Origin of the sequence: Streptomyces sp. NPDC018019 (genome assembly GCF_044327805.1) — a bacterium.
In the GTDB taxonomy this organism is placed as follows: domain Bacteria; phylum Actinomycetota; class Actinomycetes; order Streptomycetales; family Streptomycetaceae; genus Streptomyces.
In genome coordinates, this window is sequence record NZ_JBIRGD010000001.1 from 452209 (window position 1) to 565870 (window position 113662).

At 73.2% G+C, this 113662-nt stretch carries 97 protein-coding genes, 1 tRNA gene, 1 pseudogene and 1 riboswitch (2 of these 100 running past the window's edge); of the genes and pseudogenes, 60 read left to right on the forward strand and 39 right to left on the reverse strand.

Translation table 11 applies throughout. The annotated features are described in order from the left end of the window. Together ACH4FX_RS02130 and ACH4FX_RS02135 are read left to right on the forward strand one after the other, a co-directional pair. Positions 1–1592 carry the 3' portion of an endo-beta-N-acetylglucosaminidase gene (locus tag ACH4FX_RS02130; protein WP_398474261.1) on the forward strand. The gene continues 565 nt to the left of window position 1, outside the view, so only the last 1592 of its 2157 coding nucleotides appear in the window; the start codon falls outside the window, past its left edge; the stop codon is at positions 1590–1592. A gap of 78 nt (positions 1593–1670) precedes the next feature. Beyond that, on the forward strand, positions 1671–4736 hold the full coding sequence (locus ACH4FX_RS02135) for an alpha-mannosidase (protein ID WP_398474262.1): 3066 nt from the start codon (positions 1671–1673) through the stop codon (positions 4734–4736). Positions 4737–4786: 50 nt separating this feature from the next. Here ACH4FX_RS02135 and ACH4FX_RS02140 read toward each other — a convergent pair whose 3' ends face one another. Both ACH4FX_RS02140 and ACH4FX_RS02145 read right to left on the reverse strand, forming a co-directional pair. Further along, entirely contained in the window at positions 4787–6043 is a 1257-nt protein-coding gene (locus ACH4FX_RS02140) for a glycosyltransferase (RefSeq protein WP_398474263.1), read from the reverse strand. Continuing rightward, positions 6040–6855, reverse strand: coding sequence for a MerR family transcriptional regulator (locus ACH4FX_RS02145; RefSeq protein WP_398474264.1), 816 nt, complete (start codon positions 6853–6855; stop codon positions 6040–6042). The genes ACH4FX_RS02140 and ACH4FX_RS02145 overlap by 4 nt, the downstream gene beginning before the upstream one ends. Before the next feature lie 362 nt (positions 6856–7217). On the opposite strand from ACH4FX_RS02145, the gene ACH4FX_RS02150 reads away from it, so the two are divergent. The 3 genes from ACH4FX_RS02150 (at position 7218) to ACH4FX_RS02160 (ending at position 9585) form a co-directional block, all read left to right on the forward strand. Then, complete coding sequence (locus ACH4FX_RS02150; protein WP_398474265.1) at positions 7218–7691, forward strand: hypothetical protein; 474 nt, start codon at positions 7218–7220, stop codon at positions 7689–7691. A gap of 6 nt (positions 7692–7697) precedes the next feature. Further along, on the forward strand, positions 7698–8975 hold the full coding sequence (locus ACH4FX_RS02155; RefSeq protein ID WP_398474266.1) for an ATP-binding protein: 1278 nt from the start codon (positions 7698–7700) through the stop codon (positions 8973–8975). 106 nt (positions 8976–9081) lie between these two features. Next, positions 9082–9585 carry a DUF1269 domain-containing protein gene (locus tag ACH4FX_RS02160; RefSeq protein WP_398474267.1) on the forward strand — a complete coding sequence of 168 codons (504 nt, stop codon included), beginning with the start codon at positions 9082–9084 and terminating at the stop codon, positions 9583–9585. A gap of 164 nt (positions 9586–9749) precedes the next feature. Here ACH4FX_RS02160 and ACH4FX_RS02165 read toward each other — a convergent pair whose 3' ends face one another. The 4 genes from ACH4FX_RS02165 to ACH4FX_RS02180 form a co-directional block, all read right to left on the reverse strand. Continuing rightward, positions 9750–10151, reverse strand: coding sequence for a GntR family transcriptional regulator (locus ACH4FX_RS02165; RefSeq protein ID WP_398474617.1), 402 nt, complete (start codon positions 10149–10151; stop codon positions 9750–9752). A gap of 124 nt (positions 10152–10275) precedes the next feature. Further along, positions 10276–11283 (reverse strand): ABC transporter permease subunit, encoded by a 1008-nt coding sequence (locus ACH4FX_RS02170; protein ID WP_398474268.1) that lies wholly within the window; start codon positions 11281–11283, stop codon positions 10276–10278. Continuing rightward, complete coding sequence (locus ACH4FX_RS02175; RefSeq protein ID WP_398474269.1) at positions 11280–12269, reverse strand: ABC transporter ATP-binding protein; 990 nt, start codon at positions 12267–12269, stop codon at positions 11280–11282. Before ACH4FX_RS02175 ends, ACH4FX_RS02170 begins: the two co-directional genes overlap by 4 nt. Positions 12270–12422: 153 nt before the next feature. Further along, positions 12423–12944 carry a GNAT family N-acetyltransferase gene (locus ACH4FX_RS02180; protein ID WP_398474270.1) on the reverse strand — a complete coding sequence of 174 codons (522 nt, stop codon included), beginning with the start codon at positions 12942–12944 and terminating at the stop codon, positions 12423–12425. A gap of 229 nt (positions 12945–13173) precedes the next feature. On the opposite strand from ACH4FX_RS02180, the gene ACH4FX_RS02185 reads away from it, so the two are divergent. Next, complete coding sequence (locus ACH4FX_RS02185; protein WP_398474271.1) at positions 13174–13494, forward strand: hypothetical protein; 321 nt, start codon at positions 13174–13176, stop codon at positions 13492–13494. Between the two features lie 150 nt (positions 13495–13644). After that, positions 13645–14451: an exodeoxyribonuclease III gene (locus ACH4FX_RS02190; RefSeq protein WP_398474272.1), complete on the forward strand. Its 807-nt coding sequence runs from the start codon at positions 13645–13647 to the stop codon at positions 14449–14451. On the opposite strand, the gene ACH4FX_RS02195 is transcribed toward ACH4FX_RS02190, so the two are convergent. Continuing rightward, positions 14452–15639, reverse strand: coding sequence for a helix-turn-helix domain-containing protein (locus ACH4FX_RS02195; protein WP_398474273.1), 1188 nt, complete (start codon positions 15637–15639; stop codon positions 14452–14454). A 123-nt stretch (positions 15640–15762) separates the two neighbouring features. On the opposite strand from ACH4FX_RS02195, the gene ACH4FX_RS02200 reads away from it, so the two are divergent. From ACH4FX_RS02200 to ACH4FX_RS02210, 3 genes are read left to right on the forward strand one after another with little or no spacing between them, the layout of a single operon-like run. Further along, positions 15763–15966: a hypothetical protein gene (locus ACH4FX_RS02200; RefSeq protein ID WP_398474274.1), complete on the forward strand. Its 204-nt coding sequence runs from the start codon at positions 15763–15765 to the stop codon at positions 15964–15966. Further along, positions 15963–16247: a hypothetical protein gene (locus tag ACH4FX_RS02205; RefSeq protein ID WP_398474275.1), complete on the forward strand. Its 285-nt coding sequence runs from the start codon at positions 15963–15965 to the stop codon at positions 16245–16247. Before ACH4FX_RS02200 ends, ACH4FX_RS02205 begins: the two co-directional genes overlap by 4 nt. A gap of 2 nt (positions 16248–16249) precedes the next feature. Then, positions 16250–17422, forward strand: coding sequence for a protein-L-isoaspartate(D-aspartate) O-methyltransferase (locus ACH4FX_RS02210; RefSeq protein WP_398474276.1), 1173 nt, complete (start codon positions 16250–16252; stop codon positions 17420–17422). A 50-nt stretch (positions 17423–17472) separates the two neighbouring features. Here ACH4FX_RS02210 and ACH4FX_RS02215 read toward each other — a convergent pair whose 3' ends face one another. Further along, positions 17473–18210: a MerR family transcriptional regulator gene (locus ACH4FX_RS02215; RefSeq protein ID WP_398474619.1), complete on the reverse strand. Its 738-nt coding sequence runs from the start codon at positions 18208–18210 to the stop codon at positions 17473–17475. Between the two features lie 320 nt (positions 18211–18530). Here ACH4FX_RS02215 and ACH4FX_RS02220 point away from each other — a divergent pair, with 320 nt between their 5' ends. The 4 genes from ACH4FX_RS02220 to ACH4FX_RS02235 all read left to right on the forward strand — a co-directional run bounded on the left by ACH4FX_RS02220 (position 18531) and on the right by ACH4FX_RS02235 (position 22196). Next, positions 18531–20057, forward strand: a complete 1527-nt coding sequence (locus tag ACH4FX_RS02220) for a flavin-containing monooxygenase (protein ID WP_398474277.1) — start codon at positions 18531–18533, stop codon at positions 20055–20057. Then, positions 20057–21010, forward strand: coding sequence for an alpha/beta fold hydrolase (locus ACH4FX_RS02225; RefSeq protein WP_398474278.1), 954 nt, complete (start codon positions 20057–20059; stop codon positions 21008–21010). The genes ACH4FX_RS02220 and ACH4FX_RS02225 overlap by 1 nt, the downstream gene beginning before the upstream one ends. After that, the gene (locus tag ACH4FX_RS02230; protein ID WP_398474279.1) at positions 21007–21888 is read left to right on the forward strand and encodes an SDR family oxidoreductase; all 882 of its coding nucleotides are present in this window, start codon (positions 21007–21009) and stop codon (positions 21886–21888) included. Before ACH4FX_RS02225 ends, ACH4FX_RS02230 begins: the two co-directional genes overlap by 4 nt. Before the next feature lie 113 nt (positions 21889–22001). Then, positions 22002–22196: a hypothetical protein gene (locus ACH4FX_RS02235; RefSeq protein WP_398474280.1), complete on the forward strand. Its 195-nt coding sequence runs from the start codon at positions 22002–22004 to the stop codon at positions 22194–22196. Between the two features lie 102 nt (positions 22197–22298). On the opposite strand, the gene ACH4FX_RS02240 is transcribed toward ACH4FX_RS02235, so the two are convergent. Together ACH4FX_RS02240 and ACH4FX_RS02245 are read right to left on the reverse strand one after the other, a co-directional pair. Then, positions 22299–22916, reverse strand: coding sequence for a L,D-transpeptidase family protein (locus ACH4FX_RS02240; RefSeq protein WP_398474281.1), 618 nt, complete (start codon positions 22914–22916; stop codon positions 22299–22301). Positions 22917–22990: 74 nt separating this feature from the next. Then, on the reverse strand, positions 22991–26389 hold the full coding sequence (locus ACH4FX_RS02245; protein ID WP_398474282.1) for a S41 family peptidase: 3399 nt from the start codon (positions 26387–26389) through the stop codon (positions 22991–22993). A 178-nt stretch (positions 26390–26567) separates the two neighbouring features. Between ACH4FX_RS02245 and ACH4FX_RS02250 the strand changes: the two genes are divergently transcribed. Continuing rightward, a complete protein-coding gene (locus tag ACH4FX_RS02250; protein ID WP_398474283.1) occupies positions 26568–27140 on the forward strand; it encodes a TetR/AcrR family transcriptional regulator in 573 nt (190 codons plus the stop codon). Positions 27141–27287: 147 nt separating this feature from the next. After that, on the forward strand, positions 27288–29498 hold the full coding sequence (locus ACH4FX_RS02255) for an MMPL family transporter (protein WP_398474284.1): 2211 nt from the start codon (positions 27288–27290) through the stop codon (positions 29496–29498). Between the two features lie 73 nt (positions 29499–29571). Here the strand turns inward: ACH4FX_RS02255 and ACH4FX_RS02260 are convergent, their stop codons facing one another. Beyond that, complete coding sequence (locus ACH4FX_RS02260) at positions 29572–31614, reverse strand: DHA2 family efflux MFS transporter permease subunit (RefSeq protein WP_398474285.1); 2043 nt, start codon at positions 31612–31614, stop codon at positions 29572–29574. A 150-nt stretch (positions 31615–31764) separates the two neighbouring features. Here ACH4FX_RS02260 and ACH4FX_RS02265 point away from each other — a divergent pair, with 150 nt between their 5' ends. The 6 genes from ACH4FX_RS02265 (at position 31765) to ACH4FX_RS02290 (ending at position 36986) form a co-directional block, all read left to right on the forward strand. Continuing rightward, positions 31765–32967, forward strand: a complete 1203-nt coding sequence (locus ACH4FX_RS02265; RefSeq protein ID WP_398474286.1) for an energy-coupling factor ABC transporter permease — start codon at positions 31765–31767, stop codon at positions 32965–32967. Position 32968: 1 nt separating this feature from the next. Then, positions 32969–33730 (forward strand): cobalt ECF transporter T component CbiQ, encoded by a 762-nt coding sequence (cbiQ, locus tag ACH4FX_RS02270; RefSeq protein ID WP_398474287.1) that lies wholly within the window; start codon positions 32969–32971, stop codon positions 33728–33730. Further along, positions 33718–34524 (forward strand): energy-coupling factor ABC transporter ATP-binding protein, encoded by an 807-nt coding sequence (locus tag ACH4FX_RS02275; RefSeq protein ID WP_398474288.1) that lies wholly within the window; start codon positions 33718–33720, stop codon positions 34522–34524. Before cbiQ ends, ACH4FX_RS02275 begins: the two co-directional genes overlap by 13 nt. An 89-nt stretch (positions 34525–34613) precedes the next feature. Then, a complete protein-coding gene (locus ACH4FX_RS02280) occupies positions 34614–35855 on the forward strand; it encodes a serine hydrolase domain-containing protein (protein WP_398474289.1) in 1242 nt (413 codons plus the stop codon). Between the two features lie 78 nt (positions 35856–35933). Then, on the forward strand, positions 35934–36095 hold the full coding sequence (locus ACH4FX_RS02285) for a hypothetical protein (RefSeq protein WP_398474290.1): 162 nt from the start codon (positions 35934–35936) through the stop codon (positions 36093–36095). A 78-nt stretch (positions 36096–36173) separates the two neighbouring features. After that, positions 36174–36986 (forward strand): SDR family NAD(P)-dependent oxidoreductase, encoded by an 813-nt coding sequence (locus ACH4FX_RS02290; RefSeq protein ID WP_398474291.1) that lies wholly within the window; start codon positions 36174–36176, stop codon positions 36984–36986. A 15-nt stretch (positions 36987–37001) separates the two neighbouring features. Here the strand turns inward: ACH4FX_RS02290 and ACH4FX_RS02295 are convergent, their stop codons facing one another. The 3 genes from ACH4FX_RS02295 to ACH4FX_RS02305 form a co-directional block, all read right to left on the reverse strand. Then, positions 37002–37847: an EamA family transporter gene (locus ACH4FX_RS02295; RefSeq protein ID WP_398474292.1), complete on the reverse strand. Its 846-nt coding sequence runs from the start codon at positions 37845–37847 to the stop codon at positions 37002–37004. A 231-nt stretch (positions 37848–38078) separates the two neighbouring features. Next, positions 38079–39731, reverse strand: coding sequence for a penicillin-binding transpeptidase domain-containing protein (locus ACH4FX_RS02300; protein ID WP_398474293.1), 1653 nt, complete (start codon positions 39729–39731; stop codon positions 38079–38081). Positions 39732–39886: 155 nt separating this feature from the next. Continuing rightward, positions 39887–41608, reverse strand: a complete 1722-nt coding sequence (locus tag ACH4FX_RS02305; protein ID WP_398474294.1) for a dolichyl-phosphate-mannose--protein mannosyltransferase — start codon at positions 41606–41608, stop codon at positions 39887–39889. Positions 41609–41717: 109 nt separating this feature from the next. On the opposite strand from ACH4FX_RS02305, the gene rsmI reads away from it, so the two are divergent. The 6 genes from rsmI to ACH4FX_RS02335 all read left to right on the forward strand — a co-directional run bounded on the left by rsmI (position 41718) and on the right by ACH4FX_RS02335 (position 47899). Next, positions 41718–42587 carry a 16S rRNA (cytidine(1402)-2'-O)-methyltransferase gene (gene rsmI, locus ACH4FX_RS02310; RefSeq protein ID WP_398474295.1) on the forward strand — a complete coding sequence of 290 codons (870 nt, stop codon included), beginning with the start codon at positions 41718–41720 and terminating at the stop codon, positions 42585–42587. 170 nt (positions 42588–42757) lie between these two features. Beyond that, on the forward strand, positions 42758–43231 hold the full coding sequence (locus ACH4FX_RS02315; RefSeq protein WP_398474296.1) for a hypothetical protein: 474 nt from the start codon (positions 42758–42760) through the stop codon (positions 43229–43231). Positions 43232–43288: 57 nt separating this feature from the next. Then, a complete protein-coding gene (locus tag ACH4FX_RS02320; RefSeq protein ID WP_398474297.1) occupies positions 43289–44164 on the forward strand; it encodes a TatD family hydrolase in 876 nt (291 codons plus the stop codon). A 126-nt stretch (positions 44165–44290) separates the two neighbouring features. Further along, positions 44291–45979 carry a ubiquitin-like domain-containing protein gene (locus tag ACH4FX_RS02325; protein ID WP_398474298.1) on the forward strand — a complete coding sequence of 563 codons (1689 nt, stop codon included), beginning with the start codon at positions 44291–44293 and terminating at the stop codon, positions 45977–45979. A 109-nt stretch (positions 45980–46088) separates the two neighbouring features. Further along, positions 46089–46997: a 16S rRNA (adenine(1518)-N(6)/adenine(1519)-N(6))-dimethyltransferase RsmA gene (gene rsmA / locus ACH4FX_RS02330; protein WP_398474299.1), complete on the forward strand. Its 909-nt coding sequence runs from the start codon at positions 46089–46091 to the stop codon at positions 46995–46997. Beyond that, positions 46994–47899, forward strand: coding sequence for a 4-(cytidine 5'-diphospho)-2-C-methyl-D-erythritol kinase (locus ACH4FX_RS02335; protein ID WP_398474300.1), 906 nt, complete (start codon positions 46994–46996; stop codon positions 47897–47899). Before rsmA ends, ACH4FX_RS02335 begins: the two co-directional genes overlap by 4 nt. An 87-nt stretch (positions 47900–47986) precedes the next feature. Here the strand turns inward: ACH4FX_RS02335 and ACH4FX_RS02340 are convergent, their stop codons facing one another. Next, positions 47987–48718, reverse strand: coding sequence for an alpha/beta hydrolase (locus ACH4FX_RS02340; protein ID WP_398474301.1), 732 nt, complete (start codon positions 48716–48718; stop codon positions 47987–47989). A 74-nt stretch (positions 48719–48792) separates the two neighbouring features. On the opposite strand from ACH4FX_RS02340, the gene ACH4FX_RS02345 reads away from it, so the two are divergent. Continuing rightward, positions 48793–50595 carry an ABC-F family ATP-binding cassette domain-containing protein gene (locus tag ACH4FX_RS02345; protein ID WP_398474302.1) on the forward strand — a complete coding sequence of 601 codons (1803 nt, stop codon included), beginning with the start codon at positions 48793–48795 and terminating at the stop codon, positions 50593–50595. Between the two features lie 230 nt (positions 50596–50825). Further along, positions 50826–51542, forward strand: a complete 717-nt coding sequence (locus tag ACH4FX_RS02350) for a LuxR C-terminal-related transcriptional regulator (RefSeq protein WP_398474303.1) — start codon at positions 50826–50828, stop codon at positions 51540–51542. Positions 51543–51555: 13 nt separating this feature from the next. Here the strand turns inward: ACH4FX_RS02350 and ACH4FX_RS02355 are convergent, their stop codons facing one another. Together ACH4FX_RS02355 and ACH4FX_RS02360 are read right to left on the reverse strand one after the other, a co-directional pair. Beyond that, complete coding sequence (locus ACH4FX_RS02355) at positions 51556–51852, reverse strand: hypothetical protein (RefSeq protein ID WP_398474304.1); 297 nt, start codon at positions 51850–51852, stop codon at positions 51556–51558. A 29-nt stretch (positions 51853–51881) separates the two neighbouring features. Further along, positions 51882–53552 carry a sodium:solute symporter family protein gene (locus ACH4FX_RS02360; protein ID WP_398474305.1) on the reverse strand — a complete coding sequence of 557 codons (1671 nt, stop codon included), beginning with the start codon at positions 53550–53552 and terminating at the stop codon, positions 51882–51884. A gap of 244 nt (positions 53553–53796) precedes the next feature. Between ACH4FX_RS02360 and galT the strand changes: the two genes are divergently transcribed. The 4 genes from galT to ACH4FX_RS02380 all read left to right on the forward strand — a co-directional run bounded on the left by galT (position 53797) and on the right by ACH4FX_RS02380 (position 58188). Beyond that, positions 53797–54843: a galactose-1-phosphate uridylyltransferase gene (gene galT / locus ACH4FX_RS02365; protein ID WP_398474306.1), complete on the forward strand. Its 1047-nt coding sequence runs from the start codon at positions 53797–53799 to the stop codon at positions 54841–54843. Beyond that, complete coding sequence (galE, locus tag ACH4FX_RS02370; protein ID WP_398474307.1) at positions 54840–55811, forward strand: UDP-glucose 4-epimerase GalE; 972 nt, start codon at positions 54840–54842, stop codon at positions 55809–55811. The genes galT and galE overlap by 4 nt, the downstream gene beginning before the upstream one ends. After that, positions 55808–57079, forward strand: a complete 1272-nt coding sequence (gene galK / locus ACH4FX_RS02375; protein WP_398474308.1) for a galactokinase — start codon at positions 55808–55810, stop codon at positions 57077–57079. The genes galE and galK overlap by 4 nt, the downstream gene beginning before the upstream one ends. 329 nt (positions 57080–57408) lie before the next feature. Then, complete coding sequence (locus tag ACH4FX_RS02380; protein WP_398474309.1) at positions 57409–58188, forward strand: LuxR C-terminal-related transcriptional regulator; 780 nt, start codon at positions 57409–57411, stop codon at positions 58186–58188. 51 nt (positions 58189–58239) lie between these two features. Here the strand turns inward: ACH4FX_RS02380 and ACH4FX_RS02385 are convergent, their stop codons facing one another. From ACH4FX_RS02385 to ACH4FX_RS02395, 3 genes are all read right to left on the reverse strand, one after another. Beyond that, a complete protein-coding gene (locus tag ACH4FX_RS02385) occupies positions 58240–60327 on the reverse strand; it encodes a beta-galactosidase (protein WP_398474310.1) in 2088 nt (695 codons plus the stop codon). A gap of 202 nt (positions 60328–60529) precedes the next feature. Continuing rightward, complete coding sequence (locus tag ACH4FX_RS02390) at positions 60530–61363, reverse strand: SDR family NAD(P)-dependent oxidoreductase (RefSeq protein WP_398474311.1); 834 nt, start codon at positions 61361–61363, stop codon at positions 60530–60532. A gap of 68 nt (positions 61364–61431) precedes the next feature. Then, positions 61432–61929: a MarR family winged helix-turn-helix transcriptional regulator gene (locus ACH4FX_RS02395; protein WP_398474312.1), complete on the reverse strand. Its 498-nt coding sequence runs from the start codon at positions 61927–61929 to the stop codon at positions 61432–61434. A gap of 144 nt (positions 61930–62073) precedes the next feature. Here ACH4FX_RS02395 and ACH4FX_RS02400 point away from each other — a divergent pair, with 144 nt between their 5' ends. After that, positions 62074–62892 carry a trans-aconitate 2-methyltransferase gene (locus ACH4FX_RS02400; RefSeq protein ID WP_398474313.1) on the forward strand — a complete coding sequence of 273 codons (819 nt, stop codon included), beginning with the start codon at positions 62074–62076 and terminating at the stop codon, positions 62890–62892. Between the two features lie 17 nt (positions 62893–62909). Then, entirely contained in the window at positions 62910–63281 is a 372-nt protein-coding gene (locus tag ACH4FX_RS02405) for a glyoxalase (RefSeq protein ID WP_398474314.1), read from the forward strand. A 16-nt stretch (positions 63282–63297) separates the two neighbouring features. On the opposite strand, the gene ACH4FX_RS02410 is transcribed toward ACH4FX_RS02405, so the two are convergent. Beyond that, positions 63298–63504: a hypothetical protein gene (locus ACH4FX_RS02410; RefSeq protein ID WP_398474315.1), complete on the reverse strand. Its 207-nt coding sequence runs from the start codon at positions 63502–63504 to the stop codon at positions 63298–63300. 222 nt (positions 63505–63726) lie between these two features. Between ACH4FX_RS02410 and ACH4FX_RS02415 the strand changes: the two genes are divergently transcribed. Continuing rightward, positions 63727–64218 (forward strand): hypothetical protein, encoded by a 492-nt coding sequence (locus ACH4FX_RS02415; RefSeq protein ID WP_398474316.1) that lies wholly within the window; start codon positions 63727–63729, stop codon positions 64216–64218. A gap of 205 nt (positions 64219–64423) precedes the next feature. On the opposite strand, the gene ACH4FX_RS02420 is transcribed toward ACH4FX_RS02415, so the two are convergent. Further along, complete coding sequence (locus tag ACH4FX_RS02420; RefSeq protein WP_398474317.1) at positions 64424–65110, reverse strand: TetR family transcriptional regulator; 687 nt, start codon at positions 65108–65110, stop codon at positions 64424–64426. Between the two features lie 22 nt (positions 65111–65132). Then, entirely contained in the window at positions 65133–66131 is a 999-nt protein-coding gene (locus ACH4FX_RS02425) for an acyl-CoA desaturase (RefSeq protein ID WP_398474318.1), read from the reverse strand. A gap of 373 nt (positions 66132–66504) precedes the next feature. Here ACH4FX_RS02425 and ppc point away from each other — a divergent pair, with 373 nt between their 5' ends. After that, positions 66505–69276 (forward strand): phosphoenolpyruvate carboxylase, encoded by a 2772-nt coding sequence (gene ppc, locus ACH4FX_RS02430; protein WP_398474319.1) that lies wholly within the window; start codon positions 66505–66507, stop codon positions 69274–69276. Positions 69277–69365: 89 nt separating this feature from the next. Here the strand turns inward: ppc and ACH4FX_RS02435 are convergent, their stop codons facing one another. The 7 genes and pseudogenes from ACH4FX_RS02435 to ACH4FX_RS02465 form a co-directional block, all read right to left on the reverse strand. Continuing rightward, positions 69366–69533 carry a hypothetical protein gene (locus ACH4FX_RS02435; protein ID WP_398474320.1) on the reverse strand — a complete coding sequence of 56 codons (168 nt, stop codon included), beginning with the start codon at positions 69531–69533 and terminating at the stop codon, positions 69366–69368. A gap of 74 nt (positions 69534–69607) precedes the next feature. Then, positions 69608–70201 (reverse strand): aminoacyl-tRNA hydrolase, encoded by a 594-nt coding sequence (gene pth / locus ACH4FX_RS02440; protein ID WP_398474321.1) that lies wholly within the window; start codon positions 70199–70201, stop codon positions 69608–69610. Positions 70202–70315: 114 nt separating this feature from the next. Beyond that, on the reverse strand, positions 70316–70900 hold the full coding sequence (locus ACH4FX_RS02445) for a 50S ribosomal protein L25/general stress protein Ctc (protein ID WP_398474621.1): 585 nt from the start codon (positions 70898–70900) through the stop codon (positions 70316–70318). A gap of 220 nt (positions 70901–71120) precedes the next feature. Continuing rightward, positions 71121–72095 (reverse strand): ribose-phosphate diphosphokinase, encoded by a 975-nt coding sequence (locus ACH4FX_RS02450; RefSeq protein WP_030374403.1) that lies wholly within the window; start codon positions 72093–72095, stop codon positions 71121–71123. A gap of 70 nt (positions 72096–72165) precedes the next feature. After that, positions 72166–73623 carry a bifunctional UDP-N-acetylglucosamine diphosphorylase/glucosamine-1-phosphate N-acetyltransferase GlmU gene (gene glmU / locus ACH4FX_RS02455; RefSeq protein WP_398474322.1) on the reverse strand — a complete coding sequence of 486 codons (1458 nt, stop codon included), beginning with the start codon at positions 73621–73623 and terminating at the stop codon, positions 72166–72168. A gap of 111 nt (positions 73624–73734) precedes the next feature. Continuing rightward, positions 73735–73806 (reverse strand) — tRNA-Gln (locus tag ACH4FX_RS02460). 29 nt (positions 73807–73835) lie between these two features. Further along, positions 73836–74685: pseudogene (locus ACH4FX_RS02465) on the reverse strand (hypothetical protein). A gap of 156 nt (positions 74686–74841) precedes the next feature. Here ACH4FX_RS02465 and ACH4FX_RS02470 point away from each other — a divergent pair. Continuing rightward, complete coding sequence (locus ACH4FX_RS02470; protein ID WP_398474323.1) at positions 74842–76341, forward strand: sensor histidine kinase; 1500 nt, start codon at positions 74842–74844, stop codon at positions 76339–76341. 431 nt (positions 76342–76772) lie between these two features. On the opposite strand, the gene ACH4FX_RS02475 is transcribed toward ACH4FX_RS02470, so the two are convergent. Then, positions 76773–77336, reverse strand: coding sequence for an SUKH-3 domain-containing protein (locus ACH4FX_RS02475; RefSeq protein WP_398474324.1), 564 nt, complete (start codon positions 77334–77336; stop codon positions 76773–76775). An 8-nt stretch (positions 77337–77344) separates the two neighbouring features. Next, positions 77345–77857, reverse strand: a complete 513-nt coding sequence (locus tag ACH4FX_RS02480; RefSeq protein ID WP_398474325.1) for a YwqJ-related putative deaminase — start codon at positions 77855–77857, stop codon at positions 77345–77347. 319 nt (positions 77858–78176) lie between these two features. Between ACH4FX_RS02480 and ACH4FX_RS02485 the strand changes: the two genes are divergently transcribed. The 4 genes from ACH4FX_RS02485 to ACH4FX_RS02500 all read left to right on the forward strand — a co-directional run bounded on the left by ACH4FX_RS02485 (position 78177) and on the right by ACH4FX_RS02500 (position 84584). Beyond that, positions 78177–79184: an SMI1/KNR4 family protein gene (locus ACH4FX_RS02485; RefSeq protein ID WP_398474326.1), complete on the forward strand. Its 1008-nt coding sequence runs from the start codon at positions 78177–78179 to the stop codon at positions 79182–79184. Between the two features lie 6 nt (positions 79185–79190). After that, positions 79191–82151 (forward strand): SUKH-4 family immunity protein, encoded by a 2961-nt coding sequence (locus ACH4FX_RS02490; RefSeq protein WP_398474327.1) that lies wholly within the window; start codon positions 79191–79193, stop codon positions 82149–82151. A 147-nt stretch (positions 82152–82298) separates the two neighbouring features. Beyond that, on the forward strand, positions 82299–83348 hold the full coding sequence (locus ACH4FX_RS02495; RefSeq protein ID WP_398474328.1) for an LCP family protein: 1050 nt from the start codon (positions 82299–82301) through the stop codon (positions 83346–83348). Positions 83349–83456: 108 nt separating this feature from the next. After that, entirely contained in the window at positions 83457–84584 is a 1128-nt protein-coding gene (locus tag ACH4FX_RS02500) for a cellulose-binding protein (protein WP_398474329.1), read from the forward strand. 86 nt (positions 84585–84670) lie between these two features. On the opposite strand, the gene ACH4FX_RS02505 is transcribed toward ACH4FX_RS02500, so the two are convergent. Next, positions 84671–86275, reverse strand: coding sequence for an MFS transporter (locus ACH4FX_RS02505; RefSeq protein ID WP_398474623.1), 1605 nt, complete (start codon positions 86273–86275; stop codon positions 84671–84673). Between the two features lie 539 nt (positions 86276–86814). Here ACH4FX_RS02505 and mfd point away from each other — a divergent pair. Next, entirely contained in the window at positions 86815–90354 is a 3540-nt protein-coding gene (gene mfd, locus ACH4FX_RS02510; protein WP_398474330.1) for a transcription-repair coupling factor, read from the forward strand. 161 nt (positions 90355–90515) lie between these two features. Continuing rightward, positions 90516–91019: a hypothetical protein gene (locus tag ACH4FX_RS02515; RefSeq protein WP_398474331.1), complete on the forward strand. Its 504-nt coding sequence runs from the start codon at positions 90516–90518 to the stop codon at positions 91017–91019. Between the two features lie 24 nt (positions 91020–91043). On the opposite strand, the gene ACH4FX_RS02520 is transcribed toward ACH4FX_RS02515, so the two are convergent. Both ACH4FX_RS02520 and ACH4FX_RS02525 read right to left on the reverse strand, forming a co-directional pair. Continuing rightward, on the reverse strand, positions 91044–91625 hold the full coding sequence (locus ACH4FX_RS02520) for a chloramphenicol phosphotransferase CPT family protein (RefSeq protein ID WP_398474332.1): 582 nt from the start codon (positions 91623–91625) through the stop codon (positions 91044–91046). Between the two features lie 108 nt (positions 91626–91733). After that, the gene (locus ACH4FX_RS02525; RefSeq protein WP_398474333.1) at positions 91734–93197 is read right to left on the reverse strand and encodes a DUF2079 domain-containing protein; all 1464 of its coding nucleotides are present in this window, start codon (positions 93195–93197) and stop codon (positions 91734–91736) included. Between the two features lie 79 nt (positions 93198–93276). On the opposite strand from ACH4FX_RS02525, the gene ACH4FX_RS02530 reads away from it, so the two are divergent. Continuing rightward, positions 93277–94116 carry an HNH endonuclease family protein gene (locus tag ACH4FX_RS02530; protein ID WP_398474334.1) on the forward strand — a complete coding sequence of 280 codons (840 nt, stop codon included), beginning with the start codon at positions 93277–93279 and terminating at the stop codon, positions 94114–94116. 148 nt (positions 94117–94264) lie between these two features. Here the strand turns inward: ACH4FX_RS02530 and ACH4FX_RS02535 are convergent, their stop codons facing one another. Continuing rightward, positions 94265–95050, reverse strand: coding sequence for a DUF4190 domain-containing protein (locus ACH4FX_RS02535; RefSeq protein ID WP_398474335.1), 786 nt, complete (start codon positions 95048–95050; stop codon positions 94265–94267). Between the two features lie 247 nt (positions 95051–95297). Between ACH4FX_RS02535 and ACH4FX_RS02540 the strand changes: the two genes are divergently transcribed. The 5 genes from ACH4FX_RS02540 (at position 95298) to ACH4FX_RS02560 (ending at position 102031) form a co-directional block, all read left to right on the forward strand. Then, positions 95298–97433 carry an N-6 DNA methylase gene (locus ACH4FX_RS02540; protein WP_398474336.1) on the forward strand — a complete coding sequence of 712 codons (2136 nt, stop codon included), beginning with the start codon at positions 95298–95300 and terminating at the stop codon, positions 97431–97433. Between the two features lie 120 nt (positions 97434–97553). Continuing rightward, positions 97554–98279: a hypothetical protein gene (locus tag ACH4FX_RS02545; RefSeq protein ID WP_398474337.1), complete on the forward strand. Its 726-nt coding sequence runs from the start codon at positions 97554–97556 to the stop codon at positions 98277–98279. Beyond that, positions 98276–100045, forward strand: a complete 1770-nt coding sequence (locus ACH4FX_RS02550; protein WP_398474338.1) for a protein kinase — start codon at positions 98276–98278, stop codon at positions 100043–100045. The genes ACH4FX_RS02545 and ACH4FX_RS02550 overlap by 4 nt, the downstream gene beginning before the upstream one ends. Before the next feature lie 195 nt (positions 100046–100240). Further along, a complete protein-coding gene (locus tag ACH4FX_RS02555) occupies positions 100241–100885 on the forward strand; it encodes a SurA N-terminal domain-containing protein (RefSeq protein ID WP_398474339.1) in 645 nt (214 codons plus the stop codon). 135 nt (positions 100886–101020) lie between these two features. Further along, positions 101021–102031 carry a nucleoside triphosphate pyrophosphohydrolase gene (locus ACH4FX_RS02560; protein ID WP_398474340.1) on the forward strand — a complete coding sequence of 337 codons (1011 nt, stop codon included), beginning with the start codon at positions 101021–101023 and terminating at the stop codon, positions 102029–102031. On the opposite strand, the gene ACH4FX_RS02565 is transcribed toward ACH4FX_RS02560, so the two are convergent. Further along, positions 101977–103263, reverse strand: a complete 1287-nt coding sequence (locus tag ACH4FX_RS02565) for an MFS transporter (RefSeq protein WP_398474341.1) — start codon at positions 103261–103263, stop codon at positions 101977–101979. The genes ACH4FX_RS02560 and ACH4FX_RS02565 overlap by 55 nt on opposite strands. A gap of 307 nt (positions 103264–103570) precedes the next feature. Here ACH4FX_RS02565 and ACH4FX_RS02570 point away from each other — a divergent pair, with 307 nt between their 5' ends. The 8 genes from ACH4FX_RS02570 to ACH4FX_RS02605 all read left to right on the forward strand — a co-directional run bounded on the left by ACH4FX_RS02570 (position 103571) and on the right by ACH4FX_RS02605 (position 111521). Then, positions 103571–103969, forward strand: coding sequence for a DUF6479 family protein (locus tag ACH4FX_RS02570; RefSeq protein ID WP_398474342.1), 399 nt, complete (start codon positions 103571–103573; stop codon positions 103967–103969). A 99-nt stretch (positions 103970–104068) separates the two neighbouring features. Beyond that, complete coding sequence (locus ACH4FX_RS02575; protein ID WP_398474625.1) at positions 104069–105340, forward strand: cytochrome P450; 1272 nt, start codon at positions 104069–104071, stop codon at positions 105338–105340. Between the two features lie 182 nt (positions 105341–105522). Continuing rightward, a complete protein-coding gene (locus tag ACH4FX_RS02580) occupies positions 105523–106548 on the forward strand; it encodes a transglycosylase family protein (RefSeq protein ID WP_398474343.1) in 1026 nt (341 codons plus the stop codon). Between the two features lie 203 nt (positions 106549–106751). Next, a riboswitch (cyclic di-AMP (ydaO/yuaA leader) is annotated at positions 106752–106960 on the forward strand. Positions 106961–106963: 3 nt separating this feature from the next. After that, positions 106964–107662 carry a transglycosylase family protein gene (locus ACH4FX_RS02585; RefSeq protein ID WP_398474344.1) on the forward strand — a complete coding sequence of 233 codons (699 nt, stop codon included), beginning with the start codon at positions 106964–106966 and terminating at the stop codon, positions 107660–107662. A gap of 405 nt (positions 107663–108067) precedes the next feature. Beyond that, positions 108068–109348, forward strand: coding sequence for a phosphopyruvate hydratase (gene eno, locus ACH4FX_RS02590; RefSeq protein ID WP_398474345.1), 1281 nt, complete (start codon positions 108068–108070; stop codon positions 109346–109348). Between the two features lie 138 nt (positions 109349–109486). Then, positions 109487–109936, forward strand: a complete 450-nt coding sequence (locus tag ACH4FX_RS02595) for a septum formation initiator family protein (protein ID WP_398474346.1) — start codon at positions 109487–109489, stop codon at positions 109934–109936. A 107-nt stretch (positions 109937–110043) separates the two neighbouring features. After that, entirely contained in the window at positions 110044–110580 is a 537-nt protein-coding gene (locus ACH4FX_RS02600) for a DUF501 domain-containing protein (protein WP_398474627.1), read from the forward strand. Continuing rightward, positions 110577–111521, forward strand: coding sequence for an exopolyphosphatase (locus ACH4FX_RS02605; RefSeq protein ID WP_398474347.1), 945 nt, complete (start codon positions 110577–110579; stop codon positions 111519–111521). The genes ACH4FX_RS02600 and ACH4FX_RS02605 overlap by 4 nt, the downstream gene beginning before the upstream one ends. 46 nt (positions 111522–111567) lie before the next feature. Here the strand turns inward: ACH4FX_RS02605 and ACH4FX_RS02610 are convergent, their stop codons facing one another. After that, entirely contained in the window at positions 111568–111837 is a 270-nt protein-coding gene (locus tag ACH4FX_RS02610) for a type II toxin-antitoxin system RelE/ParE family toxin (RefSeq protein ID WP_398474348.1), read from the reverse strand. Next, positions 111834–112106: a type II toxin-antitoxin system Phd/YefM family antitoxin gene (locus ACH4FX_RS02615; protein ID WP_398474349.1), complete on the reverse strand. Its 273-nt coding sequence runs from the start codon at positions 112104–112106 to the stop codon at positions 111834–111836. Before ACH4FX_RS02615 ends, ACH4FX_RS02610 begins: the two co-directional genes overlap by 4 nt. Before the next feature lie 494 nt (positions 112107–112600). On the opposite strand from ACH4FX_RS02615, the gene ACH4FX_RS02620 reads away from it, so the two are divergent. Beyond that, positions 112601–113662 carry the 5' portion of an NAD(P)/FAD-dependent oxidoreductase gene (locus ACH4FX_RS02620; protein ID WP_398474350.1) on the forward strand. 342 nt of this gene lie beyond the right edge of the window, so 1062 of the gene's 1404 nt are visible here — the first part of the coding sequence; the start codon lies at positions 112601–112603; its stop codon lies beyond the right edge, outside the window.

The following is a 113662-nucleotide window of genomic DNA, read 5'->3' on the forward strand; positions in this document are numbered from 1 at the left end:
ACCGCAACGGCGTGCCCGCCCTGGGCAACGTCTTCCTCCCGCCGACGGCCTACGGCGGCGACCTGACGTGGACGCGCGAGCTGGTCCAGAAGGACTCCCTGGGCCGCTTCCCGCTCGCGGACAAGCTGATCCAGGTGGCCCGCACGTACGGCTTCGACGGCTGGTTCCTCAACGGCGAGACCGACGGCGGCGACCCCGCGCTGGCCCGGCAGATGGCCGATTTCGTGCAGGCCCTGCGCAAGGGCGCGCCCGAACTGCGCATCACCTGGTACGACGCGTTCAACGCGGACGGCCGGGTCGGCTGGCAGGGCGCGCTCAACGACAAGAACGCGATGTTCTTCCAGCGCGGCGCCGAGAAGCTGTCCGACACGATGTTCGTGGACTTCCGGTGGAGCGCCGCCCGGCTGGCGTCGTCGGCCGCGTACGCCCGGCGGCTGGGGCGTTCGCCGTACGAGCTGTGGGCCGGCGTCGATGTCGAGGCCAACGGTTGGGACACGTACGTGAACTGGGACGCCTTCGTGCCGGAGGGCCGCGACCACGTGGTGTCGTACGGGCTCTACCGGCCGGAGTGGACGCGGCGGTCCGGCGAGGCGCCCGGCCTGTTCCACGCCCGCGACGACCAGTTCTGGGGCGGGCGGAACACCGATCCGTCGGCGCCCGCCGGGCCGGGCTCCTGGCGCCCCGCGGCCCGTACGGTGGCCGACCGCGCCACCGTCGCCTCCGTACCGTTCGCCTCCGCCTTCAACACCGGGCACGGCACGGCCTGGTACGAGGGCGGGGTGCGGACCGGCGACACCGAGTGGAACCACCTGGGGCTCCAGGACCGGCTGCCGGGGCGGCGGTGGGCGCTGTGGGCGGACGGCGGCGGAACCCCGCGGCGGCCCGGCATCGGGTTCGACTTCGGTGCGGCATGGCGGGGCGGCAGCAGCCTGCTCGTCGAGGGTCCGCTCGACCGCCCCGTGACGCTGGAGCTGTTCCGGACGCGGCTGCCCCTGCGTACCGGCACCGTCCTGGAGATCACGCACCGCGTGGACGAGGGGTCGGCGGCGGTCGCCGTGGAGGCGGCCGTGGCGTACGCGGAGCCCGCGAAACCGGGCGGGCAGCCCACGTTCCGCCGGTTCCCCGCGCGGACCGTACGGGCCGCGGACGGCTGGGTCACCACGACCGTACGCATCGGGGACGGGCCCGGACGTACCGCGCGCGTGCTCGGCATCCGGCTGGGCGCGCCCGGCGGGGAGCCCGTGCGCTGGCGGCTGGGTGCCCTCGCCGTCCACGACGGCGACCCCGACGCGCAGACGCCCGCCCCGCCGAGCGCCCTGAAGGTCGCCGCATCGCGCGTCACGGGCGACGGCGCGGCCGAACTCCGGCTCACCTGGAAGCCGTCGGCCAAGGGCGTGCCCGTACGGCACTACGAGGTGCACCAGGTCCTCCCGGACGGGAAGCGGCGCTTCCTCGGCGGGACCTGCGGAGCCGCCTGCTACCTGCCCGCCTTGCGCCGGTCGTCCGCAGAGCCCGGCACCCGGCTGGAAGTACGGGCGGTCGGCGAGCTGTACACCTCGTCGGTTGCCGCCGCGGCCGTATTCACCTGGTAGGCCGCGCGCCCAAAGGGCAAGAGACCCGCAGGACCCGCACTCACCCCGTACCCGCATCGCACCCATCGGAGCTCCCTCATGCACGACGACCGCAGCATCGTCGAACACCGTCTACGCCGTGTCCTGACCGACCGCATCGTGCCCGCCGTCCGCAGCCGGTCCGTGCCGCTGACGATCGCGCGCTGGGAGGCGCCGGGGGAGCCGGTGCCGCCCGCCGAGGGCCTGGCCGCCGACTACGAGCCGACGAAGGCCGGCGAGGCGTGGGGGCCCGCCTGGGGGACCACCTGGTTCCGGGTGACCGGGCAGGTCCCGGCGGAGTGGGCCGGGCGCACCGTCGAAGCCGTGCTGGATCTCGGTTTCGAGGCGAACATGCCCGGCTTCCAGTGCGAGGGCCTGGTCTACCGGCCGGACGGCGAGGCCGTGAAGGGCCTGAACCCGCGCAACGACTGGGTGCGCGTCGCCGATCCGGCGGCCGGCGGGGAGGAGGTCGAGCTGTACGTGGAGGCGGCCTCCAACCCCGTACTGACCGACCACCGGCCCACCTACGAGGGCGACCGGCTCACCGCGGGCCACGCGCCGCTGTACCGGGTGCGGCGGATGGACCTCGTGGTCTTCGAGACCGAGGTCTGGGAGCTGGTCCAGGACCTGGAGGTGCTGCGCGGCCTGATGCTGGAGCTGGACGCGGCCGACGCGCGCAGGCACGGCATCCTGCGCGCCGTCGAGCGGGCCCTGGACGCGGTGGACCTGAAGGACGTCCCCGGCACGGCCGCACGGGCCCGTGCCCGGCTCGCGGACGTGCTGGCGGCCCCGGCCCACGCCTCGGCCCACCGCATCAGCGCGGTCGGCCACGCGCACATCGACTCCGCCTGGCTGTGGCCGCTGCGCGAGACGGTCCGCAAGGTGGCCCGTACGTCGTCGAACATGGTCAACCTGATGGACGGGCACCCCGAGTTCGTCTTCGCCATGTCGCAGGCGCAGCAGCTGGCCTGGATCAAGGAGCACCGGCCCGAGGTGTTCGCCAAGGTCAAGGCGAAGATCGAGGCGGGGCAGTTCGTCCCCGTCGGCGGCATGTGGGTGGAGTCGGACACCAACATGGTCGGCGGCGAGGCGATGGCCCGGCAGTTCCTGTTCGGGAAGAAGTTCTTCCTGGACGAGTTCGGGATCGAGACGAAGGAGGTCTGGCTGCCGGACTCCTTCGGCTACACCGCGGCCATGCCGCAGCTGGTCAAGCTGTCGGGCGCGGACTGGTTCCTGACGCAGAAGATCTCCTGGAGCCAGGTCAACCGGTTCCCGCACCACACGTTCTGGTGGGAGGGCATCGACGGCACCCGGGTCTTCACCCACTTCCCGCCGGTCGACACCTACAACTCCGACCTCGGCGGCAAGGAGATGGCGCACGCGGCCCGCAACTACCGTGAGAAGGGCCGCGGTTCGCGTTCCCTGGTGCCCTTCGGGTGGGGGGACGGGGGCGGCGGCGCCACCCGCGAGATGCTGGCCCGCGCCGCCCGGCTGCGGGACCTGGAGGGCTCGCCGCGGGTCGAGATCGAGAAGCCCGAGGCGTTCTTCGAGAAGGCACACGCGGAGTACCCGGACGCGCCGGTGTGGGCGGGCGAGCTGTACCTGGAGCTGCACCGCGGCACCTACACCTCGCAGGCCAAGACCAAGCAGGGCAACCGGCACAGCGAATCGCTGCTGCGCGAGGCGGAACTGTGGGCCGCCACCGCCGCCGTACGGGTCCCGGGCTACGCGTACCCGTACGAGGACCTGGAGCGCATCTGGAAGACGGTGCTGCTGCACCAGTTCCACGACATCCTGCCCGGCTCGTCGATCGCCTGGGTGCACCGGGAGGCCCGCGAGACCTACGCGCGGGTCCGCGAGGAGCTGACCGCGATCGTGCTCGCCGCGCAGACCGCGCTGGCGGGCCCGGGCACCCGCGAGATCGTCTTCAACGCGGCGCCGCACGCGCGCGACGGCGTCCCGGCGGGCGGCGCGGAGCCGGCGCCCGGCCGGGGCGGCACGCCCGCCGCGGTGCGCCCGGTGACCGTCGAGCCGCTGACCGTGGACGGCCGGGCCACCGGCGGCCACCGGCTCGCCAACGGCCGGCTGCGCATCGAGATCGACGCCCGCGGGCTGGTCGTGTCCGCGTACGACATCGAGGCCGGCCGCGAGGCCGTCGCGCCGGGCGCGGCGGCCAACCTCCTCCAGATCCACCCGGACTTTCCCAACATGTGGGACGCCTGGGACGTGGACGAGTTCTACCGCCACAACGTCACCGACCTGGTGGGCGTGGACGAGCTGACGGTCGTCGAGTCCGGCCCGGAACGGGTGGGTGTCAAGGTCGCCCGGTCCTTCGGGCACGGCTCCACCGTCGTACAGACCCTGACGCTGCGGGCCGGGGCCAAGGTGCTGGACATCGACACCGAGGTGGACTGGCGGGAGACCGAGACGTTCCTCAAGGCGGCCTTCCCGCTCGACGTGAAGGCCGACCGCTCCGCGTCGGAGACCCAGTTCGGGCACGTCTTCCGCGCCACCCACACCAACACGTCCTGGGAGGCGGCCAAGTTCGAGATCTGCGCCCACCGCTGGATCCAGGTCGAGGAGCCGGGCTGGGGCGCGGCCCTGGTCAACGACTCCACGTACGGGCACGACGTCACCCGCGACGTCCGCCCGGACGGCGGCCAGACCACGACCGTACGGCTGTCCCTGCTCCGGGCGCCCCGCTACCCGGACCCGGAGACCGACCAGGGCCACCACCGGCTGCGGTACGCGCTCGCACCCGGCGCGGGCATCGCGGACGCGGTGCGCGAGGGCCACTGGATCAACCTGCCGGAGCGCACGGTGCGCGGGGGCGGGCCGGTCGCGCCGCTGGTCGGGGTGGACGACGACGCGGTGGTGGTCGAGGCCGTGAAGCTGGCCGAGGACCGCAGCGGTGACGTCGTGGTCCGGCTGTACGAGTCGCACGGCGGGCGGGCGTCGGCCGTCCTCACCGCCGGGTTCCCGCTGGCGGGAGCGGTCGAGACGGACCTGCTGGAGCGGGACCTGGCAGGGACGGCCCTCGGTGAGGTGCGGGACGGACAGGTGGCGCTGACGCTGCGGCCCTTCCAGATCGTGACCGTACGGCTGTCGCGGGGAGCGGAGGGCTGAGGACGCGGGCGGACCGCCGGCTCGTTCCGGGCCGGGCGGCCCGCCCCCGCTCACCCCGCGTCCTCCACCGCCTGGAGCACTTCGCCCGCGCCGTCCTCCGCGTCCATGCGCCGCGCGATGGCGCGGGCGGCAGCGCGGCAGGAGGGCTCCCGTACGGCACGTCCGATGGCCTCGGCCAGGCGGTCCGCGGCGCCCTCCGCCATCAGCGCGCGGAACGGCACCGCGTCGGTCCCGGCTCCCACCGCGGCCAGCCGGGCGGCCCAGAAGGGCTGGTCGGCGGTGACCGGGACCGGCACCGCCGGGACACCGGCCCGCAGCGCGGCGGCCGTCGTGCCCGCGCCCGCGTGGTGCACGACAGCGGCCGTACGCGGGAAGAGCAGGGCGTGCGGGACCTCGCCGACGGTGAGGATGTCGTCGCCGGTCGCGGGGCCGTCCAGGCCCGCCCAGCCGGACTGGACCACGCCCCGGACCCCGGCGCGGCGCAGGGCGCCGACGACGCTCGCCGTCAGCCGCCCGGCCGTGCCGTCGCCCCGCGCGCCCGCCGCCATGCTGCCGAAGCCGACGAAGACGGGCGGCGGGCCCGCCGTGAGGAAGTCCTCCAGCGCGGGCGGGAGAGCGGCGTCCGGCGCGGTGTACGGCCACCAGTTGCCGACGACCTCCAGGCCGGGGCGCCAGTCCGCGGGGCGGGGGACGAGCGCCGGGCTGAAGCCGTGCAGCACCGGCCGGCCGTCCGCGGCGCGGCGTCGGCGCACCGCACGCGCCGACGCGGGCGGCAGGCCGAGCCGGGCCCGCAGGTCCCGTACCCCGTCCGCGTACAGCCGGTCCACGACCCGCAGGGACAGGCGGCCCGCGGCGCGGTTGCCCCGGCGCCCGAGCGAGCGGGTCCCCGCGACCACCGGAGGGAAGTCGCCGGTGGGGGCGTTCGGCTGGAGGGGCAGGTCCAGCGAGGGGATGCCGTGCGCTTCGGCGACGTGCCGGCCGAGCGGGGCCGTGGTCGCGGACAGCAGCATCAGACCGGTGCCGGGGGCCGTGGCGTCCGCGACGCCCGGCCCGAGGTCCCGGATGAAGGCGGCGGCCCGGCGCATCAGCTCCCGCTTCCCGCCGGGCGCTCCGCCGCCCTCCCCGGCTCGCTTCCGGGGGTCGGCGGGCAGCGCGCGGAACTCCAGCCCGGCGTCCCGTACGAGCTGCGCGTACGAGGCGTCGGCCGCCAGCGCGACGGTGTGACCGGCGGCCTTGAGGCGGGCGCCGAGGCCGGTGTACGGGGCGACGTCACCGTACGAACCGGCCGCCGCGATGAGGATCTTCATGACTGCTCCGGGAGGGCGGGCGGCGCGGTGTCGGCGAGCTGCGGGGCCTGGCGTACCGCGTTGGCGAACACCGCCGTCCGCAGGTACGCGGCGAGGCCGGGGCGCTGCCGGGAGGGCGGGACGACGAGGGCGAAGGCCCGCGGGTCGGTGGCGAAGTCCTCGGCGATCCGGCAGTGCATGTCGGTGGGGCACGGCGTGAACCAGCGGGAGACGTGCGCCCGGTGCTCCTCGGCCAGGTCCATGGCCGGGCCGCCGTCGGCGGGCTCCCCGGCGTCGAAGGCGGCGAGCAGCCGGTGCCGCCACGCACCGGCCTCGGCCATGATCCGCGCCCAGTCCTCCTTGGTGTGCGCGGCGGCCCGGTCCATGGAGCGCCGGTGGCCTTCGCTGTGCTGCCACTTCAGGTGCGCTTCGGTGGCGTACGTGAGGTCGAAGGAGACCTCGCCGAAGACCTCGAAGCGCTCCTCGGGCGTCAGTTCCACCCCCGTCCGCTGCACCTCCATGGCCCGCTCGGCGACCTCGACCAGCCGTTGCAGCTCGGCGATCTGCTCGGTGAGCAGGCGGTGCCGGGCACGCAGCCGGTCCAGCGCGTTGGCCTGCGGGTCTTGGAGGACGGCGGCGATCTCGTCGAGGCCGAATCCGAGCTGCCGGTAGAAGAGGATCTGCTGGAGGCGGGCCAGGTCGGCGTCGCTGTAGAGGCGGTAGCCGGCGGGACTGCGGGCGCTGGGGGAGAGCAGACCGGTCCGGTCGTAGTGGTGCAGAGTGCGGACCGTGATGCCCGCGAATCCCGAGACCTGCCCGACCGAGTACGCCATGGAACCGCCTTCTTCCGCGCCACGGCCCGCGGGCCGCCGTACGGCCCGTGCCGTACGGGGCAAGACTGCGGCCTGACGTGAGGGGAGGGTCAAGCGGGGCGGCGGGGCAGGCGGGGCGCCGGGGACGGAAGTGGCCCGGCGGGCCCGGCGGGCGGTTGGCCGATGCCGGACCCGGCACCGTGGACAGGGCCCGGCGTGCGGCCAACGATGGGTCGCTCAGGGACGGTGTCCGGGCGGCCACCGATGGGCCGCTGTTACACGGCCGTGGGGACGCCGTGAAATGGGCTGCTTAGCGTGGGGGCAATCTGGGCGGACACGGATACCTTTGTCGTAAAAGCCCATTCCCGTACACCGAGGAACCCGTGCGCTCACTCACCGCGACCGCCTGCGCCGCCGCGCTCACCGCGGCCACGCTGCTGCTGTCCGGCTGCGCCGACCCGCGGGGCCTGCGGGTGGCGGGACCCGCCGTGTCCCCCTCGCCGCCCGCCGGACCGGCGAAGGTCACCGACCCGGTGTACGTCGCCGACGCGGCCCGCCGGCCGTTGCAGCGCCCGGCGTCCTTCGTGCTCAACGCGTCGGTCAGCCTGACCGGTCTGCGCTGGCTGTCCTGGGGCGAGGCGACCGCCGAGGCCACCGGCGGGCTGACCGGCAGCTGGTGCCGGCCGGAGTGCGCGCGGCAGCCGTACGCGGTCAAGGTCACGCTCAGCGGGCTGTTCAGACAGGAGCGGCGGGACCGGGCGGCGTTCTACTCCCGCGCCACCCTCGTCTCCGACCGGCTGCCGCCGGAGAAGGCCGCCGAACTGGGCAGGATCAGCCTGCACACCCCGGAGTTCTAGGCCGTCATGGGGTTGCGCGCGAAGATCGGCATAGCGATCGCCGCCACGGCTGCCGTGGTCGCGGTCCTCATCGGGGTGCTGGTGCACAACCGGACCGTGGACGCGCAGTTCGACCTGGCGGCCGAGTCGATCGACGGCCGGCTGCAGAGCATGGTGCAGGACCGGGCGGCCGGCGTGGACACCGGCCGGGCCATCGTCAACCCGCCGGACCTCCCCCGACCGCTGGAGGACGCCGCCCGGCACGGCAAGCGCGGCGTCTACCTCGAACCCGACGGCCCCCGGCCGCACCTGTGGGCCGCGACCGAGCTGGACGGCGACATCATCGCGCTCAAGCGCCCGTACGTACGCGAGCAGGAAGTCCTGCGCAGTCTGGACCGCGTCCTGTGGATGGCGGGCATCGCGGGCACCGCGCTGGGCTGCGTCGTCGGCCTGCTGGTCGCCCACCGGCTGGGGCGGCGGCTGACCGCCTCGGCCGGCACCGCCCAGCGGATCGCCGAGGGCGACCTGACCGCGCGGCTGCCGCTGACCGGCAAGGACGAGATAGCCCAGCTCACCTCCGCGGTGAACACCATGGCCGACGCGCTGGCCGCCCGCCTCCAGGCCGAGCGCGACGTGACCGCGAACATCGCCCACGAACTGCGCACCCCCGTCGCCGGACTGGTCGCGGCGGCCGGCCTGCTGCCGCCCTCGCGGCCCACCGAGCTGGTCCAGGACCGGGCGCAGCATGTACGGGGGCTGATGGAGGACGTGCTGGAGGTGGCCCGGCTGGACGCGCGCACCGAGCAGGCCGACACCGAACTGCGGGCGCTGGGCGGGCTGGCCCGGCGGACGGTGGCGGCGCTGGGCGAGGAGGCCGGGGCGGCCGTCGCCGTACGGGTGCTGTCGGACGGACTGGTGGAGACCGACCCCCGGCGGGTCGAGCGCATCCTCGTCAACCTGATCAGCAACGCGCTGCGGCACGGCGCCGCGCCGGTGGTCGTCGAGATCGAGCGCGGTGTCCTGCGCGTCCACGACAGCGGCCCCGGCTTCCCGGAGGCGCTGCTGGCCCACGGCCCGCAGCGGTTCCGTACGGGCGGCGGTTCGGACGGCCACGGCCTCGGCCTCGGCCTGACCATCGCCTGCGGGCAGGCGCGGGTGCTCGGCGCGCGGCTGACGTTCGCCAACCCGGAGGGCGGCGGCGCCGAGGCCACGCTGGACCTCAGTGACGCGCTGCGTCCGCAGGAGGGGGCGGACGGCCACAGCGGGGACCGGGGCTTCGGGCGCCCCGCTTCCGACGGCGCCTGAGGTGCGTTCCGGCGCGGTCGCGCCAAGAGTGGTGTCAGACGCTCGCACCGGGAGAGGCGTGCTGATAATGCGTCCCTTTCCCCAGCAGACCTCTGGAGCCGCAGCGATGGAAGACAACGTGCTGTTCATGGACCTCACCAGCGCCGGTGAGAACGCCGGGCGGCGGGCGCTGGACGCGCTGCGCCACGAGGACGCCGAGCACCGGATCGTGCTGCGCGAGGCCACGGTGATCGCCCGCGGCGCGGACGGCGGTGTCAGCTTCCCCGACAGCGAGGACCGCACGGGAACCGCGCGGGGGTTCGCCGTCGGCGGCCTGGTCGGCGGACTCGTCGGACTGCTCGGCGGGCCCCTGGGCGCGCTGGCCGGCTTCGGCGCGGGCGGGCTGATCGGCGGCGCGCACGACGCGCGCCGGGCCAGCGCGGACAACGCGGCCGTGGACCTGCTCGCCGCGGAGGTGCCGCCGGGCAGCACCGTCCTGGTCGCGGAGGTCGCGGAACCGGCCAGGGGCCCGGTCGACGCGGCACTGGCGGACTTCGGCGAGCGGGTCGTCCGCTATCCGGCCGCCGAGGTCCGCAAGCAGGTGGAGGAACTGATCGCGGAGGAGGGCTGAGCGGAAGCACGCCCTCCGGAGCGCCGTCCCCCGGGCGCGCCGTCCCCCGGGCGCGCCGTCCCCCGGACGCACCGCCCCCGGGCGCCCCGCGCATATCGCCGCTCCGCCTCACCCCGCCGGATACCGCTCCTTCAGCTCACTCCGCCGGGTACGGCCCCCAACGCCTACCCCGCCGGATACCGCTCCTCCAGCACCGCGTTCAGCAGCGCCTGCACGTCTTCCCTGGCCAGTCCCTGCACCTGGGCCTTGGCCATCCAGGACCGCAGCTCCTCGCGGAGCAGCGCGTCGGAGTCGGCGGCGGACTCCGGCCGGGCCAGCGACCGGCTCACGAACGTGCCCAGGCCCGGCCGCGGCTCCACCAGCCCCTCGCGCTCCAGCTCCCGGTACGCCTTCAGGGTCGTGTTCGGGTTGACCTTCGTCGTGGCCGCGACCTGCGCGGCCGTGGGCAGCCGGTCGCCCTCGACGAGGATGCCCAGCCGCAGGGCCTGCCGGACCTGCTGGACGATCTGGAGGTAGGTGGCGACACCGCTGCGCCGGTCGATGCGGAACTCGACCACGCTCACCACCTCCCCGTTCCGCACGCGGGCGACTGCCCCCGCGCCCTCTCCGGTGCCCGTCCCGGCCGGTGCCGCGGCGCCCGTTTCGGCTTGATGATCGGCCCACTCGTACGGGGTGTCAAAGCGGTGCCGTTCAGAGGGGCCGCCGCCGCGCCCACCCGACGATGAACACGGTCACCGCCACGGTCAGCGCCACCAGGATGCCCGTGGCCGCCCACTGCATCCCGGCCATCTGGTCGTAGCCGTAGTAGTCGACGGCGCGGTTGACGATGCCGTACTTCGCACGGCACGCCTCGCCGGGGTCGTTGTTGCAGGTGCCGTAGCCGAAGAGCTTGCCGTCCGCGGTGGCCAGCCAGTCGTCGATCCGTACGGCGCCGCCGGGCAGCCGCGGGTCGTCCTGCCCGGACGGGTACAGCTTGCGGCGCAGCGGGGCCAGCAGCGGCCGGACCCGCTCCGACCAGATGATGCTGAACCCGAAGCCGAGGACGAGGAGCAGCGCCATCGAGGCGACGACGCGGCGCAGGAGCATGCCGACGGCGATGCCGACGACCGTCAGGAACAGCGCCTGGGCGACCGGGACCGGGCCGGTGACCTCCAGCGGGCCGCCGTTGTACCAGTCGCCGAACGCGGCCAGCTCGTGGGCCGGCTCCCACAGCCAGGTGAACGCGGCCGACATCAGCGACGTGCAGACGAACACCAGGGTCAGCGGCACGCCCAGCTTCGCCGCGATCCACCGGCCGCGGGAGACGGACTGGGTGGTGGCCAGCCGGATGGTGCCCTGTTCCTGCTCGGCGGCGATCAGCGGGACGCCGACGAACACGCCGAGGAGGAGCGGGACCCACTTCAGCCAGGTGATGTCGCGGTTGAACGGCGAGCTGAAGGTGTCCTGGAACTTCATCAGCAGCTCGCCGTCCTCGCGCGGCGACACGCCCATGGTGTGCGGGTGCGCCTCCAGGAAGTCCATCAGGCCGATGCGCTGGTAGATGAAGACCGCGCAGGTCAGGGCGGTGATGGCGAGGCCGGTGAGGAAGGTGCCGCGGTGGCGGCGCCAGACGAGCCAGGTCGTGCCGTGCAGGAGGCCGCGGGGGACGGCGGCTTCCTTGCCGGCCCGGCCGCCGGCGGTACGGGCGAGCATGCTCATGCGACGGCCCCCCGGTCGCCGCCGGTGCCCGCGCCCGTGTCCGGGCCCGTACTCGTCCCCGTGCCCGGGCCGGGCGCCACCCGCGCCTCCTCGGTGATCAGCGGCGGCGCCCCCGGGGAACGCAGGTAGGCCAGCAAGACTTCCTCCAAGCTCGGTTCGTTCGTCTCCCAGGTGCCGGGGAGCGGGCCGCCGGGGCGGATCAGGGCGGTGAACTGCCGTCCGGTGACCCGCGACTCCACGACGGTGTGCTGCTCGGCCAGTCCGGCGGGCACGCCGTCGCCGCCGGACGGCTCGGCCAGCCCCGACACCAGCAGGTGCCCGGGCACCAGCTCCTCGGTCTGCCCGGCCAGCCGCAGCCGCCCCTCCGCGAGGACCAGCAGGTAGTCGCACATGTCCGCCATCTCGGAGAGCAGGTGCGAGGACATCACCACGGTCGTGCCGTGCTCGGCGGCCTCCGCCAGCAGCAGCCCCGACAGCTCGTGCCGGGCGAGCGGGTCCAGGTCCGACATCGGCTCGTCCAGCAGGAGCAGCTTCGGCCGCTTGCCGAAGGCGAGGGCGAGCGCGACCCGGGTGCGCTGGCCGCCGGAGAGCGTGGCGACCCGCGCGTCGAGGGGGATCTGCCCGGCGCGGACGATCCGCTCGGCGATCCCGGCGTCCCAGCGCGGGTTCAGCTCCCGCCCCAGCCGCAGGGTCTCGGCGACCGTGAAGCGCCCGTACAGCGGCTTGTCCTGGGCGAGGAAGGCGACGTGCTCCAGTACGGCCGGGTCGCTCACCGGCACGCCGAACAGCCGCAGCGTGCCGGTGGTGGGCCGCACCAGCCGGGTGGCGGTCCCCAGGAACGTGCTCTTGCCGGCGCCGTTGGGGCCGACCAGCGCACAGACATGGCCCGCCGGGAGCCGGAAGGAACAGTCCCGCAGGGCCCAGCCGCGCCGGTACCTCTTCCCGAGGCCGTACGCCTCGACCGCCCATGGGCTCGGGTCACTCACCCGGATCCCCCCTTCCACTAGTTCATTAGTGGAATGAGTATGGGGAGCGGTCATGATCGCTGTCAACGCGGTGGTGTGCGGGACCGCCCCAGGGGCGGCGCGGCTCCCGTGCGGCAGCGCGGCCGTCGTACGGGAGCCGGAAAGGCGACCGGCCTACGAACTGTGCGCCCGGACGTGCGTGCCGGCCGGCGCCCCGGCGTCCCCCGCCAGCGGCTTCCCCATGCACCGGCTGTCCTCGTACGTCCGGTACAGCCCGAACTTCGGCACCGGCCGGTAACCGCACGACGCGTACAGCGCCAGCGCCTCCGGCTGCTTGATGCCGGTCTCCAGCACCATCCGGGTCCGGCCCGCCGCGCGCGCGTCCGCTTCCAGCGCGGCCAGGATGCGCCGGGCCAGCCCGCGCCCGCGGGCCTCCGCCACCACGAACATCCGCTTGATCTCGGCGTCCCCGTCCGCGTAGCCCTCGGGGCCGGCGTCCTGGGACCGCCAGCCGCCGGTGGCCAGCGGGCGCCCGTTCTCGTACGCGAGCAGGTACGTGCCGTGCGGCGGCCGGAACATCGCCGGGTCGAGCGGGGTCATGTCCCCCTCGCCGTATCGCTGCTCGTACTCGCGCTGCACCAGCCGGTCGAGGGCGACGGCGTCGGCGTGATCGTAGGGGACGGGGCGGATCTCCATCCGCCGAATCGTACGGATGTCCGGGCTCCGGGGCGAGAGTGCCAGATGAGAACGGGGTCCCGGACCGCCGCCGGCCCTCTACCGGATCCCGCCCCGGCCCTCCTGTCCATACGGCGGTCTGGCGGAGCCGATCCACCCGATGGGGGTGTGTCGGTACGGGATCGGACAGACCGGGCCGGCAGCGGGGAACGGCTGCTGCGCCACTGACGCTGAACCGAAGGAGAAAGCCATGCGTCTGCGTCCTGTGCTGGCCACCGCCGCCGCCGTAGTCTCCCTGTCCGCCACCGGCCTGACCGGAGCCGCCGTCGCGGCCGACCCCGCGCCGCCGGTCACCTTCGGCAACACCACGGGCAACGACGGGAGCTACAACGACGCCCGCGGCAGCGGGGACCACCCGGGCACCATCGGGTGGGGCCACAAGCCGTACCAGTTGCTCGGCGACCGGGACGGCAGGTATGTCATCACGGCCGTCAACAAGATTGACAGCGACCGGCTGCCGACCTGCTACCGCGACCTGTACGCGACCCCGTCCTCCTCGATCTGCCACTGACCGGGGACGGCTCACCGGGTGCCCGGCGCTCGCCGCGCCGGGCACCCGGGCATATCCGCCGGCCGCCCGTACCGCCCGTGAGGCCGAATCGTCCGGGCCCCCTGCCATCGCGTAGGCTGCGCTGCCGCCAGCGCGATGAGGGAGCAAGTAGTGCTAACTGTGACAACCGTGAACGTGAACGGCCTGCGCGCCGCGGCCAAGAAGGGCTTCCTGCCGTGGCTGGCGGAGACGGACGCCGACGTGATCTGCCTCCAAGAAGTACGCGCCGAGCCGGACCAGCTCCCCGCCGGGGCCCGCGAGCCCGACGGCTGGCACACGGTGCACGCGCCCGCGGCGGCCAAGGGCCGGGCCGGTGTCTCCCTCTTCACGCGCCGCGAGCCCGAGCGCGTCCAGGTCGGCTTCGGGTCCGCCGAATTCGACACCAGCGGCCGGTACGCCGAGATCGATCTGCCCGGCGTGACGGTGGCCAGCCTCTACCTCCCCTCCGGCGACGTGGGCACCGAGCGGCAGGACGAGAAGGAACGGTTCATGGCCGAGTTCCTGCCGTACCTCGCCGGACTGCGCGAGCGGGCCGCCGCGTCCGGCCGCGAGGTCCTGGTGTGCGGCGACTGGAACATCGCCCACCGGGAGGCCGACCTGAAGAACTGGAAGGCCAACCAGAAGAAGGCCGGCTTCCTCCCCGAGGAGCGCGCCTGGCTGTCCCGCGTCCTCGACGCGCACGACGGCGGCTACGTGGACGTCGTCCGCGCCCTGCACCCGGAGACCGAGGGCCCGTACTCGTGGTGGTCCTACCGGGGCCGCGCATTCGACAACGACGCAGGCTGGCGCATCGACTACCACATGTCCACCCCCGGCCTCGCCACCCGCGCCGTCAAGGCCCTCGTCGAACGCGCCGCGTCCTACGACACCCGCTGGTCGGACCACGCACCGGTGACGGTGGTCTACGACCACGGCTGACTAGAGGCCGATCCCCGAGAGCTTGGACAGCCGCAGCAGCTCCGGCTTGCTGCGCCGGTGCAGGGACGACAGCACGCGGAACACCTCCCGCGCGGTGGGGTGGATGCGTGCCATCTGCGGGGCCGCGTCCCATGCGGCGCTCAGGCTCTCCAGGGCGCCGTCCCGGTCGCCGACGTCGAGCTGCGCACGGGCGAGGTTCATCCTGGACGGGGCGACCCGGGTGGCGGGCAGACCCGCCAGGGCAGCGTCAAGGCTCTCCGCCACCTCCAGAGCCTCACGCGGACGGCCCAGGTCGAGGCGGGTGGCCAGGACGTGGGTCGTGGTGTTCCGCGGGCCGAAGATCATGTTGTGCCGGTGCCAGTCCCCGCCGTCGAACCACTCGGCGGACTCCCACGCGGACGCGATGTGCCGCTCCGCTTCCCGCTTGCCCTCCTGCTTGTCGGTCAGACGGCCGGCGAGGGTCATGCCCCGGAGGTTCAGCACCCCCACGGCGAAGGCCCGCTCCTGACCCGACAGGCCGGACTGGGCCTGGGCGATGGCACGGTCGACGATCGTCAGGCCGCCTTCGAAGTCACCGCCGTTGAGGTACGCGCCCGCCCGGTCGCGGGCGGCGATGGCCACTCCCAGCGGGTCGGGCTTCTGTTCGACGGCCCAACGCTGGCGGGTCACGGCCAGCTCCGCCAGGTCCATCCACCGGTGCCGGGCGGCCAGCCAGTACACGCTGCTGTAGACCTCGGACAGCGCCATCCACGCGTCCACGGTGTTCGCGGTGTGCGCGTGCGTGGTGGCGCTCCTGAGCAGGGCGGGGAGCAGCGCCAGCAGCCGGTCCACCGCTGCCGCGTCGCGGTACTGCCGGGCGGTTTCCAGCGCCGCCGCCACGCCGTCCTCGTGGATTTCGTGCCGTCCCGGCAGGTCGTAGTCCCGGATCGCCGAACGCAGCTCCGCCAGCTGCTGCTCGTCGGCCTGGGACACCGAGGCCCGGCCCAGTACTTCGGCCATGCTGAGCCCCATCGGCTTGCCCAGGGCTGCCGCGACGGCCGGTGTCAGGGCCCGGTCCCCCACTTCGATCTTGGACAGGAGGGAGACGGAGATGTTCGCCCGGCCGGCCAGCTGCGTCTGAGACATACCGCGTGCCTTGCGGAGCGCCGCGAGGTTCGCGCCCGGTGCCAGTTCCGTGGTCGTACCCATGTGATCAGCCCTACCCGAAGAGGTGCTTGCTGCTGCCATGGTCGCAATCCCCACGGGTACCCGCATGCCGTTTGTGCAAGCCCTGTGCAAGTTCACCGGGTACGGGACGAGTTGACTGGTTGCATGACGATCTCCAGGACCTCGCAGGAGCAGCCGGTGGAACTGCCGCTGCGGCAGGTATCCGAACCCCGCCCCCGGCCAGGCTGCAAGACCTGCCTCGGGGCGTCCACACGCAGGGAGAACCGCCGCTCGGTCGGCGACTACAGCGGCGTATCCGATGCCAATGTGCTGATGCGCAAGCACCAGGCGGGGGAGTGTGAGCAGTGATCCGCCGCGTCTTCCGGTTCGTGCCCTTCACGATCACACAGGACGCGTCGGCGGAACCCACCTACGAGGCGGTGTGTGTTTCGGGTGAGGAAAAGGAATGTGGCGCGGCATCCGACGAGTGGCTGACACCGCATCCGGTGGAAGTGTGGATGCGCGAGCACACCAAGGACACGGGCCACAGGCGCTACCGCCGGAACTTTCAGGACTACGCAGAGGTGGAAGCGCAGCCGCCCACCCCCGACGGCGGCCCCGGTGTCCCCAACCCGCCCAAGGGCGGGTGAGCGTGGTGCGGGCGCGGAACGGCCGTCTCCGCCATGCCGAGCTGGGGCTGGCCCTCGTGGCAGGTGGGGCGCTGTCCGCCGACTGGGCTCCTACGTTCGCGGCCGTGCCCCGGGCGGCCTTCCTGCCGGCTGTCATGTGGCCGTGGGACATGGCGGCGGGGCGCAGCGTGTGTGTCTCCCGTGCGGACGATCCGGAGCGGTGGCGGGCGTACGCCGATGCCGATTGCCCGGTCGTCACCCAGTGGGACGACGGTGACCACAGCGGCACGGAACCCGGTGAGGCGCCCACCAGTTCCGCGTCCATGCCGTCCGTGGTGTTCCGGATGCTCCGGGACCTGGACGTACGTTCCGGCGACCGGGTGCTGGAGATCGGCACGGCCACCGGATGGAACGCCGCCCTGCTGGCCCACCGGGCCGGGGCGGGCCGGGTGATCAGCATGGAGGTGGACGGGGCGCTGGCGGAGCGGGCCCGTACGGCGCTGGAGAGGTTCGGCAGCTCCGCCCGCGTCATCCACGGGGACGGTTTCCAGGGATATCCGGAAGGGGCCCCGTACGACCGGATCATGGGGACCTGCGGAATCCGGCGCTTTCCCTGGGCCTGGGTGGAACAGTGCCGCCCTGGTGGAATTCTCGTCGCGCCGTGGGGGACGCATTACAGCAACGCCGATGGCGTGGCCCGTTTGGTGGTGGCGGGGGACGGGAGCAGCGCCTCCGGAAGATTTACCGGGCCGGTGGAATTCATGAAGCTGCGGGCGCAGCGTCTGCCGCGGGTGGTGCACAAGGAGTACGTCCGGGGGAGTGTGACGGACGGGGATGAGACGTCAACGGCCCTTACGGAGGAGGAATTCACCGGAGGCAGGTTCGGGCCACAGCGATTCGCCGTGGGGCTGCGCGTACCCGGCTGTGTGCAGGTCGAGGCGGAGAAACGCGACGGTGCGCGGCCGGTGTGGCTCTACAGCCTGCGTGACCTGTCCTGGGCGTGTGCGTACTTCCGTGACGGCGGGAAAACCCGCATCTGGCAAAGCGGCCCCCGTCGCCTCTGGGAGGAGGCGGAGGCCGCGTACCGGTGGTGGGTGGCGCATGACCGGCCCGGTTACGAGCGTTTCGGGCTCACCATCACGGAGGAGGGCGGACGGGCGTGGCTGGATGAGCCGGACGAATCCTGGGCGCTGTGAGGTGGTGCCGGCCGGTGTTTCTCCGGGCGAGCACCCGGTCACACCGCACGCTACGGCGTGTCCGCCTCGTTTCTCTCCCGGTGCCAGGATTCGAGTTCCGCTCGCACCCTGCGGTCCATCGCCATGGAGAGTTCCGCGTCGACGATGCCCTTGGAGATGGGGCGGAGTTTCTCGATGGTCTGGGTGATGCGGGCCGCTTCGGTGGGGTCCAGGGGGGCGCCGGCCGCGGCGCGGGTGAGGACGTCGGACAGGACGTGGGTGCGGATGACCGAGATGAAGAGGTCGGCGAGGGCGTCGGCGTGGGTGCGGACCTGGCGGCCCGCCGCGAGGACGGCGGCCAGCGGGACGCCGTTGGCGACGAGTTCGGTGGAGGCGTCGAGGAGGCGGCGGCTGATGTGGACGAACTCGTCGCCGTCCACGGCCAGGTAGCCGATGTCGAGGGAGGTGGCGAGGTTCTCGGGGGTGACGTCGTCCTTGAAGTGGTCGGCGAGTTCCTCGGGGGTGAGGCGTACGGGGGTCTCCTCGGACCAGGGGGCGACGAGAGTGTTCTCCAGGCCGAGCAGTTCGCCGACGTCGCGGCCGTTGTCGAAGGCGGAGAGGAGTTCGGCGATGCCGCCGAGGGTGTGGCCGCGGTCCAGCAGGCCGGCGATGGTGCGCAGCCGGGCGAGGTGGTGTTCGTTGTACCAGGCGATCCGGCCTTCGCGGCGCGGCGGCGGGATGAGCTTGCGCTCGCGGTAGAAGCGCAGGGTGCGGACGGTGATGCCGGCTTCCCTGGCCAGGTCGGCCATGCGGAACTCGCGGGGGCGGGCGGGCGCGGACGAGCCGGTGTCCGGCTCCGCCGTACCCGGGCCGCGCCGGCCGGCGGTGTCCGGAGCCGTGCCGCCCTGGTCCGCGCCGTCCGGGACGGGCGCGCCGTTGCTGTTCTCTGCCACGGGCTCAGCCTATGCGGCCCACCCGGGCCCCGGCCGAGGGGCAACCAGCGGTAACTTCCCGGCCCGCGCCCCCTACCGCTCGGTACGCCGGTGTCCTACCCTCCAATCGTGCCAGTGATTGCTGGCGCGATTGACCAGAGGTTTGGTTTCGACGGTCGAACTCGGGAGGCGGCGGCATGGCCCAGCGCGAACACGAGCACGTACGGGTGGCGGTGATCGGATCGGGCTTCGGTGGTCTGGGGGCGGCCGTACGGCTGCGGCGCCAGGGGATCACCGACTTCGTGGTCCTGGAGCGGGCCGGCTCCGTGGGCGGTACGTGGCGTGACAACAGCTATCCGGGGTGTGCGTGCGACGTGCCCTCGCACCTGTACTCGTTCTCCTTCGCGCCCAACCCCGAGTGGCCGCGCAACTTCTCCGGGCAGCCGCACATCCGCGCGTACCTGGAGCGGGTCACCGACACCTTCGGACTGCGGCCGCACATCCGGTTCGACTCGGAGGTGCAGAGCCTCCGGTGGAACGGGGAGGAGCTGCACTGGGAGGTGGAGACGGCGAGCGGGGCGCTGACCGCGGACGTGGTGGTCTCCGCCACCGGTCCGCTGTCCGACCCCAAGGTGCCGGACGTTCCGGGGCTGGACGGTTTTCCGGGGAAGGTCTTCCACAGCGCGCGGTGGGACCACGACTACGACCTGCGCGGCAAGCGGGTCGCGATGATCGGTACGGGCGCCTCGGCGATCCAGATCGTGCCGTCCATCCAGCCGACGGTCGACCGGCTCACACTGTTCCAGCGCACCCCGGCCTGGGTGCTGCCGCGCGCCGACCGGAAGATCAGCGGGCTGGAGCGCTGGCTGCACACGAAGGTCCCGGCGACCCGGGCCGCGCGCCGCGGACTGCTGTGGGGCATCCGGGAATTGCAGGTCAGCGCCTTCACGAAGCGGCCGAACGAACTGGGCCTGGTCGAGCAGCTGGCCAAGGGACACATGAAGCGGGCCGTGAAGGACCCGGCGCTGCGGGCGAAACTGACGCCGGACTACCGGATCGGGTGCAAACGGATCCTGCTGTCGAACTCGTACTACCCGGCGCTCACCCGGCCGAATGTGGACGTGGTGGCGAGCGGGCTGAAAGAGGTCCGGGGGAATGTGCTGGTCGCCTCGGACGGTACGGAGACGGAGGCCGACGCGATCGTCTTCGGTACGGGCTTCCACGTCACCGACATGCCGATCGCCCACCGGGTCACCGGCGCCGACGGCACGACGCTGGCCGAGGAGTGGAAGGACGGGATGGAGGCGCTGCGCGGCACGACCGCGGCCGGCTTCCCCAACTTCCTCACCATCATCGGGCCCAACACGGGGCTCGGGAACAGCTCGATGATCCTGATGATCGAGTCGCAGCTGAACTACCTGGTGGACTTCATGCGGCAGCTGGACGTGCTGGGCGGGAAGATCGCTCTGAACGCCCGGCCCTCCGCGGTGCACGCCTGGACGCGCGGCGTCCAGAAGCGCATGGAGCGCACGGTGTGGAACACCGGCGGCTGCGACAGCTGGTACCTGGACGCCAACGGCCGCAACACGACCGTCTGGCCCGGTACGACGGCCGAGTTCCGGAAGGTGACACGGCAGGTGGACCTCGCCGAGTACGAGGTGCTGCGGATTCCGGCGCGGCGTGCGGGCGCGCGGGCGGCCGGCGCCGTGAAGGCGGTGGCGTGATGGCGCTGAAGTCCATGCCCCACGGGCGGTACGCGCCGCCCGCCCCGCGCCGCGAGCTGACCGCGACCTCGGCCGACGGCTCCCGGCTGCACGTGGAGATCCACGGGCCGGACCGGCCGGACCTGCCCACCGTGGTGCTCTCGCACGGCTGGACCTGTTCGACCGCCTTCTGGGCCCCGGTCGTACGGGACCTGGCCGACGACCACAAGGTGGTGCTGTACGACCAGCGGGGGCACGGCCGTACCCCCGCGGTGGGCCCGCGCGGCTACACCACCACCGCGCTCGCCGACGACCTGGTGGCCGTGCTCGGCGCCGCGCTGGAGCAGGGGGAGCGGGCCGTGCTGGCCGGGCACTCCATGGGCGGCATGACGATCATGGCGTCCGCCGAGCGCCCGGAGTTCCGGGAGCGGGCCGCCGCCGTCCTGCTGTGCAGCACCGGCAGCGCGAACCTGACGGCGGAGTCCATGGTGATACCGATGCGCTCGCCGGGCGGACGGCGCATCGCCCATCAGGTCGTGCTCGGGTCGCGGGCGCCGCTCGGGCCGGTGACCGCGCTCGCCAAGCGGATTCTGAAGTACGCCACGATGGGCCCGACCGCCACGCCCGAGCAGGTGGAGGCGTGTGCGCGGATCGTGCACGCCTGCCCGGCGGGGGTGCGGTCCCGGTGGGGCAAGGTGCTGGCCGGGCTCGATCTGACCGGCGGCGCGGCGCGGTTGCCCGTACCGGCCGCCGTCCTCGCGGGCACCGCCGACCGGCTCACCCCGATCGTGCAGTCCCGCCGGCTGGCCTCCGTACTGCCGGACTTCCTGGGGCTGACCGAACTGCCGGGTGCCGGGCACATGACACCGATCGAGGAGCCGGACGCGGTCATCGGCCGCATCCGGGAGCTGGTCCGCGACCACCTCCGGAACAGCGGGACGACGACCACCGAGGCGAAGGAGACGGCCCGATGAGCGCACGCAGGAGCCTGGCGGGGCAGGTCGCCGTCGTCACCGGCGCGGCACGCGGGGTCGGCGAACTCCTCGCCCGCAAGCTGTCCGCGCGCGGTGCCACGCTCGCGCTGGTCGGCCTGGAACCGGAGGAACTCGCCCGGGTGGCCGCCTCGTTGCACGGCGAGGCGGCGCACTGGCACGCGGATGTGACCGACCACGAGGCGATGGCCGACGTGGCGCGAGAGGTCAAGGCGCGCTTCGGCAAGGTGGACATCGTGGTCGCCAACGCCGGGGTGGCCAGCGGCGGCCCGTTCGCCGACTCCGACCCGGTGTCCTGGCGGCGGGTCATCGAGGTCAACCTGATCGGCGGCGCCGTCACGGGACGGGCCTTCCTGCCGGTCCTGATGGAATCGCGCGGCTACTTCCTCCAGATCGCCTCGTTCGCCGCCATCTCCCCGGCGCCCATGATGACCGCGTACTGCGCCTCCAAGTCCGGCGTCGAGGCGTTCGCGCACAGCCTGCGGGCCGAGGTCGGCCACAAGGGCGTACGGGTCGGTGTCGGCTATCTGAGCTGGACCGATACGGACATGGTGCGCGGCGCCGACCGGGACGACGTGATGCGGGAGCTGCGGCAGCGGCTGCCCTGGCCGTCGAACAAGACGTACCCGCTGGGCCCGGCCGTGGACCGGCTCGTGGCGGGTGTCGAGCGCCGCTCCGCGCATGTCTACGGGCAGTGGTGGCTGCGCGGGATGCAGTCGGTCCGCGGCTACCTGCCGTCCGTCATCGGCACCATGGGACAGCGCGAGATGCGCCGCTTCGGGGACCGGCTCGACGGGCTGCGGGTGGGGCTGGTCGGTGCGGGCGGGGAGGCGGACGAGAAGGTCAGGGCGAACCGCTGAGGCCGCTCCCGGGCGACTCCGTTACGTCGTGAAATGATCGAAATGCGAGCTGTGTCGGTGCGTGCGAGGCTGGTCGGGGCCCACCCCCGACCACCCCTTCAGGAGTGAACAGCATGGGCATCAAGGATCAGTTCGAGGACAAGAAGCGGCAGCTCCAGGACAAGGCGCAGCAGCGCGGCCAGCAGGGCCGGGACGAGGCGAGCGGGCGCGCGCAGCAGGCCCGAGAGCAGGCGCGCGACCGCGAGGAGCAGGCCCGCCAGCAGGTCGCGGACGCCGAGCAGGACGCCCGGGACAGGTTCAAGGGCTGACGCGCGTACCGCACACTGCGCGCGTGACGAGGGGTGCACCCGTACCGTCGGGTGCACCCCTCACCCTGTGCCGCCGGGCGGACAACGCGTGGTGGCAGGAGGCTACTTGACGACCTTGAGCATCGTCGGCCACCCGTACCGCTGCGCCGCCGCGAACAGATGCTTGAGGTCCGCCGGCGCCAGCTTGACGCAGCCCCGCGAGCGGTAATCGCCGTCGCCGTCCCAGCGGTACGGGCTGTCGCGGCCCGGCACCGCGACGCCCTGGGTGCCGTCCGAGCGCATCTCGCTGTGCAGGAACAGCTCGGTGCGCCGGGTCCGGCCGTCCCGGCAGACCTTGTCCGCGACGTGGACCGCGTACCCGTTGATGCCGTCGCGCCCGCCCTTCTTGCGCGTGGTGTGCGACAGCACCCGGTACGTGCCGTCCGGCAGCCAGCCCTTGTTCTTCGCGCACTCGTCGCGGCCCGCCGTGCCGCCCTGGCCGGACCCGGCGCGGTAGTCGGCCAGCACCCTGCCCGTACCGGACTCCACCAGGCGCACCCGGGAGTCGGCCGGGTCGCGCTGATTCTTGTCGAAGACGAGGTGGGTCGCGCCTGCCCGGTCGGGCGGGCCGGGGCTGCCGGAGGGTATGGGACGGGCGGCGGCGGGCGCCGCGGCGGCGGTGAGGGCGGCCGTCAACAGAGCGGTGGCGGCCGGTGACGCTGTGCGCAGGCGGATTGCCATGCGGGGCTCCTGTCGTGTGCGGTCTCTTTCCTGCCCTCGGTCCGGTCCCCGCGCCGGTCCGTGCGGCCGGTGGCTCAGCCGCTGCGGGGCGGCAGTTCGGGCCGCCGCCGGTCCGGTACGTCGGACAGGTCCGGCGGTGTCGCGGCGGGATGGCGTTCCAGCAGGTCCAGCGCGGTCCGCACGGCGACGCCGAGCTGGGGGTGGCGGCCCTCGGCCCAGTCCAGCGGCGAGCGCGGCGCCTCGATGTCCGGCTCCACACCGTGGTTCTCCACGCCCCAGCCGTACGCCTCGAACCACGCGGCGTTCATCGGCACCGTGATGTACGTACCGTCGGCGAGCCGGTGCCGCCCGGTCATCCCGACCACCCCGCCCCAGGTGCGCAGGCCCACGACCGGGCCGATGCCCTGGAGTTTGAACGCCGCGGTGATCATGTCGCCGTCCGAGGAGGTCATCTCGTCGGCGACGGCGACGACCGGGCCGCGCGGCGCGGTGCCGGCGTAACTGACCGGCTGGGCGTCGCGGGTGAGGTCCCAGCCGACGATGGTGCGGGTCAGTTTCTCCACGACCAGCTCGGAGATGTTGCCCCCGGCGTTGCCCCGGACGTCCACGATCAGCGCGGGCCGGGAGACCTCCATGCGCAGATCGCGGTTGAACTGCGCCCAGCCGGAGCCGCCCATGTCGGGGATGTGCAGGTAGCCGCACCTGCCGTCGCTCAGCTCGCGCACCACCTCGCGGCGCTTGGCCACCCAGTCCTGGTAGCGCAGCGGCCGCTCGTCGATCAGCGGGACCACCGCCACCCGGCGCGACGGGCCGCCGCCCTCCGGCGCGAAGGTCAGCTCGACGGTGGTGCCGCCGGCCGCGGCCAGCAGCGGGTACGGGCCGGCCACCGGATCGACCCGGCGGCCGTCCACGTGCGTCAGCGCCGCGCCCTCGCGGATGCCCGTACCGGCCAGCGGCGAGCGGGCCCGGGAGTCGGAGGAGTCGCCGGGCAGGATGCGCCGCACCACCCAGTAGCCGTCCTTGAAGACGAAGTTGGCGCCGAGCAGGCCGATCGCGCGCTGGTAGTGCGGCGGCCCCTCGTTGCGCTTGCCGGGCGTGACGTACGCGTGCGAGGTGCCCAGCTCGCCCAGCACCTCGCGCAGCAGGTCGGCGAACTCGTCGGGGGAGGCGACCCGTTCGACCAGCGGCCGGTACTGGTCCAGCACCCCGTCCCAGTCCACGCCGCTCAGCCCCGGGTCCCAGAAGTACGCGCGGATGATCCGGCCCGCCTCGCCGTACGCCTGGCGCCACTCGGCGGGCGGGTCCACGTCGTGCAGGATGCGCCGCGGGTCCAGGTGGACCGTCGAGTCGGCGTCCGGCGGCTCGGTCGCGGGCACCGCCCGCAGGTCGCCCTCGTCGTTGACGACCAGCCGGGTGCCGTCGCCGCTGAGCGCGTAGGAGTCGATGGCGCCGGTCAGTTCGGTGCGCTTGGCCTTGACCAGGTCGAAGTGCTCCAGCGTCGGCTGGCCCGAGGTGTTGTCCGGGTTGGCGAAGGTCTCGCCGAGCGCGCCGGAGATCGGCCAGCGCAGCCAGACCAGCCCGCCGCCGGCGACCGGGCGCAGCGCCGAGTACTTGGACGCCGAGACGGGGAACGGTGTCACCCGGCTCGCCAGGCCCTCCACCTCCACCAGCGCGGTGCCCTCGGCCGTCACCGGGGCCTCCGCCGGGTCCAGGCCGCCCGCCGCGGGCCGTCCGTCGGCGGACAGCTGGAAGGGGGAGGGCGTCGCGGAGGACAGCGGTACGAGGTACGGGCGGCAGCCGAGCGGGAAGGACAGGTCGCCGGTGTGCACGTCGTAGACCGGGTCGAAGCCGCGCCAGGACAGGAACGCCAGGTAGCGGCCGTCGCGGGTGAAAACGGGCTGCTCGTCCTCGAAGCGGCCGTTGGTGACGTCCACGACGGTACGGGCGGCGCCTTCGCCGTGTCCTTCGCCGTTCCCCTCGCCCTCGCCGGAGCCGGAGCCGATGCCGGGGAGCCGGGCGATCTTGATCTGCCGCAGCGTCCGGCCGATGCCGGGGTGGGACCAGGTCAGCCAGCCCGAGTCGGGGGAGAATGCCAGGTCGCGCACCGGGCCGTTGTCCGACCTGATCAGCTCGGTGACCCGGCCCGCGCCGTCGCCGTCCGCCGCGACATCGACGAGCAGCAGCCGCCCGTCGTGCGCGGCCACCGCCAGCCGCTCGCCGTCCGGCGCGGAGACCAGCTCGTGCACCCGGCCCAGCCGGCCGGCCGCGAGGCGCCGCGGCTCGCGCGGGATGCCGGCCTTCGGCAGGTCGGCGATCTCGATCGCGTCGTCGCCCTCGGCGTCGGTGATGTAGGCGATCCGGCCGGTGGAGCCGAGCATCTCGGGCAGCCGGACCCGTACCCCCGGCTCGTCGTGGATGGTGCGCGCCGGGCCGTCGCGGTGGGTGAGCCAGTACAGGCTGCCGCGGACGCCGACGGCGCTGGCCCGGCCGGTGGTGTCCACCGCGAGGGAGGTGATGTGGGAACCGGCCGGGATCTGGTACGTCCGGCGTCCGGCGCGCGGCCCGCCGAGCCGCACCTGGAGGCGGCGCGGCGTGCCGCCCGGGCTCAGGTCGTCCACCAGCCACAGGTCGCCGCCGCACTGGTAGACGATGCGCTGCCCGTCGGTGGCCGCGTGCCGGGCGTAGAAGTCGGCGTGGTCGGTGTGCCGGCGCAGATCCGTGCTGTCCGGCTTGCAGGAGTAGACGTTGGCGATGCCCTCGTGGTCGGAGAGGAACGCGATCCGGTCGCCGACGAACATCACCGCGTCCAGGTGCCCGTGCAGATCCGGCAGCAGCCGGGTGCCGTGCAGCCACATCCGGCCCATCGCGCCGCCGCGGTAGCGCTTCCAGGACGCGGGCTCGTGCGGCGGTTTGCCGGTCAGCAGCAGCGTCCGGCGCTCCACCGTGTCGTCGTGGTTGCCGTCCGGGCCGCCGTCGGCGACGTTCCCGTACGGATGGCCGTCGCCCTCCAGCCGGTGCCCGTCCGCGGCGAAGTCGGCGACCGCGATGTCCGAGACCGGCCCCCAGGGCAGCCGGCCGCCGGGGCTGCCGTCCGTCGGGACGCTGTAGGCCCACGAGTAGTACGAGAAGGGCTGGCCGTGCGAGGAGACGGCCAGGATCTGGCCGTCCGGGGACCAGCCGCAGACCCGGGTGTCGGTGCTCCCCCAATAGGTGAGGCGGCGGGCCGGACCGCCCTCCACCGGAGCGAGGTGGATCTCGGGGTCGAGGCTGCGCCAGGTGGTGAAGGCGATGTGTCTGCCGTCCGGGGAGAATCGCGGGTGGCCGATCCGGGTGCGGTCGACCGTCAGCCGCCAGGCCCGGGGAGCGCTGCCGCTGTCGGTGGTCAGCGGTGCCACCCAGAGGTCGTCCTCGGCGGCGAAACACAGCATCTCGCCGTGGAGATGCGGGAACCGGAGATACGCGCCGTCACTCACGCCCCCATGGTTTCGGCGCCGGTGGACGGTGGCAACTCGGCCGCGCCCGGTGATCCCGTGACGCATACCACCATCGAAACGTTTCCGTTTCGATGGGACCGGGGGTACGGTCGGGCCGTACCCAAGCTGTACGAAACCGTTTCGTTTTCCTGAGTCGTTCCGTGAGAAGGTGGCCGCGATGGGCCGCAGCCGGCTGACCCCCGAGCGCGAGGCCGAGCTGTACGCGGCCGTGCTCGACCTGCTCCGCGAGGTCGGCTACGACGCCCTGACCATGGACGCCGTCGCCGCCCGCACCCGCGCCAGCAAGGCCACCCTCTACCGCCAGTGGCAGGGCAAGCCGGAGCTGGTCGCCAGGGCGCTGGACCACCACAAGCCCGTCCGGGTCGCGGACATCGACACCGGCAGCCTGCGCGGCGACCTGCACGCCATGGTCGCCCAGGACGACGACTGCCGGATGGAACGGGACTCCGCGCTGATCCGGGGCCTGGCGCGGGCCGCGCACGACAACCCGGACCTGCACCGGGCGCTGCGCGACCTGCTCATCGGGCCCGAGATCAACGGGCTGGACGCGATGCTCGCGCGCGCCGTGGCCCGTGGCGAGCTGCCCGCCGACCGTCCCGCGCTCCGTTACGTGGCGCACATGCTGATCGGCGCCTTCGTCGCCCGGCAGCTCATCGAGGACCGGCCCGCCGACCGGGCGTTTCTCGCCGATTACGTGGACGCCGTGGTCCTCCCCGCCCTCGGCGTCTGAACGACGGCAGCCCGCCCGGGCCGCCGCCCCGTCCCCGACTCCCCACCCCCCACACACACAGGCAGCACCCGACGCGCCGCTCTCGTCGTCGGGCCGGCTCCGCATGCCCTTGTACGTCCACCACCTCGAACGGGAGCGCCCCTTCTCGTGGCTACATTCCTCTACAAACTCGGCCGGCTCGCCTTCCGGCGCCGCCGCTTCGTCGCCCTGATATGGGTGGCGTTGCTGGCCGTCGCCGGTGTCGGCGCCGCCACCGCCTCCTCGCCCGCCGCAGACTCCTTCTCCGTACCGGGCACGGAGTCCCAGAAGACCTTCGACCTGCTGGGCGAGCGCTTCCCCGGCACCAAGGCGGACGGCGCGACCGCGCGTGTGGTCTTCAAGGCGCCCGACGGGCAGAAGGTGACCGCGCCGGCGCAGCAGCAGGCCGTCGAGAAGGTCGTCGGCGAGCTGAAGTCGACCTCGCCGCAGGTCGCCTCGGTCTCCGACCCGTACCTGGCCAAGGGCGTGGCCAAGGACGGCAGCACCGCCTACGCGCAGGTCACCTACAAGGTGTCCGGCTTCGAGCTGACGGACGACGCGCGCGACGCGCTCAAGGACGCGGCCCAGCACGGCCGGGACGCCGGGCTGACCGTCGAGATCGGCGGCAACGCGCTCCAGGCGATGCCGGAGACCGGCGCCACCGAGGTCATCGGCATCGTCATCTCCGCCGTCGTCCTCGTCATCACCTTCGGCGCGCTGATAGCCGCCGGACTGCCGCTGCTGACGGCGCTGATCGGGGTGGGCATCGGCGTCTCGTCGATCACCGCGCTGGGCAGCGTGCTGGACCTGTCCAGTACGACGTCCACCCTCGCCATGATGATCGGCCTCGCCGTCGGCATCGACTACGCGCTGTTCATCGTCTCCCGCTACCGCTCCGAACTGGCCGAGGGCCGCGAGCGCGAGGAGGCCGCCGGGCGCGCGGTGGGCACCGCCGGGTCCGCGGTGGTCTTCGCCGGACTGACCGTCGTCATCGCCCTGGTGGGCCTGTCGGTGGTCAACATCCCGATGCTCACGAAGATGGGCATCGCCGCGGCCGGCACGGTCGTCATCGCCGTCCTGGTCGCGCTGACCCTCATCCCCGCGCTGCTGGGCTTCGCGGGCAAGCGGGTGCTGAGCCGCAAGGCCCGCAAGGGCGCCGCCGCTGCCGGGGAGGCCGACGGCGGAAGGCCGAACACGGGCACCCGCTGGGCGCGTTTCGTGCTGCGGCGGCCGGTCGCCGTGCTGCTGGCCGGAGTTGTCGGCCTGGGCGTCATCGCCGTACCCGCGAGCTCGCTGGAGATGGGCCTGCCGGACGACGGCGCGCAGCCCGCCGGCACCACCCAGCGCAAGGCGTACGACCTGCTGTCCGACGGGTTCGGGCCGGGCTTCAACGGGCCGCTGATGCTGGTCGTGGACGGCCAGGGCAGCAAGGACCCCAAGGCCGCGGCAGCGCGGGTCGCCGGTACGGTCGCCAAGCTCGACGGCGTCGCGGCCGTCACCCCGCCCACCTTCAACCAGGCCGGGGACACCGCGATGCTCAGCGTCGTACCGGCATCCAAGCCGAGCAGCACCGCGACGGAGGACCTGGTCCACGAGATCCGCGGCAAGGCGGGCGACGCGGCGCGGGACGCCGACGCGCGGGCGCTGGTCACCGGCACCACCGCGATGAACATCGACGTGTCCGAGAAGCTCGACGACGCGCTGCTGCCCTACCTGGCGCTGGTGGTCGGCCTGGCCTTCCTGCTCCTGATGGTGGTCTTCCGCTCGGTCCTGGTGCCCCTGAAGGCGGCGCTCGGCTTCCTGCTCTCGGTCGTCGCGGCGCTCGGCGCGGTGGTCGCGGTCTTCCAGTGGGGCTGGCTGTCCGGCCTGTTCGGCGTCGAGCAGACCGGGCCGGTCATGAGCATGATGCCGATCTTCCTGGTGGGCGTGGTCTTCGGACTCGCCATGGACTACGAGGTCTTCCTCGTCACGCGGATGCGCGAGGCGTACGTCCACGGGGAGCGGCCCGGCCAGGCGGTGGTCACCGGCTTCCGGCACGGCGCGCGGGTGGTCACGGCCGCGGCGGTCATCATGATCTCGGTCTTCGCGGGCTTCATCGGCTCCTCCGAATCGATGATCAAGATGATCGGGTTCGGGCTCGCCGTCGCCGTCTTCTTCGACGCGTTCGTGGTCCGCATGGCCATCGTCCCCGCCGTCCTCGCGCTCCTCGGCCGCGCCGCCTGGTGGCTGCCCGCCTGGCTCCGGCGCGCGCTGCCCAACGTGGATGTGGAGGGTGAACGGCTCCAGCAGCACCTGACACCGCAGCAGCCGGCCGCGCAGCCGGAACCGACCAAGGTGTGAGCCGCTCCGGGGCGGCCGTGTCAGCGACGCGTCCGCCCCGGCCCGTGGGGACGGAGAGCGGCCCGTACGGCCCTCAGACCGCGGTCCGTTCCCGGTGCGAGGAGTCCTCGTCCAGCAGCCGCGCCGCCATGCTGTCCAGCGCACGCGCCAGGCGGGCCCGGTCCTCGGGGTCGTCCGCGGTCCAGCCCTCCAGGCGGTCGTCCAGCCACTCGCGCCAGGCGACGATCAGCCGCTCGATCTCGGCACGGCCCGCCGCGGACAGCACCAGCGAGCCGTCTTCCCGGCGCGCGTACCCGGCCGACATGACCCGTGTGAAGACCGGCTCCAGCACCTCCTCCGGCATCCGGTGGGCCTGTGCCACGGCGGCGAGCGACGTCTCGCCGTGGATGCGCGTACGCCAGTGGATCTGGCCCAGCGCCCACGCCTGGCCGGGCGTGAGCGCACTGCCGGACGCGGCCAGCACCTCCAGGCTCACCGGCCCCTCCGCCTTGCGCATCACCCGCGCCACCGCCCGCTCCAACTGCTGGTCGGAATCGGTGGAGTCGGGCGCCGCGAAGCCCTCGCCCAGGTCCCCGGCGGCGGCCCGCGCGCTGTCCCGCAGCGGCACCTCCTTGAGGAACCACGCCACCAGGAACCCGGCCAGCGCGACCGGCACCACCCACTGGAAGACATGGTTGACGGTGTCCGCGTAGGCGTCGATCACCGGCCTGGCCTGCGCTTCGGGCAGCCGGTGCAGCGCCTGCGGGCTCGCCGCGGCCTCCGGCGGCACGCCCGGCACCTCGGCCAGCGCCGCCTTCAGGTTCGGCTCCAGCCGGTTGCTGTAGAGCGTGCCGAACACGGCGGTGCCGAACGACGACCCGAGCGTGCGGAAGAAGGTCACGCCGGAGGTCGCCGAGCCCAGCTCGTGGTAGTTGACCGTGTTCTGCACGGCGATGGTCAGCACCTGCATGGCCAGCCCGATGCCGAGGCCGAGGACGAACATGTACAGCGATTCGAGCCAGACGCCGGTGTCCGCGCCCATGGTGGACATCAGGTACAGGCCGAGGGCCATCACGCCCGTACCGACGATGGGGAAGACGCGGTAGCGGCCGGTGCGGCTGACGACGACGCCGGAGAGCATCGAGGTGCCCAGCAGCCCGGCCACCATCGGCAGCGTGCGCACCCCCGACATGGTCGCCGAGACCCCGTCGACGAACTGGAGGTACGTCGGCAGGTACGTCATCGCGCCGAGCATCGCGAAGCCGACGATGAAGCTGAGCACCGAGCAGACGGTGAAGACCGGATTGCGGAACAGGTGCATGGGGAGCATCGGCTCCTTGGCCCGCAGCTCCACGAACACGAACGCCGCCAGCAGCGCCACCGAGCCCGCGAACAAGCCGATGATGACGGCCGAGCCCCACGCGTACTCGTTGCCGCCCCACTCCAGGCCGAGCACCAGACCCGAGGCGCCCAGCGCCACCAGCACGATGCCGAGGTAGTCGATCAGCGGGCGCACCGCGGCCCGCACCACCGGGACCGTCCGGGCCGCCATGACGACCATGACGACGGCGACGGGGATATTGACGTAGAAGCACCAGCGCCAGGACGCGTGGTCGGTGAACAGGCCGCCCAGCGTGGGCCCGACGACCGTGGTCACGCCGAACACGGCGCCCAGCGCGCCCTGGTACTTGCCGCGTTCGCGCAGCGGGATGACGTCCGCGATCAGCGCCATCGCGGTCACCATCAGGCCACCGCCGCCGACGCCCTGCACGGCGCGGGCGACGACCAGCATCAGCATCGAGGTGGAGGCACCGGCCAGGACCGACCCGCCGACGAAGACCACCGCGCTCACCTGGAAGATGATCTTCCGGCCGAAGAGGTCGCCGAACTTGCCCACCAGGACCGTGGAGACGGTCTCCGCCAGAAGGTACGCCGTCACCACCCACGCCATGTGCCCGCCGCCGCCCAGATCGGCCACGATCGTGGGCAGCGCGGTGGACACGATCGTCTGGTCGAGGGCGGCCAGCAGCATGCCGAGCACGATCGTGGTGAAGACGAGATTGGTACGGCGGCGGCTGAGCGCGGGCGGAGCGCTGCGCGCTTCGGGGGCGGGGGCGTCCGCGGCGGCCGTGGTCATGCATCCAAGCCTTTGCGCCAATGCCCTGCTTCGCCACCTTTCGCCACCGCGGGGGTGACACACCGTTGTCGTTTCGCGCCCCTAGCGCTCTTGCGACCCGTTTGCAGTACCGCCACGATGAAGTGACTGCGCGGCTGAGCGGAGACCCTCATGCACGTACCCGACGGATTCATCGACGCACCCGTTTCGGCCGCCGCCGGCGTCCTCGCCGCTGCCGCCGTCGCGGTGAGCCTGCGCGGCGCCCGCCGCGAACTGGGCGCCCACGGACCGGGCCAGGACGGAACGGGCCAGGACGGGCCGGACACCGCGCCCGGCGCCGAGCGCACCGCGCCCCTCGCCGGCCTGGTCGCCGCCTTCATCTTCGCCGTACAGATGCTCAACTTCCCGGTCGCCGCCGGGACCAGCGGACACCTGCTGGGCGGCGCGCTGGCCGCGATCCTGGTCGGCCCGTACACCGGCGTGCTCTGCGTCTCCGTCGTGCTGCTCATGCAGGGCGTCCTCTTCGCGGACGGCGGGCTGACCGCGCTCGGCGTGAACATCACCGACATGGCGGTGGTGACCGTCCTCGTCGCGTACGGGATCTTCCGCGGTCTGGTCAAGGTGCTGCCGCGCGGGCGCCGCGCGGTCACGGTCGCGACCTTCGTGGCCGCCGCGGCCTCCGTACCGGCCGCCGCCGTCGCCTTCACCGGCCTGTACGCGCTGGGCGGCACCACCGACGTGCCGCTCGGCACCGTCTTCGCGGCGATGACCGGCGTCCACGTCCTCATCGGCCTCGGCGAGGCCGCCATCACCGCGCTGACCGTCGGCGCGGTCCTCGCCGTGCGCCCCGACCTGGTGTACGGGGCGCGCGGGCTGTCCGAGCCGCTCCAGCTGCGGAGTTCTCCCGTGGCCCGGCCCGCGGCGCAAACGACGGCGCGGGAGGATGCCGGGGAGCCGGAACCGAAACCGGAGCGGGAGCCGGAACCGGCGGCGGCGCCGCGGCCCGTCGCCGCCCGCCGCACCACCCGCCGCCTCTGGCTGGCCGGCGTCGCCGTCGCGCTCGTCTGCGCGGGCGGCCTCAGCTACTACGCCTCCACCAGCCCGGACGGCCTGGAGAAGGTCGCCCAGGACCAGGGCCTGGACGCCAAGGCCGAGGAGCACGCCGCGAAGGACTCGCCGCTGGCCGACTACGGCGTCAAGGACATCGCGGACCCCCGGATCTCCGGCGGGCTCGCCGGGGTGATCGGCGTGGGCGCGACGCTCGCCGTCGGCACCGGCGTCTTCGTCGTCGTACGGCGCCGCCGCGGCGCGGCCCGGGACGCCGCTGCCGGGGACGCACCGGCGCCCCCGCGGCACACCCCGGAATCGGCCTGAGATGGGCGCCGGGCACGCCCACAAGCTCTACCGGCACGCGCCCTCGCCGGTGCACGCGCTGCCGCCGCACTGCAAGATCACGGCGGTGCTCTGCTTCGTGCTGACCGTCGTCGCCACCCCGCGCACCGCCCTGTGGGCCTTCGCCCTGTACGCGCTGCTGCTCGCCACGGTCGCCGCGGCGGCCCGGGTGCCCGCCGGGTTCCTGCTCAAGCGGCTGCTCATCGAGGTGCCGTTCGTGGCCTTCGCCGTCCTGATGCCGTTCGTCGCCGCCGGGCCGCGGGTGCCCGTCCTGGGGCTCTCCCTGAGCGAGCCCGGGCTCTGGGGCGCCTGGAACATCCTCGCCAAGGGCACGCTCGGCGTCGCCGCCTCCGTCCTGCTCGCCGCCACCACCGAACTGCGCGGCCTGCTGCTCGGCCTCCAGCGGCTGCGGATGCCGCCGCTGCTCGTCCAGATCGCCTCCTTCATGATCCGGTACGGCGACGTCATCGCCGACGAGCTGCGGCGGATGCGCATCGCCCGCCTCTCCCGCGGCTTCGAGGCGCGCGGCGTACGCCACTGGGGTGTCCTCGCGAAGTCCGCAGGCGCCCTGTTCATCCGCTCCTACGAGCGCGGCGAACGGGTCCACCTCGCCATGGTCAGCCGTGGCTACAGGGGCACCCTGCCGGCACCGGACGCCGTCGCCGCGACCGGCGCCCAGTGGACCCGCGCCGCCGCCCTGCCCGCCGCCGCCCTCGTCGTATGCCTCCTGGGATGGACGCTGTGAACAACCCCGTGACCACGCTCGCCGACGGGTCCGCACCGGCTCCCGCGCCCTCCCTGGAGGTCGCCGGGCTCGCCTACGCCTACCCCGACGGCCACCAGGCCCTCTTCGGCGTCGACCTGACCGTGGCGCGCGGCGAGCGGGTCGCGCTGCTCGGCCCCAACGGCGCCGGCAAGACCACCCTCGTCCTGCACCTGAACGGCATCCTCACGCCCGGCGCCGGCACGGTCACGGTCGCCGGGCTGCCGGTCACCCGGCGGCACCTCGCCGAGATCCGCCGCCGCGTCGGCATCGTCTTCCAGGACCCCGACGACCAGCTGTTCATGCCCACCGTCCGGGAGGACGTCGCGTTCGGGCCCGCCGCGGCCGGGCTGCGCGGCGCCGATCTCGACGAGCGGGTCGCCGAGGCGCTCGGCCGGGTCGGCATGGCGGAGTACGCCGACCGCCCGCCGCACCATCTCTCCTTCGGCCAGCGCCGCCGGGTCGCGGTCGCGACCGTGCTCGCGATGCGCCCCGAGATCCTCGTCCTGGACGAGCCGTCGTCCAACCTCGACCCCGCCTCGCGCCGTGAACTGGCGGACATCCTGCGGAGGTTGGACGTGACGGTGCTGATGGTCACGCACGACCTGCCGTACGCGCTCGAACTGTGCCCGCGCGGCGTCGTGCTGTCCGGCGGCGTCCTCGCCGCCGACGGGCCCACACAGGAACTGCTGAGCGACGCGGACCTGATGGCCGCCCACCGGCTCGAACTGCCCTTCGGATTCGACCCGCGGTCTGTGACGATCCCCACGCCCTGACGGCGCCCCCGGACACCGCGTCCGCCGGCGCCCGTGGTCACCAGCACTGATCCGCGCGTTGCACCATTGATAGGTCACAAACGCGACGGATGAGTGGGAAGCGGGAAACAGTGGTGGACGTCCAGGGCGCGGTCGCGGACGGCTTCGAGCCGGTCCGCGACGCCTTCGCGGCCAACTTCGCGCGGCGCGGCGAGCGCGGCGCGGCTGTCGCCGTCTACCGGCACGGGCGCAAGATCGTCGACTTGTGGGGCGGGAGCCGGGACGCCGACGGCGACCGTGGCGCCGAGGGGGCCGCCGAGGCCGGGCACGCGCCGGACGCCGGCGCCCCCTGGCAGGAGGACACCGCCCAGGTCATCCGCTCCGCCACCAAGGGCGTCGCGGCCGTCGTCCCCCTCCTCCTGCACCAGCGCGGCCTGCTCGACCTGGACGCGCCGGTCGGCACGTACTGGCCCGAGTTCAAGGCCGCCGGCAAGGACCGCGTGCTGGTCCGCCACCTCCTCTCGCACCGCGCCGGCCTGCCCGTCCTGGACACCCCGCTCACCCCCGAACAGGCCCTCGACGGCGTCAGCGGCCCCGCCGCCCTCGCCGCCCAGGCCCCCGCCTGGACGCCCGGCGCCGACCACGGCTACCACGCCCAGACCTACAGCTGGCTGCTGGCCGAGCTGGTCCTGCGGGTCACCGGCCGCACCATCGGCACCTGGATCGCCGACGAGATATCCGGGCCCCTCGGCCTGGAACTGTGGGTCGGCGCCCCCGCCGACGCGCGGGCCCGCGCCGGCCGCCTGGCCGACGTCGAGGCACCGCCCCCGCCCGCCGCGGCCGGGCTGCGCGTCCGCCCCAAGCGCGACGTCGCGGACGCCTACCGCGACCCCGCCTCCCTCACCCGGCGCGCCTTCGGCGCCATCACCCCGGCCCCCGACGAGAACGCCGACGCCTACCGCGCCGCCGAACTCCCCGCCTCCAACGGCATCGCCACCGCCCGCGCGCTGGCCCGCTGCTACGCCGCGCTCATCGGCCCCGTGGACGGCCACCCCCGCCTCTTCGCGCCCGCCACGCTCACCCTGGCCCGTACGGAGGAGTCGGCCGGCCCGGACCGCACCCTCGTCGTGAACACCCGCTTCGGCCTCGGCTACATGCTGCACGGCCCCGCCTCGCCGCTGCTGGCCCCCGGCTCCTTCGGCCACCCCGGCCGCGGCGGCTGCCTGGCCTTCGCGGACCCCGAGTCCGGTACGGCCTTCGGCTACGTCACCAACGGCATGCAGCAGAACGTGACGGCGGACCCGCGGGCCCAGGCGCTGGTACGCGCCCTGCGGGCGGCGCTGGACGGCTGAGCACGCGGCGCACGTGTCGCGTGTGGCTCCCGGGGCACCCGTACGTCCCGACGACCCACCACCGGTGAAGGAGCCGACATGGCCGACCAGCGCAGGACGAAAGACCCCCGGGAAGCCGGACCGGCCCAGGACCGGCCGGAGCCGCGGCGGAGCGAGCGGGACCGCAGCGCCGAGGAGGTCAACGCGGACCAGCCGTCCGTACGCGGCGAGAAGCCGAAGCGGGCGCCGAAGCGGTACTGACCCGGGCCCGCGGCGCGGTACCGGCCGGGCCCTCCCGGCGGTCTGTTGCCCGTGGGACTCGTGCGCCAAGGTGGGCGCATGAGGCGATTCGACGGTTACAGCGCACTGATCACCGGGGCCGGCCGGGGCATCGGCGAGGCCACCGCCCGGCGGCTCGCCGCCGAGGGCGCGCGGGTCCTGGTCACCGACCTGGACGGGGACCGGGCCGAGAAGGCGGCCGCCCGCATCCGGGAAGACGACGCCGTACGCGGCCACGGCGGCACCGCCGAAGCACTCGCCTGCGACGTCGCGGACCGCACCGCGGCCGAGGCCGCCGTCGCACACGCCGTACGGCGCTTCGGCGGGCTCGACGTGCTGGTCAACAACGCCTACCGGTGCATGCCCGACCCGCCGCGCTTCGAGGACCACCGGGACCAGGACTGGGCCGGTGACCTGGACATCACCCTCGGCGGCGCGTTCCGCTGCGCCCGCGCCGCCCTGCCCCACCTGGCCGCCGCCGGCGGCCGCGGCGCGATCGTCAGCGTCGGCTCGGTCAACGGCGAGCAGAACTTCGGCAACCACGCCTACAGCGCCGCCAAGGCCGGCCTGGCCTCCCTCACCCGCACCCTCGCGGGCGAGGCGGCCGGACGGGGCGTCCGGGTCAACCTGGTCGCGCCGGGCACGGTCGACACCCCCAACTGGGGCGACCGCCCCGAGGCCCTGGAGCGCGCCGCGGCCGAATACCCTCTGGGCCGCGTCGGCCGCCCCGAGGACATCGCCGCCGCCGTGGCCTTCCTGGCCTCCTCCGACGCCGCCTGGATCACCGGCGTCACGCTCCCGGTGGACGGCGGCATCCTGATCGCCAACACGTCCCTGGGCAGGGCACTGCGCGGCGACCCGGCCCAGGGCTGATCCGAAAGACAGGGCCTAGCGCAGCATCAGTGCGATCCCCGCCACCATCAGGCCCGCCGCCACCAGGCGCGGCGCGCCGAAGCGTTCCTTGAAGAACAGGGTGCCGATGGCGGCGCCGACGATGATGGAGGACTCGCGGAGGGCGGCGATGGGGGCCAGGTGCGCCCGGGTCTGGGCCCACAGGACGAGTCCGTAGGCGAGGACGGAGAGGACACCGCCGGCCAGGCCGTGCAGGGCCACCGGGCGCAGCTGGGTGAGCAGGGCGCGGCGGCGGGTGGCCAGCGCGTAGGCGGGGATGGCCAGGCCCTCCAGGATCATCAGCCAGGCGATGTAGCCGAGCGCGGTGCCGGAGGCGCGGACGCCGACGCCGTCGACGGTGGTGTACGAGGCGATGGCCAGGCCGGTGGCGAGCGCGGCGACCAGGGCCGGCCAGTGCGGTTTCGTGCCGGAGCCGCGGATGCCCCACAGGGCGACGCCGACCAGGCCCGCCGAGGCGAGCGCCACCCCGGCCAGCCCCCACGCGTCCGGCACCTCGCCGACGAAGACGGCGGCCAGGACCGTGACGACGAGCGGCGCGGTGCCGCGCGCGATGGGGTACATCTGCCCGAACTCGCCCAGCCGGAACGACTGCATCAGCAGGACCTGGTAGACGACGTGCAGGACGGCGGAGGCGGCGAGCGGCGGCCATGCGCCGGCCGCCGGGAGCGGTGTGAAACAGGCGATCACGGCACCGCAGAGCGCACCGCCGCCGCCGACCAGGGTGAAGGCGAGCAGCTGGTCCTTGATGTTGTGGGCGATCGCGTTCCAACTGGCGTGCGTGACGGCGGCGACCAGGACCGCGGCGACGACCAGCGGGCTCATGCGGCCCGCCCGCGTATGCCGGCCGTCCGGCTCCGGGCCTGCGGGGCCGGCGGGCGGGGCGCGTGGTGACCGTACGGGAAATGGCGCATGACCCGCACGCTAGCTGTAGCTGTACGGGCCATGCGACGGTGCGCGGGAGGGGGGTGTGCGAGATCACCCGGGGCGGGGCCGCCCCGGGCCGGGAGGGGCGCCCGGGCCCGGGAAGCGGCCGGTCCCGGGCCGGGTGGGGGCTCAGCCCGCCGAGAGGATCGAGCGGACGACCGGTCCGGCGTTCGAGCCGCCGTGGCCGCTGGCCGGGACGACGGCCGCCGCGGCCAGGTCGCCGCGGTAGGCGGTGAACCAGGCGTTCGGCTTCTCCTGGCCGTCCACCTCCGCCGACCCGGTCTTCGCGCCGATGTCACCGCTGAGCCCGGACATCGCCTCGGCCGCCGTACCGGAGGTGGCGGTCAGCTTCATCAGGGACTTCAGCGCCGACGCGGTGTCCGGCTTCATCGCGCGCGGGGCCTTGGCCAGGGCCCGGCCGTCCAGCGCGGGCGCGACGACGTACGGCTGGTGGAAGCCGCCGTTCTGCACGGTCGCGGCGACCGAGGCGACGGTCAGCGGGTTCATCCGCACCCCGCCCTGCCCGATCAGCGAGGCGGCCATCTGCGCGTCGCTCTGCACCGGCACCGCGCCGTCGAAGGTGGGGATGCCGGTCTGCCAGTTCAGGCCGATGCCGAAGACGTCCCGGGCCTGCTTCGTCAGGTCGTCGTTCCGGAGCTTGGGCGCCATGGAGATGAAGGCGTTGTTGCAGGACGCGGCGAAGCTCTGCGCGAAGGTGCCGTTCTTGATCTCCGTCTTGTTCAGGTTCTGGAACTTCCAGCCGCCGACCGTCACGAACTTCTCGCACGGGTGCGGCTTGTCCGGCGCCGTCAGCCCCTTGTCGATCAGCATCGAGGCCGTCACGATCTTCATCGTGGAGCCGGGCGCCAGCGAGCCCTGGGTGGCCGTGTTGAAGCCCTTCTCCGGCGAGTTGGCGATGGCCAGGATCTCGCCCGTGCTCGGCTTGAGGGCCACCGCGGACGCCTTCGGCTTGCCCTTGACCGCCTTCTCCGCCGCCGACTGCACCGAGGCGTCCAGCGTGGTCTTCAGCGTGCCGGGCGTGCCCTTGGAGAGCACCTTCAGCGTCTCGTCGGGCTGCTTGGTCGTGCTGTCGCCGGCCCGGTCGACGAACAGTTCGACGCCCGGCTTGCCGTCCGTCTTCTTGCCGTACTTGTCGCGCAGGCTGTCCAGCACCCCGGCCAGCGCCGGGTGCGCCTCCTTCGTCAGCTCGGCGCCGTTGCGGTCCACGGCCTTGATGGGCGGCGCCTGCGACTCGCCGGTCCGCAGCACGTCGCCCTTGCCCAGCTTGGGGTGGAGGACGCTCGGCGCCCAGGCGACGCGCGGCTCACCGGTCTCCGGGTCGCGCTTGACGGTCAGTGAAGTGCCGTAGGAGTAGGGCACCTTCATGTCCTTGTAGGAGATCCGGGCGGCGACCGTGTAGGCGACCTTGTCGCCGGTGGCCTTGCCGGGGGTCACCTTCAGGTCCGTGAAGTGGGTCTGCTTCGGGTACGCGGCGAGGGCGGCGCCGGCCGCCTTCGCGTCGTCCGTGAGCGCGGCGGCCTTGTCGGCGGTCCCCGCCTTCCAGGCGTCCAGGAACTTCCCGGCGGTGCCGGTCACTTCCGCGGCGGACAGCGGACCGGACTTCACCTGCGGCGCGCCGCCGGGCTTGCCGTCCTGGGCCGCGCGGACCTGCTGGGGCCGCTCGTCGTCGCCGGAGCCGCCCAGCAGCGTGTAGCCGCCGACGCCGCCCGCGACGAGGGCCACCGCCCCGCCGATCAGCCCGTATCTCACCTCACGGCGCATGTCGCCGATCCCCTCCCGAATCCTCGTTCTTCAGCACGCACACAAGAACGTGCAGCGCACTCTATGGGACACGGGGTACGGGGGTGAGTCTCGGCCCTGTGACGCGTGCGACGCCGGTGGCGCCCACGGGTCCCGGGCCGCGCCGTGCGCCGTGCCTAGACCCAGGTGTCGAACCACATCCGGTTGTGCCAGGCGCTCTTGGGGATCGGCTGGCCCGTGTAGAGCGGGTAGAAGTAGATGAAGTTCCAGATGATGAGCAGGACGAGCACCCCGGCGCCGACCGCGCCGACCGCCCGCCGCCGTTCCCCCGACCCCGGCGGACCGAGGATCGCCCCGATCATCATGGCCAGTGCCAGGCACACGAACGGCACGAACACCACCGCGTAGAACAGGAAGATCGTGCGGTCCTGGTAGAGGAACCACGGCAGATAGCCCGCCGCGATGCCGCAGGCGATGGCGCCCGCCCGCCAGTCCCGCTTGAAGGCCCAGCGGTAGAGCACGTACAGGAGCGCGAAGCAGCCCGCCCACCACAGCAGGGGCGTGCCCAGCGCGAGCACCTCCCGCGCACAGCCCTCGGCCGCCGTGCAGCCGTCATGCCCCATCTTGGGGTCCTCGTAGAAGTACGAGACGGGCCGGCCCTGCACCAGCCAGCTCCACGGGTTCGACTGGTAGGTGTGCGGCGTGGACAGGCCCTTGTGGAAGTCGTAGACCTCGGTCTCGTAGTGCCACAGGCTGCGCAGCCAGTCCGGCAGCCACGTCCAGCCCGACGCACGCCCCTCGGGGCTGGTGGCCCAGTCCCGGTAGTAGCCGCCCTTGGTGACCAGCCAGCCGGTCCACGTCGCCAGGTACGCGGCCATCCCCACCACGACGGTCGAGACGAAGGCGGGCAGCAGGTCGCGCCGCAGCACCGCGCGCACCGGGTGCCGGGCGCCCGCGGTGCGCCGCCCGGCCACGTCCCACAGCACCATCAGCACGGCGAACGCCGCCAGGTAGTACAGGCCGTTCCACTTGCTCGCGGCGGACAGGCCCAGGCACAGCCCGGCCGCCAGCCGCCACGGCCGCCACCCCAGCCGCAGCCGGTCGCCCACCGCCTCGTCCGGCCGCGCCAGCCCGTCCGCGCCGACCGGCAGCGCCGCCGCCAGCCGGGCCCGGGTGCGGTCCCGGTCCACCAGCAGACAGCCGAACGCCGCCACCACCCAGAACATGACGATGAGGTCCAGCAGCGCGGTGCGGCTCATCACGAAGTGCAGGCCGTCCACCGCCAGCAGCACACCCGCCAGGCAGCCCAGCGCGGTCGAGCGCAGCAGCCGGCGGCCGATCCGGCAGACCATCAGCACCGACAGGGTGCCGAGCAGCGCGACCATGAACCGCCAGCCGAAGGGGTTCATCCCGAAAGCCCATTCGCCCAGTGCGATCATCCACTTGCCCAGCGGCGGGTGGACGACGTACGAGCGCTCGGGCGAGAGCAGGATCTCCTGGGGGTGGGCGACCAGCGCGTCGTTGGCGTTCTTCGCCCAGGTCCCCTCGTAGCCGTACTGGAGCAGCGACCAGGCGTCCTTGGGGTAGTACGTCTCGTCGAATATCACCTTCGCCGGGCTGCCCAGGTTCCAGAACCGCAGCAGGCCGGCGAAGAGCGCGACCAGCAGCGGCCCGCCCCAGCCCGACCAGCGCGCCAGCCGGTCCGCGGCGGCCGGGCCCAGGCCCAGCACCGACCACACCCGCGTCCCCGGCTCGGGGAACGCCGGCACCAGGCGCTCGCGGGCGTCGGCCTGGGGAGCCCCGGTGTATCCGAACCGGCGCAGCCTGCGCTGCCACCGGCGGGGCTGACCGGCGAGCTCCTCGGCGCGGTGGGCGTCTGTCGCGGTGTCACTCGTCACCGGCCCATCGTAGGGAAGCGGCCTGTGCGGGACGCGGGGGCGGCACGGCCGGGTCCGGCGCGGCCCGCCGCCGGAGCACGGCGGGCCGTACGGCTGGGAGGATGGGGGCGTGACTGGAACGCTGGTACTTGCAGGGACGCCCATCGGCGACGTCGCGGACGCGCCGCCGCGGCTCGCCGCCGAACTGGCGGCGGCCGAGGTGATCGCCGCCGAGGACACCCGGCGGCTGCGCCGCCTGACCCAGGCGCTCGGCGTGCACACGACCGGCCGCGTCGTGTCGTACTTCGAGGGCAACGAGGCGGCCCGCACGCCCGAGCTGGCCGACGCCCTCGACGCGGGCGCCCGCGTCCTGCTCGTCACCGACGCCGGCATGCCCTCCGTCTCCGACCCCGGCTACCGGCTGGTCGCCGCCGCCGTCGAGCGCGGCGTCAAGGTCACCGCGGTGCCCGGCCCCAGCGCGGTGCTCACCGCGCTCGCCGTCTCCGGCCTGCCCGTGGACCGGTTCTGCTTCGAGGGCTTCCTGCCGCGCAAGGGCGGCGAGCGCCGCTCCCGGCTGCGCGAGGTGGCCGACGAGCGCCGCACCCTCGTGTACTTCGAGGCCCCGCACCGCCTGGACGACACCCTCGCCGCGATGACCGAGGTCTTCGGCGCCGACCGCCGCGCCGCGGTCTGCCGCGAGCTGACCAAGACGTACGAGGAGGTACGGCGCGGGCCGCTGGAGGATCTGGCCGCGTGGGCGGCGGAGGGCGTACGCGGCGAGATCACCATCGTCGTGGAGGGCGCCCCGCAGACCGGCCCGCAGGACCTCGGCCCGGACGAACTCGTACGCCGCGTACACGTCAGGGAGGAGGCCGGGGAGCGTCGCAAGGAGGCCATCGCGGCCGTCGCCGCCGAGACCGGTCTGCCCAAGCGCGAGGTGTTCGATGCCGTCGTGGCGGCAAAGAATGCGGCGCGGACGGGACCAGCGGAAGGTAAATGACTAGCCTGGAAAGTAAAACGTGGGCCGCGCAGCCGGGCGCATTCTCTACACCCCGCCAAATCTGTGCCAACAGGTAGGAGGCCCTGCTGCGCCACCGCCGGGAAAGGCGTTCCCTGGGAGGTGGGACGTTCGTCCCCGGAGACCTTGTCCAGCGGGCAAGAGGAGCGGCTATGAGTGACATCGCGCGTACGCCGGGCATCACCACCGGCGCCCACCCCATCCCCAGGACCGACCCCCCGGCGCACGAGGCGTACGCCTTCGCGTGCATGCGGTGCGGCCACGGCTGGGAGCAGTCGTACGAAATACGGCACCACGTCGACGCGGACGGGCGCGCACACTGTGTGTACTACGCGGACGGCGAGCGCGTACCCTCCCCCCTGACCCGGCCCACCTGCCTGAACTGCGGCGGCAACGTCGTGCGCATCATGCGGGCCGGACAGGTCTCGATGGTCTCCCGGGCGCTGGCCGGCCTCTACGAGCAGCCCTCGGCGGGCGCCGCCGAAGGCCACGCGGGCGCGGGCGCGGGAGCCGTACCGCAGCAGAACGAGCGCACCGACGGCGACGGCACGGCGGACGGGCACCGGGAACGCCACCACTGGCACCTCGCGGACCTGCTCCACCCCTTCCAGCACCACCGCAGGTGAGCCGGCCGCCGCGGTCCCCACGGGTGGCCGTCACCGGCCCCTCGTAGGATCGCGGCCATGAGCAGGAGCACCAAGGACGCGCCGCCGCCGCTGCCCGAACCGCTTCGGGTGGCGGTGGCGGACTCGCACACACATCTGGACATGCAGGAGGGCTCGGTCGAGGACGCCCTCGCCAAGGCCGCCTCGGTCGGCGTCACCACCGTCGTCCAGGTGGGCTGCGACGTGAACGGCTCGCGCTGGGCCGCGGAGACCGCCGCCGCGTACGACGCGGTGCACGCGACGGTCGCGCTGCACCCCAACGAGGCGCCGCGGATCGTGCTCGGTGATCCGGACGGCTGGTCGCGGCAGGGAGCCCGCGAGGCCGGCGGGGACGCCGCCCTGGACGCGGCGCTCGCCGAGATCGACGCGCTGGCGGCACTGCCGCACGTCCGCGGCGTCGGCGAGACCGGTCTGGACCACTTCCGTACCGGACCGGACGGCATGGCCGCCCAGCAGCGCTCCTTCCGCGCCCACATCGAGATCGCCAAGCGGCACGGCAAGGCCCTGGTCATCCACGACCGGGAGGCCCACGACGACGTGTTGCGCATCCTGCGCGAAGAGGGTGCCCCGGACCGCGTCGTCTTCCATTGCTACTCGGGCGACGCCGAGATGGCCAAGATCTGCGCCGAGGCCGGGTACTACATGTCCTTCGCGGGCAACGTCACCTTCAAGAACGCCCAGCCGCTGCGCGACGCGCTGGCCGTCGCCCCGCCCGAACTGGTGCTCGTGGAGACCGACGCGCCCTTCCTGACGCCCGCGCCGTACCGCGGACGGCCTAACGCCCCGTATCTCGTTCCGGTCACGCTGCGGGCCATGGCCGAGGTCAAGGGGATGACGGAGGACGCGCTGGCCACCGCCGTGGCCGCCAACACGGAGCGCGCCTTCGGCCGCTGAGCGGCACCCGGGGAGCGGCGCGGCAGGATAGCGCGACGACACTGTGTAGCGGGTCCGCTTTGGAGAGTCACCGGCGCTCCGCTACATTCCGGCCCCACAACCCCGACTCGTGGCATGTGGAGCGTCGTGACTCATTCGCAGGGCAGCCACCGCGTCGCGCACGGCGGATACGGACCGGGCGCCGAGCCGCGGGACGGAGCCGTCGAGGCCCCCGATCCGTACGGGAGGTACGCGCCGTACGGGGAGTACGGCGCGTACGGAACGTACGGGGCGTACGGCGAACACGGGACGTACGACGTGTACGAGGCGTACGGCTCCGGCGCGTACGGTTCGGGCGCTTACGGAGCGGGTGCGTACGGGACGGGCGCGTACGACCGGTACGAGCACGCCGGCCCGCAGCGCCACGACGCGACACAGCGTCATGACGCGACGCAGCGGCACGACGTCGTGCCGCCGCAGGAGACGCCCGGCGGGTACGCGGGCCCCGGCGGGAGCGAGGCGCCGGAGGCACCGGCGCCCGCCGTCTCCGAGGTGCCCGCCGCCCCGCCGGGGCGGGTGCCGCACCAGGGGCCGCTGGTGCCGCTGCGCGACGACCTCGCCGAGGTGACGACCACCCCTCCCCGGGGCGGCCGGGCCGCCGCCCGGCGGGCCGCCCGCGGCACCGCCCACCGCCGCGGCATGGCCGACCGCCTCGGCACCGTGGACCGCCGGGGCGCCGACGGCCCCGAAGCGCGCCGCCGGCTGCTGCCGCAGGCCCTGGTCGTGGCCTTCCTCGCCGGCGGCACGTCCGCGTTCATCGCCCACGACAAGGCCGTCCGCATCGACGTGGACGGCGAACCGCGCACCCTGCACACCTTCGCCGCCGACGTCGGCGACCTGCTCGCCGACGAGGACGTGGAGGTCGGCGAGCACGACCTCGTCCGGCCCGCCGCCGACGCCGAGCTGACCAGCGGCGACCAGGTCGTCGTCCGCTACGGGCGGCCGGTCCGGCTCACCCTGGACGGCGAACGCCGCGAGGTCTGGACGACCGCCGAGACCGTCGGCGGCGCGCTGCGCCAGCTCGGGGTGCGCGCCGAGGGCGCCCATCTGTCCGCCGACCCCACCCGGCCCATCGGCCGCAACGGCCTCGACCTGGACGTACGCACCGAGCGCAGCGTCACCTTCCTCGCCGACGGCCGCGAGCACACCGTCCGCACCAACGCCGCCACCGTCCGCGAGGCCCTCGACCAGGCGGGCATCGTGCTGCGCGGCGAGGACACCACCTCCGTGGCGCCCGAGTCCTTCCCGCGCGACGGCCAGACCGTCTCCGTCCTGCGGATCACCGGCGCCGAGAAGGTCCGCGAGGAGATCATCCCGTTCGAGACGGTCAAGAAGGCCGACCCGACGCTGTTCAAGGGCACCGAGACGGTCGTACGGCAGGGACAGCCCGGCATCCGGCGCCTCACGTACGAGGTGCGCACGGTCAACGGCGTCCAGCAGAAGCCGAAGAAGGTCGGCTCGGAGGTCGTCCGCGTACCGCGCGACCGGATCGTGCACGTCGGCACCAAGCAGGTGCCGCCGCGGGTCGCCGGCGCCGACCACCTGAACTGGGGCGCGCTCGCCCAGTGCGAGGCGGGCGGCCGGCCGGACGCGGTGGACGCCTCCGGCACGTACGGCGGGCTCTACCAGTTCGACACCAGCACCTGGCGCGGCCTGGGCGGGAGCGGACGGCCGCAGGACGCGCCCGCCCGGGAGCAGACGTACCGGGCCAAGAAGCTGTACATCAGCCGGGGGGCCAGCCCCTGGCCGGTGTGCGGGCGCAGGCTGCACGACTGAGGGGCTGCGGGTGCGTGGGGCTCCGGCGGCGGGTGCGGCTGCGTGGGGCTCCGCCGGGCAGGGCTGCGGGTGCGTGGGCGGTGGCCGCGGCGCGCCGTAAGCTGCACGGGTGAGCAACAGCAGTCCCACCGACGAGCCCGGCCCTCTCCTGGGCGCCGCCGACATCCGCGAACTGGCCGCGGCGCTGGGCGTACGTCCCACCAAGCAGCGCGGCCAGAACTTCGTCATCGACGCCAACACCGTCCGGCGCATCGTGCGCACCGCCGAGGTCCGGCCGGACGACGTCGTCGTCGAGGTCGGCCCCGGGCTCGGCTCGCTGACCCTGGCGCTGCTGGAGGCCGCCGACCGGGTCACCGCCGTCGAGATCGACGACGTACTGGCCGCCGCGCTGCCGTCCACCGTCGAGGCGCGGCTGCCCGCCCGCGCGGACCGCTTCGCGCTCGTGCACAGCGACGCCATGCTCGTGCGGGAGCTGCCCGGGCCGGCGCCCACCGCGCTGGTCGCCAACCTCCCGTACAACGTCGCGGTGCCGGTGCTGCTCCACATGCTCGCGACGTTCCCGACCATCGACCGCACCCTGGTCATGGTGCAGTCCGAGGTCGCCGACCGGCTCGCGGCCCGGCCCGGCAACAAGGTCTACGGCGTGCCGTCGGTCAAGGCCAACTGGTACGCGGAGGTCAAGCGGGCCGGGGCCATCGGGCGCAACGTCTTCTGGCCCGCGCCGAACGTCGACTCCGGGCTGGTCTCGCTGGTCCGCCGCGAGAAGCCCGTCGAGACCACCGCGAGCCGCGACGAGGTCTTCGCCGTCGTGGACGCGGCGTTCGCGCAGCGCCGCAAGACGCTGCGGGCGGCGCTGGCCGGGTGGGCCGGGTCCGCGGCCGCGGCCGAGGCCGCGCTGGTCGCCGCGGGGGTCTCGCCGCAGGCGCGGGGGGAGTCGCTGACGGTGGCGGAATTCGCCCGTATCGCCGAGAACCGGCCCGGCCACGAGGGGCCCGGCCACGAGGGGAGCGCCGCGTGACCGACCGGTCCGCCGTCACCGTCCGCGTACCCGCCAAGGTCAACGTCCAGCTCGCCGTCGGTGGCGCGCGGCCGGACGGGTTCCACGACCTGGCCAACGTCTTCCTGGCCGTCGGGCTGTACGACGAGGTCACGGCCACGCGTGCCGCGTCCCTCCGCGTCACCGCGACCGGGCCCGACACCGACCGTGTCCCGCTGGACCGTACGAACCTGGCCGCGCGCGCCGCGGAGCTCCTCGCGGCGCGGTACGGCATCGCGCCCGATGTGCACCTGCACATCGACAAGGACATTCCCGTCGCGGGCGGCATGGCGGGCGGCAGCGCGGACGCGGCGGGCGCGCTGGTGGCGTGCGACGCTCTGTGGGGCACCGGTGCCTCGCGCGACGAGCTGCTGTCGATCTGTGCCGAGCTGGGCAGCGATGTGCCGTTCTCGCTGGTGGGCGGGGCGGCGCTGGGGCGCGGGCGCGGTGAACTGCTGACGCCGCTGGAGGTGGGCGGGCCGTTCCACTGGGTGTTCGCGGTGGCCGACGGGGGGCTGTCGACGCCGGCCGTGTACCGGGAGTTCGACCGGCTGAACGCGGGGGTGGACGTGCCGGAGCCGGAGGCGTCGCCCGCGCTGCTCGGTGCGCTGCGGGCGGGGGACGCGGGGGCGCTGGCCGGTGTGCTGTCCAACGGCCTTCAGGCTGCGGCGCTGTCGTTGCGGCCGTCGTTGGCCGCGACGCTGGAGGCGGGGGTGGCGGCTGGGGCGCTGGCCGGGCTGGTGTCCGGGTCCGGGCCTACGACGGCGTTCCTGGCGAAGGACGCGGAGGCCGCCGGGGTGGTGGCGGAGGCTTTGGCGGCGTCCGGTACTTGCCGGGCTGCGCGGGTGGCGGTGGGGCCGGTTCCGGGGGCGACCGTGCTCTAGGGCGCGCGTTTCGCCTACGGTTCGGTGGGTGGGTGCCCGGGGCCCCTCTACGGGGTCTCTCCCCCAGCCTCCGGCCGGGGGGAACCCCTACGGCGCCGTTGAGCCCTCGCGGGCGTTACCTGCCGCGTCCAGCAGCAGCTGCACCGCTGCCTTGCCCGCGGCCAGTGCCGCCTCGACGTTGGTGGGGCGGCAGCGGTTGGTGGCCGGATCGTACTCGGTCATGATCGTGCCAGCATGATCCGTGGGGAGTTCGGTGTAGGTGACCGGGTGGCCTGCCTGGCGCAGTGCCTCCGCCATCGTCTGGGAGTGGGCTGCGGGGATCACCGTGTCCTTCCCGCCGTGCAGCAGGTGTACGGGCGCGGTGGGGAACCGGCCCTCGGCCAGGTCGGCCAGGGGCGAGGTGCCGGTGGTGCGGGCGGGGAGGTCGTAGCGGCCGGAGAGGGCCAGTACCGCGGTCGGGGGGTGGCCCGCGGTGAGGGCCGGGTGGAGGGCTGTCGCCAGGGCGGCGCCCGCGCCGGCCGACCAGCCGGCGAGGGTGAGGGCACCGCCGGTTTCCTCCTGGGCGAAGGTGCGGGCGAAGGCCAGGGATTCCAGGAGGTGGCCGCGGCCGTCGTCCGCGGCGTCGGAGCGCCAGTCCGGTACGAGGACCGTCAGGCCGTGGGCCGCGGCGGTACGGGCCAGCGGGCGCAGGACGTCGCGTTCGTCGGGGCCGGTGCCGTGCCACAACAGGACGGTGTGGGCGGTGGGCGGTCCGCCGGTGGGGCGGTGGATGTCCAGCTGTTTGCCGCTGGGGCCGTAGGTGCGTGTGTCCGTTGCCATGGGCGCACGGTATCCGGCGGTGTGGGCGTGCCGACTAGGCTGGGAGGCCGACCGATCCGAAGTGCAGGAGCGATATGGCCGTCAACCTCGTCAATCTGGAAGCCGTGGGCAAGGTGTACGGGACGCGTGCGCTGCTCGACGGCGTTTCCCTGGGTGTCAATGAAGGGGACCGGATCGGCGTCGTGGGGCGCAACGGCGACGGCAAGACCACCTTGATCCGGATTCTCGCCAAGCTGGAGAGCGCCGATGACGGGCGGGTCACGCACAACAGCGGGCTGCGGCTGGGGGTGCTGACCCAGCACGATTCGCTGGACCCGGCCGCGACCGTGCGGCACGAGGTGATCGGCGATCTCGCGGATCACGAGTGGCGGGGCAACGCGAAGATCCGGGACGTGCTGACGGGGCTGTTCGGCGGGCTGGATCTGCCGGGGCTCGGGCAGGGGCTGGACACGGTGATCGGGCCGCTGTCCGGTGGTGAGCGGCGGCGGATCGCGCTGGCGAAGCTGCTGATCGCCGAGCAGGATCTGATCGTTCTGGACGAGCCGACGAACCATCTGGACGTCGAGGGGATCTCCTGGCTCGCCGGGCACCTGCGGGCCCGGCGGTCGGCGCTGGTCTGTGTCACGCACGACCGGTGGTTCCTGGACCAGGTGTGTACGCGGATGTGGGACGTGCAGCGTGGTGACGTCCATGAGTACGAGGGCGGGTACAGCGATTACGTGTTCGCCCGTGCCGAGCGGGAGCGGATCGCGGCCAGTGAAGAGGCCAAGCGGCAGAACCTGATGCGCAAGGAGCTGGCCTGGCTGCGGCGGGGGGCTCCGGCGCGGACCAGCAAGCCGCGGTTCCGTATCGAGGCGGCCAATGAGCTGATCGCGGACGTACCGCCGCCGCGGGACACCGCGGAGCTGATGCGGTTCGCCAACTCGCGGCTGGGCAAGACCGTCTTCGACCTGGAGGACGTGACCGTCCAGGCCGGGCCGAAGGTGCTGCTGAAGCATCTGACCTGGCAGCTCGGGCCGGGCGACCGGATCGGGCTGGTGGGGGTGAACGGCGCGGGCAAGACGTCGCTGCTGCGGGCGCTGGCCGAGGCGGCGCGGACGGGCGGTGAGGCGCAGCCGGCGGCCGGGAAGATCGTGGTCGGCAGGACGGTGAAGCTGGCCTATCTGTCGCAGGAGGTCGCGGAGCTGGATCCGGCGCTCCGGGTGCTGGAGGCGGTGCAGCGGGTGCGCGAGCGGGTCGATCTGGGCAAGGGCCGGGAGATGACCGCGGGGCAGCTGTGCGAGAAGTTCGGTTTCACCAAGGAGAAGCAGTGGACGCCGGTCGGCGACCTGTCGGGCGGTGAGCGGCGGCGGTTGCAGATCCTGCGGCTGCTGATGGACGAGCCGAACGTGCTGTTCCTGGACGAGCCGACCAACGATCTCGACATCGAGACGCTGACGCAGCTGGAGGACCTGCTGGACGGCTGGGCCGGGTCGTTGGTGGTCATCAGCCACGACCGGTATTTCGTCGAGCGGACCACGGACCGGGTGTTCGCGCTGCTGGGCGACGCGACCCTGCGGATGCTGCCGCGGGGGCTGGACGAGTACCTGGAGCGGCGGCAGCAGGTGATCGACGCGGCGGCGCCGGCGCCGGCCCCGGTGGAGGCCGCGCCGAAGCAGAAGCCGGCCGCCGTCACGCGGGCGGCGCAGAAGGAACTCCAGAAGATCGAGCGGCAGCTGGACCGCATCGGGGAGAAGGAGTCGAAGCTGCACGCGCAGATCGCGGAGCACGCGACGGACTTCGAGAAGGTGGCGGGGCTCGACGCCCAGTTGCGGGAACTGGTGGGGGAGCGGGAGGAGCTGGAGATGCGGTGGCTGGAGCTGGCGGAGGACGCGTAGCGGATGGTGTGTTCCGCCGGTGGCATATGACCAGCTCTGGCGCCTCTCCTGTCATAAACAGCCAAGAAGGTGTGCGTAACTGAACCTGATTGGCCGGGATTTCAGCGTTGCGGCAGGCTTCTTCCCCTGAGGGGGCGCGCAATGTCGAACAAGCGTGTAGCTTCCGGGGACAAGGGGCCCGGCGGGGGCCGGGGGGGCTGGGCTCGCCGGGGAATTGGGGGGTTGCTGCAATGGGCGTGCGGCTGATGGTGGTCGACGATCACCGACTGCTCGCCGAGGCACTCGCCTCGGCCTTGAAACTGCGCGGGCACCGCGTGCTCGCGGCGGCCGCCCCGAGCGCCGGGGCGGCGGACCTGGTGGTGAGCCGGGCGCCGGAAGTGTGCCTGCTGGGCACGGCGGCTCCGGCCGAACCGGGCGCCTTCGACCCGGTCGTACGGATCAAGAAGGAGCGGCCGCAGGTCGCGGTGGTGGTGCTCGGGCCGGTGCCCAATCCGCGGGGCATCGCCGCCGCGTTCGCCGCGGGCGCTTCGGGATACGTACGGCACGACGAGCGCATCGAGGGCGTGGAACGCGCCATGATGAAGGCGCGGGCGGGCGAGGCGGCGATTGCGCCGCAGTTGCTCCAGCAAGCCTTCGAGGAACTGCTGCACCCGGCCGCGCAGCCTGATGACGAGGGTGCCCGGCTGCTGCAGATGCTCACTCCGCGCGAGGTGGAGGTGCTGGTGCGGGTCGCGGAGGGCGAGGACACCCGGCTGATCGCGGCGGGCATGGGCATCGCGCCGAGTACCGCCCGTACGCATGTGCAGCGGGTGCTGATGAAGCTGGGCGTCGGCTCCCGGCTGGAGGCGGCGGCACTGGCGGCCCGTACGGGGCTGCTGGACCGGGCGGCGACGCGGGGCGCGGGCGCGCGCGAGGCGGCGGGGGCCGAGGCCGACCCGCCGCCGTGACGGGCGCCGCCGGTCAGCCGGTCTCGTCCTGGAGGGCCGCGAGTTCCTCGGCGGTCGGCGGGACGACGGGGCGGAGCTTGATCCAGGCCAGGAAGAACAGGCCGAGCAGCAGCATTCCCGCGCCCGTCCAGAGGTTGATGTTGATGTCCTGGGCCTTCTTCAGATCCGCGTCCGAGGCGGTGAACCCGGCGATCATGACGATGACGCCGTAGAGCGTGAACAGGCCGCCGATGATGAGGCGGATGTCGAAGAGCCGGGCGGCCGTGGCGGACCTGCGTTCGAGTTCGACCTCGTGCTGGTAGTCACTCATGGTGCTGTTTCCTTCGGCAGGGGTGGGCGTCAGAAGGAGTACGGGACGTAGCAGAGCGCCGCCAGGACGACCGCGCCCCAGCCGAGCAGGGCCGGCCTGCGGTACCACGCGTCGTCGCCCTCGGCGGGCGGCTCCGCGAGGCCGGGGGACCTGGTGCCGTAGACCAGACCGGCGAGTTCCGCCTCGGGCTTCGGCTCGGTGAACAGGGTGACGCCGACCATCACCACGGCGCCGACGACGAAGGCGACGATCGCGGAGACGAAGTTGGCGCCCTGGTCGGTGGGGATGGCGATGATGCCCTGCTTGTAGATCCAGAAGTAGTTGACCATCGCGGCGCCGGTGCCCGCGACCAGGCCCCAGACCCCCGACTTCATCGAGGCCCGCTTCCAGAACATGCCGATGATGAAGACCACGAACATCGGCACGTTGAAGAACGAGAACAGCGTCTGGAGGTAGCCCATGATGTTGCTGAAGCTGGCGGCCAGGAAGGCCGTACCGATGCTGCACAGCACGCCGATGGCGGTGATCAGCCGGCCGAACCGCAGGTAGTAGCGGTCCTCCCGGCCGGGCCTGACGTACTTCGCCCAGATGTCGGAGGTGAAGACGGTGTTGAACGACGAGACGTTGGCGGCCATGCCCGCCATGAAGGCGGCCAGCAGACCGGTGACCGCGACGCCCAGCACGCCGTTGGGCAGCAGGTCCTGCATCAGCAGCGGTATCGCGTCGTTGTACGTCAGGCCGGAGCCGTCCAGGCCGATGCGCGGCGCGACGACCGCGGCGACCAGGCCGGGGATCATCACCAGGAAGACGATGAACATCTTCGGGAAGGCGGCGATCAGCGGGGTGCGCCGCGCGGCGGAGAGGTTCTTGGCGGACAGGGCGCGCTGCACCTCGGCGAAGTTGGTGGTCCAGTAGCCGAAGGAGAGCACGAAGCCCAGGCCGAGGACGATCGTCAGCCAGTTGGCGCCGAGCGCGTTGGGCTCCCCGATGCCGGTGCCGTCCCAGGCCGTCAGGAAGCTGTGCCCGTGGCTCTTCTCCAGTGACGCGGTCAGCCCGTCCCAGCCGCCGACCCGCTTGAGGCCGATGACGCAGATCGGGATGAGCGCGGCCAGGATCACGAAGAACTGGAGGACCTCGTTGTAGATCGCCGAGGACAGCCCGCCGACGGTGATGTACGCGAGCACGAACAGACCGGCGACGACGATGGCGACCCACTGCGGCCAGCCCAGCAGCGCCTCGACGACGATCGACAGCGCGTAGAGGTTGACGCCCGCGATCAGGATGGCGGCGAAGGCGAACAGCACCGAGCTGAGCAGGTGTGCCGACCTGTCGAAGCGCTGGAGCAGGAACTCCGGTACGGAGCGGACCCGTGAGCCGTAGTAGAAGGGCATCATCACCAGGCCGAGGAACACCATGGCCGGGATGGCGCCGATCCAGTACCAGTGCACGACGGCGACGCCGTACTGCGCGCCGGTGGCGGCCATGCCCAGGATCTCGGTCGCGCCGAGGTTGGCGGCGACGAAGGCGAGGCCGGTGACCCAGGCGGGCAGGGACCGGCCGGACAGGAAGAAGTCCAGGCTGGTCTTCACGCTGCGCCGGGCGGCGAAGCCGATCCCGAGGACGACGACGAAGTAGATGGCCAGAATCGCGTAATCGAGCCCGTTGGTGGGCAGCCGTAGCCCTGCGGCCAAGGTGATCATGGGGCACTCACTTCTCTGTGCGTGATGAACGCACAGGAACCTACGCGCCGTCCTTCAGAAATTGAAGACTTTTGTTCGTTCTCGTGGTGGGATCGTGATGGGGCCACGCGCTTTGTGGGGGAATCTCCGGCGGAAGATCCGGGCGGGGCGCGGCCCGGCCCGGCGTTGACGGGCGTGTTTAGTTGTGCTTCATTGTGTGTGTTTGTGTTTGGTGGGTGTGACGGTTCGCCCGAGGAGTGCTCCAGTGAAGAAGACGATGACCCGGCTCGCCGACGGCCGGGAGCTCATCTACTACGACCTGCGGGACGACACGGTGCGCGACGCCACCGACCGCCGGCCGCTCGACCCGGTCTCCACCGCCTCCGAGATCCGCCACGACCGCCTGCTCGGCGACGCGGTCGCCGTCGCCTCGCACCGTCAGGGCCGTACGTACCACCCGCCGGCCGACGCCTGCCCGCTGTGCCCCTCCCGCGACGGCCGCGCCACCGAGATCCCCGCCGCCGACTACGACGTCGCCGTCTTCGAGAACCGCTTCCCCTCCCTGGCCGGCGACACCGGCCGCTGCGAGGTGGTCTGCTTCACCTCCGACCACGACGCCTCCTTCGCCGACCTCACCGAGGAGCAGGCCGCGCTCGTCCTGGAGGCGTGGACCGACCGCACCGCCGAACTCTCCCAGCACCCCGCCGTCCGGCAGGTCTTCTGCTTCGAGAACCGCGGCGCGGAGATCGGTGTCACCCTCGGCCACCCGCACGGCCAGATCTACGCCTACCCCTTCGTCACCCCGCGCACCGAGCGCATGCTCGCCCAGCTGGCCGCCCACCGCGACCGCACCGGCGGCCGCAACCTCTTCGACGACGTGCTCGCCGACGAACGCGCCGACGGCCGCCGGATCGTGCTGGACACCGAGCACTGGACCGCCTTCGTCCCGTACGCCGCCCACTGGCCGTACGAGGTCCACCTCTACCCCAAGCGCCGGGTCCCCGACCTGCTCGCCCTCGGAGAGGCGGCGCGCACAGAGTTCCCACAGGTCTATCTGGAAGTCTTGCGGCGTTTCGACCGGATCTTCGTCCCCGGGGAGCCGCCCACCCCGTACATCTCCGCCTGGCACCAGGCGCCGCTGTACGCCGCCGACCGCACCGAATTCGCCCTCCATCTGGAGCTTTTCACCGTCCGCCGCACTTCCGGCAAGCTGAAGTTCCTCGCGGGTTCCGAATCCGGCATGAACGTGTTCATCAACGACGTGCCGCCGGAGGCTGCGGCCCAGCGACTGCGAGAGGTAGCGAGCGAGTGAGCAACAAGTACCTGGTCACCGGCGGTGCGGGATACGTGGGCAGCGTCGTGGCGGCCCACCTGGTCGAGGCCGGGCACACCGTCACGGTCCTCGACGACCTGTCCACCGGACACCGCGAAGGCGTCCCGGCCGGCACCCGCTTCATCGAGGGCCGCGTCCAGGACGCCGCCCGCCACCTGGACGCCACCTACGACGCGGTCCTGCACTTCGCCGCCTTCTCACAGGTCGGCGAGTCCGTCACGGACCCCGAGAAGTACTGGCGCAACAACGTCGGCGGCACCATGGACCTGCTCGCCGCGATGCGCGGCGCCGGTGTGCGCACCCTGGTCTTCTCCTCCACCGCCGCCACCTACGGCGAGCCCGAGCGCATCCCGATCACCGAATCCGCGCCCACCGCGCCCACCAGCCCGTACGGCGCCTCCAAGCTCGCCGTCGACCACATGATCGCGGGGGAGTGCGCCGCGCACGGCCTGGCCGCCGTCTCGCTGCGCTACTTCAACGTCGCAGGCGCCTACGGCGACTGCGGCGAGCGCCACGACCCCGAGTCGCACCTGATCCCCCTCGTCCTCCAGGTGGCCCTGGGGAAGCGGGAGGCCATCTCCGTCTACGGCGACGACTACCCGACGCCCGACGGCACCTGCGTACGCGACTACATCCACGTCGCCGACCTGGCGGAGGCCCATCTGCTCGCCCTGGACGCCGCGGCGCCGGGCGAACACCTCATCTGCAACCTCGGCAACGGCAACGGCTTCTCCGTACGCGAGGTCGTCGAAACCGTCCGCAAGGTCACCGGCCACCCCGTACCCGAGATCACCGCGGGCCGCCGAGGCGGCGACCCCGCCGTCCTGGTCGCCTCCGCACGGACCGCCGTCGACCGGCTCGGCTGGCGGCCCAGCCGTACGGACCTGGCCGAGATCGTCGCCGACGCCTGGGAGTTCGCCCGGCGGAAGGACGCCGGCACGCCATGACGGACACCAGCAGCCCGGCCGCGGACCAGGAACAGCGCGCCCGGCACACCGCCGAGCGCTTCCGCGAGGTCTACGGCGCCGCCCCCGCCGGAGTGTGGGCGGCGCCCGGCCGCGTCAACCTCATCGGCGAACACACCGACTACAACGACGGCTTCGTGATGCCGCTGGCGCTGCCGCACACCACCCTCGCCGCCACCGCGCCCCGCACCGACGGCGTACTGCGGGTGCACTCCGGGGACGGCAGCGGCGGCGGCCGGACCGTCGAACTGCGCCTGGACGCCCTGCGCCCGGCCGCCGACGGCGGCTGGGCGGGCTATCCGGCGGGCGTCGCCTGGGCGATGCGGGAGGCCGGGCTGCCCGTCGGCGGCGCGGACCTGCACTACGAGAGCACCGTCCCGGTCGGCGCGGGCCTGTCCTCGTCCGCCGCCCTGGAGGTCGTCACCGCGCTCGCCCTCGACGACCTGTACGGCCTCGGGCTCACCCGGCAGCGCCTCGCCCGGCTCGCCCAGCGCGCGGAGAACGCCTTCGTGGGCGTGCCCTGCGGCATCATGGACCAGACCGCGGCGGCCTGCTGCACGGACGGCCACGCGCTGTTCCTGGACACCCGCGACCTCTCCCAGCGCCAGGTTCCGTTCGATTTGTCGCGGGCGGGGCTGCGGCTGCTGGTCGTGGACACCCGGGTGAAACACGAGCTGGGGGACGGCGCGTACGCGCAGCGGCGCGCCATGTGCGAGCGCGGCGCGCGGGCGCTCGGCGTACGCACCCTGCGTGACGTGCCGTACGCGACCCTGCCGGAGGCACTGGACAGGCTGGGGACGGCGGAGCACGGCGGACCGGACGACGGGCCGGGCCACGGGCAGAGCCATGGGCCGGTCGGCGGGCCGGGTGACGGCGGTCCCGGTATGGCGGCGGTCGTCCGGCACGTCGTCACCGAGAACCGCCGGGTCGAGGAGGTCATCGCCCGCCTGGACGCAGGTGAGCCCCGCGCCATCGGACCGCTGCTGACCGCCGGACACGCCTCGCTGCGCGACGACTTCCGGGTCTCCTGCGCCGAACTGGACCTCGCCGTCGAGACGGCGGGCGCGGCGGGCGCGCTCGGCGCGCGGATGACCGGCGGCGGGTTCGGCGGCTCGGCGATCGTGCTCGTCGAGGAGCCGGCCGCGGACGCCGTCGCCGCGCGGATCACGCAGGCGTTCGCGGCGGCCGGCCACCCGGCGCCGCGGATCTTCCCGGCCGTACCGGGCGCGGGGGCGCGGCGGCTGGTGTGAGGCGCGGGGCGGGCCGGGACCGGGTGCGGTCCGCCCCGCGCCCGATCGGATTGAGCCGAACCTCGTCGACTTGTGCCCCTCGACGGCCGCTGGGCCCCACCCTGAACACTTGGGCCGGGCAGTTTTGCCAATAGCCTTCCGTTACCGCACCCCGTCCGTAATCTGAGTCCCAGCACCGGTGGGGGCCGGTGCTGATCAGGGGGCGAGACAGTCGGGTACGACGCCCGGGGTGGGGTGGTCATGCGGCACGGCGGCGGCCGTGCGGCTGCGTCGGCCCTTGTCCCGGGCGTCGTGCCCACTTGGTCCGTTCCCCGAGACAGGGGGTCTCAGTGCAACGCATCCGGGTTCTGGTGGTCGATGACCACCGCATCTTCGCCGAGTCCCTGGCGGCCGCGCTCGCGGCCGAACAGGACGTGGACGTGGCGGCGGCCGGCAGCGGTCCGGCGGCCCTGCGCAGCCTGGAGCGGGCGGCCGCGGACGGCCGGCGCTTCGACGTGATGCTCATCGACGCCGACCTCGGCACCGTCGCGGCGCCGCTGGCGTCCGTACCGGACCGGCCCGCGCCGGGCCGCGACGGCGCCTCGGACGGCGGCCCGCTGGACGGCATCTCGCTGGTCGCCGGCGTCCGCACGGCGTATCCGTACGTCCGTACCGTCGTGCTCGCCGAGAAGGACGACCCGCGCCGGGCCGCCTTCGCCCTCCAGGCGGGCGCCGGCGGCTGGGTCGCCAAGGACTGCTCGCTCTCCCGTCTGCTCGCCGTCATCCGCGGCGTGCTGCGCGACGAGACGCACCTGCCGCCCGCGCTGCTCACCGGCGTCCTGCGGGAGCTGACGGCGGCGCGCAAGCACCGTACGGAGAGCGAGCGGCTGGTGGAGTCGCTGACACCGCGCGAGCGCGAGGTGCTGCGCTGCATGGTGGCGGGGCTCGGCCGCAAGGCGGTCGCCGAGCGGCTGTTCCTGTCCCCGCACACGGTCCGTACGCACATGCAGAACGTGCTCGGCAAGCTCGGCGTGCACTCGACGCTGGCCGCCGTGGCGCTGGCGCGGCGGGCCGGCGTGGGACCGGTGGAGCTGGAACCGGCCACGGCGGCGGCCTCCGCGCTCACCTGAGACGCGGCGCGGGGCCCGCCCGCGCCGCGTCCGGCACCGGCCGGTCCCCGGTCAGGCGCCCGCGGACACCGCCCCGCGCAGGTCCTTCAGCACGGCCACGCCGCGTGCGGGCAGCGCGATCCGGTACGTGTGGTCCACCCGTTCCCCGCGCGCCCCGGCGAGCGCGTCGGCCATCGGGCACGGCAGGGCGATGTCGGCCGCCCGCGCGCCGTGGTTCAGGAGGAAGAGGAAGCGCCCGCCGGCGCCCTCCCGGACCGTGGCCTGCACACCCGCGGGCAGCCCGGCCAGCACCGGCCGCACGCCCGCCGCCGCCCGCACACCGTCCATCAGGGCGCGCATCAGCGCCGGTTCGAGCCGGGTGCCGACATAGGTGACCGTGCCCGCGCCGTAGCCGTGCCGGGTGACGGCCGGGCCGCCCGCCAGCTCGCCGTCCGTGAACCGGGCGACCGGCTCGGCGCCTTCGGGGCGGATGGCCTCCGACCACAGGTCCGCCGTACCGGCGGGCAGCTCCCAGGCGCCCGCCGCCCCTCCCGCACTCCCCGGCCCGCTGCCGCGCCCCCGTACGTCCGCGCGGCCCCGCACGCCCACCGTCGCGCCCTCGTCCAGCGGCCAGAACTCCTCCACCCGCAGACCCAGCAGCGACCGCAGCGGCCCCGGACACCCGCCGGGGTGCACCCGGTCGCAGTCGTCCACGACACCCGAGAAGAAGGACACCAGCAGGTGCCCGCCGTCCCGCACGTACGACGCCAGCCGCTGTGCGCCGTCCTCGGTCAGCAGGTACAGGTTCGGCACGACGACCAGCCGGTAGCCGGACAGGTCGCGGTCCGGCGGCACGACGTCACACGCGACCCCCGCCTCGAACAGCGGCCGGTAGTGCCCCAGCGCCAGCTCCGGCAGGCGCAGCGCCGTCGAAGGGTGCGAGTCCAGCTCCAGGGCCCGCCAGCTGTCCCAGTCCGTCACCAGCGCCGCCGTCGGCCGTACCGCTCGCGTCCCGGCGATCTCCGGTACGGACGCCAGCTCCCGCCCCAGCTCCGCGGTCTCGCGGAAGATCCGGGTGTCGGTACCGGCGTGCGGCACCATCGCGGAGTGGAACTTCTCCGCGCCGCCGCGCGACTGCCGCCACTGGAAGTACAGGACGGCGTCCGCGCCCTGCGCGACGGCCTGCCAGCTCCACAGCCGCATGGCGCCCGGCGGCTTGGGGCCGTTGCGGGCCCGCCAGTTGACCGCGCCGGGCGCCTGCTCCAGCAGCAGCCAGGGCTGCCCGCCGCGCGCCGACCGCATCAGGTCGAAGGTGTACGCGGCCTTCAGGTGCGTCTCCGGATCGAAGGGGTCCTGGTAGAAGTCCAGCGCCATCGCGTCCATGTCCTCCGACCACGCGAAGGCGTCCACCGGCTTGTGGAAGGGCATCAGGTTCGTGGTCACGGGCGTCCCGGGGCTCAGGCGCGCCAGCACCTCCTTCTCCGCCCGATAGCAGCCGCGCAGCGCGTCGTCGCTGAAGCGCAGGTAGTCCAGCTGCTGGGCCGGGTTGGGGAAGGTGGGTGCGGTACGCGGCGGCAGCACCTCCTCGAAGTCCGCGTACGCCTGCGACCAGAAGGCCGTCGACCAGGCGTCGTTGAGGCGGCCCACGCTGCCGTACCGCGCGCGCAGCCAGCGCCGGAAGTCCGCGGCCGACACGTCGCAGTAGCACTGACGGGTGTGGCAGCCGTACTCGTTGCCGACATGCCACATGGCCAGCGCCGGGTGTCCGGCGTAGCGGGCGGCCAGCCGCTCGACCAGGCGGACCGCGTGCGCGCGGTAGACGGGGCTGGACGGGCAGTAGTGCTGCCGCCCGCCCGGCCAGCGGCGCTGCCCGTCCGGACCCTGCGGCAGGACCTCCGGGTGCGCGCGGGTGAGCCAGGGCGGCGGGGAAGCGGTCATGGTGGCCAGGCACACGCGGATGCCGGCGCCGCCGAGGCCGTCCATGACCCGGTCGAACCAGTCGAAGTCGTACGCGTCGGGGCGGGGCTCGACACGTGCCCAGGAAAAGATCCCGGCCGTCACCATCGTGACGTGTGCCTGCCGCATCAGGCGCAGATCGGCTTCCCACACCTCCTCGGGCCACTGCTCGGGGTTGTAGTCCGCACCGAAATGGATGCCCATCGGGTCTCCTGGGTCGCGTCGGATACCGGCACGAGCTGCGGGCGGCGCGGCCGGAGGCGGCGAGCGGCCCGTACGGCCATGATTCCCGGGGGCGGGCGCCGTACCGCGTCCGTACGGCCGTACCGCATACATCCGGCCGCACCGGTATCCGCCCGGCAGCACCGCCACCTGCCCGGCCGCACCAGCTATCCGCCCGGCCGTCTCACGACGAGTTCTTGCGGACGCTCCAGCCGCCGTCCACCACCAGATCCGCCCCCGTCACGAACGACGCGTCGTCCGAGAGCAGGAACGCGACGGCCGCCGCCACCTCCTCCGGGCGCCCGAGCCGCCCGGCCGCGGTCTCCGCCGCGCTGGCCCGCCGCTCCGCCTCCCCGACGGCGTCCCACGCGGCGGTCAGCACCGGCCCCGGCAGCACGCAGTTCACCCGGACCTCCGGCCCGTACTCGACCGCCAGCTGGCGCGCCAGACCGGTCAGCCCCGCCTTGGACGCGGCGTACGCGGGACGGCCCGGCAGGCCGAAGTGCGCCTGTACCGACGAGGTGAGGACGACCGCGCCGTGCCGCTCCCGCAGATCGGGCAGTACGGCCCGCACGCCCAGGAAGGCGCCGGTCAGGTTGACCGCCAGCTGCCGGTCCCAGTCCGCCGGCGAGGCCAGGTCGGCGGGCGCGTGCAGCCCTTGCAGGGCGGCGTTGCCGACCAGGGCGTCCACCGGGCCGTACCGCTGCCGCGCGGCCCGTACGGCGCGCTGCCAGTGCTCCTCGCGCGCCACGTCGCAGTGCTCGTACGAGGCCCGGCCGCCGAGGGCGCGGATGCGGCGGGCGGTGCGCTCGCCCCGCTCGTCGTCGATGTCCAGGAGCAGCACCTGCGCGCCCTCGGCGGCCAGCCGGTCAGCGGTGGCGGCGCCGATCCCGGCGGCGGCGCCGGTCACCAGGACCGTGCGCCCCGGGAACCGCGCGCCGTCCGGTGCCCCGGAGGGCCGCCGGTGCCCGTGCCGTCCCTCGTGCCCTTGCTGGCCCCGCGGGCCGTGCTGGCTCATGGCGGCGATCCAAGCCCACCGGGCGGGTGCCCGGCAAGGGGACATGGCGGGCCGGGGCCGTACCGCCGTCAGCCCGGAGTGTTGTCGAACGGGGCCGTCAACTGGCGCAGCAGTCCGGCGAGTTCGCCGCGCTGCTGGTGGGACAGCTCGGCGAGGATCGCCCGCTCCTGGGTGAGCAGTCCGGCCAGCGACTCGTCCGCCGCCTCGCGCCCCTCCGGCGTGAGCCGGACCAGCACGCCGCGCCGGTCGCTGGGATCGGGCAGCCGCTCGACCAGGCCCTTCTTCGCGAGCCGGTCGATACGGTTGGTCATCGTGCCGGAGGTGACCAGGGTCTGGGTCAGCAGCGCGCCGGGGGACAGCTGGTACGGGGCCCCCGCGCGGCGCAGCGCGGTGAGCACGTCGAATTCCCAGGGCTCCAGGCCGACCTCGGAGAAGGCGAGGCGGCGTGCGCGGTCGAGGTGTCTGGCCAGCCTGCTGATGCGGCTGAGGACCTCAAGCGGTTCCACGTCGAGGTCCGGGCGCTCCCGGCGCCATGCTGCGACCAGTCGGTCGACCTCGTCCTCCATGGCGATCAGTGTAGTTGGTCTGTCGATGTGAAGTCTCTTGACGTCAAGATATATTTCCGTGGACGATTGGGCATCGTCGGCGATGGGCTCACGCCGCGCTCGCGTGGCCTGTACCAACCCTGCATCCGCTGAAGGGGTTCGAACATGCACGTCGCACCAACCTGGGATCCGCAGCAGTATCTGCGCCACGCCGGACACCGCACGCGCCCGTTCCACGACCTGCTCGCCCGCATACCCGAGCTGCCCAACCGGAACCGCCCCGCCCGCATCGCCGATCTGGGCTGCGGCCCCGGCAACGTCACCGTCCAGCTCGCCGACCGCTGGCCGGACGCGCACATCACCGGCCTGGACAGCTCAGCGGACATGCTCAAGGAGGCCGAGACGTACGCCGGCCCCACCCCCGGCGGCGGCCACCTCGACTTCGGGCCCGCCGACGCCACCCACTGGCGCCCGGAAGAACCGTTCGACCTGATCGTCTCCAACGCGGCACTGCAATGGGTCCCCAACCACCCCGAATCCCTCCCGGCCTGGATCGACGGCCTCACCCCCGGCGGCACGCTCGCCTTCCAGGTCCCCGGCAACTTCACCTCGCCCAGCCACGCCCTGCTCGGCGACCTGTGCGACGAACCCCAATGGCGCGACCGCCTCGCCGGCCACGGCCGCCGCTTCGTCCACATCCTCGACCCCACCGCCTACCTGGAACGCCTCACCGCGCTCGGCTGCGCGGTGGACGCCTGGGAGACCACCTACGTCCAGCTCCTCCAGGGCGAGGACCCGGTCCTCGACTGGGTCAAGGGCACCGCCCTGCGCCCCGTACTGACCGCCCTGGAGGACGACCCGGCGGCCCGCGACGAATTCCTCTGCCAGTACCGCGACCTGCTCCGCAAGTCCTACCCGCCCGGCCCGCACGGCACGGTCTTCCCGTTCCGCCGCATATTCGTGGTGGCCCGCACAGAACGCTGACCCCCTGAGGTGAAGCCATGATCACCGGCCTCGACCACATCCAGCTCGCCGCCCCACCCGGCAGCGAAGCCGCCCTGCGCGCCTTCTACGGCGGCGTCCTGGGCCTACGGGAGATCCCCAAGCCCCCGCGCCTGGCCGCCCGAGGCGGATGCTGGTTCGAGGCCGGCCCGACCACCCAGCTCCACCTCGGCATCGACCCCGGATTCCACCCCGCCCCCAAGGCCCACCCGGCCTTCCGCGTCACCGCCATCCACACCTACGCCCAGCGCCTCCTCACCCACGGCGTGCCCGTGACCTGGGACGGAGACCTGCCCGACCACGACCGCTTCTACGCCCACGACCCGGTCGGCAACCGCCTGGAATTCCTGGAGCACCGGGCCGAGCAGTGACCGGCCCGGACCCTGCCTACGGAATGGGAACCGTATGGGGCAGGGTGCCGGGAAACACCTGCATAAAATCCTCCTCGGGCGTGACCACGACCGTGCCCCACGACCCGTCGGTGAAGCCGAACTGGACATCCAGGCCGGTGTTCCTGCGGCGCGTCCAGGCCAGACAACCGCGGTCGAAGCAGGCACCAAGCTGCACCGTGTCACGGCCGGTGGCCGCCCGCATGACGCTGAATCCCCCACGAACCGCTCGTCCCGGGGCAGAGCCGCAACGATCTTCTGTTCCAGGTCGGGCCGCACGGGTCGTTCTCCTCAGAAGGACGGGGCAGGCCGGACACGGGTGTTCCGCCGGCCGGGACACGGACGGGATTCTCGGTTCAGCCGAAGGCCGAGATGGGTGAGGATTTACGGAATGGGGTCCCGGTGGCTGAGCGTTCCCGGGAAATACTTGAGGAAATCGGCCTCGTCGGACGAAAAGAGTCCCCCAGGACCCGTCGGAAAATCCGAACTGCATCTCGTTCTTCGGCTCGTGACGCCGGGTCCACGCCAGGACATCGTGCGGGAAGGAGGCACCCAGCTCGACGGCCTCGCCCAGCCCGCCACGGACACGCCGGTACTGGACGTAGACGAAACGCAGACAGACATCGGTGACGGCGACGACAGCGGCCGCCCCGGTCTTGGACTGCGGCTGCCCGGCGATCAGGAACTGCCCGGCCAGGCTGTCCCACCCGCCGAAGGACGACTCCTTGTTCTTCTGGCGCTTGCCCCGCAGCGCAGGCCCCTCGATGGAAACGCCCCGCTGCCGGGAAGGCACGTCGGTGGTGAACATGCGAAAAGCCGGGAAAAGAAGCGAGCCCAGCCGTCCCCCTCCTTCTCCCGCCCCACCAGCACCCTGGGCCGCCGCGAATCCGGCGCACTGCTGCTCCCGCCCACCGACTGAACGCCAGCGAACGAGAGACCCCGAACCCCGCGACGAGCCGCTCGCCCGGCGGCAGCACGGCAAGAACCTTCTGTTCGAGCTCGGGGGTCACGACTGGGAATTCCTTGGGCGTCGGGAATCGCGACGGCAGGCTCTGAAAGGTACCGGGCGTTTCAACGGTAAGGAGCTACCAGAGGTGGCAGGGATTACGGGCCGAGCCTTCGGTTCAGGAGCGGCGGTGGCCTATCAGGCGGGGTTTCGGTTCCAGGCCGTCCAGGCCGTGCCAGGCGAGGTTGACCAGGTGGGCGGCCACCTCGGCCTTCTTCGGTTTGCGGACGTCCAGCCACCACTGGCCGGTCAGGGCGACCATGCCGACCAGGGCCTGCGCGTACAGGGGGGCCAGCTTCGGGTCGAAGCCGCGGGCCTTGAACTCCAGGCCCAGGATGTCCTCGACCTGGGTGGCGATGTCGCTGATCAGCGACGCGAAGGTGCCGGTGGACTGGGCGACGGGGGAGTCGCGGACCAGGATGCGGAAGCCGTCCGTGTACGTCTCGATGTAGTCCAGGAGCGCGAACGCGGCCTGTTCGAGGAGTTCGCGGGGGTGGCCGGCGGTCAGGGCGCCGGTGACCATGTCCAGCAGCTGCCGCATCTCGCGGTCCACCACCACCGCGTACAGCCCTTCCTTGCCGCCGAAGTGCTCGTAGACCACCGGTTTGGAGACACCGGCCTTGGCGGCGATCTCCTCGACCGAGGTGCCCTCGAAGCCGCGTTCCGCGAAGAGGGTGCGACCGATGTCGAGCAGCTGCTCGCGGCGCTCCGCTCCCGTCATCCGCACCCTGCGGGTGCGCCGGGTGCCCGCGCCGGAGGGGGCCTTGCCCTGTTTGTCGTTCACGCTGCTGCCGTCGATCGCCACCCGTCAATCATGCCTTCCCCCGCTATCCCCGCCCGGCACCCCCGCGCCCGGCCCCGTCCAGCCGCTTGGCGTCCAGCCGCGCGGCGCTCGGCCAGCGTACGTCGTACGCCCAGCCGGCCTTCTCGAACCAGCGGATCAGGCGGGCGCTGGAGTCCAGCTGCCCCCGCATGACGCCGTGCCGCGCGCTCGTCGGGTCGGCGTGGTGCAGGTTGTGCCACGACTCGCCGCAGGAGAGCACCGCCAGCCACCAGACGTTGCCGGACCGGTCGCGGGACTTGAACGGGCGCTTGCCGACCGCGTGGCAGATGGAGTTGATCGACCACGTGACGTGGTGGAGCAGGGCGACGCGGACCAGGGAGCCCCAGAAGAACGCGGTGGCGGCGCCCTGCCAGGACATCGTGACCAGGCCGCCGATCAGCGGCGGGGTCAGCAGGGAGACGACCGTCCACAGGACGAACTGGCGGGAGATCCGGCGGATCGTGTCGTCCTTGATCAGGTCCGGAGCGAACTTGTGCTGCGGCGTCTGCTCCTCGTCGAACATCCATCCGATGTGGGCCCACCACAGGCCCTTCATGAGGGCCGGCACCGTCTCACCGAACCGCCAGGGCGAGTGCGGGTCGCCCTCCGCGTCGGAGAACTTGTGGTGCTTGCGGTGATCCGCCACCCAGCGCACCAGCGGCCCCTCCACCGCCAGTGACCCCATGACCGCCAGCACGATCCGCAGCGGGCGCTTCGCCTTGAAGGCGCCATGGGTGAAGTACCGGTGGAAGCCGATCGTGATGCCGTGGCAGCCGATGAAGTACATCGCCGCCAGCAGCGCGAGATCGAGCCAGCTCACCCCCCAGCCCCAGGCCAGCGGCACCGCGGCCAGCAGCGCCACGAAGGGCACGGTGATGAAGAGCAGCAGGGTGATCTGCTCGACCGAGCGTTTGCTGTCGCTGCCGAGCGTCGCGGACGGCAGCGGGGTGCCGGCCTCGGCGGGTTTCGGAGTCTCTTCGATGACTTCGGGGCTCACGGTCATAGGGCGTCCCTCGTCGGGGGCTCGGGGGCACGGTTACGGCTACGGGACCGTAACCTACGGTCTCGTAAGTATGGCAGCGCCGACGGCACGGGCAAGGGTCCGACAGGTCGGTAACGAGTGACCGAATTGCGGCAGAACAAGCCGACCGAGCGGTGCAAGTTCCGTCACATCCGGTCAACGACCAGGTGTGAGCACCGCCCGCGGCAGGTAGGTCCCACAGAACGGACAGGGTGATCCGCCGACCGCGCGGAGACCTATCCTGGGGAACGTCGGACAGCGCGGTCCGCGAACCTCCCCCGGCCAGCCGCCAGGGGAACCCCCTGCAAGCCCGGACGTGCTCAGATCACGAAGATCACTGCAAGGAGCCGCACCTGTGAGCAGTGCCGACATCACCCCCGCCGCGAACGACGAGCGCACCGGCGGCCCGGCCGCCGACGCCGCCCGCGACAACGGCCGGCTGCGCGCCGACATCCGCCGCCTCGGCGACCTCCTCGGCGAGACCCTCGTCCGCCAGGAAGGCCGGGAACTGCTGGACCTCGTCGAACAGGTGCGCGCCCTGACCCGCTCCGACGGCGAGGCCGCCGCCCGGCTCCTCGGCGAAACCGACCTGGCCACCGCCGCCAAGCTGGTCCGCGCCTTCTCCACCTACTTCCACCTCGCCAACGTCACCGAGCAGGTCCACCGCGGCCGCGAACTGCGCGCCCGGCGCGCCGCCGAAGGCGGCATCCTCGCCCGCACCGCCGACATGCTCAAGGACGCCGACCCCGAGCACCTGCGCGCCACCGCCGCCAACCTCGGCGTACGGCCCGTCTTCACCGCCCACCCCACCGAGGCCGCCCGCCGCTCCGTCCTCACCAAGCTCCGCAAGGTCGCCGAACTCCTCGACCGTACGGACGCCACCGAACGCCGCCGCGCCGACCTCCGCCTCGCCGAGAACATCGACCTCATCTGGCAGACCGACGAACTGCGCGTCGCCCGCCCCGAGCCCACCGACGAGGCCCGCAACGCCATCTACTACCTCGACGAACTCGGCCGCGGCGCCGTCGGCGACGTCCTGGAGGACCTCGCCGCCGAACTCGAACGCGCCGGCACCGAGCTGCCCCCCGGCACCCGCCCGCTGACCTTCGGCACCTGGATCGGCGGCGACCGCGACGGCAACCCCAACGTCACCCCCCAGGTCACCTGGGACGTGCTGATCCTCCAGCACGAACACGGCATCACCGACGCCCTCGAACACATCGACGAGCTGCGCGGCGCCCTGTCCAACTCCATCCGCAACTGCGGCGCCACCGAGGAACTCCTCGCCTCCCTCCAGCAGGACCTCGACGCGCTCCCCGAGATCAGCCCCCGCTACAAGCGCCTGAACGCCGAGGAGCCCTACCGCCTCAAGGCCACCTGCATCCGCCAGAAGCTCGTCAACACCCGCGAACGCCTGGCCAACGACACCCCCCACGTCCCCGGTCGCGACTACCTCGGCACCGCCGGCCTCCTCGACGACCTCACCCTCATCCAGACCTCGCTGCGCGAACACCGCGGCGGCCTCGTCGCCGACGGCCGCCTGGAGCGCACGATCCGCACCATCGCCGCCTTCGGCCTCCAGCTCGCCACCATGGACGTCCGCGAACACGCCGACGCCCACCACCACGCCCTCGGCCAGCTCTTCGACCGCCTCGGCGAGGAATCCTGGCGCTACGCCGACATGCCGCGCGACTACCGCCGCAAGCTCCTCGCCAAGGAACTGCGCTCGCGCCGCCCCCTCGCCCCCAGCCCCGCCCCCCTGGACGAGGCCGGCGCCAAGACCCTGGGCGTCTTCCGCACCATCCTCAAGGCCAAGGAGACCTTCGGCCCCGAGGTCGTCGAGTCCTACATCATCTCCATGTGCCAGGGCTCCGACGACGTCTTCGCCGCCACCGTCCTGGCCCGCGAGGCCGGCCTCATCGACCTGCACGCCGGCTGGGCCAAGATCGGCATCGTGCCGCTGCTGGAGACCACCGACGAGCTCAAGATCGCCGACCAGCTCCTCGACGAAATGCTCGCCGACCCCTCCTACCGGCGCCTGGTCGCCCTGCGCGGCGACGTCCAGGAGGTCATGCTCGGCTACTCCGACTCCTCCAAGTTCGGCGGCATCACCACCAGCCAGTGGGAGATCCACCGCGCCCAGCGCCTGCTGCGCGACGTCGCCCACCGGCACGGCGTACGCCTGCGCCTCTTCCACGGCCGCGGCGGCACCGTCGGCCGCGGCGGCGGCCCCTCCCACGACGCGATCCTCGCCCAGCCCTACGGCACCCTCGAAGGCGAGATCAAGGTCACCGAACAGGGCGAGGTCATCTCCGACAAGTACCTGGTCCCCTCCCTCGCCCGGGAGAACCTGGAACTGACCGTCGCCGCCACCCTCCAGGCCTCCGCGCTGCACACCGCGCCCCGCCAGTCCGACGAGGCCCTCGCCCGCTGGGACGCCGCCATGGAGACCGTCTCCGACGCCGCCCACGGCGCCTACCGCCGGCTCGTCGAGGACCCCGATCTGCCCGCGTACTTCTTCGCGTCCACCCCGGTCGACCAGCTCGCCGAACTCCACCTCGGCTCCCGGCCCTCCCGCCGCCCCGACTCCGGCGCCGGCCTCGACGGCCTGCGGGCCATCCCCTGGGTCTTCGGCTGGACCCAGTCCCGCCAGATCGTCCCCGGCTGGTACGGCGTCGGCACGGGCCTGAAGGCCGCCCGCGAAGCCGGACTCGACGTCGTCCTCGACGAGATGCACGAGCACTGGCACTTCTTCCGCAACTTCCTGTCCAACGTCGAGATGACGCTGGCCAAGACCGACCTGCGGATCGCCCAGCACTACGTAGACACCCTCGTCCCCGACGAACTGAAGCACGTCTTCGACACGATCAGGGCCGAGCACGAACTGACCGTCCAGGAAGTCCTGCGCATCACGGGCGAGGACGAACTGCTCGACTCCAACCCCGTCCTCAAGCAGACCTTCCGCATCCGGGACGCCTACCTGGACCCGATCTCCTACCTCCAGGTGTCACTGCTCCACCGGCAGCGCGCCGCGGCCGAACGCGGCGAGGAGGCCGACCCGGTGCTGGCCAGGGCACTGCTCCTCACCGTGAACGGCGTGGCGGCGGGCCTGCGCAACACGGGGTGAGACCCGGCGGTCGGCCCGGGCGGGACCCGGGCCGGCCGTCCGACAACTCCAGGCGTGCGCGTACGGCCCCACCGCCTGCGCGTACGGCCTCACAACGCCGCGAACGTGGCCCCCAACAACACCGCCCCCAGCGCCCCCATCAGCCCCATACGGGCGACGAGCAGCAGCCCGTAAGCACTCTCACCCAGCCGGCGGGTGCGGCTGCGCTTCTTGACCGTACGGCTGCGCGACGTGGTACGCGGACTGCTCTTGGGCATGGCGGCGATCCTTGGCCATATGACTGTCCGCGGTCAACCTGGAGCCGGTCCCTCAGCCCCCGGGTCGCCGCCCGTCACGAGTTGTACGTACTCTGCGCCCGCTCCAGACCGTCCACGATCAGCCCCTCCACCGCGTCCGCCGCCCGGTCCACGAAGTAGTCCAGCTCCTTGCGCTCCGCACCCGAGAAGTCCTTCAGCACGAAATCCGCCACCTGCATACGGCCCGGCGGACGGCCGATGCCGAAACGCACCCGGTGATAATCCGGACCCAGCGACTTCGTGATCGACTTCAGCCCGTTGTGGCCGTTGTCCCCGCCACCCAGCTTCAGCCGCAGCACCCCGTAATCGATGTCCATCTCGTCATGGACCGCGATGATGTTGCCGACCGGCACCTTGTAGAAATCCCGCAGCGCCGTCACCGGGCCGCCCGACAGATTCATGTACGTCATCGGCTTGGCGACCACCACCCGGCGGCTCCCCGGCCCCGGCGGACCGATCCGCCCCTCCACGACCTGCGCCCGCGCCTTGTGCGCCTTGAACCGCCCCCGCATCCGCTCCGCGAGCAGATCCGCCACCATGAACCCCACGTTGTGGCGGTTGGCCGCGTACTCCGGGCCCGGGTTGCCCAGCCCCGCGACCAGCCAGGGACCCTCAGCGTCCGTCGTCATCCTCATGTCTCCTTGCAGCCACCGGACCGGCCGGCCCCGTGAAACGACTCGACCGCCGCCCGCACGCACGGTGCGGGGCGGCGGTCGAGACAGTAACCCGTGTTACGGAAGCGATCAGCCCTCGGCGGACTCGTCGCCCTCGGCCGCCGCCGGCGCCTCGGCCTGCGCCGCGACGACCTGGAGCACCACGGTCTCCTCGTCGATCGCCAGCGTCGAACCGGCCGGCAGGGTGATGTCCTTGGCGTGCACCGAGTCACCGGCGTCCAGGCCCGCCACGGAGACGGTCACCGACTCCGGGATGTGGGTGGCCTCGGCCTCCAGCGGCAGGGTGTTCAGCAGGTGCTCCAGCAGGTTGGCACCCGGCGCCAGGTCGCCCTCGGTGTGGATCGGGATCTCGACGGTGACCTTCTCGCCCTTGCGCACGGCCAGGAAGTCCACGTGGACCAGGAAGCCGCGGATCGCCTCACGCTGCACGGCCTTGGGGATGACCAGCATGCTCTCGCCGTCCATCTCCAGACGGATCAGCGCGTTCGGGGTCTTCAGGGCCATCATCAGCGCGTGGTTGTAGATGGCGATGTGCTTCGGCGCGTCGCCGTGGCCGTACACCACGCAGGGGACCATGTCCTCGCGGCGGGAACGGCGGGCGGCACCCTTACCGAAGTCGGTACGGATCTTGGCTTCGAGCTTGACCTCGGCCATGTGGCACTCCTCGTAGTCGGCGCGGTCGACGGACGACCGGACGGATCTGTGGGGCGTCACCCGGCCCACGACAGACCTGCTACGAAGAGCGCGTCGATAACGGACCGCCGCACCACAGAAAAGTGCGGCCTCCCTCGCCGAGCAACTCCATGAGTCTACCCGGCGGGGAGGCCGCCCCCAAAGTCGATCTCCGCGGCCCGGCCGGGCTACGGAATCCGGCTCACTGCTCCTCGAAGAGGCTGGTCACCGAGCCGTCCTCGAACACCTCACGGATCGCCCGCGCGATCGTCGGCGCCATCGACAGCACCGTGATCTTGTCCAGCTCCAGCTCGGACGGCGTGGGCAGGGTGTTGGTGAAGACGAACTCGCTGACCTTCGAGTTCTTCAGCCGGTCCGCCGCCGGACCGGACAGGATGCCGTGCGTGGCCGTCACGATGACGTCCGCGGCACCGTTGGCGAACAGCGCCTCCGCCGCGGCACAGATCGTGCCACCGGTGTCGATCATGTCGTCGACCAGGACGCAGACCCGGTCCTTCACATCACCGACGACCTCGTGGACGGTGACCTGGTTCGCCACGTCCTTGTCCCGGCGCTTGTGCACGATCGCCAGCGGCGCGTCCAGCCGGTCGCACCAGCGGTCCGCGACCCGCACCCGGCCCGCGTCCGGCGAGACCACCGTCAGCTTCTCGCGGTCCACCTTGGCGCCCACGTAGTCCGCCAGCACCGGCAGCGCGAACAGGTGGTCCACCGGGCCGTCGAAGAAGCCCTGGATCTGGTCCGTGTGCAGGTCGACCGTGACGATCCGGTCCGCACCCGCGCACTTCAGCAGGTCCGCGATCAGACGGGCCGAGATCGGCTCCCGGCCGCGGTGCTTCTTGTCCTGACGGGCGTACCCGTACGACGGGATGACCACGGTGATGCTGCGGGCCGAGGCCCGCTTCAGCGCATCGATCATGATCAGCTGTTCCATGATCCACTTGTTGATGGGAGCCGTGTGGCTCTGCATCAAGAAGCAGTCCGCACCACGCGCCGACTCCTGGTAACGGACGTAGATCTCTCCGTTGGCGAAGTCGAACGCCTTGGTCGGGACCAGCCCGACACCCAGCTGGTGGGCGACCTCCTCAGCCAGCTCTGGGTGGGCGCGGCCGGAGAAGAGCATCAGCTTCTTCTCGCCGGTCGTCTTGATCCCGGTCACAGCAAATCTCCTCGAATCCTGTTTGCGTGCGCTTATCACGGTACGCCCCGCACGGCGCACCCGAGCACGATCACTGCTCGCCGTCGGACTCCTGGCCAGCAGCAGACGCAGCCTGCGCGGCGGCGCTTCCGGGACGCTTGCGGGCGACCCAACCCTCGATATTCCGCTGCTGGCCGCGCGCGACCGCCAGCGAACCCGGGGGCACATCCTTGGTGATGACCGAGCCGGCCGCGGTGTACGCGCCGTCCCCGACCGTGACAGGAGCCACAAACATGTTGTCCGAGCCGGTCCGGCAGTGCGACCCGATCGTGGTGTGGTGCTTCGCCTCGCCGTCGTAGTTCACGAACACGCTCGCCGCGCCGATGTTGGTGAACTCACCGATCGTGGCGTCCCCCACATACGACAGGTGCGGCACCTTCGTGCCCTCGCCCACCGACGCGTTCTTCATCTCCACGTACGCACCGGCCTTCGACTTCGGCCCCAGATCCGTACCCGGACGCAGATACGCGTACGGCCCCACGCTCGCACCCGGACCGACCTTCGCGCCGTCCGCGACCGTGAACGACACCTTCGCGCCCTCGCCGACCGACGTGTCCTTCAGCCGCGCGTCCGGACCCACCTCGGCGTGCGCCGCCACGTGCGTACCGCCCAGCAGCTGCGTACCCGGGTGGACCGTGGCGTCCGGCTCGAACGTCACCGTCACGTCCACCCACGTCGTCGCCGGGTCCACGACCGTCACACCGCTCAGCATCGCGCGGTGCAGCAGCCGCTCGTTCAGCAGCCGGCGGGCCTCGGCGAGCTGCACCCGGTTGTTGATCCCCAGGATCTCCCGGTGGTCGTCCGCCACCGCGGCACCCACCCGGTGCCCGGCCTCCCGCAGGATCCCCAGCACATCGGTGAGGTACTCCTCACCCTGGCTGTTGTCCGTACGCACCTTGCCCAGCGCGTCGGTCAGCAGCTGCGCGTCGAACGCGAACACGCCGGAGTTGATCTCGCGGATCGCGCGCTGCGCGTCCGTGGCGTCCTTGTGCTCGACGATCGCGGTGACCGCGCCGGTGTTCTCGTCGCGGACGATCCGGCCGTAGCCGGTCGCGTCCGGGACCTCGGCGGACAGCACGGTGACGGCGTTGCCGTCGGCGGCGTGGGTGTCACCCAGCTTCTTGAGGGTCTCGCCGGTCAGCAGCGGGGTGTCGCCACAGACGACGATCACGGTGCCGTCGAGGGTGACACCGCTCCCGCTCAGCTCCTCCAGGCCCATGCGGACGGCGTGGCCGGTGCCGTTCTGCTCGTGCTGGACCGCGGTGCGCACATCCGGGTCGATCTCGGCGAGGTGCCCGCCGACCTGCTCACGGGCGTGACCGACGACCACGACGAGGTGCTCGGGGGCCAGCTCGCGGGAGGCGGCGACGACGTGCCCCACGAGGGAGCGACCGCAGATCGCGTGCAGAACCTTCGGGGTCGTCGACTTCATGCGGGTGCCCTCACCCGCTGCGAGAACGACGACGGCGGCCGGGCGGTTGGCGCTCACGGGATGCCCTTCGGCTTCTTCGGGTGGTGGACACCCGAAGGATACCGGTGCGGTTTGCGGCCGAAACGCGGGCGGGTCCCGACCTCCGGTCGGGACCCGAACTTGGCTTTGCTCCCCTGCCAGGACTCGAACCCGGAACGATCGGACCAAAACCGACAGTGTTGCCCATTACACCACAGGGGAGTGTATAAGCGGTCAAACCGGACATTTCCTCAGGCTGCCCGCTCGGCACCCAACACTATGCCGCACCAAGAGCCTTCGATGCGACGGTAGAGGTCCGCACTTTGCCGGACTCGGACGACGAGGCAGCCGTGATACGTCTCGCCCACGTTCTTGCGGACCGTCTTCGGGTTGTGCTTCTTCAGCGTTGTTTTGGCGAAGGTGTCGGCCTCCACGCCGACCAGATCCGCCCAGAATTGCTCGGCGGCCCCCACGTCGGCGGACTCGTGGATATGCACGCGGAACTGCAACCGCTCTGGCGCGACGTCGAGAAGGGAGAGCCATGCGAGGAAGAGCCGGATCATGCCCGGATCGCTATTGGTGAAGGTCACGCGCTCTTGGGGATGGTGAGGCTTGCTCTTCGCACCCTCCGCCCAGTAGAGCCCCACCCCGACGAGGAACAGCTCCCGGTCGCTCATGGTGCCGACCGCATCGGCCGCTTCGCGCTTCGCCTGCTGCCGTTCCTCGCCACGGCGGCGCAGCGTCTCCTCCCAGCCGCGTTTGGCGATGGCGGACGCCTGCTCGCTGGTGCGCCTGGGTGGCCGGGGCATGTCCCGGACCCACAGGGAGATCGAGCTCTTCGACACTCCCAGCTCGACCTGGATCGCGTCGTAGGTCATGCCTTGTGCTCGCAGCTCCCGCGCCTTCGCCCGCAAGTCGTCCTTCGTCGTTCGGGCGGCGGGTCCAGTCGGGAGGGGGTTCGCCTTCCAGGAGGCGGTTGAGGATGTCGTTGTTGTGGATGTGGAGGCGGTCACGGATCTGGCGGCGGCTCAGGCCCGCGCGCCGGAGTGTGACGGCCTGGTCGCGCAGGGACTCGAAGTCCGCTCGTGTGTGGTGGTGCATGCGCTCAGCTTCGGGCCGGGCGGTGTACACAGGGGTCGAAAATGTGGGCGATTCAATAGTTCGAGGGAATACGATCCGGTACCGGTCCGTAACGGTGCACTCGCATGCAGAGCGCTCGACGGAAAAACGCCTGCGGGCGCCCGTAGGCTGGTCGGTATGACCGCAACGGGGGCAATCGAAGCAACGGGTGCGAGGGACGCGCCCGCCGGGCCGTGGTGGTGGCCACGGCGGCGGAGCGTGGTGCTGGACGTGTCGCTGGCCGTCGTCTCGACGCTGGAGACCGTGCTCGAAGGACTGGACTTCGCCGGCGACTCCGGGCTGCCGTCCGTGGTGGGACTGCTGCTCGGGCTGGTCGTGGGCCCCGTACTGCTGCTGCGGCGCCGCTGGCCGGTCGCCGTGGTGCTGGTGTCGGTCGCGGTGACGCCGACGCAGATGGGCGCGCTGCTGAGCGTGGTGGGCCTGTATTCGCTGGCGGTCTCGGACGTGCCGCGCCGGGTGATCGGGCTGCTGGCCGGGATGTCGGTGATCGGGACGCTGGTCAGCAGCTTGTTCACGATCAAGCAGGACGTGGCGGGCGAGCCGGATTTCAACCCGCCGATGTGGTTCCTGGTGCTGATGGCGGCGGCGGTGGCGCTGGTCGTGACGGCGCCGCCGGTGCTGTGGGGGCTGTACGTCGGTGCCCGGCGCCGCCTGGTGGAGAGCCTGCGGGAGCGGGCGGACGGGCTGGAGCGGGAACTGTCGCTGCTGGCCGACCGGGCGGAGGAGCGGGCCGAGTGGGCCCGTAACGAGGAGCGCACCCGGATCGCGCGGGAGATGCACGACGTGGTGGCGCACCGGGTGAGCCTGATGGTGGTGCATGCGGCGGCGTTGCAGGCGGTGGCGTTGAAGGACCCGGAGAAGGCGTCGCGGAACGCGGGTCTGGTGGGGGACATGGGCCGGCAGGCGCTGACCGAGCTGCGGGAGATGCTGGGTGTGCTGCGGACGGGGGAGGGCGCGTCGGGGCGGTCGTCGGTGCCGTCGGACGAGCCGGAGCGGCTGGTGGCGGTGGCGTCCCAGGCCAAGGTGAAGGCGGAGCCGGGCGCGCGGGCCGCGGAGGCGTCGCGGCCTGGTGGGTCCGGTGGGGCGAGTGGTGCTGGAGCGCGTTCCGAGGCGTCGGTGCGGGCGGCCGAGGCCGGTGCCGGGTCCGGTGACCGGGCGCGGGGTGGTGCCGCGGTGGTGACGAAGGAGCCGGAGGGCGAGGGCCCGTCGCTGGCGGAGCTGGGCGATCTGGTGGGGCAGTCGCGGGCGGCCGGTATGGCGGTGGAGCTGTCGGTGGACGGTGCGGCCGGCGAGGGCGGTTATCCGTCGGGGGTGGAGCAGACGGTGTACCGGGTGGTGCAGGAGGCGCTGACGAACGTGCACAAGCATGCGCCGGGCGCCCGGGCCCGGGTGCGGCTTGCGCACCGCGAGGGGGAGGTCGCGGTGCAGGTGGAGAACGGTCCGTCGGCGGGTGGTGCGACGGATGTCGGGCTGCCGAGCGGTGGCAACGGCCTGGTCGGTATGCGGGAGCGGGTGACCGGGCTGGGCGGGGTGTTCGTGTCGGGGCCGACGGAGTCGGGTGGTTTCCGGGTGTCGGCGGTGCTGCCGGGGTGGCAGGGGGCCGAGGCGGAGCGGTAGAGGGCCGAGGTGTGGCGGTAAGGGGTGCTGGAGCGGGGGCCGGTGGACCATTGACTCGGTGGACCGGTGGACCGGTGACCCGATGGCCCGGTGGACTGGTGGTCCATCGGCCCGCAGGCCCGATGCCGCGCGGCCCGACGGTGAGGCGGCCCGACGGTGCGGCGGCTCGAATCCCGGGCGGCCCGGAACCGAGGCTCCCCGGACCCAGGCGGCCCGAGGGGGAGGACGGCCCCTGGCGGCCCGAGGGTGAGGTAGGCCCCCAGGCGGCCCGAGACGGAGGCCCCCGGACCCAGTCGGGCCTCAGGCGTCCCGGACCGGAGGCGGATGGCCGGGCCCGGCTCCCGTACGTACGGCGTCCGCGTCACCCCCGGCCCCGGCCCCCCGGCCCCGGCTCCAGCCCCCCGGGCTCCAGCCCCCCGGCCCCGCTTCCCTCAGCCCCGGTGCTCCGGAGCCGCCGGGCTGAGCCGGGTGGGGCGGGTGCCGAGGACGAGGGTGTTCAGGGCCTGGTCGATGTCGGGGCCGAGGTACCAGTCGCCGGTGTGGTCGAGGCTGTAGACGCGGCCTTCGGCGTCGATGGCGAGGACGGCCTGGCCACCGGCTTCCTGGCCGAGCGGGGCGACGTGGGTCTCCAGGGCGCGGCCGAGGTCGCCGAGGGTGCGGGCGAGGTGGAGGCCGTGCAGCGGGTCGAGGGTGAAAGGGGTGGGGGCGATGTGGCGGCCCGGCCCGGTGGGGTTGATGTCCAGGCCGCCGAATTCGGCCCACGCCTCGACGGCGGCCGGGAAGACGGTGTGCCGGTGGCCGGCCGGGGAGGTGTGGGCGCGCAGGGCGTCGGCCCAGCGTTCGGCCTGCGGCATGTCCCAGCGGCCGGGGCGCCAGCCGGCGTCCTGGAGGGCCGCGTCGACGGCGACGGGGAAGCGGGTCGCCGCGCTGCGGTCGTAGTCGTAGACCGGGGCGACGGTCGCTGCGGAGTCCGCGGACGGTGCGGTGGGGGGCATGGTGCTGGTCAGCTCCCTGCGTGCGTACCGATGGGCATGACGCCGAAGAAGGCGAGGAGGGCGTCGCAGGAGCGACAGGGGGGAGCGTAGCTGCCGTGCAGGGGGTCGCCGTCCTCGCGGATGTGCCGGGCGGTGAGTTTGGAGTGTTTCAGGGAGCGGCGGGCTTCTCCGTTGGTGAGGGGTTTGCGGGAGGCGCGTTTGCCGCGGTTGGCCTCGACGGCGGTCAGGTGCCGGCTGAGCAGGACCGCTTCGGGGCAGCGTCCGGTGAAGCGTTCGCGCTGGGCGGTGGCGAGCGTGTCGAGGAAGTCCTGCACGAGGTGGTGGAGCACGGGGGGCTGTTCGGCCTTGCTCGCGGTGCAGGTGAGGGTGCGTCCGCGTACGGACAGGGCGGCGCCGACGGTGGGGAGGATGCCGTCGCGGCGGTGGCGGAGGGCGGGCGGGCGGTCGTCGTCCGCGGTGCCGCTCCAGCCGACGCGGGGGTCTCCCGTGGCGGCGGTCTGGTGGTGTGCCGTGGTGCGCATGGTCAGTGCTTTTCCCTCCCCGATTCCCCGGGACGCCGGAGGTCCCCCGCAAGGGTAGGGGGAGGGTCAGCCTGCCAAATGCCCCGGGTGCTGGGGAAGTCGGGTGTGCTGTCGGTGATGTCACGGTTGGGTCCGGGTCCGGTACCGGTCCGGTGCGGGGCGGCGGACGGGTGCGCGGTGGGGGCGTGCGGTGAAGTGGGCGTGGTGCGGGGGCGGTTGGGGTGGTGGCGGCGGGTGGGCGGCCGACGTGGGCGGGAGAGCCCGTTGCGGCACGGCATAGGCTGTGCCCAGTAGCCGGAATCAGCCAGGGAGCACCGCCATGACGTCAGGTCGGCACGGGCTGGGGGTACCTCCCGGCCCTCAGGCCGCGGGCCACGCCGCGCCACCGAACACGGCTTATGCCGGGCAGGTGGTGCACTTCCCGGATCCGGTCCGTGCCGCGCGGTATCCCCGGGGGGTGCCGGTGGACGGGCGCGGGTTCCCGGACTTCTCGTCGTACGCGCGGGCGGCCGCGGAGATCGCGGAGCCGCCGGAGGGTTTCGGCGTGGACGAGCTGCGGCTGACGGACTACGTGTCGGCGAACGTGGCGCTGCACGCGCAGGGGCACGAGCTGTGGGAGGACGTGCCGCCGGTGGCGACGCCGCACGGCTGGACGTGGCACCACGTGGCGGGTACGCGGCGGATGGAGCTGGTGCCGGTCGAGGTGAAGGCGCTGCTGCGGCACCACGGCGGGCTGGCGACGGCGGCGGTGGACCACGGCAAGCGCGGTACGCGGCCGTTGGCGGACACCCGGCCGGTGCACTTCGGGCTGCCGCACCGGGAGCTGTCGGTGGCGGAGGAGCAGGTGCGGCAGGCCGAGGAGTCGCTCGGGTACCGGCTGCCGGGTGCGTACCGGGCGTTCCTGAAGGCGGCGGGCGGCTGTGCGCCGGTGGGCGTGGGGCTGCACGCGGATCTGGGGCTGCTGGTGGACCAGCCGTTCTTCACGGTGCGGGACGAGGCCGCGATGAATGATCTGGTGTACGTCAACAAGTGTCTCCGCGACCACTTCACCAAGGACTACCTGGGGGTGGGGTTCGTGCAGGGCGGGGTGATCGCGGTGCAGGTGCGGGGGGACGCGCCGGGTTCGGTGTGGTTCTGCGCGTACGACGACGCCCGGGACCGGGACGGCTGGCCGGTGCAGGAGCGGGTGGCGCGGCTGCTGTTGCCGTGCGGGGCGGATTTCGACGATTTCCTCCAGCAGTTGGCGGGCAGTCCGCCGGAGCTGGAGACGGTGGCGGGTCTGATGGTGGACGGCGGCTTCGCGCGTGCCGTTCCGGTGGAGGGGTGAGGCGCGGTGGTGACGTTCGCGCAGGCGCAGGAGCGTGCGGAGCGCTGGGTCAACGGGGACGTGCCGGGTCCGTTCCAGCGTGAGGTGCGGGTGCGGGAGTTCGACCTGGGGTTCGTGGTCTGGGCGGAGGACCGGGAGGGCGGGCCCACGACCGACGGAGGCCGGGCCCGGCTGGTGATCGCGCGGGACAGCGGGGAGACGACGCTGTGGCCGGGGCTGCCGGTGGGCGAGGTGATCCGGCGGTACGAGGAGGAGTACGGCGCGGTGGCGGATGCCGCGCCGGTGGAGGCGCCGCCGCAGCGGATCGATCTGGAGGCGACGTCGTTCCTGCTGACGCCGCCGGAGTGGTTGCAGGAGGCGGCGGACCAGATCGGGCTGGCGGACCGGCGGTCGGGGGAGACGGCGGGGGGTGCGGTGGGGGCGGCTCCGGGGGCGGCCCGGGCGTCCGCCGCTCCGGGTGAGGCTGTTTCCGTATCGGACGAGGCTTCTTCCGTACCGGAGCAGGGTTCTTCCGTACCGGGTCAGGGCCCGTCTGTACCGGAGCAGGGTTCGTCCGTACCGGATCTGAGCCCGTCCGTGAGCGGCCAGGCTTCCTCCGTACGGGATGGGCAGTCGGCCGTACAGGAGGGACAGTCCGCCGTACGGGACGGGCAGTCGGCCGCACCGGGTGGGCCGTCGGCCGCACCGGACGGCCAGCCGGTGCAGGGCCGGGAGCCGGCGGAGGCCACCCCGTGGGCGGGTACGGACGTCCGGGCCGACGAGGATGCCGACGACCGTTCGGTGGGGCTGCCGGAGACGGTCTTCGCGCCGCCGCTGACCGGGTTCGACGACGAGGACGCGCCGCCGTCGGGCGCGCGGCCGGAGGCCAGGACCGAACTGCTCGCGGGTGGCAGCCGGTTGCCGCGGACGATGCTGGCGCCGGCGGTCGAGGAGCCGGGGACCGGTGGGCCGGTGGCGCCGCCGATGCCGTCGTCGCCGCCCCCTGCGCCGCCCGGCCCGTCCGCCGCGCCGCCCGGCCCGTCCGCTGCCCGGCCGCCCGCCGACGCGGCCGGGCTGGCCGAGCTGCCGCCGCCGTCCGGTCCGCCGATCGCCGATGTGCCGCCGCCACCCGCGTACGCGGGCTCCGGTGGCGGACCCGGCGCGCCGGGCGGCGCCGGCGGAACAGGCGGTGCCGAAGGGACAGATGGTGCCGAGGGGCCCGGTGTGCCGCCTCCGCCGCCGTCCGCGCCGCCCGCCGGTGGGGTGCACGCCGCGGCGACGATGCTGGCGGACGGCGCGGCGCTGCCGGTGAACGCCGGTGGTCCGCCGTCGCCTCCGGGGGTGCCGGGTGCGCGTGCCGGGGACCGTACGGATGTGGCGTCGGCGGGTGCGCGGGACGGTGCCGCGGATGACGCCGCGCAGCCGTCCGCCGCCGCGCCGGCGGGCGGGTACGTCCCGACGCAGCTCGTCTCGCAGCTGGACGCGGACGAGGTGGATCTGAGTGCCGTGGACGGCACCGGCGCGCCGTCCCCGAAGGCGGAGCCGGGCCCGCCCGCGCCGCCCTCCGGTGGCCCGGGCGGCGGTGTGCACGCGGCGGCGACGATGCTCGCCGGTGACGCCGCGCTCCGGCCGGAGACGGGCGCACCCGGCGGTCCGGGCGGTTCCGGCGGCCCGGGTGGCCCCGGCGTGCCGCCGCCCCCGGCGCCGCCCGCCGCGCCGCCCGGTCCGCCGGGTGCTCCGAAGGCGTCCGGCGGGCCCGGCAAGCCGTCCGCCTCGGGCGATGCGGGGGGTCCGCCCCCGCCGCCGTCCGCGCCGCCCGGTGGCGGGGTGCATGCGGCGGCGACGATGCTCGCCGACGGTGCGGGTGGTCCGGCCGTGCCGGGGCCCGGCATGCCGCCGCCCGCCGTTCCGGGTCCGCCCGCGTCCGGCCCGGCCGTACAGCAGTCGCCCGGTGTGCCGCCGGGCTCCGGCGCGTACGGCTATCCGCAGGCGCCGTCCGGGCAGCCGACCGTGGGCCCCGGCTACATGGCCGTCCTGAGCTACCGGGCGCCGGACGGTTCGGAGCAGAAGATCGTGCGGCGTTCCGCGCCGGGTGCCCCGCATCCGGAGTGGCAGCTGCTGCACGAGCTGCGCGGGATGAACATTCCGCCGCAGCAGGTGCTGGAGCTGCACACCGAGCTGGAGTCGTGCGACCTGCCCGGCGGTTACTGCGCGCGGATGGTCCGGGAGACGTGGCCGCAGGTGCGCATCAGCCACACCGCGCCGTACGGGACGGAGCACGCGTCGCGGCAGCAGGGCATGCGTCATCTGCTGGCGCACCAGGGCGAGTTGCACCAGGTGGCGGACGGTCCGGCGCGGCCGGCGCCGGTGCGGGTGCCGTTGCCGCACCCGTCGCAGGTGCCGCCGGTCCCGCCGGTGCCGCCACAGGCCCTCGGGCAGGAGCTGGAGCAGTCCTTCGGGCCGCAGGGCGTCTTCCGTTTCGACCAGCGGGCGGTCTCCCGGCAGGGGGTGCCGGACGTGGTGGCGCAGACGCTCGTGTGGGCCGGGCTGCCGGTGGACTTCGGGCCGTTCTTCTGGGCGCAGGCACAGCCGGGCCGTCCGGTGCCGACGCTGGCGGAGCTGGCGGCGGAGCGCGGGGTGCGCCCGGCGGCGGACGCGGGGTCGTACCTGGTCATGGGCAACGACTTCGGGCGTCAGCTGTGTGTGCAGTACGGGACGGCGCACATCGTGGCGGTGCCGTTGGAGGGTGCTCCTGGCGGGCAGCCGCCGGTGCCGCAGTTCGTGAACAGCGGGCTGCCGGAGTTCGTGCGCTGCATGGCGATGCTGGGCCGGATGTGGCGGCTGCGGTACGGGCTGACGCCGGAGCAGGCCGGGCGCTGGACGGTGGATTTCCAGGCGCAGCTGGTGGCGCTGGACGCGCCGGCGCTGGGGTCGCCGGAGACATGGTGGTCGGTGTTGCTCGAACAGATGTGGGACGGGCTGCTGTAGGGCGCGCGGGCGCCGGGCGGGGCGGCGCGCCGGTCACCGGGTGCGCCGTCGCCCGGAGCTCCGGTTGCCCGGCCCCCGGTCGCCCGGTGTGCCGCGCCCGGCGGCGCTCGACCTGCGGGACGGCCGGACCGCCATGATCCTTCGTATATGGGTCAGCCGTCCTGGTCACCGCCGCCGTCGCCGCAGGGCACGACGACGCTCTACCGCGCCGGGCGGGGTGGGCGCGGGCGGCGCCGGGTGTCCTGGCCCAAGCGGATCGCGCTGGTGCTGCTGGTTCTGGTGGTGCTGGCCGCGGCGGGTGGTGTGACGCTGTACGTGTGGGCGGGCGGCCAGGTGCACCGGACCGACGCGCTGGCCGACTACCCCGGCAGGCCCGCGCCCGGCAAGGGCACGAACTGGCTGCTGGTCGGTTCGGACAGCCGGCAGAGCCTGACGCCGGAGCAGCGCGAGCGGCTGCACGTGGGCAACGAGGAGGGGCTGAACACCGACACGATCATGGTGCTGCACCGCGGGGACAGCGGCCCCTACCTGGTGAGCCTGCCGCGGGACAGCTACGTGGCGGTGCCGGGGCACGGCCGGAACAAGGTCAACGTGGCGTTCGCGGAGGGCGGCCCCGAGCTGCTGACGCGCACCGTCGAGCAGGCGACCGGCCTGCGGATCGAGCGGTACGCCGAGGTGGACTTCCTGGGCTTCGTCCGGGTGGTGGACGCGCTCGGCGGCGTACGGATGTGCCTGGACAAGCCGCTGGAGGACGAGAAGTCGGGGGCGGACTTCCGGGCCGGGTGCCAGGAGATGGACGGGGTGCGGGCACTGGCGTACGTCCGGGCGCGTTATGCGGATCCGGAGGGTGACCTGGGCCGGGTCCGGCGGCAGCGGCAGCTGATCGGCGCGCTGGCGGACAAGATGCTCGGGGCCGGTGTGCTGCTGAACCCGTTCGCCCTGGTGCCGGCGCTGGACTCGGCGCTGTCGGCGCTGACGGTGGACCGGGAGGCGGGCGTGCCGGACCTGGCGCGCCTGGGCTGGGCCATGAAGGAGATCGCGGACGGGGCGGGCGCGGCTACCACCGTTCCGGTGGCACGTCCCGGGGTGGACCTGGGAGGTGTCGGAGATGTGGTGGAGTGGGACGAGCAGGGAGCGCGACGGCTCTTCCGGGCGCTGCACGAAGATGTCCCGATTCCGACTTCTGGCAACAAATAACGCATCCTGGAGCATTGAGAGGGGCGGAGTGTCGCGTAACGGTCGCTTCGAATCGATCCAGAAAGATGTGCGCACAATCGCGCCGCACGCCGGAGAGGGGCTTGAGGGATGAGTGCATCGGTTTCGCCTCACGGGTTCGAGATCGTACGAGGGCGTGGTTACCGTCCCGAGGACGTCGACCGGCGGGTGGAAGGGCTCTCGATCGACCGCGACTCCTGCTGGGAGCGCGCCGCGCGGCTGACGGTGCTCGCCAACGAGATGACGGCCGAGCTGGCGGAGCTGCGGGAGTACGTACGGCAGCTGCCGCCGCAGACGTACGAGTCGCTGGGCGACCAGGCGCGGCTGATCCTGACGACGGCGGAGTCCGAGGCGGCGCGGCTGCGCAAGGACGCCGAGGAGGCGGCCGAGCGGGCGCGCGAGGAGGCCGAGGCGTACGGGCGGCAGATCCAGGAGGCCGCGGACCGGGCGGCGCAGGAGCTGCGCGACGAGACCGAGGACTGGGCGCGCCGCCGGGTGGCGGCGGCGTGGTCCGAGGCGGACGGCATCGAGACCGCGGCGGCCCAGGACGCCGAGCAGTGGCGGTCCGAGGCGGCGGAGGCGCTGCGCCAGATGGAGCGGCGCACCACGCAGCTGCTGCGGGAGCAGGAGGAGGAGCAGACCGAGCAGTGGGACGCGCTCGGCCGCGACCTCGCCGCCCAGGAGGCCGACCTCGAACAGCGGGTCGCGGAGCTGGAGGAGCTGGGCCGGACCAAGGTCGCCGAGGCGGAGCGGTTGCGCGCGGAGGCCGAGGAGGCGGCGCGCCACCGTGACGAGGACGCCGAGGCACGCGCGGCCGAGCTGCTGGCGCAGGCCCGGGTCGAGGTCGAGCGGATCGAGCGGGCCACCGAGCGGATACTGCGCGAGCACGCGGACCGGCGCGAGAAGGTGCGCGAGCACATGACGCACGTGCGCAACACGCTGGCGGCGCTGACCGGCAAGGCCCCGGACGAGGACGAGCCGGTGGACGGTGTGGCCGCTGAGGCCGGGCCGGATGGGGAAGGCGGCACGGTGCTGCTGGAGAAGTCCGGTGGGGCGGCTGAGGACACGGTGGCGGACGGGGCCGATGAGGCCGGCGGGACGGCGGCCGGTCCGAACGAGGCCGCGGCCGGGGCGCCGGCCGACCCGCGGGCGCCGGTGGACCCCGACAACGAGGACACGCTGGAGACGAAGCTGCCGCGCCCGCCCGAGCAGCAGTGATACGGGCCCTGGGGCGGGCGGGGAGAGGCGCGGGCGCCGAGGGGCGCCGGGCCTCTCCCCGGCGACCGCCCTGACCGGCGCGGCCGTCAGCCCTTGCGGCTCTTCCCGCCGCGGCGTCCCTTCCCGTCCCTGCGCCTCTTTCCGTCCCCGCGTTCCTCCCCGTCCGTACGGCTCGTGCTCCCGTCTGTGCGGCTCGTGCCGCGGGTGTTCCGTACGGCCGCACCGGGCGCGGTCTCCCCATGGACCGGGAAGCGGCGCGGCGCGAGCAGCAGCAGGATCAGGAAGGCGAGGCCGGCGGCGACCGCGGCACCGATGTAGACGTGCTCCACGGTGACGTCCACCGCGCGCCGCAGATAGTCCGCGGCGCGGTCGGTGAGGGCGCCCGCGCGGGCCAGGGCGTGCGAGACGGAGTCCAGGTCGCCGGGCAGGCCGGGCCGGATGTCCGCGGGCGCGTCGGCGAGGCGGCCGTTGAGCGTGGCGTTGGCGACCGCCCCGAAGAGGGCGGCGCCGAGGCACTGGCCGACCTGGCGGCAGAAGAGGATGGAGGCGGTGGCGGTGCCGCGTTCCTCGAAGCCGACCGAGGACTGCACGCCGATGATCAGCGGCAGCTGGAAGATCCCGAGGGCGGCGCCGAGCGCCAGCATGATCAGTGCGGGCTGCCAGGCGGCGCCCGGGTAGGGGAGCAGCGGGAAGGCGAGCAGCACCAGCGTGGCGGCGCCGACGCCGGTCATGGCGCAGGCGCGGATGCCGATGCGGTTGTAGACGTGGCTGCTCAGGGCGGAGGAGACCGGCCAGCTCAGGGTCATCGCGGACAGCACGAAGCCGGCCGCGGTCGGGCCCAGGCCCAGTACGGCCTGGGCGTAGGTGGGCAGGAAGACGGTCGGCGCGACCATGAGCAGGCCGACGGCGCCGAGCGCGAGGTTGACGGCCGAGATCGTACGGCGGCGCCAGACCCAGCCCGGGATGATCGGTTCGGTGGCGCGGCGTTCGATGACGACGGTGGCGGCGCCGCACAGGACGCTGCCGGCCAACAGCAGCAGGGACGGGGCGGAGAGCCAGGGCCAGGCGACGCCGCCCTGGACGAGCGCGGTCAGGAGCAGGCCGCCGCAGGCGAAGACGGCCAGGGCGCCGGGCCAGTCGACGCGGGGGCGCCGGTCGCGTTCGCGCGCGGGCAGCGATTCGCGGAAGTGCCGTACGACGAGCCAGAGGGCGAGGGCCCCCACCGGCAGGTTGACCAGGAAGATCCACCGCCAGTCGGCGTACGCGGCGAGCAGGCCGCCGAGAGCGGGCCCGGCGACCGAGGAGGTCGCCCATACGGTGGACAGCCTGGCCTGGATCCTGGGGCGCTCCCGCATCGGGTAGAGGTCGGCGGCGACGGTCTGCACAGTGCCCTGGAGGGCGCCGCCGCCGAGGCCCTGGAGGATGCGGAAGGCGATGAGGGAGCCCATGTCCCAGGCGCCCGCGCACAGCAGCGATCCGGCGAGGAAGACGATCACGCCGGTGATCAGGATGGGCTTGCGGCCGAAGGTGTCGGAGAGCTTGCCGTAGACGGGCAGGGTGACGGTGACGGCGAGCAGATAGCCGGAGAAGAGCCAGGAGAAGACGGCGAAGCCGCCGAGGTCGCCGACGATCTGCGGGACGGCGGTGGCGATGATGGTGGAGTCGAGGGCGGCCAGCGCCATACAGAGCATCAGGGCGGCGACGATCCGGCCGCGCCCGGGGGGTGGGGACACCGCCCCGCCCGCCCCGGATATCGGCACGTCGTCCGCGGCCACGGCACAGGAGCCGTCCGCGGCCACGGCCCGGGAGCCGTCCGCCGCCTCCTGGCCCCCAGCCGTTTCCTGAGCCCCGTTCGCCGCCCGGGTTCCGTCCACCGCCGCCGCCCGGGCTCGGTCCACCGCCGCCGTCCGGCCCCCGTCCGCCCCCGGTGCCGCCTCCGCCCCCGTGCCCCGTCCGCCCGCCGGCTCCCGGCCCGGCCCCTCGCTCGTGTCCCGTCCCGTGCAGTCGCGGCTCACGTGCCTGCCCCCCTCGGCTGTTCCGTGTAGAGGACACCCTTCCACGCGGGGGCGGCCACCGGAACGGCGCTTCACGACGGTCCGGGGCGCGGCGGCCGGGGCGAGTGGAACGCGGGTGTCAGCGGGGAGTCGTACTCTTGGTGAAACCCGGCCCGTCACACGTGCCGGGCTGCTCGCGTTGTTCGCCCCCACCAGGACGGAAAGCCTTAGATCTCATGAGCCTGACTGGTCTGCTCGACGCCGTTGTCCAGGACCCGGCGCTCGCCGAAGCCGTGCGGGCCGCGGGTGACGGCAACCGCCCCCACGTGGACCTGGTGGGCCCGCCGGCCGCCCGTCCCTTCTCCGTCGCCGCCCTCGCCCGCCGCAGCGGCCGTACGGTCCTGGCCGTGACCGCCACCGGCCGGGAGGCCGAGGACCTGGCCGCCGCGCTGCGCTCGCTGATGCCGGCCGGCGAGGAGAACGCGGTCGTGGAGTACCCGTCCTGGGAGACGCTGCCGCACGAACGGCTCTCGCCCCGCTCGGACACGGTCGGCCGCCGCCTGGCGGTGCTGCGGCGCCTCGCCCATCCCCGTGAGGACGACCCGGCGGCCGGCCCCGTATCGGTCGTCGTTGCGCCCGTCCGCTCCGTGCTCCAGCCGCAGGTCAAGGGCCTGGGCGAGCTGGAGCCCGTGAGTCTGCGGACCGGGCAGACGGCGGACCTGGAAGAGGTGGTGGACGGGCTGGCGGCAGCCGCCTACGCCCGCGTCGAACTGGTCGAGAAGCGCGGCGAGTTCGCGGTGCGCGGCGGCATCCTGGACGTCTTCCCGCCGACCGAGGAACACCCCCTGCGGATCGAGTTCTGGGGCGACGACGTCGAGGAGATCCGTTACTTCAAGGTCGCCGACCAGCGGTCCCTGGAGGTGGCCGAGCACGGCCTGTGGGCACCGCCCTGCCGTGAGCTGCTGCTGACCGCCGAAGTACGGGCGCGCGCCGCCGACCTCGCGGAGCGCCATCCGGAGCTGGGCGAGCTGCTGGGCAAGATCGCCGAGGGGATCGCCGTCGAGGGCATGGAGTCGCTGGCCCCGGTGCTGGTCGACGAGATGGAGCTGCTGCTGGACGTACTGCCCGAGGGCAGCATGACGGTGGTGTGCGACCCGGAGCGGGTGCGCACGCGCGCCGCCGACCTGGTGGCCACCTCGCAGGAGTTCCTCCAGGCGTCGTGGGCGGCCAGTGCCGGTGGTGGAGAGGCGCCGATCGACGTGGGCGCGGCCTCCCTCTGGGGCATCGCCGACGTCCGGGACCGCGCGCGCGAACTGGGCATGATGTGGTGGACGGTGAGCCCGTTCGCCGCCGGTGAGGAACTGGACGGGGACACCCTCAAGCTGGGCATGCACGCGCCCGAGACGTACCGTGGCGACACCCAGCGGGCGCTGGCCGACACCAAGCGGTGGGTCGCGGACGGCTGGCGGTCGGTGTTCATCACCGAGGGGCACGGCCCCGCGGCCCGTACGGTCGAGGTGCTGGGCGAGGAGGGCATCGCGGCCCGCCTGGACCCGGAGCTGGGCGAGCTGTCGCCGTCGGTCGTCCACGTCTCGTGCGGGTCGGTCGACACCGGTTTCGTCGACCTGGCCCTGAAGCTGGCGGTGCTGACCGAGACGGACCTGACGGGGCAGAAGTCGGCCAGCAAGGAGCTGGGCCGGATGCCGGCCCGCCGCCGCAAGACCATCGACCCGCTCACCCTCCAGGCGGGCGACTTCATCGTCCACGAGCAGCACGGCGTCGGCCGCTACATCGAGATGGTGCAGCGCACGGTCCAGGGCGCCACCCGCGAGTACCTGCTGGTGGAGTACGCGCCCGCCAAGCGCGGCCAGCCCGGTGACCGGCTGTACATCCCCACCGACCAGCTGGAGCAGGTCACCAAGTACGTGGGCGGTGAGGCGCCGACGCTGCACCGCCTCGGCGGCGCCGACTGGACCAAGACCAAGGCGCGCGCCAAGAAGGCCGTCAAGGAGATCGCCGCCGACCTGATCAAGCTGTATTCGGCGCGGATGGCGGCGCCCGGCCACGCCTTCGGCCCGGACACCCCCTGGCAGCGCGAGCTGGAGGACGCGTTCCCGTACGCGGAGACGCCCGACCAGCTCACGACGATCGCCGAGGTCAAGGAGGACATGCACAAGTCCGTCCCGATGGACCGGCTGATCTGCGGCGACGTCGGCTACGGCAAGACCGAGATCGCGGTGCGGGCGGCGTTCAAGGCCATCCAGGACGGCAAGCAGGTCGCGGTGCTGGTGCCGACGACGCTGCTGGTGCAGCAGCACTTCGGTACGTTCACCGAGCGGTACGGCCAGTTCCCGGTCGTCGTCCGGGCGCTCAGCCGCTTCCAGACGGACACCGAGGCCAAGGCCGTGCTGGAGGGCCTCAAGGACGGCTCGGTCGACCTCGTCATCGGCACCCACCGCCTCTTCTCCTCCGAGACCAGGTTCAAGGACCTGGGCCTGGTCATCGTGGACGAGGAGCAGCGCTTCGGCGTCGAGCACAAGGAGCAGCTGAAGAAGCTGCGCGCCAACGTGGACGTGCTGACGATGTCCGCCACGCCCATTCCCCGTACGCTCGAAATGGCGGTGACCGGCATCCGTGAGATGTCGACGATCACCACCCCGCCGGAGGAGCGGCACCCGGTCCTGACGTTCGTCGGGCCGTACGAGGAAAAGCAGATCGGCGCCGCCATCCGGCGTGAACTGCTGCGCGAGGGCCAGGTCTTCTACATCCACAACCGGGTCGAGTCCATCGACCGGGCCGCGGCCAGGCTCCGCGAGATCGTGCCGGAGGCCCGCATCCGGACCGCGCACGGCCAGATGGGCGAGGCGCAGCTCGAACAGGTCGTGGTCGACTTCTGGGAGAAGAAGTTCGACGTCCTGGTCTCCACGACCATCGTCGAGTCGGGCATCGACATCTCCAACGCCAACACCCTCATCGTCGAGCGCGGCGACAACTTCGGCCTCTCCCAGCTGCACCAGCTGCGTGGCCGCGTCGGCCGTGGCCGCGAGCGCGGTTACGCGTACTTCCTCTACCCGCCCGAGAAGCCCCTGACGGAGACCGCGCACGAGCGCCTGGCGACCATCGCGCAGCACACGGAGATGGGCGCCGGCATGTACGTCGCGATGAAGGACCTGGAGATCCGCGGCGCGGGCAACCTGCTCGGCGGCGAACAGTCCGGCCACATCGCGGGCGTCGGCTTCGACCTGTACGTCCGCATGGTGGGCGAGGCGGTCGCCGACTACCGGGCCTCCCTGGAGGGCGGCGCGGAGGAGGAGCCGCCGCTGGAGGTCAAGATCGAGCTGCCGGTGGACGCGCACGTCCCGCACGACTACGCGCCCGGCGAGCGGCTGCGCCTCCAGGCGTACCGGGCCATCGCCGCCGCGTCCTCGGAGGAGGACATCGCGGCGGTCCGCGAGGAACTGACCGACCGCTACGGCAAGCTCCCCGAACCGGTCGAGAACCTCCTCCTGGTCGCCGGCCTGCGCATGCTCGCCCGCTCCTGCGGCGTCACGGACATCACCCTCCAGGGCTCCAACGTCCGCTTCGGCCCGGTGGAACTCCGCGAATCCCAGGAACTCCGCCTCAAGCGCCTGTACCCCCGCACCGTCCTCAAGCCCGCCACCCGCCAGGCCCTGGTCCCCCGCCCGACCACCGGCAAGATCGGCGGCAAGCCCCTGGTCGGCCGGGAACTGCTGGCGTGGGTGGGGGAGTTCTTGACGTCGGTTCTGGGGTCGTAGCGCCGTTACGGTCATCGGGGCGGCGCTTGTGGCGTCTTCCGGCCCGATTCAGGCAGCTTGGCGGTGACCGGTGGGAGATATCGCTCTATCGTCGGCATGCCTCGTGAGGCTCACGAGGCATGCCTTCTCGCTGATTTCTCACCGAACTGGATGATTTCGCCATGATAAGACCCCGCCGCGCCGCCCTGTCCGCCGCCTCCCTGATCACCGCGGCCCTGGTCGCCCTCTCCGGATGTACGCCGGACGGCGGCGCGGACAAGGGCGGTGCGGCGAGTCCGACCGCGCAGGTCTCCGTCTCGGCCTCCGCCACGCCGTCGCCGTCCGCCTCGCCGTCCGACAGCCCCAGTGCCACGCCGTCGGCCGCCGCGCCCACGTCCGAGGCCGCCGAACCGCCCGCGCCGACGCGGGCGGCGCCGCCGGTGCCGACGCGCAAGCCGCACAAGGCCGGTGGGGATACGGGTTCCGGTTCGGGCGGGTCGGCCTCCGGCGGTTCCGGTTCCGGTTCCGGTTCCGGTGCGTCGGACGGGGTGATCCTCGCGCCGTCCGGCAACCACTACCGCCGCGGCCAGTTCTGCAAGAAGGCGCACCTCGGTCTGACCACGAAGGACGCCCACGGTGCCACCCTGTCCTGTGAGATGCAGAGCGGGCGCCCGCACTGGCAGTGAGCGGCACGGACGTGCGCCCCGGTCTCAGACCACGTGTGCGGCGATGAGTTGGGCGCAGGTGGCGGGGCCGGTGGCGGTGGTGTCCACCTCGATGTCGTAGGTGACGCCCTGGTGGACCAGTTCGGCCTGGGACGCGGCCATGCCGGTGACCCGGTCGCCGCGCGCGGCCTCGCGTGCGGCGGCCGTCTCCGGGGTGCAGCGCACGCCGACCCACAGCACCGACAGGCCCTTGAGCGTGCGGCGCCAGCCTTCCTGGCCGGCGCCGCCGTTGAGGAAGACCTCGTCCAGGAGGATGCCGGTGCCCGTGCGGGCGATGGCCGCGACGCCCTCCTGCCAGTCGGCCTGTAGCGCGCGGAAGACCGGGCCGACGGTGATGCTGCCGTCGGGGGCGAGGCCGAGGCCCGGCGCGGTTCCGGACGCCTCCGGCGTGACGAGCGACGGCGGCAGGGACGCGATGAAGGAGTCCACGCCGAAGGTCAGCCAGGGGCGGGGCAGGATCTCCTGGAGCTGCCGTATCAGGGTCGAAGTGCCGGAGCTGGACCCGCCGTTCAGGACGACGACGTCGGTGCGGACGGGGGGCTGGGTGCGCGGGTGGCCGGTGGTCATCGGGACACCGTACGCAGCCGGAAGTTCTGCTGTCCTCCGTAATTCCGCGGTCAGGGCCGGGCCGTCTGCTGGAGGACGGTCAGGGCCGAACCGTCCGTCGAAGGGCGGTCAGAGTCGTCCCGTGCGCTGGAGTACCGTCACGTCGCCGGCGGCGCCGACGATGCCGTACACGGCCTTGGGATGGCGCTTGCGGGCGTCCTCCAGGGCCTGTTCGGCCTTGCGGTCGTCGTGCAGTTCCACGGCGATGTAGTCGGGGGCGATGCCCTGGGTGTCCCCTATCCAGAAGACCCGGGTGTGGTCGGTCAGCCGGGAGATGGGCCGTATGTCGGCCTCGACCGTGGCGCCGTTGGGGATACGTTCCAGCAGGTGTTCCGCGGCCGTCGCGGCGGGCGGTTTGCGGTAGGTGCCGGACTCGGTGAGGCGGGCCAGCGGGAGCGTGGTGGTCAGGGCCAGCGCGGCGGCCAGTACGGCGGCGGGCAGGTGGTGGGCGTACGAGCGGACCCAGGGGCGCGTCGAGACCAGTGTCCGCGGCAGCGCGTCGGCCAGGGCCAGGAAGACCACCGGCATCAGGACGGCGTTGTAGTGCCAGTCGATGCCCCAGTAGTGCGGCTCGCGGGAGATGAAACGCCAGCCGATGGTGGGCAGCGCGACCAGCAGGAGCGGGGAGCGGAGCGCCAGGAGCCCGGAGGTGGGCAGCAGGAGCCACAGCAGGGTGCGTACGGCGGTGTCGAACGGGATGCGCGGGGCCGGGCCGGTACCGCCGCCGATCTTGTTCCAGTAGTCGTACGAGCCGGAGCCGTTAAAGGCGGGGATGATCATGCCGAGGGTGACGGCGGTGGCGGCCAGGCCGAAGGTGACCAGCGCGACGGCGAGCGGCACGGCCCGGCGCGCGCGGAGAAGGACCAGCACGCCGATGGCGGCGGCCGTCACCCCCAGGTCCTCCTTGACCAGTACGAGCGGCGCCGCCCAGCACACCGCCGCGGTCCAGCGCCCGCGCAGCACCGCTTCGAGCGCGAAGGCGATGAGCGGTACGGCGAAGGCGATCTCGTGGAAGTCGAAGTCGACGGCCTTCTGCAGGCCCCAGGACAGCCCGTACGCCACGCCGACGGCCAGTCCCCGGGCGCGCCCGAGGAGGCGGACGGCGGTCCGGGTCACCGGCACCGCGGACAGCGCGAAGAGGAAGGCCTGCGCGCACAGCAGGGTGAGGGCGCTGGGGAAGACCCGGTAGACGGGGGCCAGCAGCATCAGGACGGGGCTGAAGTGGTCGCCGAGGATATTGGTGCCCGGCCCCTTGAGGTCGGCCACGGGCGCCCGCAGATGCGCGTAGGCCCGGACCGCCTGCTCGAATATCCCGAGGTCCCACGAGGACGTGGCCATCGCGCGAAAGCGCAGGCCGGAGACGGCGAAGAAGACGGCGAAGAGGGCCGCGGCGGTCCAGTACGGGACGAACCGGGGGCCGAACAGGGCGGCGGCGCGGGTGCGGAGGCGGCCGGGGGCGGGGGCGGGAACGGCCCCGGCGACGGGCAGGGCCGGGGTCCCGCCGCTCGTCGCGGTTGCTGTGGCCGTGTCCATGCGCGTCCTCACTCTCAACTTCCGAAAAGATATCCGAGGCCGTCGAACCGGCCGGTATTGCCGCCTGTTTTGAGATGGGATGTTCCTCTTGCTCCGGATACGGATCGCGTTGGTGCCTCGGGTACGGAATCTGCCTCGGGTACGGAATCTGCCTCGCGTACAGAGCCTGCCCGTACGGAACCCGCCCCGCGCCCGCCGCGGTGGTGCCGTCGCCGCTGCCGGACTGGCCGCGCTGCTCGCCCTCACCGGCTGCACGCCCGACGGCGGCAAGGGCGGCGGTGCCGGGGGAGACGGCGGCGGGGCGCCGGCCGCCGGGGACACCGCGCTGCACGCGGTCGGAACGCTCACCGTCAAGGGCCGCGCGCCCAAGACCGGCTACGCCCGCGACCGGTTCGGCACCGCCTGGGCCGACACCGACGGAAACCACTGCGGGACGCGCGACGACATCCTCAAGCGGGACCTGACCTCGGTGCGGTTCACCGACGGGCACTGCAAGGTGGCGTCCGGGAGGCTGGCCGAGGACCCGTACACCGGCAAGGCGGTCACGTACGAGCGCGGGCGCAGCAAGGTGGACATAGACCACCTCGTAGCGCTGTCGGACGCGTGGCAGAAGGGCGCGCAGCAGTGGCCGGGGCGCAAGCGGGTCGCGCTCGCCAACGATCCGCTGAACCTGATCGCCGCCGACGCCTCCGCCAACCGGCAGAAGGGCGACGGGGACGCGGCGACATGGCTGCCGCCGAACAAGGCGTACCGCTGCGACTACGTGGCGCACCAGGTGGCCGTGAAGAAGAAGTACGGGCTGTGGGTGACGCAGGCGGAGAAGGACGCGATGACGGGGGTGCTGAGCGGGTGCCCGAAGCTGAAGCTGCCGTCTGGTGGCGGGCCGACGGAGGCGCCGGAGCGGTTCGCGGCGAAGTAGCGGGGGACGGTGCACGACAGGCCGCCGGCCCGGTTCCGCGTGCTGCGGTTCCGGGCCGGCGGCCTGTTGGTACGGAGGTGGGTGGGGGCCGTGGCCGGTGGGCGGGGCGGGGGCCGGTGGTCCGGCGGGGGCGGGTGCCGCCGGCCGGTCAGAGGCCGAGCTGCCAGTGGGTGCCCTTGTGGTCGAAGCCCGGGCGGACCTCCACGTCCAGGGTCTTCGCGCCGGCCGGTACGTCGAAGGCGAAGTCGGCGGTGGCGGTTCTGCCCGCGGTCAGGGTGCCGCTGAAGCCGGAGCCGACCTTGCCGTCGTAGATCCGCTCGGCGGTCTTGCCGTCCTTGCCGGCCCGCGCCTCGACCATCACCAGGTCGGCGGAGACGTCCTTGCCGCCCTTGTTCTCCAGCCGGACGGTGACCTTGTAGGACGTGTTGCCCTTCTCGTGGCCCACCGCGAACTCGCCGGCGGTGTACGGGGCCGGCTTGGAGACGGTCACGTTCAGGCCGGTGCTGTAGACGGCGGTGGCGCCGGCCTTGTAGTTCTTTGCGGACGCGCCGTCCTGGCCGTCCTTCGGCTTGGCCTCCGCGTCCTCAAGGGACTTGTTGACCTCCTGCACCGCGTCGTTGACCGCGGTCACCGTGATCACCACGCCGACGACCGACAGGATCAGCGCGATCGCGCCGAAGACCGCGCCGGCGGTCGCCATGCCCTTGTTGGTGGCCTGGCCGCGCTTGGCCCGGCCGCGGCCCACCAGGCCGAAGATCAGGGCCAGCAGGCCGAGGAGGCCGGCCAGCCAGAAGAGCAGCGGGATCAGGCCGCTCAGCGCGCCGATGAGGCCGAGGACGAGCGCGGCGACGCCCAGCCCGTTGCGGGCGGCCTGCTGCGGCGGCATGCCCATCGGGGCCTGCGGCGCGTGCGGGTGGTGCATCTGGTGCGACATGGAGATACGGCCCCTTCCGGGCGCTGGATCGGTGGATCGGTGTGCAGCGGCGCACCGCACGCCGGGGTGAGCCGGCGCCTCCGTGTGAACCGGTGGTGCGGTGGGTCAATAACAGCATTAGCTGTGAACCGAGTCAACACGGTTAACTGGTTCAAGGTAATTCACGTCGTGAAGGGAGTGATGCCGCATTCATGGGTATGCTCGGCGACACACGAAGGTCAGGGGCGAGCGGACGGGAGCCGGCCAGGTGGCGGAGCAAGCAGCAGCGGGGCACGCGACGGAGGTGACCGCCGCCGGGATCGCGCGGCTGGCCGGGGTCGGCCGGGCCGCGGTCAGCAACTGGCGCCGCCGGCACGCCGATTTCCCCAAGCCGGTCGGCGGTACGGAGACCAGCCCCGCCTTCGCCCTCGCCGAGGTCGAGCAGTGGCTGCGCGAACAGGGCAAACTCGCCGAGGTGCCGCTGCGCGAACGGGTCTGGCAGCAGCTCGTCTCGCACCCGGCGGGCACCGCCACCGCCCTGCGGCACGCCGGCGCCGTGCTGCTGTTCGTCCGCGACCGGCCGTCCGCCTGGCGCCAGCTGGACCACGCCACCAACGACATCGAGCTGGCCGGCATGCTGCCCGCCATCCTCGAATCCGTCCTCGCCGCGCACCTGGGCCGCCACCACCCCGTACACGGCCTGACCCGCGACGCCCTGCTGCCGTCCGCCGCCCTCGTCCGGGCCACCGCCGGACTCGCCGCCGAAGGCGACGGCGCCGTCCCGGCGTTCGAGTTCCTGCTCGGCCGCCACCTGGACGCCAACCCCCGGCAGTACACCCTCACCCCGCCCGGCCCGGCCGGTCTGATGGCCGCGCTGGCCGGTGCGCCCCGCAGCGTCCTGGACCCGGCGTGCGGCACCGGCGGCCTCCTCGAAGCCGCCGGAGTCCTCGAAGCCGCCGGAGCCACTGGAGGTCCCGAAGCCGCCGAAGCCGCCGGAGAGCTGTACGGCCAGGAGGCCGACCCCGACCTCGCCGCGCTCACCGCGCTCCGGCTGGCGCTGCGCGCCCCCGGCGCCCAGGTGCGCGTGCACGCCGCCGACACCCTCCGGGCCGACGCCTTCCCGCACCTGGCCGCCGACGCCGTCCTCGCCCACCCGCCGTTCAACGAGCGCAACTGGGGCCACGACGAACTGGCCTACGACCCGCGCTGGGAGTACGGCTTCCCGGCCCGTACGGAATCCGAACTGGCCTGGGTCCAGCACGCGCTGGCCCGGCTGCGTGCGGGCGGCACCGCCGTCCTGCTGATGCCGCCGGCCGCCGCCTCCCGCCGCTCCGGCCGCCGCATCCGCGCCGACCTGCTGCGCCGCGGCGCACTGCGCGCCGTCATCGCGCTGCCCGCCGGCGCCGCACCGCCGTACGGCATCCCCCTGCACCTGTGGGTTCTGCGCAAGCCCGGCGCCGCCGCGCCGCCCTCGCCGCACCTGCTCGTCGTGGACACCGCCGCAGCCACCGCGGGCGGCGCCCCCGGCCGGGACCGCGTGGACTGGCAGGCCGTACGGACCATCGCACTGGAGGCGTGGGAAGCCTTCGACCGGGACGGCGGCGTCGAGGAACAGCCCGGCGTACGGCGGTCGCCGGCCGCCATCGATCTCCTCGGCGACGACGTGGACCTCGCACCGGCCCGCCACCTGCCGCCCCCGCCGGCCGCCGGCGGCCCCGCCGAACTGGCCCGGGTGCGCGAACGGCTGGCCGCCACCCTGTCCCGGACGGCCGAGCTGACCCCCGATCCGGCCGGCGGCCCGGCGGCCGGCCCGCAGACCGCGCCCGCCCGCTGGCCGCTGACCACCGTCGGGGAACTCGCCCGCGGCGGCGCCCTCGTCCTGCGCGCCGGCGGCCCCGGCACCGCGACCGCGGACGCCGCGCCCGCCGTCCTCACCGAGCACGACGTCATCGGCGGTACGGCCCCCAGCGGCACGCTGCCCGAGAGCGCCGGGCCCGCCGAGGAGCCGGTCCTCGTGGCGGCGGGCGACGTCGTGGTACCCGTGCTGGGCGGCGGCGCGGTCGCCCGCGTCGTGGACGAGGCCACCGCCGGGGCCGCCCTCGGCCGCAACCTCTTCCTCCTGCGGCCCGGCCGGGACGCCCTCGACCCGTGGTTCCTCGCCGGGTTCCTGCGCGGCACCGCCAACACCCGGCAGGCCAGCAGCTACGCCTCCACCGCCACCCGCCTGGACGTGCGCCGCCTCCAGCTCCCGCGCCTCCCCCTGGCCGAGCAGCAGCGCTACGGCCGCCGCTTCCGCGAACTGGCCGCCTTCGAGGAGTCCCTGCGACTCGCCGCCCGCCTGGGCGAACAGCTCGTCCAGGGCCTCCACGACGGCCTGACGGAGGGTTCGGTCACGCCCGGCTGATTTCCTACAACCCCGGCGGCGTCAGCGGTGTCGTATATACGCTCGATCACAGCACCCGCAGCACGTCCCCGGCACCGCACCCACCGCGCCGCGCCGGGCCTTGATCCGTCAGGAGCAGTAATGCACGGCCCCGTCACGGCCCCGCCGCCGCACCGTCCCGCGTCCCGCCGGACGGTCGTCCTGCTGCGGGTGGTCTTCGTGGCGCTGGCGGTGCTCAGCCTCGGCTTCCTGGCCTGGGTGACGATGCTGCGCGCCGCCCTCGTGCAACGCCGCCCGCTGGGCTGGTGGCTGTTCGGCACGGACCTGGCCCTCCTCTTCGCCGCCGTCTTCCTGAGCGGCGGCCACGACGAGAATTCCTGGCAGAGCAACACCGGAGCGGTCCTGGTCCTCGTCCAGATGGCCGCGGTCGTGACGTACTACCTCGTGGTCGACGTGCGCGTGCACCGGGCCGCACCCGGCGGGCAGGCGTACGGACCGCTCGGCGCGGGCGCCGCGTACGGCGGTCACCCGGGGCCGGGCCCCGCCCCGGCCGCCATGGCGCCTAGCCCGAACCCGTACGCCGGAGCCCAGCCGCCGAGGCAGGCCCCCGAGCCGCCCCCGCAGGACTGGCCCTACGCGCAGACCCGCACCCAGGGCCCCTTCCAGCCCGGGCCCGCCGCGCACCCCGCGCCGCCGCAGCAGCCCGCCCACTTCCCGCAGCAGGCCGGGTACGAACCGGTGCCCCATCCGTACGACCAGCAGCAGCCCGCCGCTCCGTACGGCGGCCAGCAGCCGCAGCGCATCGACCGGGTACGTGCCGAACTGGACGAGCTGAGCGACTACCTCCGCAAGGAGGAAGGACGTTGAACGGCCGTGTCGTCGCCGAGCGCTACGAACTCTCCGCGCTGCTCGGCCAAGGCGGCATGGGCCAGGTCTGGATCGCCTACGACCGCCGCCTCGACCGCCGGGTCGGCGTCAAACTGCTGCGCCCCGACCGGGTCTCCGGCACCCCGGACGCGGAGGAGATGCGCCGCCGCTTCGTCCGCGAGTGCCGGGTCACCGCGCAGGTCGACCACCCCGGTCTGGTCACCGTCCACGACGCGGGCAGCGACGGCGACGACCTGTACCTGGTCATGCAGTACGTGGAGGGCGCCGACCTCGCCGACCACCTGGCCGAGCACGACCCGTATCCCTGGCAGTGGGCGGTCAGCGTCGCCGCCCAGCTGTGCGCCGTGCTGGCCTCCGTGCACGCCGTGCCGATCATCCACCGCGACCTCAAGCCGCGGAACGTGATGGTCAAGCCGGACGGCACCCTCACCGTCCTCGACCTCGGCATCGCCGCCGCCCTGGACACCGACACCACCCGCCTGACGCACACCGGCTCGCCCATCGGCAGCCCCGCCTACATGGCGCCCGAGCAGGCCATGGGCGGCACCGTCGGCCCGTACACGGACCTGTACGCGCTCGGTGTGCTGCTCCACGAACTGCTCAGCGGCGAGGTGCCGTTCGCCGGCTCCACGGCCCTCGGCGTGCTGCACCGCCATCTGTACGAGCCGCCGGTCCCGGTGCGCAGGCTCCGCGCGGACGTGCCCGAACAGCTGGAGGCGCTGGTGCTGCGGCTGCTCGGCAAGGACCCGCAGCAGCGGCCCGCCGACGCGCAGGAGGTCTACCGGGCGCTGGTGCCGCTGCTGCCCACCGCGTCCCAGGGGCGGGCCGACGCCGGGGCGGGCGCCCCGATGGACCCGACCCGGCCGTTCCTGCACCCGCACGCGCCGTGGCCGGTGCGCGCCGCGGCCCCGGCCGTGCCGCAGCCGGCCGCCGCAGCGCCCGCGGCCGAGCCGTACCTCGCGGCCTCCGCCGCCCCGTCCGCCCCTGCCGCCTCCCCGGCCCCTTCCGTCGGCTTCACCTCGTCGCTCCCCGGCGGCCTCGCCGCCCCGCCGCCCGCCTTCCCGTCTCCGGGGGCCGATCCGCGCGTGTCCGGGGCCGGCGCCGGCCCGTGGAGCACCGGCGCGGCGCCCGACCCGCGGGCCTCATCAGGGGCGGGCGGCGATCCGCGGTCCCCGGGGCCGGGCGGCCCCGACGTCGCCGCGGCGGTGGACGAGGTCAAGCGCCTCCTGGACCAGGGCCGCATCACCCACGCCGTGGACATCCTCGGCGGCATCCTGCCGGCCGCCGCCGCCCGGCACGGCGCGCACTCACCCGTCGTACGGACGCTTCGCAAGCAGTACGCGGCCACGCTCATGGACGACGGCCAGTACCGCCGGGCGCTGCCCGAACTGCGCGCGCTGGCCGAGGAATTCGCGCGCGACAGCGGGCCGGGAGCGGCCCGCCAGGCGCTTCAGTTCCACTACGAGGCCGCGCAGTGCCTGGAACAGCTGGGCGAGGTGACGCAGGCGCTGGACGAGTACCGGGCCCTGCTGCCGCACTTCGAGCGCTACCCGGACGACCCCGTGCGGCCCCTGGAGATCCGCCGGTCCATCGGCCACCTGCTGCTCGCCCTCGGAGAGCGCGGCGCCGCCCACGAGGCGCTGTCCCGCCTCCTGTACGACGCGGAGCGGCTGCACGGCCCGCACGGCGCCTTCCCGGCGGAGATCCGCCGCACCCTGTACTGGCTGGGCCAGGTGCGCGGCTGACCCGGCACGACGGGGAAGGCGGACGGCGGGGAAGGGGTGCGGAAGAGAAACCGCCTTCCGGGCAACTCGTTGGTCGAATCAGTGGCCTGGATCACGCGGACTCTTTAGCATCGGCTTCGATCAACGCCAGGCAGGAAAACAGGTAGGAAAGCCGCACCGTCGTCGCACCGTTGTTGCACCCCGCCAGGAGGCTTGATGTTCCGCCGTAGGACCGCGCTTCCCGTATCCGCCGCCGCCGCGCTGCTGGCCGCCGCCCCGCTGCTCACCGCCTGCGGCACGGACGCGCGTCCCGGCGCCGCGGCCGTCGTGGACGGGCAGCGGATCACCGTCGCACAGCTCCAGTCGCGGGTACGGGACGTCCGCGCCGCCCAGGAGAAGTCGCCGCAGGCCGCCCAACTGGTGGAGAACACCGGGAAGCTGGGGCCCGCCACCCTGAACGGAATGATCTTCGACCGGGTCCTGGAGCGGAACGCGAAGGACGCCGGGGTCACGGTCTCGCCGCGCGCCGTGCAGCAGTGGCGCGCGGCGGCGGAGCGCAGCGCGGGCGGCGCGCAGCGGCTCAAGGAGATGTGGCTCCAGCAGGCCATCGCGCCCGGCGAGATCGACGCGGTGGTCCGCAACCAGCTGCTGCTGGACGGCATCGCCAAGCGCATCGGCGCCGACCGCGGCCAGCCGCAGGGCCAGCAGCGGCTCGCCGAGGAGCTGGCCAGGACGTCCCGGAAGATGGGCATCGACGTCAATCCGCGCTACGGCAAGTGGGACGACGGCCAGGTCATCCTCGGCGAGACCAAGGAGCCGTGGGTCAGGAACGCGCCGGGCGCTGAGCGCCAGCAGACCTGAGCCGGGCGGGGGGGCGGGGCGTGCGCCGACCGGCCGGTAAGGCCAGTGCGGTCCGTACGCCCGCTACCGGCACCGCTACCGGCCCTGCCCCGGCCGGACCGCCGCGCTGTCGGTGCCGTGCGTTACGTTCGTCGGGTGAACGCTGACGCCACCGCCGCCCCCGGCACGCCGCAGGACCCCGGCCCCGGCCGGCTGGTCCTGCTCACGACCAGCCACCGGGTCGCGCCCGGCCTGCTGTCCTGGCCCGCGTGGCAGACGCTGCGCGCCGCCGACCGCGTGCTGTGCGCCGATGACGCCCACCCGCAGCTCCCGTATCTGCGCGAGGCGGGCGTCGCGGTGGAGCCGGCCGTGCCCGGGGCCCGCGAGCTGGTGGAGTTCTGCCGCGCCGGTGGGCGTACGGCCGTCGTCATCACCTCCGCCGACGGTGACAGCGAGCTGACCGACGGGCTGGCCCGGATGGCCGGCTCCGGCCGGGAGACCATGCCCGACCTGGAGCTGCTGCCCGGCTCGTACGACCTGCCGGGCGCCCGGCTGCTCGACCTCGTGCAGATCATGGACCGGATCCGCCGCCAGTGCCCGTGGAGCGGCGTGCGCACCCACGAGGACCTGGCGAAGTACGGCATCGAGGAGATGTACGAGCTGGTCGAGGCCATCGAGGAGGGCGACCGGGAGACGCTGCGCGAGGAGCTGGGCGACGTGCTCCTCCAGGTCGTCTTCCACGCCCGGATCGCCCAGGACGACCCGGACGAGCCGTTCTCCGTCGACGACGTGGCGGGCGTGATCGTGGACAAGCTGGTCCGCCGGCATCCGCACATCTTCGGCGAGGAAGCCGCCCACACCCCCGAGGACGTCAAGGCGCACTGGCTGCGTACGAAAGCGGTCGAGAAGCAGCGCACCTCGGTCACCGAAGGCATTCCGCTCGGCCAGCCCGCCCTGGCGCTGGCGGGCAAGCTGGCCTCCCGGGCCCGCACGGCCGGCATCGACGCCCTCCCGTCGGGCGACGGCATCGGCTACGAGCTGCTCGCCCTCGCCGTACGGGCCGAGGCGTCCGGCACCGACCCGGAGACCGCGCTGCGGGCCGCCGCCCGTACCTACCGGGACGCGATCCGGTCCGCCGAGGAGGCCGCCTCCGGCGCCGCGGACTGAGTGCCGGGCCGCTCGCGGTGCCGCAGCCGTTCGGCCGCCCAGACGGCGGCGACGGCCGCGCTCACCGCCGCGCCCACGACGCACACCCCGCCCCAGCCGGCCGCGCCCCACACCGCCGAGGTGAGTGCCGAGCCCACCGCGCCGCCCACGAAGTAGCTGGTCATATAGGCGGAGTTGAGGCGGTTGCGGGCCTCGGGGCGGACCGCGTAGACCAGGTTCTGGTTGCTGATGTGCACCGCCTGCACCGCCGCGTCCAGGACGATCACCCCGGCCAGCAGGGCGGCCAGCGCCCAGGGACCGCCCGCGCCGCCGGCCGCCAGCAGCGCCCAGGAGCCGAGCAGCAGGAACCCGCCGAGGCCGGTGACCCGGTGGGCCAGCCCGCGGTCGGCCAGCCGCCCGGCGACCGAGGCGGACAGCGAACCGGCCGCGCCCACCAGGCCCAGCAGTCCGATCGCCGATTCCGACCACCCGTAGGAGGGGCCGGACATCAAGAAGGCCATCGCCGTCCACAGCACGCTGAACGCGGCGAAGGACAGCGCGCCGAGCGCGGCCCGCCACCGCAGCACCGGCTCCTGCGCGAAGAGGGCGAGCGTCGAGCGGATCAGCGCCGGGTAGCGCAGGCCGGCGCCGGTGTGCAGGGCGGGCAGCCGCAGCCGCAGCAGGACGGCCATCAGCAGCATCAGCCCGGCGTTGACCCAGTAGACGGTGCGCCAGCCGCCCAGGTCGGCCAGCAGCCCGGCCGCCGTACGGGCCAGCAGGATGCCCAGCAGCAGGCCGGTCATGACGGTGCCGACCGTACGGCCGCGCTCGGCGGGCGCCGCCAGGGAGGCCGCGTACGGGACGACGACCTGCGCGGCCACGGAGGACAGGCCGGTGAGCGCGGTGCCGGTGAGCAGCAGCGCTCCGTTGGGCGCGCTCGCCGTCACGGTCAGGAAGACCGCGGTGGCCGCACACAGGCACACCGCCAGCCGCCGCCGCTCCAGCAGGTCGCCGAGCGGCACGAGGAACAGCAGCCCGAGGCCGTAGCCGACCTGCGCGACGGTCACCACCAGGGCCGCGGTGGCGGCGCCCAGGTGCAGGTCACGGCCGATGACGTCGAGCAGCGGCTGGGCGAAGTAGTTGCCCGCGACCGACAGACCGGTCGCCACGGACATCAGCAGCAGCGTGCCGCGCCCCAGCCGGGACGCGGACTCGGGCGGCGCGGGCCGTGCGCCGCTCCCCTCGGAAACCATCAGGTGCTCTCCCCGGTACCGGGCGGCACCCTGGCGGTATCGCCCGCCGACCAGACTCCGCCGTACCGGGGCGATCGGTCCAACGGATAGTCGTCGTCCCGCTCCCTCGCGGACAGCGACCGGGCGCTGCGGATCCGCGGGCCCGGCCCCGACGCGAATCCGGACCCAGTCGTTCCGGTTGCCCGGGGCATCTGACCGTCCGCTCGTGCCACACCGCTGACCTGCGGTTCCGTCCCCGTACCGGCCGTGCGGGCGCATACCGTACCCGCCCGCGCATCGACCCCGCCGGCCCGGGTACCCGGGTCGAATGACAGCAACGATCGTTTCGGCCACACCGTTCCAGGACCCCACGTCCGTCCAGCAGGCCGTCGACCTCACGCGGGACATGATCGTCGGCACCGGGCCGTTGGTCGCCGGGCTCGTCATCGTCGCGGCACTGATCATCGCCGTGGTCTACGGGCGGCGGCGCCGGGCCCGCGAACCCGCGCCGCCCGAACCCGAGACCCAGCCGACCCCGCCCAGGGACCCGAGCGGGTACGAGAGCGAGCTGCGCGACCCCAACGAGGTGCCGCGGGACGGTGACCACCGCCTGACGCCGCACGAGCTGCCCGACTACGGCAACGCGCCCACCCGCCACGGCGAGGACCAGGACCGGGAGCGCAAGCGCTGGCAGGAGGGGCACAGCGGCTCGTTCGGCAGCGGTTAACGTCGAGGGGTGCGCCAGCAGACCCCGCCCCCCTCCGACGAACGGCCCGCGGCCCCCGCCGGGCCCGGTACCGCCTGCCCCGTGTCCGGCTCCGGCACCGTGTCCGGCCCCGGCCCGGCGGCCGTCCCGCCCTGCCCGGAACTGTTCACGTGGGAGTTCGCGTCCGACCCGTACCCGGCGTACGCCTGGCTGCGCGAGCACGCGCCCGTGCACCGCACACGGCTGCCCAGCGGCGTCGAAGCCTGGCTGGTGACCCGGTACGCGGACGCGCGGCAGGCGCTCGCCGACACCCGGCTGTCGAAGAACCCGGTGCACCACAGCGAGGCCGCGCACGGCAAGGGCAAGGTCGGCATCCCCGGCGAGCGCGGCGCCAACCTGATGACGCACCTGCTCAACATCGACCCGCCGGACCACACCCGGCTGCGCCGCCTGGTCTCCAAGGCGTTCACCCCGCGCCGCATCGCACGGTTCGCGCCGCGCGTACAGGAACTGACCGACACGCTCATCGACTCCTTCGCGGAGCGCGGCGAAGCGGACCTCATCCACGAGTTCGCCTTCCCGCTCCCCATCTACGCCATCTGCGACCTGCTCGGCGTGCCCCGCGAGGACCAGGACGACTTCCGGGACTGGGCCGGGATGATGATCCGGCACGGCGGCGGCCCGCGCGGCGGCGTCGCCCGGTCGGTGAAGAAGATGCGCGGCTACCTCGCCGAGCTGATCCACCGCAAGCGCGAGACCCTGGGCGACGAGGGGGCCGACGACCTCATCTCCGGTCTGATCCGTGCCTCCGACCACGGCGAGCACCTGACGGAGAACGAGGCCGCCGCCATGGCCTTCATCCTCCTGTTCGCGGGCTTCGAGACCACCGTCAACCTGATCGGCAACGGCGTCTACCAGCTGCTGCGCCACCCGGACCAGCGGGAGCTGCTCCAGAAGGCGGCGGCCGAGGGGGACCGGGAGCTGCTCGCCACCGGCGTGGAGGAGCTGCTGCGCTACGACGGCCCGGTCGAGCTGGCCACCTGGCGCTTCGCCACCGAGGACTTCACCCTCGGCGGGCAGCGCATCGCCGAGGGCGACCCGGTCCTGGTCGTGCTGGCCGCCGCCGACCGCGACCCGCGGCGCTTCACGGAGCCGGACGTCCTGGACCTGTCCCGCCTCGACAACCAGCACCTCGGATACGGCCACGGCATCCACTACTGCCTGGGCGCGCCGCTGGCCCGCCTCGAAGGCCGGACGGCGCTCGCCACGCTGCTGACCCGGCTGCCGGACCTGCGGCTCGCCGCCGACCCGGACGACCTGCGGTGGCGCGGCGGCCTGATCATGCGGGGGCTGCGCACCCTGCCGGTGGAGTTCACACCCGTACAGAAGTGACATTCCGCCGCGCGCCCGTGACGTTTCGCCGGGCCGTGACCTGCGCGTGATCTCCGCTACACCGGGTTGTGACGAGCGGGCCGCCCCGCTACTTTCAACCGTTTGAAAGGCCGGGGCGGGCCGCACGGTCCGCGCTCCCGGCCTTTCGACGACAACTCAACCGCCGCTCGAAAGGCAACCGCATGCGCTCCGGGACCGGCCGACACCGTCGCCCCCGTCAGGCTCCGGCCATCTTCGTCACGGCGGGAGTCGCCGGCGGCGCCCTCGCCATGCCCCTGCTCGCCGCCAGTGGCGCACAGGCCGCCGACGCCGCCACCTGGGACCGGGTGGCCCAGTGCGAGAGCGGCGGCGTGTGGAGCGCCAACTCCGGCAACGGGTTCTACGGCGGACTCCAGCTGACCCAGGAGATGTGGGACCGGCACGGCGGCGCGGCGTACGCCTCGCGCCCCGACCTGGCCAGCCGCTCGCAGCAGATAGCCGTCGCCGAGTCGATCCTCGCCGCGCGCGGGCCCGACACCTGGCCGAGCTGCGCGGTGAACGCGGGCCTCAAGCAGGGCGGCAGCAAGGCGGACGTGGACCCGGGCAGCACCCCGACGCCGCAGCCGTCCGCACCGTCCTCTTCCACCCCTTCCCCGCCGTCCTCTCCTTCCACTCCCACCACGCCGCCCTCCTCCGGGTCCGGCGAGTCGTCCCGGACCCCCGAGCCGGGCGGCCCGCGCACCCCGGAGCCGAAGCCGTCGCCGAGCGGTCCGGCCGGCACCGGGGACCCGTCCCGCACGCCGGACCCGTCCGGCACGCCGGCCCCGTCCGGTACGGGCCGTACGGGCGACCCGTCGCACCCGGCCACCCCGGACGGCGGCACCGCCACGGATCCGACCGCGCCCCCGTCCCAGGGCCAGGGCAAGCACCGCGGCCAGCCCCGTGAGGAGGGGCCCGGCGCGGGCAGCGGCGGCACGGACGGCGCGGGGCGGTCCGGCGGCACGGAGCACCCCTCGCGGGGCGGCGACGCGCACCGTACGGACCCGGCGTCGCCGGGCGACTACACCGTGCGGCCGGGTGACAACCTGTCAGCCATCGCCGAGGACCGTGGGGTCTCCGGAGGCTGGCCGGCGCTCTACGAGGCCAACAAACGTGTCATCGGGGGCGATCCGGACCTCATCCACCCCGGCCAGCGCCTCGATCTGGATGCCGATCAGGGTACTTCGTAGGTAATTGCCCGCTTTGGTGAAAGTGAGACATGGATCTCGTTCGGGAGCCCGCCGCCCGACCCGTCCGTTGTTTCCAAACCTGCGGCGACCTGCGGAAATGTGATGATCCTGTGATGTCTGGGGGCCAACTGGCCTCAGATGTAGGGGTTTGAACCGGCGGGGCGTTCCTGTTTACCGTCTTCATCGCTCGCCAAAGCGGGCCCTTCAACCACACGCCGAATCCTGCCGGTGGTCGGAGGTCACACGTCGCGACAGCGCCGAAGGCAGGAGCGGGGGACCCAAGGTAGGTGCCGGCCCCGCCCGCGGAAGCGGGACAGCCGGCTTGGGGTGAAGCCGCGTGGAAGCACACGCGGCCGGGCCACTCACAGCCCGAACCCGACAGCTCACCTCGTAGGCGTCGGTGAGGAAACGAACCATGCTGAACACCAAGGGCAAGCACCGTCGTCCGTCCAAGGCCGTCCGCGTCGCCACCCTGGCCGGTGTCGCCGGCGCCGCTGTGGCCGTCCCGCTGATGGGCGCCACCTCTGCCTCCGCCGCGGGCAACAACTGGGACGCCGTCGCCCAGTGCGAGTCCGGCGGCAACTGGTCGATCAACACCGGCAACGGCTACTACGGTGGCCTGCAGTTCACCAACTCCAGCTGGGCCGCCGCCGGCGGCACCAAGTACGCCCCGCGTGCCGACAAGGCCACCAAGGCCCAGCAGATCGCGGTGGCCGAGCGTCTGCTCGCCATCCAGGGCCCGGGCGCCTGGACCTGCGCCGGCGGCCACCTCGGCAAGGGCAACGCGAACGCCCAGGCCGACGGCGGCTCGTCGCAGGGCAGCTCGCACAAGTCCTACAAGAAGTCGCACCGCTCCTACTCCGCCCCGCAGAGCACCTCGCGGTCCGAGGCCCGCAAGCAGGGCGAGGAGCTGGCCCGCAAGACCCCGGCCCCGTCCCACAAGGCGGCGCCGAAGTCGAACCCCAAGGGCAACTACACCGTCAAGTCCGGTGACACCCTCGCCAAGATCGCCGCTTCCCACGGCACCAACTGGAAGTCGGTCTACGAGAACAACAAGTCCGTCATCGGCGGCAACCCCAACCTGATCTTCCCGGGCCAGAAGCTGGCCGTCTGAGCCGGCCCAAGCCCTGACGGACTCCGGGTGGCCGGGCCGGTCCGTGCGTACGGCGGTACGCACGGGCCCGGCACGCCCCCGGGGCCCGCTCGTACCGGGAACCCGCTCTTCCCGTGAGACCGCCCCGCCACGGCGCCTGTCCCCCGCACGCGCCGCGGCGGGGCTTCTCCATTTGCCCCGCGGCCCCCGTTCCCCCGCGAGCCGTCCCGGCCGCGTGCCGGCCCCGCCCGGCCCGCACCTGCCCACGCGCCGGTTTCCCCGTTCAGCGAACAATGTGCCCGTACGTCACGTGAACAGCGGCTTTGCGGGTGTTTTCGTCCCACGGACCGGGCTGGCGGCGAGCGGAACCCCGGGAGGCCGTTAGGCTCGTGCTGCAGAACTCCAGACACCCATGAAGGAGACAACGTGCCGTCCATCGACGTCGTCGTAGCTCGCGAGATCCTCGACTCGCGAGGCAATCCCACGGTCGAGGTCGAGGTCGGCCTCGACGACGGCAGCACCGGCCGTGCCGCCGTTCCGTCCGGCGCCTCGACCGGCGCCTTCGAGGCCATCGAGCTGCGGGACGGGGACCCGAACCGCTACCAGGGCAAGGGCGTGGAGAAGGCCGTCCTCGCGGTCATCGAGCAGATCGGCCCGGAGCTGGTCGGCTACGACGCCACCGAGCAGCGCCTGATCGACCAGGCCATGTTCGACCTGGACGCCACGGACAACAAGGGCTCGCTCGGCGCCAACGCCATCCTCGGCGTCTCCCTGGCCGTCGCGCACGCCGCCTCCGAGGCCAGCGACCTGCCGCTGTTCCGCTACCTGGGCGGCCCGAACGCCCACGTGCTGCCGGTCCCGATGATGAACATCCTGAACGGCGGCTCGCACGCCGACTCGAACGTGGACATCCAGGAGTTCATGATCGCCCCGATCGGCGCGGAGTCCTTCTCCGAGGCGCTGCGCTGGGGCGCCGAGGTCTACCACACCCTCAAGAAGGTGCTGAAGGGCAAGGGCCTGGCCACCGGCCTGGGCGACGAGGGCGGCTTCGCCCCGAACCTGGGCTCCAACCGCGAGGCCCTGGACCTGATCCTGGAGGCCATCAAGGAGGCCGGCTACACCCCCGGCCAGGACATCGCGCTCGCGCTCGACGTCGCCGCCTCCGAGTTCTACAAGGACGGCGTCTACGAGTTCGAGGGCCAGCAGCGCACGGCCGAGCAGATGACCTCGTACTACGAGGAGCTCGTCGACGCCTACCCGCTGGTCTCCATCGAGGACCCGCTGTTCGAGGACGACTGGGCCGGCTGGAACGTCATCACCGAGCGTCTGGGCACCAAGGTGCAGCTGGTCGGCGACGACCTGTTCGTCACCAACCCGGAGCGCCTGGCCCGCGGCATCGAGGAGAACTCGGCCAACGCCCTGCTGGTCAAGGTCAACCAGATCGGCTCGCTGACCGAGACCCTGGACGCCGTCGAGCTGGCCCAGCGCAACGGCTTCAAGTGCATGATGTCGCACCGCTCCGGCGAGACCGAGGACGTCACCATCGCCGACCTGGCCGTCGCCACCAACTGCGGCCAGATCAAGACCGGCGCCCCGGCCCGCTCCGAGCGCGTGGCCAAGTACAACCAGCTGCTGCGCATCGAGGAGATCCTCGACGACGCGGCCGTGTACGCGGGCCGCAGCGCCTTCCCGCGGTTCAAGGGCTGACCCGACTGATCCTTCCGGGGCCGCGCGGCCCCGGCGGCTGTCAATGACGTACGTCCCCGGCGGCGGTCCCGTACCGTTGCCGGGGACGTACGTGCTCCGGGCCGCACCGGCCCGGCCCGGTGACCCAGGGAGGGCGACGTGTCCGCGGAACGGTTCTCCACCGCGACCCGGCTCAAGGCGCTCGGCGAGCAGGCCGCCGCCCGCGTCCAGCGCGCCCGACCGGCCCGCCGGGGCCGCCTGACCGGCCGGGCGGCGCTGCTCGCCCTGGTGATGTGCTCGCTGGTCGTCGCCCTGGCCTACCCCACCCGCCAGTACATCTCGCAGCGCGCCGAGATCGCCGACCAGCGCCGCCAGGCCGAGGACGCCGGGCGGCGCGCCGACGAGCTGCGCGACGAGAAGGCCCGCTGGCAGGACCCCGAGTACCTACGGCAGCAGGCCCGGCTGCACCTGCACTACGTCATGCCGGGGGAGACCGGCTACATCGTCCAGGACGGCTCCGGCGACGGGAAGCGGCGCAAGGGCCAGGGCGCCGCGGAACACCCCTGGTACGACAACATCTGGAACGGCCTGGACGCCGCCGACAAGTAGCCTGTCGGGGGCGCGCGAGCGGCCCGTCCGCCGGGCCGGCCGGCACGCCGTACGGCACCACCGTCACCACACAACCGAAAGCACCCATGTCCGTGTCTGAACACCGCATGCCCCCGCCGCAGACCGAGCGCACCGAACCCACCGAGGCGGACATCGCGGCCTTCAAGGAACAGCTCGGCCGCCCGCCGCGCGGCCTGCGCGCCATCGCGCACCGCTGCCCCTGCGGGCAGCCGGACGTCGTCGAGACGGCCCCGCGCCTGGAGGACGGCACCCCCTTCCCCACGCTCTACTACCTCACCTGCCCGCGCGCCGCCTCCGCGATCGGCACGCTGGAGGCCAACGGCGTGATGAAGGAGATGACCGAGCGGCTGGGCCGGGACCCGGAGCTGGCCGCCAAGTACCGCGCCGCCCACGAGGACTACATTCGGCGCCGCGACGCGATCGAGGTCCTCCAGGGCTTCCCGAGCGCGGGCGGCATGCCGGACCGGGTCAAGTGCCTGCACGTCCTGGTCGGCCACTCGCTCGCGGCCGGCCCCGGCGTCAACCCGCTCGGCGACGAGGCACTGGCGATGCTGCCGCAGTGGTGGCGCAAGGGCCCGTGCGTGTCCCCTTGCCAGGAGCCGGACGAAGGAGCGGGCGAGTGAAGCGCGTAGCGGCCGTCGACTGCGGTACGAACTCCATCCGCCTGCTCGTAGCCGACCTCGACCCGGCGACCGGCGAGCTGAAGGACCTGGACCGCCGGATGCGGATCGTGCGCCTGGGCCAGGGCGTGGACCGTACGGGGCGGCTGGCCCCCGAGGCCCTGGAGCGCACCTTCGCGGCCTGCCGCGAGTACGCCGGGGTCATCGAGGAGCTGGGCGCGGAGACCGTGCGCTTCGTCGCCACCTCGGCCTCCCGCGACGCCGAGAACCGCGACGACTTCGTCCGCGGTGTGCTGGACATCCTGGGCGTGGAGCCCGAGGTGATCACCGGTGCCCAGGAGGCGGAGTTCTCCTTCACCGGCGCCACCAAGGAGCTGACCGGCCGCACCGACCTCGCCACGCCCTACCTGGTCGTGGACATCGGCGGCGGCTCCACCGAGTTCGTCCTCGGCTCCGACGCGGTACGTGCCGCCCGCTCCGTGGACATCGGCTGCGTCCGGATGACCGAGCGCCACCTCGTACGGGACGGCGAGGCCATCGCCGACCCGCCCGGCGAGGAGCGGATCGACGCCATAAAGGCGGACATCGCACGCGCCCTGGACGAGGCGGCGGAGACCGTCCCGCTGCCCGAGGCCCGCACCCTCGTCGGCCTGGCCGGCTCGGTGACCACGGTCGCCGCCATCGCGCTGGACCTGCGCGAGTACGACTCGGCCGCCATCCACCACGCCCGCATCCCGCTGGCCCGGGTCCGTGCGATCACCCACCGCCTGCTCACCGCCACCCACGACGAACGCGCCGCCATCCCGGCCATGCACCCGGGCCGGGTGGACGTCATCGGCGCAGGCGCCCTCGTCCTCCTGTCGATCATGGAACGCGTCGGCGCGGAGGAGGTCGTGGTCTCGGAGCACGACATCCTGGACGGCATTGCCTGGAGCTGCGGATAAGCACCGAGGGACGGCCGCCGGGCCCGATGGCCGGGCGGCCGGGCCGTCAGATGTTCCGGTAGACGTCGCGCCGGTCGCCGACCTTGACGTCGAGGACGATGAGTTCGCCGTCCTCGACCTGGTAGGCGACCCGGTAGTTGCCCACTCGGAGCCGGTAGAGGCCGGACGGACCGGTGAGCTTCTTGACGTCGGCGTCTTCCCGGTACGGGTCGTCACCGAGCGCGGTCAGTGCAGCCAGGACGCGCATCGCGGCGGGCCGGTCGATGGCCCGCAGCTGCCGCTGCGCCGCCGCGGTGAATCGGAACGCGTACTTCATGCGGCGTCTTGGTCGCGGTCGGTGAACAGGTCCGCCAGCAGTTCCGCCATCGTCACGGTGGGGCCGCCCTCGGCCAGGACCGCTTCCGCTTCGCGTGCCAGCATCACGTCGGCCGCTTCCTCCAACGCTTCGAAGTCCGCGATCGGAACCACGGCCGCCACTGGAGCGCCGTTACGCGTGATGACTGTCGGAATGCCTTCCTCGGCCCGGTTGATGTGGTCCGCGAGGTGTGCGCGGGCGTCCCGTACGGTCACGGTGTTCTCCGTCATGGCATGAGTGTACGCAGTTACGTGTACACGAGCACCCCCCTTCTTCGTGGGTGGCTTCGGGAAGTGTTCCGCTATCCCTGGCGCGCGGCCTTCGCGGGCGCTCGACTGCCCCTCGTCCAGGGGGCGTCCGCCCCTCCCCGGGGGCTGAAGGGCCCGTCCCGCGGAAAACTTCGTGAAACTCTTCACATGAAAAAACGGCCCGCTGGGCGTACAAACCGGACGCCGGGCCCTACTTCTTGGGCCGTAGGCCCCTGGCGCCGCAAAAATGTGCGGTATCGGTCGTGTTAAAGAGATCCTTACGGACCGGGTGGTTCAGGCGCTTCGGAAGACGCAATCCCTGATCAACAGGGGTGTCCAACGCTTCGGCCGGTACGGTGGTTCCCTCGCGGCGCTATGGCGTCGATCACGGAGGCGCGGAGTGTAGCAGATGCCCCCTGTAACCTTGTGAAGGGGCTCACGAGGGGTGCTCCGAGTGGGGGTGGATACTCGATTGCATGAGCACCACGGAGCGTCCCAGGATCCTCGTTGTAGGCGGTGGGTACGTAGGTTTGTACGCGGCACGCCGCATCCTCAAGAAGATGCGGTACGGCGAGGCGACGGTCACGGTCGTCGACCCGCGCTCGTACATGACGTACCAGCCCTTCCTCCCTGAAGCTGCTGCCGGCAGCATCTCTCCCCGCCACGTCGTGGTGCCGCTGCGACGCGTGCTCCCGAAGGCGGAGGTCCTCACCGGCCGCGTCACCACCATCGACCAGGACCGCAAGGTCGCCACGGTCGCCCCGCTGGTCGGCGAGGCGTACGAGCTGCCCTTCGACTACCTGGTCATCGCGATGGGCGCGGTCTCCCGCACCTTCCCGATCCCCGGCCTCGCCGAGAACGGCATCGGCATGAAGGGCATCGAGGAGGCCATCGGCCTGCGCAACCACGTCCTGGAGCAGCTCGACAAGGCCGACTCCACGACCGACGAGGAGGTCCGCCGCAAGGCGCTGACCTTCGTCTTCGTCGGCGGCGGCTTCGCCGGCGCGGAGACCGTCGGCGAGGTCGAGGACATGGCCCGCGACGCCGCGAAGTACTACAAGAACGTCAAGCGCGAAGACATGCGCTTCCTGCTGGTCGACGTCGCCGACAAGATCCTCCCCGAGGTCGGCCCCAAGCTCGGCGCCTACGGCAAGGAGCACCTGGAGAGCCGCGGGGTCGAGGTCTACCTCGGCACCAGCACCAAGTCCTGCGTCGACGGCCACGTGGTGCTGAGCAACGACCTGGAGGTCGACTCCAACACCATCGTGTGGACCGCCGGCGTCAAGCCGAACCCGGCGCTCGCCCGCTTCGGGCTGCCGCTGGGCCCGCGCGGCCACGTCGACACCCAGGCCACCCTCCAGGTGCAGGGCACCGACTACATCTGGGCCGCGGGCGACAACGCCCAGGTCCCGGACCTGGTCGGCCGCAAGGCGGGTAACGAGAACGCCTGGTGCCCGCCGAACGCCCAGCACGCGCTGCGCCAGGCCAAGGTCCTCGGCGACAACGTGATCTCCGGTATGCGGGGCTTCCCGCAGAAG

Coding starts and splice junctions, on each gene's coding strand:
- ACH4FX_RS02340 (WP_398474301.1), bottom strand. CDS start 48,718: ATGGCAACGGACACACGCACCTACGGCCCCAGCGGCAAACAGCTGGAC.
- pth (WP_398474321.1), bottom strand. CDS start 70,201: ATGACGACGGACGCTGAGGGTCCCTGGCTGGTCGCGGGGCTGGGCAAC.
- ACH4FX_RS02400 (WP_398474313.1), top strand. CDS start 62,074: ATGCACGTCGCACCAACCTGGGATCCGCAGCAGTATCTGCGCCACGCC.
- ACH4FX_RS02520 (WP_398474332.1), bottom strand. CDS start 91,625: ATGACCACCGGCCACCCGCGCACCCAGCCCCCCGTCCGCACCGACGTC.
- ACH4FX_RS02160 (WP_398474267.1), top strand. CDS start 9,082: ATGGAAGACAACGTGCTGTTCATGGACCTCACCAGCGCCGGTGAGAAC.
- ACH4FX_RS02600 (WP_398474627.1), top strand. CDS start 110,044: ATGCCCCCGCCGCAGACCGAGCGCACCGAACCCACCGAGGCGGACATC.
- ACH4FX_RS02610 (WP_398474348.1), bottom strand. CDS start 111,837: ATGAAGTACGCGTTCCGATTCACCGCGGCGGCGCAGCGGCAGCTGCGG.
- ACH4FX_RS02345 (WP_398474302.1), top strand. CDS start 48,793: ATGGCCGTCAACCTCGTCAATCTGGAAGCCGTGGGCAAGGTGTACGGG.
- ACH4FX_RS02290 (WP_398474291.1), top strand. CDS start 36,174: ATGAGGCGATTCGACGGTTACAGCGCACTGATCACCGGGGCCGGCCGG.
- ACH4FX_RS02250 (WP_398474283.1), top strand. CDS start 26,568: ATGGGCCGCAGCCGGCTGACCCCCGAGCGCGAGGCCGAGCTGTACGCG.
- ACH4FX_RS02225 (WP_398474278.1), top strand. CDS start 20,057: ATGGCGCTGAAGTCCATGCCCCACGGGCGGTACGCGCCGCCCGCCCCG.
- ACH4FX_RS02580 (WP_398474343.1), top strand. CDS start 105,523: ATGCGCTCCGGGACCGGCCGACACCGTCGCCCCCGTCAGGCTCCGGCC.
- cbiQ (WP_398474287.1), top strand. CDS start 32,969: ATGGGCGCCGGGCACGCCCACAAGCTCTACCGGCACGCGCCCTCGCCG.
- ACH4FX_RS02385 (WP_398474310.1), bottom strand. CDS start 60,327: ATGGGCATCCATTTCGGTGCGGACTACAACCCCGAGCAGTGGCCCGAG.
- ACH4FX_RS02285 (WP_398474290.1), top strand. CDS start 35,934: ATGGCCGACCAGCGCAGGACGAAAGACCCCCGGGAAGCCGGACCGGCC.
- ACH4FX_RS02555 (WP_398474339.1), top strand. CDS start 100,241: ATGTTCCGCCGTAGGACCGCGCTTCCCGTATCCGCCGCCGCCGCGCTG.
- ACH4FX_RS02355 (WP_398474304.1), bottom strand. CDS start 51,852: ATGAGTGACTACCAGCACGAGGTCGAACTCGAACGCAGGTCCGCCACG.
- ACH4FX_RS02535 (WP_398474335.1), bottom strand. CDS start 95,050: ATGTCGCACCAGATGCACCACCCGCACGCGCCGCAGGCCCCGATGGGC.
- ACH4FX_RS02360 (WP_398474305.1), bottom strand. CDS start 53,552: ATGATCACCTTGGCCGCAGGGCTACGGCTGCCCACCAACGGGCTCGAT.
- ACH4FX_RS02320 (WP_398474297.1), top strand. CDS start 43,289: ATGAGCAGGAGCACCAAGGACGCGCCGCCGCCGCTGCCCGAACCGCTT.
- ACH4FX_RS02140 (WP_398474263.1), bottom strand. CDS start 6,043: ATGAAGATCCTCATCGCGGCGGCCGGTTCGTACGGTGACGTCGCCCCG.
- ACH4FX_RS02215 (WP_398474619.1), bottom strand. CDS start 18,210: ATGGCCGACCTGGCCAGGGAAGCCGGCATCACCGTCCGCACCCTGCGC.
- ACH4FX_RS02485 (WP_398474326.1), top strand. CDS start 78,177: ATGACGTCAGGTCGGCACGGGCTGGGGGTACCTCCCGGCCCTCAGGCC.
- ACH4FX_RS02390 (WP_398474311.1), bottom strand. CDS start 61,363: ATGAGCCAGCACGGCCCGCGGGGCCAGCAAGGGCACGAGGGACGGCAC.
- ACH4FX_RS02395 (WP_398474312.1), bottom strand. CDS start 61,929: ATGGAGGACGAGGTCGACCGACTGGTCGCAGCATGGCGCCGGGAGCGC.
- ACH4FX_RS02260 (WP_398474285.1), bottom strand. CDS start 31,614: ATGACCACGGCCGCCGCGGACGCCCCCGCCCCCGAAGCGCGCAGCGCT.
- ACH4FX_RS02480 (WP_398474325.1), bottom strand. CDS start 77,857: ATGCGCACCACGGCACACCACCAGACCGCCGCCACGGGAGACCCCCGC.
- ACH4FX_RS02545 (WP_398474337.1), top strand. CDS start 97,554: ATGCACGGCCCCGTCACGGCCCCGCCGCCGCACCGTCCCGCGTCCCGC.
- ACH4FX_RS02425 (WP_398474318.1), bottom strand. CDS start 66,131: ATGACCGTGAGCCCCGAAGTCATCGAAGAGACTCCGAAACCCGCCGAG.
- ACH4FX_RS02315 (WP_398474296.1), top strand. CDS start 42,758: ATGAGTGACATCGCGCGTACGCCGGGCATCACCACCGGCGCCCACCCC.
- ACH4FX_RS02280 (WP_398474289.1), top strand. CDS start 34,614: ATGAGTGGGAAGCGGGAAACAGTGGTGGACGTCCAGGGCGCGGTCGCG.
- ACH4FX_RS02200 (WP_398474274.1), top strand. CDS start 15,763: ATGACGATCTCCAGGACCTCGCAGGAGCAGCCGGTGGAACTGCCGCTG.
- ACH4FX_RS02500 (WP_398474329.1), top strand. CDS start 83,457: ATGAGTGCATCGGTTTCGCCTCACGGGTTCGAGATCGTACGAGGGCGT.
- galK (WP_398474308.1), top strand. CDS start 55,808: ATGACGGACACCAGCAGCCCGGCCGCGGACCAGGAACAGCGCGCCCGG.
- ACH4FX_RS02585 (WP_398474344.1), top strand. CDS start 106,964: ATGCTGAACACCAAGGGCAAGCACCGTCGTCCGTCCAAGGCCGTCCGC.
- ACH4FX_RS02565 (WP_398474341.1), bottom strand. CDS start 103,263: ATGGTTTCCGAGGGGAGCGGCGCACGGCCCGCGCCGCCCGAGTCCGCG.
- ACH4FX_RS02445 (WP_398474621.1), bottom strand. CDS start 70,900: ATGGCCGAGGTCAAGCTCGAAGCCAAGATCCGTACCGACTTCGGTAAG.
- ACH4FX_RS02615 (WP_398474349.1), bottom strand. CDS start 112,106: ATGACGGAGAACACCGTGACCGTACGGGACGCCCGCGCACACCTCGCG.
- ACH4FX_RS02475 (WP_398474324.1), bottom strand. CDS start 77,336: ATGCCCCCCACCGCACCGTCCGCGGACTCCGCAGCGACCGTCGCCCCG.
- ACH4FX_RS02230 (WP_398474279.1), top strand. CDS start 21,007: ATGAGCGCACGCAGGAGCCTGGCGGGGCAGGTCGCCGTCGTCACCGGC.
- ACH4FX_RS02525 (WP_398474333.1), bottom strand. CDS start 93,197: ATGGACACGGCCACAGCAACCGCGACGAGCGGCGGGACCCCGGCCCTG.
- ACH4FX_RS02570 (WP_398474342.1), top strand. CDS start 103,571: ATGACAGCAACGATCGTTTCGGCCACACCGTTCCAGGACCCCACGTCC.
- ACH4FX_RS02240 (WP_398474281.1), bottom strand. CDS start 22,916: ATGGCAATCCGCCTGCGCACAGCGTCACCGGCCGCCACCGCTCTGTTG.
- ACH4FX_RS02145 (WP_398474264.1), bottom strand. CDS start 6,855: ATGGCGTACTCGGTCGGGCAGGTCTCGGGATTCGCGGGCATCACGGTC.
- ACH4FX_RS02530 (WP_398474334.1), top strand. CDS start 93,277: ATGTTCCTCTTGCTCCGGATACGGATCGCGTTGGTGCCTCGGGTACGG.
- ACH4FX_RS02470 (WP_398474323.1), top strand. CDS start 74,842: ATGACCGCAACGGGGGCAATCGAAGCAACGGGTGCGAGGGACGCGCCC.
- ACH4FX_RS02135 (WP_398474262.1), top strand. CDS start 1,671: ATGCACGACGACCGCAGCATCGTCGAACACCGTCTACGCCGTGTCCTG.
- ACH4FX_RS02180 (WP_398474270.1), bottom strand. CDS start 12,944: ATGGAGATCCGCCCCGTCCCCTACGATCACGCCGACGCCGTCGCCCTC.
- ACH4FX_RS02235 (WP_398474280.1), top strand. CDS start 22,002: ATGGGCATCAAGGATCAGTTCGAGGACAAGAAGCGGCAGCTCCAGGAC.
- ACH4FX_RS02155 (WP_398474266.1), top strand. CDS start 7,698: ATGGGGTTGCGCGCGAAGATCGGCATAGCGATCGCCGCCACGGCTGCC.
- ACH4FX_RS02265 (WP_398474286.1), top strand. CDS start 31,765: ATGCACGTACCCGACGGATTCATCGACGCACCCGTTTCGGCCGCCGCC.
- ACH4FX_RS02435 (WP_398474320.1), bottom strand. CDS start 69,533: ATGCCCAAGAGCAGTCCGCGTACCACGTCGCGCAGCCGTACGGTCAAG.
- ACH4FX_RS02185 (WP_398474271.1), top strand. CDS start 13,174: ATGCGTCTGCGTCCTGTGCTGGCCACCGCCGCCGCCGTAGTCTCCCTG.
- ACH4FX_RS02295 (WP_398474292.1), bottom strand. CDS start 37,847: ATGAGCCCGCTGGTCGTCGCCGCGGTCCTGGTCGCCGCCGTCACGCAC.
- ACH4FX_RS02515 (WP_398474331.1), top strand. CDS start 90,516: ATGATAAGACCCCGCCGCGCCGCCCTGTCCGCCGCCTCCCTGATCACC.
- ACH4FX_RS02405 (WP_398474314.1), top strand. CDS start 62,910: ATGATCACCGGCCTCGACCACATCCAGCTCGCCGCCCCACCCGGCAGC.
- ACH4FX_RS02275 (WP_398474288.1), top strand. CDS start 33,718: ATGGACGCTGTGAACAACCCCGTGACCACGCTCGCCGACGGGTCCGCA.
- ACH4FX_RS02505 (WP_398474623.1), bottom strand. CDS start 86,275: ATGCTCTGTATGGCGCTGGCCGCCCTCGACTCCACCATCATCGCCACC.
- ACH4FX_RS02195 (WP_398474273.1), bottom strand. CDS start 15,639: ATGGGTACGACCACGGAACTGGCACCGGGCGCGAACCTCGCGGCGCTC.
- ACH4FX_RS02350 (WP_398474303.1), top strand. CDS start 50,826: ATGGGCGTGCGGCTGATGGTGGTCGACGATCACCGACTGCTCGCCGAG.
- ACH4FX_RS02300 (WP_398474293.1), bottom strand. CDS start 39,731: ATGCGCCGTGAGGTGAGATACGGGCTGATCGGCGGGGCGGTGGCCCTC.
- ACH4FX_RS02495 (WP_398474328.1), top strand. CDS start 82,299: ATGGGTCAGCCGTCCTGGTCACCGCCGCCGTCGCCGCAGGGCACGACG.
- ACH4FX_RS02220 (WP_398474277.1), top strand. CDS start 18,531: ATGGCCCAGCGCGAACACGAGCACGTACGGGTGGCGGTGATCGGATCG.
- ACH4FX_RS02410 (WP_398474315.1), bottom strand. CDS start 63,504: ATGCGGGCGGCCACCGGCCGTGACACGGTGCAGCTTGGTGCCTGCTTC.
- ACH4FX_RS02170 (WP_398474268.1), bottom strand. CDS start 11,283: ATGAGCATGCTCGCCCGTACCGCCGGCGGCCGGGCCGGCAAGGAAGCC.
- mfd (WP_398474330.1), top strand. CDS start 86,815: ATGAGCCTGACTGGTCTGCTCGACGCCGTTGTCCAGGACCCGGCGCTC.